This is a genomic window from Rhizobium tumorigenes (assembly GCF_003240565.2).
GTDB lineage: Bacteria > Pseudomonadota > Alphaproteobacteria > Rhizobiales > Rhizobiaceae > Rhizobium > Rhizobium tumorigenes.
Map to the genome: position 1 here is coordinate 167296 of NZ_CP117255.1, position 114736 is coordinate 282031.

Genomic DNA, 114736 nt, shown 5'->3' on the forward strand with positions numbered 1-114736 from the left:
TGACCGAAGCGGCATGTAATAGGATTACGTGAACATTGAGCGACAGTTTTGTGGCGGACGTGACCAAGCAACGTTGTGGCAGATGCCGCGTCGGTGTCTATGAAAGGACCGTCAGACTATGCGTTGCCGGCTCCGCGCAGGCAGTGCTGCCGGCACGGGCTCGATCAGTTGTCGAATTCAACGACCACGCCGGGTTTGACCATGCCGGCCAGTTCTTCGGCATCCCAGTTCGTCAGGCGGACGCAACCGTGTGATCCGACCTTGCCGATAAGGTCGGGCTCTGGCGTCCCGTGGATGCCGTAGGTCGGTTCTGTGAGATCGATCCAGACGCTGCCTACAGGGCCGTTCGGGCCCTTGGGTATCGTCAGCACCTTGTCGTTCTTGCCCTGCTTGAAATTCTTGTCCGGATCGTAGCGGTAGACCGGGTTGCGGGCGACGCCCTTGACCTTGTGCAGTCCCTTTGGCGATGGATTTTCCTCGCTGCCCACTGTCGCAGGATAGACGGCGATCGGCTTGCCTTCGGCGTTATAGGCAAAAACCTGGCCGCTCTTCTTGTTGGCTTCAATGCGCTTGACCTGGCCCTGCATCGGCGGACCCGGCATCACTACTTGGATCGTCTTGCCGACCATGAAATCATTGCCTTCATTGAGTTTTTCCAGCAGCGCCTGGGCCATGTGGAAGCGCTCCGATAGCTTCTCGGCGACGCTGGTGTAGCCCATGCTCTCCATCTTGGCTTTTTCGGCGTAATCAGTCGGAATGTGATCGACGATGCCGGTGGCATCGTCAGCTGTGATCACGTAGCTCTCGATCACCGGCGCCTTGGCATCGAGACGGCTGGTGACATCAGGTCCGACCTTGCCGTCGGTCGCAAGCCCGTTCATGGCCTCGAAGCCTGCGACCGCCTTGCTGACGTTCTCACCGTAGAAACCATCGATCACCCCCGGTGACGCGCCGGCGCGGTCGAGTAGCACCTGCAGGCGGACAATCGCCGGATCGGGATTGTCGGATGCCGTCGCCGGACGGTCCGCAGGGATCGACGCGAGCGACGAGGCATTGATTGCGTCGGGCTTCATCTCCTGAGCCGTTGCGGCAAAGGGGACGAGGAGGGCGAGGGTAGTGAGGAGCGCGGTTGTTTTCATGCTGCTCAATGGTCTCGAACCAATGTTGTTCCGTCGCCGCAGCATATATCGATGGTGCCTGCCTGCGACGGCCTGCAGTCCCTTGCAACGCAACGCAACCAAGGAGCTTCGCGCAGCACCGAAGTGCCGAGTTCTCTAGCTCTTTCTGAACACGAAGCTGGCCGTCCAGCCGGTCACAACGGCAAGGAACACTGCAAAGAAACCATAGGCGATCGGTTGCTCATGGGCTGCATCGGTGATGGTCTGTTCGATGCCGGTCTTGATCACACGCAGCGGCAGCGACTTCTCGGCGACGAACTTGCCGCTTTTGAACAGATAGGCGCGAACCGTGTGCACCCCGTTCGGCACGTTGGCCGGCAGGCGCAACGTTGCCTTGAACAGGCTGGAGCTGACGAAGCGGACGCCGCTCGGATCGCGGTCGTAGAGGCCGCCGCTCTCCTGCAGCCTCCGGAACGCATCGCGGAACTCACGCAGGTTTCCGACGTCGCCGACGAAACCGACAGGGTTGAGCGGAATATGATCGAGGCCGATGCCACGGTCGTTCAGTTCCAGAGGTGTCGTGACGCTGTCGACGGCACGTGTGCTCGACAGCGAATAGGCTTCCGGCACGCGCTCGAATGTCATCGACCGCGTGTTGACCCAGATGCCGAACACCCGCTGCTTCTTGCGCACCGTGGCATTCTCGCGCGGGCCTTCCAGCACAACGACGATGTCATACTGGCCGATGGCCAGCAGTAGCTGGTCGGTGTTGCCGAGTGCGCCGAAAATCGTCAGGTCGGCGCCGGCGAAATCCGAGGTGATGGCGATCTCGCTGGTCGAGGTGCCGATTTCCATCGTCTCGGGCAGGGGCGTCGCCGGTGCGTCGAGCATGACCTGGGCACTGGCGCCAAGCGGTGCCAGCAGCAAGGCGGCGGCAAGGACAAGGGTCCGTCCCATCATTGGCCGATACCCTCCAGCACAATGGAGTAAATATCGGTCGGCGTAACGATCAGCGCGATGGCAAGGCGCACGCCGACGGCGAGCACGAGAAGCCCGAGCAGGGCACGCAACTGCTCGCCGCGCAGCCGCTGGCCGACCCGCACGCCGTATTGCGCACCGATGACGCCGGCCACCATCAGCACGAATGCGAGCACGATATCGACGGAATAGTTGGTGGCTGCCTGGACGATGGTCGTATAGCCGGTGACAAAGATGACCTGGAACAGCGATGTACCGACCACGACATTGCTGGGGATGCGCAGAAGGTAGATCATCGCTGGAACCAGGATAAAGCCGCCGCCGATCCCCATCGGCGTCAGCACGCCGACGAAGAAACCGAGGCCGAAGACCGGAATGACACTGAGATAGAGTTTGGATTTCTTGAAACGCATTTTCAGCGGCAGCCGCTGCACCCAGTTATGGTGGCCGGGCCGCTTGGGCAGCGGCTTGCCCTTGCCGGCGGCACGTCGCAGCGCATTGATGCTCTCCCACAGCATCAGAGTCCCGACCGTGCCGAGCAGGAATACGTAGAGAAGCGAGATGATCAGGTCGATCTGGCCGACGCGCCGGAGGATCACGAAGACCCAGAGGCCAAGCGTCGAGCCGACAAGGCCGCCGGCAAGCAGGATCGATCCGAGCTTCAGATCCAGTGAGCCGCGCCTGAAATGGCTGATGGCACCTGAGACCGAGGAGGCAACGACCTGGTTGGAGCCTGTGGCGACGGCGACGATTGGGGGAATGTTGTAGAAGATCAGCAGTGGTGTGATCAAAAACCCGCCGCCGACGCCGAACATGCCCGACAGGAAGCCGACCGCCGCGCCCATGCCGAGGATGATGAAGATATTGACCGATAATTCCGCTATCGGCAGGTAAATCGTCACGGCCGGACCCCAAATGAACTGCGCTCGTTCAGCAAACCCGGCGCCTAATGAAATTTCCCCTTTGAACGCGCGACGCTCATACGAAACCCTAGCCGGAACCCGTTAAGGAACGTTTGGGTTTGGCGATGGTAAGTCAATCGACATTCCTGGGCAGAAGCATTTTTCCGAAGGGTGTGGCAAATGCCACAACGTCGGTCACTGCGCAGGAATGCGGTCGTTCAGCGCGCTTTCTGGAACATGTCGAAAGACAGCGAGAGAACAAATCCGACCACAAACAGAATTCCAAATGATGATAGCGAGTATTTTACGCTGTCATCCGGAAATGCAATTCCCCAAAGATGCTGCGCCCCGACAATAGTCAGGCTGATGATCAACGACCTCAACGCGATGAGGGCAACATGACGCAAATCAGCACTCCGGATTGGGCGCCCCACGATGTGGGGCATGGAGGCCGCGACGACGAGGCTTCACGAGGAGAATATCTTCCCGCAAGCAAAGCGCGTCAATGGTCGGCGGACCTGGCTACCGGACGCCGATGAACGGCAAGGCGCCGCCTGGCGTCATCGAGGTAGGCAATTTGCCGTCCCAACCATTGCCGATAGCCTGGTATTGAATAAGCGCAGGGTTGTCGCGGAGAGCCTCTCCCTTGGCCCGGATGGCGTTCGCATCGGCCTCGCCGCGAAGCGTGATGGCTTTGGCCTGGGCGGTTGCGAGTGCAAGCTGACTATCCGCATCGGCCTGCGCCTTGGTGACGGTGATCTGCGCCAGCTGCTTTTCGTTCTGCGCCTTCTGTGCCGATTTCTGAACCTCGACTTCCGCTGTCATGCGGGCTTCGATGGCTTCCTCGTATGGCTTCGAGAACTTGATGTTTTCAAGCTGCACGCCTTCGATCATGACCGGCCCCTTGACGGAGTCGCTGAGCGCCTGGCGGATATCGGTGTTGAGCTTGTCGCGCTGGCTGATGGCCGTTGCCGCCGTGTAGTGTCCAAAGACGTTTTTGACCTGCTGCTGGATGCGCGGACGGATCAGGCGGTCGGCAAGGCCCTCGGCGCTGCCGAACTGGCTATAGACATCGACGACCTGCGAAGGCGTGATGCTGTAATTGACGGAAAGCTGCATATGGGCAGGCTGCTGGTCCTGCGAGTAGGCTTCCGTGTCTTCGATCTTGATGATCTGTGTCTGGACCGGGAAGCGCGTAACGACCGTGACGAACGGCGTCTTGAAACCAAGGCCCGGATCCGCCGTGCCAACGACTGCACCGAAGCGCGTGATCACGCCGCGCTCGCCCTGATCGATCGTGTACCAGGAGCCCAGGATAACCGGCAGTACGACCAGCGCGATGGCTGCGACGCTGGCAATAAGTTTGAGCGGTATGCGTGAAGCACTTTCGGTCATGGTTGTTCTCATTGTCATTTGCGGCGGACGTTCACTGGGCCAGTAGCGGCATCGTCATATTATATGAAATAGACGAAGGCTCCATGGCAATGGCAGATGCTCGGCTCTCATGATGTCGCGACAATGCGCGGGGGCGTTCGATGGTATACTTTACCCCAACGACCCCGAACGCGCGTCGTGCATCACGCCGGAGAGGCGACACCTGCCTTCTGCTCTGGATGGCTGTTTGCGCGCCGTTTTCCCATTCGGTCGAGTAGCAGATAGATCACCGGGGTCGTGTAGAGTGTCAGGATCTGGCTGACGATCAGGCCGCCGACGATGGCGTAACCGAGGGGCTGGCGCAGTTCTGATCCCGCGCCATGTCCTATCGCCAAGGGAATTCCGCCGAGCAAGGCTGCCATCGTCGTCATCAGGATCGGCCTGAAACGCAGATGGGCGGCCTTGGTGATGGCCTGTTCGCTGGTCAGGCCCTCCTCTTTCTCTGCCTGGATGGCGAAATCCACCAGCATGATGCCGTTTTTCTTGACGATGCCGATCAGCAGGATGACGCCGATCATGGCGACGAGACCGAAGTCGAAGCCCGAAATCATCAGAGCCGCCAGCGCTCCGAGGCCTGCGGACGGCAGTGTCGACAGGATCGTCAGCGGATGCAGCAGGCTTTCATAGAGCACGCCGAGGATGATGTAGACGACGATCAGCGAAGCCAGGATGAGCAGCGGTACCGTCGCCAGCGACTCCTGGAAGGCCTTGGCGCTGCCGGAAAAGCTCGCCTGCAGCAATGCCGGTGGCTGCAATCCTTGTACCGCGGCCTCGATTGCCTGCGTTGCCTGTCCGAGCGCCACAGAGGGTGCCAGGTTGAACGAGATCGTCACTGCCGGCGATTGTCCCTGATGAGAGATCGAAACCGGCGACACCCCGTTTGTCGTCCACTTGGCAACAACCGACAGCGGAACCAGCGTGCCGCTGCTGGAGCGGACCGAAAGCTGGTCGAGCGTCGCGATCTTGCGCTGCAGGTCTGGCAGCACCTCGAGGATGACGTGGAAGGTATCGGTCTGCGTCGAATAGGACGCCACCTGCCGCTGTCCGAAGGCATCGTACAGGGTGTCGTCGATCGTCGCCGGCAGGACGCCGTAGAGCGAGGCTGCAGCCCGGTCGATATGGATCGACAGGTTGGGAGCCTCCGCTTGCTGGTCATTGCCGACGTCGCGCAGTTCCGGCAGGCTCTGCAGCTTGTTGGTCACCTTCGTTGCCCATTGCGAGAGCTCGTTGATGTTGCCGTCCTGCAGCGTATATTGATACTGGGTCTTGGCGGGACGCGCGCCGATGTTGATATCCTGCGCGGACTGCATAAAGAGCTTGATGCCCTGCTGCTGGTTGAGCGCAATACCAAGCCGCTGGATGACCTCCTTGGCGCTTGCGTCGCGCTCCGACAGCGGTTTCAGCGTGATATTGACATGGCCCTGGTTGAGCGCGTTGCCGCCATTGCCGCCGCCGACATCCATGAACACGCTATAGACCGCCGGGTCCTTGCGGATGATGGCGCTCACCCGCTCCTGCAGCTTGGCCATCTCGGTGTAGGAGATATCCGGCGAAGCCTGTGACTGGCCGGCAATGAAGCCCGTGTCCTGCTCGGGGAAAAAGCCTTTGGCGATAATGAAGAAGAGGTAGCCGGTCAGCGCGACCGTGCCGAGGAAAACGGTCAAAGTCACATAAGGGTGGCGAAGCACTCGCGCCAGGCTGCGAGCGTAAAGCGACAGCAGCCAGTCGAAGAAGGCTTCTCCTGCGCGGTAGAGGCGACCGTGCTGCTCCTTTGGAACCGGTTTGATGAAGCGCGATGCCAGCATAGGCGTCAGCGTCAGCGACACGAAAGCCGAAATTGCGATGGCAATCGTCAGTGTCACGGCGAACTCGCGGAACATCCGTCCGACGATACCGCCCATAAGCAGGATGGGGATGAGAACGGCGATCAGCGAAAGGCTGATGGAAATGATCGTGAAGCCGATCTCCCGCGCTCCCTTCCGGGCCGCTTCCTTCGGCTCCAGGCCCTCCTCGATCAGGCGGGTGATGTTTTCGAGCATGACGATCGCGTCGTCGACGACAAAGCCGACGGCCACCACCAGCGCCATGAGCGAGAGGTTGTCGAGGCTGAAACCCAGAACCCACATCGGTGCGAGCGATCCGACAAGGGCAATCGGCAGTGTAAGCGCCGGGATGATGGTTGCCCTGATATCCCGCAGGAACAGGAAGATCACCAGCACCACGAGCCCGATGGTCAGCATCAGCGTAAACTGGACATCCTCGACGGACGCCCGGATCGTCGATGTCCTGTCGGTCACGAGTTCCAGCTTGATAGCGCGTGGCAGCGATGCCTGCAGGGCGGGAAGCTGTGATTTGATTGCGTCGACGACACCGATGACGTTTGCGCCCGGTTGCCTGAATACGTCGAGGGCTATCCCTCGCTCGCCGTTCGTCCAGTGTGCCATCTTCGAATCTTCGGCACCATCGACAGCGTTGCCGATGTCGCGGATTCTGACCGGTCCGCCGTTGCGGTAGGCGATGACGGCATCGTTCCAGTCGGCCGACTTCGTAATTTGGTCGTTGGTGTAGATCGGAAAGGTCCGGGTCGGATCGTCGATGTTGCCCTTGGGGGCGCTGAGGCTGAGATTGCCGATGGCCGAGCGGACGTCTTCCAGCGTCACATCTGATTGCGCGAGGCGACCGGGATCGACGCCGATGCGGATCGCCGGCTTCTGCTTGCCGCCGATATTGACGTAAGCCACGCCGGAAACCTGGCCGATCTTGGTGGCAACGTTCCGTTCGATGTACTCGTCGAGCTCCGGCAGCGTCAGCGTATCCGAGGTCGCCGACAGCTGCATGACCGGCGCATCGGCGGGGTTGACCTTCCTGACGGTCGGCAGGGACGGCATGTCCTTCGGAAGCGTTGCGGACGCCTCGCTGATCGCCGTCTGCACGTCGCTTGCCGCTGTCTGTATGTCCTGGCTGAGTGCGAACTGGATGGTGATCGATGTGGTGCCGAGCGAGCTGCTCGACGTCATCTCGGTGATCCCGCTGACCCGGGAAAGCGCCTCCTCGATCGGCTGTGCAACGCTCGATGCCATCGTCTCCGGCGACGCGCCGGGAAGGCTTGCCGCGATCTGGATCGTTGGAAAGTCGATCTGCGGCAGCGCTGATACCGGCATCAGCGGATAGCAGATGGCGCCGACGAGGAAGATACCGGCCATGATGAGGCCAGTCGCGACGGGGTGATCGATAAAAAAGCTGAAGAAATTCGAGTCTTTAGGCTGAGCGGTCTGGGAGGGATCGGTGCCGCTCATGGGGATTTCTTCTCCGCAAGTTCTCCGGTCGTGGAACCGCTCCAGGGGGTGACGCTGACCTTGACGCCGTCGCCGATGCGCGACTGGCCGTCCATGACAACCTGATCGCCTTCCGAAATGCCCTTCGTTACCAAAGCACGGGCATCGGTCACGAAGGCGGAGACGACATCGCGTTTTTCAACCTTGCCGTCTTTTCCGACGACATAGGCATAGAGACCCGACGGGCCGCGCGCCAAAGCCTTGTCGGGCACCACGACGCCGTCGCGAACCTCGACCGTCAAGCGCGTCGCAACCGGCAGGCCGGGCCAAAGGCGGCTGTCGCCATTGTCGAAATTGGCACGAAGGTGGATCGACCCGTTGCTTGCATCGACTGAATTGTCGATTACCGAGAGCGTGCCCTTGGCAAGTTGCCGGGTGCCATCGGTTGCCGATACCTCGACCTCGGCAATGCCCTGTTTCAGCGCATCTCGGATTTCCGCAAACCGATCGCCGGGAGCAACGAACGACACGCCGATGGGATCCATTTGGGTGATGGTCACGATCCCCGTCGACGAACTCGCGCTGATGACGCTGCCCGTGTCGACCTGGCGAAATCCGGTGCGGCCGGTGAAAGGGGCGACGATGGTCGCAAATCCGAGCTGGGTCTCGGCGTTCTTGATCGCCGCATCGTCGTACTGGACGGCGGCGAAAAGCTGGTCGCTGGACGCATTTTTCTGCTCGACGGTTGCAGTGGACGCGATCCCCTTTTGCGCAAGGCCTGCATATCTCTCCGCATCCGCCTTGGCGCTGCGCAGCTGCGCCTCGTCCTGGGCTTTTTTCGCCTTGGCAGACGTCAGGTCGGATACCAGCTGACGGTCATCCAGCCGCAGCAGGAGGCTTCCCTTCTCGACGATCTCCCCCTCGGCAAATGGGATTTCCATCACTTGGCCGTCTATGCGCGGACGCACCGAAACTGACTGGAGCGAAGACACCGTTCCGATGCCGTTGATGACCCTGTGGATGGTTTCGCGCTTGGCGGTGATTGCCGTGACCGGGATTGGCGGCGCTTCCGTCGGTTCAGTATCCGCAGCAAAAGCGCTACTGATGGGTTGGAGGATAAGAGCCGCAGCCAGAATGGCCATGCCACGACACGCAGACGTCAGCGCAAAAAACTTCATTCGCCACCCTTGCTTGGATTTTGCTCGGTAACGCAGCAATCCCGCTTTGGTTCGTTCCGGTTAACTTTATGAGATTTGGGTGATCTATGCCGCCAGTGATGCGGGGCTGAAGAAGCCGACTTTTCTTGACAATCTGGATACAAAAAAGCCCGACAGGATTTCTCCGGCCGGGCATTTGCGGAAGACTTGTCGGTCTCAGGCGGGCTTGTTGCGGGCCAGCAGCTGCTTGACGACCTGATCGGTGATCTTGCCGTCTGGCGTCAGACCGACCGATTTCTGGAAGCTTTTCAGCGCTGAAACGGTCTTGTCGCCCATGTTGCCGTCAGGCGTGCCGGCGTCGAAGCCGTTGTTGTTGAGAATCGCCTGAATGTTGCGGACAGCCTTTTTCATATCGACCGAGCCGGTGTGGACGCTTTTGCCGGCCCATGCATCGGGAATGTCGGCGCGGTTGCTCTTGTCGTCCAGTGGCTGCTGCTTCCAGAGATCGACCTTTTCCTTGGCTGCCTGCAACTGGTCTGGCTTCAGGGAGTTGGCCACTTCATCGCGCTTCTGTGCCGCATCCTTGTCGCCGCCCTTGGCGGCGATGGCGAACCACTTGTAGGATTCTGTGAGATCCTGCTTCACGCCGTTGCCGCGCGCATAAAGGATGGCGAGGTTGAACTGGCTGTCGGAGACGCCGAAATTGGCGGCTTTTGTGAACCAGTCGACGGCTGCGGCATAATCCTGCGCGCCGGCGGCGCCGGATGCGAACAGAACCGCCAGATTGTGCATGGCGCTGGCGTTCCCCTGGTCGGCTGCCAGCTGGTAATATTGCTTGGCTTTTGCGAGGTCCCGGTCGAGACCATTGCCCTTTTCATACATGCTGGCGAGACGGTACTGCGCGGGGGCAAAGCCCTTGTCGGCAGAGAGCTGGTACCAGCTTGCCGCCTGCTTCAGATCGGTCGGCAAACCACGGCCTTCGGTAAAGCGTGCGCCGATCTCGAACAGTGCCAGAGCATCGCCCTGGCGGGCTGCATCGGCAAGAGCCGGCGGCTGGATGCTGTCGGGAACGGCGATGACGGCAGCCGGAGCTGCCGGTGTCGTCGCATCGCCTGCGGTGTTGGCTGCAGCGACGTCCGGAGCGGTTGTCGCTGACCGCGTCGCATTTGCCATTCCCGGCGCAGGTGCGCCCGGCGAGGCCAGCGGCTGGCTGGCGGGATCGCTGCCGGCCGGAACGGGGGATGTCAGCGGATCAGCCGACGTCGCCATGCCAGCCTGCGCTGGCGCGACCTGTGTCGGGCCAGTGGCGGGCTGTGGCTGAGCGGCGGCTGCAGGATCGGTTGCTGCTGGCGCCGGGGTCGCCGCCGAGGTCAAGGCGGACACTTCGGCGGGTGCCGGTGCCTGCTTGCCGGTCAACGAGTGGACCACCGGAAACGCCATCAGCGCCAGCAATGCAGCCCCGACGGCGAGCAGGATCGGGCGGCGGTAGCGCGCGAAAGTTCCCGTCTTGCCGGGGCCCTTGACTGTGGGTGCCGTTCGCGACTGGTCGACCTCCATGGCAGCGGCCTGGGCAGCGCGGCGGGCGGCGGCGATGTAGTCGGCGCGTTCGTTTTCGGTCTGTGGCTTGCTTGCGCCATTGCGGGCAGCATTCTGGCTCGCCCGTACCCTTTCGAGGATCTTCTTGATATCCGGCGCGCCGGAGCCGGGCTCCAGCAATTCGTTGGCCTCGTCGGCATGCATCATGTCGCCCGAATCGATCGACGGCGTCGGGTCGATCACCTGGCGGTCGGTCGAGGCCTCTGTTTCTGCCTTGCGGCCCGGTCGCAGACGCTTGCCGAGGGCTGCAAACAGGCTCGGCTTGCCGCCTTCGCTTTTGACCGCCGCCTTGATGCGCGCCTTGGTTTCGGCATCCATCGGAATTGCGTCGGCATTGGTGACCTCAGCTACGCCCGGTACTGCAGTATCGGCAGCGGCTCGCGCCGCAGCGACGGTTGCCATCGGCACTGCAGCGGATGCGGTGCGGATCACCGGTCCGCTTTTCTGCGAAGGGGCGGCAGCACGGGCTTGCGGCCCATCGGCATATTCGAGCGGCGGCGGGTTGAACTCGGCGACCGGCATGCGGGCGGCGGGCTTGCTGCGCTCCATGTTGTCGAGACGGTCGGCGATCTGGACCAGCGTGTTGTGCAGGGCTTCGAATGTGCGGTGCGTGCGCTCGTCGCTGCTGCGGCTGATGTCCTCGAGGTGACGAAGGTCCTCGGCCAGCGCTGCCAATGCGGACATCTCGGCCGCAGGTGCCGCGCCGTTCATGGCGCCCTGCCGGGAATAGGCCTGCACGACAGTCTCGGCTGCCTGCCGAGCAGCTTCGATGACATATTCGTCGTTGGTGCTCATGTAGTCTTCGATCGCGCTCATGCGCTGGTCGAATTCGACTGGAAAACCGTTGCGCGGCTCGCTCAAAAGTTCGGAGAGGTGGGCGATCTGATCTTCCAGCCCGCGCAGGGCCAGACTGTCGGTGGGTGCTGCGGCAGTGCTTTCCTCCAGCCGGGAAGCGATATCGGCAAGCCGGCTCTCGAGCCTGACGACGACCGTCTCGTCGAAGGCCGACGCCGGCGGATGCATGTCGATCTGGTCGATACGGCGGGCCAGTTGCTCCAGCCGTTCGGCCAGCACGTCGTTGACCGCACCCTGGTCGAGCGCGTCGATCTTGCGCGAGATATCGCTGAGGTGAACGGTGAGATCCGGCTGCGGCGCCTGGCTGTATGAGCTTTCCATCAGCCGCGACAGCTCGTTCAGTCGTTCTTCGAGGTTGATCGCGGTTTCTGCATGAGCCATGTCGTCGATGCGGCTGCTGAGGCCCTCGATACGGCTTGCCAGATCCATCGTCGGCTCGAAGCGCAGCATGGCTTCGCTGCTCATCACATCGATCTGGTCGGCGAGGCTGCTGATACGGTTCTCCAGGCGCTGGATCAGCGCCGGATCGGCCGTGTTCGCGGTGCTGCGTCCGCTAGCGGCGATCGCCCGGCTGATTTCGTCGAGGCGGGTATCGATTGCGGTGAACTGCTCGGTCATGGCGCGGTCGCGCGGCTGCATGAGGTTGCCGAACTGCTCCATGGCGGTGGCAATGGAAATAAGCTTTTCTTCCAGCGCATGCACCGCAGGGCTATCGTTCATGCCTCCGAGCTGCCGCTTGATATCGTCGATGCGGTAGGCCAGCGCGACAAGCTCTTCCTGCAGGCCGGATGTGTCAATTGCCTGCAGCCGGTCTTCCACGCTGTCCCAGCGGCTCTCCATCCCCCGCACGGATTCCTCGCGGGCAAGCCCGTCCATCAGCGCGCGAAGATCGTCGAACTCTGCCTTCAGGGCGGCGGCCTCGGAGCCGTGGCTTGCACCGGTGTTTGCCAGCTGGTCGATGCTGTCGGCAAGACGCGTCAGATCGGCGCGCATGCTGTCTGCGAAATTATGGTCTTCGGCCACGCCCTTGATCGTGCGGATCTCGGCGCGGAGTGCGCCCATCTCGCGCGCTACCCCGTCTGCGATGTCTTTCTTGAGGTCGTGGCGTAGGCTGACCAGCGCCTGGGCGATCTCGGTCATCGCATCCGCTGCAGGGCGGCTATCGGCCGCAACGCGGGCCACGGGCTGGCGCGAGGCTACGGGTTCTCCGGAGCGCGGTGCGAGCGGCGGACGGACGGGTGCCTCTTGCTCCACGGCCTGGCTGCGGTCGCGGCTGGCTCCGAGTATGCGCTGGCGCTGGCGGATTTCGGCAAAGGGATCTGCGCGTGGAGCTGGCGCCGGTGCTTCGGCGCGCGACGGCCTGTCGTTAGCCTCGCGGCTGGCAACAGCACGATCCAGGCGATTGGATCTCTCTGCAAGCGCCGGGCGCGCTGCAGATTGCACGGCCGCCGCTGGTGCCTGCGGGCGCGGCGTTTCCAGGCCGCCTGCTGCGCCCATCAGACCCTCGATGCGAGCCTCCAGACCCTCGATCGTGCGGCTGAGTGCATCGAGAGCCGTCCTGTCGTTCATCAGGGGAGGATGTGATGGAGATCCGCTCATCGTGTTGCTCACTTCGACATTTGACCCTTGCGGGCTGTTTCCCCCGGTACTCGCGCCGCTGCCATCGAAAACTGCAGTGACTGAAGAGCACCAGACGCAAGGGCGTATTACGGTACGCATTCCTGTGACCGGTGGAGATCGCTGTATTCCAAAAATCTAAACTACGGCATGGAATACGGATCACTCCGCTCACGCCGCAAAATTCGCAAAACGTGGTAAAGAACCCGTTAACTTTCCCGAAAATTTCTTTAACCTTTGTTCTCTGCGCATCAATCCGGGGATTGTGGGCGCAAGTAATCTTTGAGGAAGCCGAGGGGCACTTTCTCCGGTCCCGGCGTCTGGGCTCTTGCCTCCGGCATTTTACGCCCTCCGACACAAAAGTTTTACCCTCGGGTCAGACATTTGACGTTTACGCGCACGTCAATATTTCATAGGCTTGTTGAAGGGACGGAGCCTCGGTCTCGTCTTTGCGAATTGGAGGATTTGAACGATGCCGGTCTATCGCGCGCCCGTCAGCGACACGCTGTTCATTCTCAACGATGTGCTCGGCCTCGAGCGCTATAATAACCTGCCGGGCTTTGCCGATGCGACGCCTGAGATGATCGAGGCGATCCTTGGCGAAGCCGCTCGGATGGCCGAGGAAGTGTTGTTTCCACTCAATTATACTGGCGATCAGGAAGGCTGCCGCCGCAGCGATGACGGCAACGTCTCGACCCCGGCAGGTTTCAAGCAGGCCTACGATTCGTATTGCGCCGGTGGTTGGATCGGTCTTGCCGTGCCGGAGGAATTTGGCGGCCAAGGGCTACCTTATACGCTGCATGCCGCCGTAGAAGAATACACCTCGGCAGCCAACATGGCACTGATGATGTATCCCGGCCTGACGCACGGAGCGATGGCTGCAATCCTCGTGCACGGTACGGAGGAGCAGAAGCGCACATACCTGCCGAAAATGGTCGAGGGCAGATGGTCGGGGACGATGAACCTGACGGAACCCCATTGTGGCACCGATCTGGGCCTGCTGCGCACGAAGGCCGTCCTGCAGCCTGACGGTAGCTACAGAATTTCCGGCCAGAAGATCTTCATCTCGGCTGGCGAGCACGACCTGACGGAGAATATCGTTCATCTCGTACTTGCCCGCATCGAGGGCGCACCGGAGGGCACCAAGGGCATCTCGCTGTTCATCGTGCCGAAATTCCTGGTTGGCGAAGATGGCGCGCCGGCCGCCAGAAACGGTGTCAGCTGCGGCGCCATCGAGCACAAGATGGGCATTCACGCCAATGCCACCTGCGTCATGAATTACGACGACGCGACGGGCTACCTGATTGGCACGGAGAACCGTGGCTTGCCCGCCATGTTCGTGATGATGAACGAGGCGCGCGTCAGCGTCGGCCTGCAGGGTGTGTCGATCTCGGAAGTCGCCTACCAGAACGCCGCCGCCTACGCCCGCGATCGTATCCAGGGCCGCTCGCTGTCGGGTGCGAAGGCGCCGGACAGAAAGGCCGATCCGATCATCGTCCACCCCGACATCCGCCGCACGCTGATGACCATTCGAGCCTTCAATGAGGCCGGTCGTGCCTTCTTGCTGTGGACGGCGCTGCAATCCGACATCGCCCACCGCGCGACTGACGAACGGGAGCGCCAGTTGGCCGACGACATCCTTGGCCTTTTGACGCCCATCCTCAAGGGCGTCATGACGGACAAGGGTTTCGAGCACGCCGTCATGGCCCAGCAGGTGTTCGGCGGCCATGGCTATATCGAGGACAATGGCATGAGCCAGTATGTCCGCGATGCCCGCATCGCGATGATCTACGAAGGCGCCAATGGCATCCAGGCGCTCGATCTGGTCGGCCGCAAGCTCGGCCTCAACGGCGGCCGCGCGGTGATGGCACTGTTCAAGGAGATCGGCGATTTCTGCGAGGAGAACCGAGCCGACGAAGCGATGGCACCGTTCACCAAGGCCTTGAAGAAGGGCCTCGGCGATGCCCAGGCCGCGACCATGTGGTTCATGCAGAACGCCATGGCAAAGCCCGACAATGCCGGTGCCGGCTCCACCGATTACATGCACCTCTTCGGCCTCGTCGTGCTCGGTTACATGTGGGCGAAGATGGTCAAAGCGGCGCAGACAGGCCTTGCCTCCGGCGACAGTGCTCGTGCGGAGTTTTTCGAGGCCAAACTGGTGACCGGCCGCTTCTTCATGGAGCGGCTCCTGCCGGAAACGGCCCTGCGCCGTCATCGCGTGGAGGCTGGTGCCGATACGATGATGGCGCTGCCGGCGGAGGCATTTTGATCCACCATTGAAAGTTGTGCCGCAAAGTTATACATAAATATAACTTTTTAATGGAGGTGATAATGGTGGCATCGACTTTGCGCAACGTTGGCGGCTCCCTGGTGATGACTGTCCCAAAGGCCATCACGGATGAGCTCGGCCTCCAGGCCAATACCAAATTCGACGTGACGGCACAGGATGGAAACATCATTGCCGTGCCGCGCCGCAGGCCAAAATACACGGTCGAGCAGCTCGTGGCCGAATGGGAAGTTTGGCCTGAACGGACAGCCGAGGAACAGGAGTGGCTCGATATGCCATCTGTTGGCAACGAGATTATCGAGTGATGGAGCGAGGTGAGATCTGGTTTGTCGATCTGGAGCCGACACGCGGGCGCGAGCAAGCGAATGAGCGTTACGCTATGATCTTGTCCCCGAAGGTCGTCAACCAGCACGGAACCCAGATCGTCGCGCCTATCACCACCGGCGGTCAGTTTGCCAGGACGTCCGGCTTTGCCGTCTCGCTGTCAGGCGCTGGAACGCGATCGACGGGAGTGGTGCTGTGCCACCAGATCCGCGCCGTCGATATCAAAGCAAGACGGGGCCGTTTCGTGGAGAAGGCACCAGACTTCATCGTTGACGAGGTCTTGGCCAGGGTCGCGGCGCTATTCGACTAGACGTAAAAATCGCTCGGCGGGATACCGTCGCCAGGGAGAACACGATGACCGAGGTTTTCATTTACGATCATGTCCGCACGCCCCGCGGTCGCGGCAAGAAGGACGGCGCGTTGCATGAGGTGCCGTCGGTGCGTCTCGCGGCCCGCACGCTGGAGGCCATCCGTGATCGCAACGGTCTGGATACGGCGACGGTTGACGACATCATCATGGGCTGCGTCGATCCCGTCATGGAGGCCGGCGCGGTCATCCCAAAGGCTGCGGCCTTCGAGGCGGGCTATTCGACCCGTGCACCCGGCATGCAGATATCGCGCTTCTGCGCATCCGGCCTAGATGCCGTCAATCTGGCTGCGGCCAAGATCGCCCAGGGCGCGGACGACATCGTCATTGCCGGCGGCGTCGAAAGCATGTCGCGGGTTGGGCTCGGCATGGGCGGCGGCGCCTGGTTCATGGACCCGTCGGTGAATTTTCCGGCCTATTTCATGCCGCAGGGCGTCTCCGCCGATCTGATTGCCACAAAATACGGTTTCTCGCGCGCCGATGTCGATGCCTATGCTGTCGAAAGCCAGAAGCGCGCGGCGCATGCATGGAAAAGCGGCTGGTTCGACAAGTCCGTCATTTCGGTCAAGGACCAGAACGGCCTGACCATCCTTGCCCATGACGAGCACATGCGCCCCGGCACAGATATGCAGGCGCTCGGCGCCCTCAATCCGTCCTTCCAGATGCCCGGTGAAATGGGCGGCTTCGAGGCCGTCGGTATCCAGGCCCATCCGGAAATCGAGCGCATCAACTACGTCCACCATGCCGGCAATTCCTCCGGCATCGTCGACGGTGCAGGCGTCGTGCTGCTCGGCTCCAAGGCTGGCGGCGAGAGCATGGGACTAAAGCCCCGCGCCCGTATCAAGGGTTTCGCCAACATCGGCTCCGACCCGGCACTGATGCTGACGGGGCCAGTCGATGTGACCGAAAAGCTGCTCAAGCGTTCCGGCCTTTCGCTGGCGGATATCGACCTTTTCGAACTCAACGAGGCCTTTGCTGCCGTCGTCCTGCGCTACTGCCAGGCTTTCGACATCGATCATGGCAAAATCAACGTCAATGGCGGCGCCATCGCCATGGGGCATCCGTTAGGGGCCACCGGCGCGATGATCCTTGGCACCGTGCTCGACGAACTGGAGCGCCGGGATCTCAATATCGCCCTGGTTACCCTTTGCATCGGCGCCGGCATGGGCACCGCCACCATCATCGAAAGGGTCTGACAATGACCTTCAATACAGGCACGATCGAAACCGAATACGCAGAAATCACCGACCACTGGTCGCCGCGTGTCATTGCCGACCTGAACGGCCAGAGCGTCAAGCTCGCCAAGGTCAAGGATCGCCTGACCTGGCATTCGCACCGAGACGAGGACGAGCTGTTCCTCATCTGGAAGGGGCAACTTACCATCGAATATCGTGACCGGCCGCACGTGCATCTGAAGGCCGGCGATTTCCATGTTGTGCCGAAGGGCGTCGAGCACAATCCGGTCGCCGATGACGAGTGCTGGATCGTGCTGTTCGAGCCGTCCGAGACAAAGCATACCGGCGATGTCGTGGTCGAAAAGACCAGGACGCTCGATGCACAGCGCAGCCATCTGTCGGCCTGACCGGGGAGGAAAGCCAATGACCTACACCAATTTCACCGTCGAGACGGATGCGGACGGCATTTCGCTGGTCACCTGGGATATGCCCGGCAAGTCCATGAATGTCTTCACGACTGAGGTCATGGACGAGCTTGACGCCATCATCGATGCAAGCGTCGCCGACAGCGCCGTCAAGGGTGTGGTCATCACTTCGGGCAAGGCCAGCTTTTCCGGAGGCGCCGATCTTTCGATGATCAAGTCGATGTTCACCTTCTACAATGACGAGAAGGCGAGAGACCCTGCGACGGCGGCACAAAAACTGTTCGACCTCGTCGGCCGCATGACCGGCCTTTTCCGCAAGCTCGAAACCTGCGGCAAGCCATGGGTTTCGGCGATCAACGGCACCTGCATGGGCGGCGCCTTCGAGATGTCGCTCGCCTGCCATGGCCGTGTCGTCTCCAGTGCCAAGCACGTCAAGCTGGCGCTGCCGGAGGTCAAGGTCGGTATCTTCCCGGGCGCTGGCGGAACGCAGCGGGTCTCGCGTCTTGCCAATGCCCAGGACGCCCTGCAGATGATGACGACCGGCGCCTCGCTGTCTCCGGCGCGCGCCAAGGCGATGAACCTCGTGCATCAGGTCGTCGAACCGGATCAGTTGATCCCAGCGGCAAGGCAGATGATCAGGGATGGACTGAAACCCGTCGCTCCGTGGGACGAAAAGGGCTTCAAGGTTCCCGGCGGCGGTATCTGGACGCCAGCTTCGGCGCAACTCTGGCCGGCAGCGCCCGCCATTCTTCGCCGTGAGACGGCTGGAAATTATCCGGGCGCGCTCGCCATCCTCAAATGCGTCTACGAGGGGCTCCAGGTGCCCTTCGATCTCGGCCTGAAAATCGAGCAGCGCTATTTCACCGAGGTCCTGCGGACCACGGAAGCGTTTTCGATGATCCGCTCGTTGTTCGTCTCGATGCAGGAACTCGGCAAGGGCGCCCGTCGCCCGGCCGGCATCCCAAAGACGGTCCTGCGCCATGTCGGCATCGTCGGTGCCGGCTTCATGGGCGCCTCCATCGCCTATGTCACAGCCGCTGCGGGCCTGCGCGTGACCCTGATCGACCGCGATATCGACGCCGCCAACAAGGGCAAGGCGACCGGCGAGGGGCTCGTCAAGGATGCCGTCGGCAAGGGCCGATTGACGCAGGAGGAGGGCGCAGCCCTGCTTGCAAACATCACACCTTCGGCCAATTACAACGATCTTAGCGATGCCGATCTCGTCATCGAGGCCGTGTTCGAAGACCGCGATGTCAAGAAAGCGGTGATCGAGGCCGTCGAGTCGGTGCTGCCGGAGACGGCGATCTTTGCCTCCAACACCTCGACGCTGCCGATCTCGGGATTGGCGGAAAACTCGAGGCGCAAGGCCACTTTCATCGGCATCCACTTCTTCTCTCCAGTGGAAAAGATGATGCTGACCGAGGTCATCATGGGCAAGGAGACCGGCGACCGTGCACTGGCCGTGGCGCTGGATTTCGTCGCCGCCATCAGGAAGACGCCTATCGTCGTCAACGACACTCGTGGCTTCTACGTCAACCGCTGTGTCTTCCGTTACATCCACGAGGCCTACGACATGCTGATCGAAGGCGTGCCGCCGGCCATGATCGAGAATGCCGCCAAGATGGCCGGGATGCCCGTCGGCCCGCTGTCGCTGAACGACGAGGTGGCCATCGATCTCAGCCAGAAGATCCTGAAGGCAACGGTCGCGGATCTCGGGCCTGCCGCCGTCGATCCCGGGCACATCGAACTTATCGACCGGATGGTCGACGAACTCGACCGTCGCGGCCGTAAGAACGGGCGCGGTTTCTACGACTATCCTGCCAAACCGGCCAAGAAGACGCTTTGGCCCGGCCTTAAGGAATTTTTCTCCCAGAAGAGGCCCGAGGATGTGGATGTCCGTGTCCTGAAGCAGCGCCTTCTGGTGACCATTGCGCTCGAAGCTGCTCGGACGATGGAAGAGGGAATCGTCACCGACCCCCGCGAGGCCGATGTCGGCTCCATCCTCGGATTTGGATTTGCGCCCTACACAGGCGGCACGCTGTCCTACATCGATGGAATGGGAGCGAAGGTGTTCGTTGAGCTTTGCGAGAAGCTGGCGGCTAAATACGGCGACCAATTCAGGCCGACGCCACTGCTAATCGAGATGGCCGCGAAGGGAGAAACGTTCTACGGACGCTTCGATCCGTACAGGGTAGACGAGGCAGCATGAAATTAGACTGGCTGACGATCACCAGAACGAGATGAAAGGTGAAAATCGGCGGCTTCACCGTTCTTGCACGTCGCGCGGCTCCGTGCCGGCACTCGTTGGCAAATCAGAGACTGCTCCACACGATAAGCCCGATGGCTGCCCAGATGCAGGCCGATAGCTCGAACGCTATGACGTATGCTTTTGCACGATCGCTCATGAAATCCTCCGCTGCATGGTCTCCCAACCACGTATATTATTTAGTTCGATATTCCGCAGAAAGTCAAACCAACTTTGTCAATTTTGCGACAATTACGTGCAGTCGGCCTGACGTCCAAAATAGGAAACAGCCCCGCGTAGTTCGGGGCTGTCGGTCTCGGGGCTGATCAGCCAGTATAAGATTACTGGCAGTTCGAGGCCTGCGCGCTGTCAGAGTCGGACTTCATATTCGTTGTATTTTTGTTGGTTTTTGTCGCATTGCAATCCTGCGACTTGCCGTCGCCGTTTGTGCCAGTGTTGTTGGTGCCAGTGCCGTTAGTCGTGCCGCCGTTGGTACCACTGGTTCCGGTATTTGAGCCGGGCGTTCCGTTGCTGGTGCCGTTGCCCGTGCTGTCGCCGCCTGAACTGGAACCGGAGGCGCCGGATGTTCCGGAGCTGCTGCCTGGGCTACCGGTTCCGGCTGCCATTGCGCTTGTTGCCATTGCGAGCGTCAGAGCAGTCACTGCCAAGATCTTGGAATACATTGGGTATCTCCCTGGTTTGTTTTTGCAGACTACAAACCAGTGTTCGAACAGGTTGTTCCAGGCTATGTGAAGGATTGCTGATGAAAAGCCATCGCGCGCGCGTTCTGCAACGGTAGGCCTCATCGGCCACCGGCGCCGCTTCGCCAAGATCTTCGTCATCAAACGAAATACGAGAGGCCGGCCGCCAATGACCTGGCGACCGGCCTCTTTCTAATTCGATTGCCGCGTCAGGCTTCGATCCTGGACTGGCTCAGAATTCTTCCCAGTTCTCCGCTGCTGCCGAACTGCCACCTCCGAGGCCGACGGCACCTGCAACCTTGGAAAGCATGCGTCTTGCGGGCGAAGGGACCGGCTTGTGGCTGGCATGGACCGCTTCCGGTCTGCGCATCGGCGTTGCTTCGCGGCCTCCGCCGACATTGAATTCGGAGATGATCTCGCGCAACCGTTCGACTTCTCCGGCCAGAGCGGCGCTGGCAGCGGTCGATTCTTCGACCATGGCGGCATTCTGCTGGGTCACTTGGTCCATCTGGTTCACCGCGGTGTTGACTTCTGCAAGCCCCACCGACTGTTCCTTGGCGGATGTGGCGATCGAGTCTAGCTGCGTGTTGATCGCGATCACCTGTTCTTCGATGATCTTCAGGGTTTGTCCGGTTTCCTGCACGAGCTTGACGCCGTTGCTGACCTCCTCGCCGGAATTGCGGATCAGGCCCTTGATCTCCTTGGCGGCCTGGGCAGACCGCTGTGCGAGTTCGCGGACTTCCTGCGCTACAACCGCAAAGCCCTTGCCTGCCTCGCCGGCACGAGCGGCTTCGACGCCCGCATTCAAAGCCAGAAGGTTGGTCTGGAATGCGATCTCGTCGATTACGCCGATGATGCTCGAGATCTGGTTGGAGGATTGTTCGATGCGCTGCATTGCGACGACCGTGTTGGAAACGACCTCCCCGGAGCGTCGCGCCGACTTGTTGGCCTCGATCGCCACGTGGCGAGCCTCTTCAGTCCGCTTCGAGGAGTTGGCAACGTTGATGGTGATCTGGTCGAGTGCCGCCGCAGTTTGCTCGAGCGATGCAGCCTGTTGTTCCGTGCGCCTGGAAAGATCGTCGGCACCCTGGCTGATTTCGCGCGCGCCGTTGTCGATGGATCCGGTTGCAATGGAGACAGACCGCAAGCTGGTCGACGGCGGCATTGAAGTCCGCACGCAGGCTCTCGAAGTCGCCGGCGAAAGCTTCGTCGAGGCGGAACGTCAGATCTCCGCTCGAGAGGTGCTTGAGCCCGTCCGCAAGCCCGGAGGTCGCCTGGGCCATTTCCTTGGCTCGCAGGTGGTCTGCCTGTGCAGCCCGGCTGCGTTCAGCCTCGCTGGTGGTGCGGGTCGATTCTGCATCCCGTTCGAGTTCCTTGGCACGCAGTCCATTGTCCTTGAACACCTGGACGGCCTTGGCCATGGTGCCAACCTCGTCGCGCCGTTCCACGCCGTCGACGGTTGCTGCGAAGTCGCCATCGGCAAGCACATTCATGGTTTTCGACAATTGCTGGATCGGGGTGACAAGCCAGGACCGGATCGCAAGGAATCCAAGCACGAGCACCGCGACAAGACCAACGGCGACGATGATGAGGGTCGTCATGATCGTACCGCTCGTGACACTGGTAAGCCGGTCGCTTTCCTTGGAAGACGCATCCGCAATGTCAGTGACGAAAGACGAAAATTTCGGAGAGATTGTAGCGAATGCAGGTTGGCACTAGTTCAGGAAAAGTTGCTGTGAAGCAAGCACGTCGACCGCGCTAGTGGCAGCTCGACCAGAAACAATCGCTGGTGCGCAGTTCGTGGAAAGAATTTGGATGCCTTCCGCTTTCAGTTGGGGCAGCAAAGCGTTCTCGGGTAACGCAGCGATCGCTTGGTCCATGAATTTGACAAAGCCATCGCTAGCTTCTTTGAGGCTTTTCTCGGAGCGCGCATTGAGCTCGTCCGTATTCGCCATCAAGATATCGCCGATCGACGCCCGCGCGGTTTGCAAACTGCGGTTGGCTCGGGCCGAATTAAGCGCGGCTGCCGACTCGTGATCCAGCAGCGAACTGTAGCCCGTATCGATACTGCTGAGCTGCTGGCCTGAATACAGGGATACACCGATGGCAAAGAGCCCGAAGCCTGCCATGATGAGCAAAAATTTTCCGATGATAGATATGTGTTTCACCTGCAACTCCGGCAAATCTGTTTTTCGGGGAGGGGTGCCACGAGCAAATCATTCACTGGGCAGACCGTGAGAAGCGGACGGTGAGGATGCTGCCGATTTTTAACAGAGGCGCCCTACCCACGAAACCCGCTGACCTCTGCTGGATGACGACTCAGTCATGCATATCAGTCGAATAAAATGTAGGACATACTTTCTAAGTAATTCTTAATACTAAAGAGGCGACCATGTATCTTTAAAAATTAACAATGAACAGCCGGAATATCTCGGCGAAAAATTGCACTTTTGCAAGTCGGTGCCATTCCAGCAGTAGAAATAAACGAAATAACGCATGAAAAAGTAAAGCCTGGCTATCTGTTTATACACTAACAGTAATGGTCCCTCGCAGTTTAAAAGCTCCATGGATCATCGCTTGCTGGAAATCGCGGGTAGCCTGTCGACAATCTGAATGCATTGAGCATCGCTAACGACCGCCGGGAACGACCTGAAAGTTGCTGCAATCTTTGATTCGTGACGCTAAGGACGTCATCGCCCAGAGGTGGAGGCGGGGCATTGGATTTTCGGGTTGGCCGGAACCATTCCAGGTTGAATTTGCATTTTTTTGGGCCGCGCCGGCCACGCCGTTGCCCCATCCAAACGTCGGGCGTGCAAGGCCTTCCGGCATCCGATCAATGCACCCTTATCAGTAACCGGCTTTCGGCGGTGAGACTTTGCACTCGCCGTGGCTTGAAACAGCGACGGAGGTCGGATATAAACGTCGCCATCGATCTTGCTAGATGAACTTTGTTGCGGCCATTCCAGCCGTTGCTGGCGAACTTCCCTTCAAAATCGGTTTTCACCGCGATCCGGGCGTTTTCCGGGTTGCGTTCTTCTCTACTCGCGATTCGAAAAGGATATCGTTATGGCATCAGGTACAGTTAAGTGGTTCAACGCAACCAAGGGCTTCGGCTTCATTCAGCCTGACGACGGCGCAGCCGACGTTTTCGTACACATCTCGGCCGTTGAACGCGCCGGCATGCGCGAACTCCAGGAAGGTCAGAAGATCTCCTACGAGCTCGTTGCTGATAAGCGTTCGGGCAAGATGTCTGCAGACCGCCTTCAGGCAGCCTAAGACATTTTCGTTACGGGCGGCAGGCTCTGCCGGCGCCCGTGACGACAGACTGGAAAGGCCGGGCTTAGTCCCGGCCTTTTTGCGTTTGGTAGGTCCCGGTGGCGATGCTTCTCTTTCAGAAGCGGTAGCTGATGCCGGTGCCGATCATGAGAGGATCGAGGTTGGCCTTGCCGCTGACATGGCTTCCTCCAACCGTCGCGTCGAAGTCTGGCCGCAGGATCAGTTTCTTGACATCGACGTTCAGGCCCCAGTGTTGGTCCAGCATGTAGTCGAACCCTGCCTGGAAGGCGACGCCAAACGTGTTCTTGACATCGAGGCTGTCGGCGCTGTTGCCGGACTGGTTATAGAACATCGTGTAGTTAATGCCGGCGCCGACATAGGGGCGAAACGCGCCGAGGCTGGTGACGTGGTACTGCAGCGTCAGGGTCGGTGGCAGCATCCAGGTCTTGCCGATATTGCCGAGGCTGGAAATCGATCCCTCGCCGTGGACTGTCGATTTGGTGGTGCCGAGGATCAGTTCCACGGCAATGTTGTCGTTGAAGAAATAGGACACGTCCAGTTCCGGGATAACGGTGTTGGAAAACGACAGCCCGGAGCCATCGATACCGTCGACCCGGCCTGAATCGCGTGGAATGACGCCAAGCGCCCTCAGCCGGATCTGCCAAGGGCTTTGCGCCTGCAGGGATGTCGACGAATCTGTGGTGGTGTCGGCTGCACCGGCCGATGTCGCCACTGCCAGCATTCCAGCAGCCAACAATATCCTGATCGGTTTATAAAATTTCATGGATCTACGTCCTTCGTGAGCGGAATTGCTTCCTGAAGGGCAATCATCGCGCGCTGGCGGGAGGCCGAGTTTGAGCGAGATCAAACGAGCGTCCCGAGTATTGCTAGGAATTACCATTCTGCGCCAAGCTGTCGCATTTGCGCCACAGTTGGATGGGGCTCAGGCTGCCTGAGGTGCTGCACACCATTCTCCCGGTTGCAGAATGACTATTGAATTCGGTCGCAAAAGATGTTGCTAATCAAACCGGTATCAACGTGCTGCCAATCCTAAAGGGGGGCGTCCATGCTCAATGAATTCAAATCTTTCATCGCCCGTGGCAACGTCATGGACCTTGCCGTTGGCGTGATCATCGGCGGCGCATTCGGCGGCATCGTCAAATCGCTGGTGGACGACATCATTATGCCGGTCGTCGGCGCGGTTTTCGGGGGCTTCGATTTCTCGAACTATTTCGTCGGCCTTTCGAGTGCGGTCAATGCGCCGACACTGGCAGCCGCCCGCGCGCAAGGCGCAGTCTTTGCATACGGCAACTTCATCACAGTGCTCATCAATTTCCTGATCCTTGCCTGGATCATTTTCATGATGGTCAAGGGCGTCAACGCGTTGCGCCGGCAGGTGGAGCGCAAGGAAGAAACGACGACAGCCGCAGCGCCTCCGCCAGCCGACGTCGCTCTTCTGACCGAGATCCGCGACCTGCTCGCCAGCCGCACCGCCTTGTAATCGTGTTTCCGGACCCTGTCGCATTGCGATGGGGTTCCTTCCATCACTGAAATCGATTGGTCGTCCAAGCAAAGTCATGGGATTTCCGCGTCGAACTGCCTTATGAAGGCGGCTAACCGGAGACCCCAGCATGTCCATCGTAAACAGCCTCAGCCCGCGCGCGCTTGCAGCCCCCGAAAGCGGTATCGTCGAAGTCCTCAATTATGCCCGTGGGCGGGACGGTCTGCTGCCGCTCTGGGTCGGCGAGGGTGATCTGTCGACGCCTGATTTCATCAACCAGGCCGCCATTGCCTCGCTTGCCGCCGGCGACACCTTCTACACCTGGCAGCGCGGCATCCCGGAATTGCGCCAGGCGCTATCGGATTATTATGCCCGTCATTTCAACGTGGCGCTCTCTCCCGACAATTTCTACGTCACCGGCTCAGGCATGCAGGCAATCCAGCTCTGCGTCCAGGCGATCACGTCGCCGGGCGACGAGATGATCTATCTGACCCCGGCCTGGCCGAACATTGCAGCGGCCCTCGAAATCGCCGGCGCACGCTCGGTCGGCGTCCAGCTCGATTTCGAAGGCGGCAAGTGGGCCCTGGATATCGGCCGCATCGAGGCCGCCATCACGCCGAAAACCAAGGGCCTGTTTCTCAACACGCCCTCCAACCCCACCGGCTGGACTGCGAGCCGTGAGGATCTGATCACGATCCTTGCACTCGCCCGCAAGCACGGTCTCTGGATCATGGCTGACGAGATCTACGCGCGTTTCTACTACGCAGGCGGTCGCGCGCCGTCGCTGCTCGATATCAGGCAGCCGGATGATCGCATCCTGTTTGTCAATTCCTTCTCCAAGAACTGGTCGATGACCGGTTGGCGCATCGGCTGGATCGTTGCGCCGCCGGAAACCGGGCAAGTTCTTGAGAACCTCGTGCAATACTCGACGTCAGGCGTTGCTCACTTCATGCAGATGGGGGCGGTGGCCGCCCTAAACGCCGGCGACGAGTTCGTGGAGAGCAACATCGAGAAGGCGACGCTGTCGCGCGATATCCTCTGCGAGGCACTGGTTTCCACCAACCGCGTCGAGACGCTGAAGCCCGACGGCGCGCTATATGCTTTCCTCAAGATCGACGGCATCACCGACAGTCGCCAGGCAGCGCTCGATATCGTCGACAAGACCGGCGTCGGCCTGGCCCCGGGAACGGCATTTGGCGCCGGCGGAGAACTGTTCCTGCGCGCCTGTTTCCTGCGTGATCCCCGACAGATCACCGACGCCGCAGAGCGGTTGAGCAAGTATATCCTCAGCCTCTGACCGGCGCCCGAAAGTGTCCACACTCCCTGTAAGCGTTCAGGAATTTGTTGTTCCGCGCAAAGTCGCTAGAAGCCTGTCGATATCATCAAGACATTGCTAACTATGCCACCATTCTCCCGTCCTTAAAGTTGTGGAAAGGCGGATTGATAATCAAATATCAAATGACGCGAGCCAATGCTCCCGCGATGAAAAGCCAGGGATGCAAGACATGGCGATATTGGTAACGGGCGGTGCCGGCTATATCGGCAGCCATATGGTCTGGACCTTGCTGGATGCCGGCGAGGATGTGGTGGTGATCGACAGACTGTCGACCGGCTTCCGCTGGGCTGTGGCACCGGCTGCGCGTTTTTACCTGGGCGATGCAGCCGACGAGAGCGTGCTGCAAAAGATCTTTGCCGAAAACGATATCGAAGCGATCGTCCATTTTGCCGGCTCGGCCATTGTTTCCTCCTCGATCACGGATCCGCTCGCCTACTACGAGAACAACACCGGCAAGACGCGGGTGCTGATGAGCGCTGCCGTCAGGGCAGGGGTCCGCCATTTCGTCTTCTCCTCCACGGCCGCCGTCTACGGGCCGCAGCCAACGGGCGAACCAGTGCCTGAAACTGCATCGCTCAATCCAGAGACCCCTTACGGGCTCTCCAAGCTGATGTCGGAGTACATGCTGCGCGATGCCGCTGCTGCCTACGATTTCCGCTATGTCGCACTGCGCTATTTCAACGTCGCCGGAGCCGATCCGGAAGGCCGCACCGGCCAGTCGACGGAAGGCGCCACGCATCTCGTCAAGGTGGCCTGCGAGGCAGCTCTCGGCCGGCGCCCGACTGTCGATATCTATGGCACCGACTATCCGACCCATGACGGCACCGGCGTGCGCGACTACATTCATGTCAGCGATCTCGCCGAGGCGCACCTGAAGGCCCTGCAGCACCTAAGGGCAGGCGGGCCGTCGCTGGTTGCCAATTGCGGCTATGGCATGGGCTATTCCGTCCTCGACGTGCTCAACATGGTGACGCGGGTCCACGGACGCGCCTTCCGGATAAACCACGCGCCGCGCCGGCCGGGCGATGCAGCCTGCGTCGTTGCCGATGCAAGCTTCGCCCGCGATGTGCTCGGCTGGACGCCACGGCGCAACTGCATGGAAACCATCGTACGCTCCTCGCTCGCCTGGGAAAATCATCTGGCTCAGCGCCGCGAGGCCGACCGGTTCACGACCCCAGCCCCCGTCGCCGCCGTCTGCTGACATCGCAACGGCATAAAGGCGCGCGTGCGCCTGTCGCCGTACTTGTCGATCCCGCGTCTTATTCTCAGATGCCGCTGGACAGACCGGTAGAGGGTGCCCATCTCCTTCGCAAAGGGGCGGAGTTCGGCAATGCAGGCAGCAGACGAGATCATCATCGAACGCAACGGCTCGGTCGGCGTCATCCGGCTTAACCGACCGAAGGCGCTGAACAGCCTGACGCTATCCATGGTTCGCGCCATAGCCAGCAGCCTCGAAAGCTTCGCCGCCGATCCCGCGATTGCCAGTGTCGCTATCATGGGCGAGGGCGAGCGAGGACTTTGTGCCGGCGGCGACATCCGCGCCCTGCACCAGAGCGGCAGCACCGGCGGCGAGGACGCCACCAGCTTCTGGCGTGAGGAATTCCGGCTCAACCGGATGATTGCCGAATACCCGAAACCCTATGTGGCACTGATGGACGGCATTACCATGGGTGGGGGCGTCGGCATCGCCTCCCATGGCAGCCACCGCATTGTTACCGAGCGGACCCGCCTGGCGATGCCCGAGACCGGGATCGGCTACTTCCCCGATGTCGGCGCCACATGGCTGCTCTCGCGCGATGAAGGCGAGACCGGCACCTGGCTTGCCCTGACCGGCCTTGCCATCGGCGCTGCGGATGCGATCTATGCCGGCCTTGCCGACCATCACGTATCCTCGCAGGACCTCGACGAAGTGATTGCTGCCACTGGCCGATTGCCGCCGGGCGCTTCGGCGGAAGAGGTTCACTCGGCAATTGCAGCCTTTGCCACGCCGCCGGAAGACGGCGTCTTCGGCGCCAAAGCCGGGGCAATCGGCCGTGCGTTCGCCCATGACAGCATCGAGGCCATCATGGCGGCGCTGGCCATGGAGCCTGACGCCTTCGCCGCCGATAGCCTGAAGGCCATCGCCACGCGCTCCCCGACCAGCTTGAAGCTGACCCTGCTTCTGTTGCGCGCCGGGCGGAAAAGCCGTGATCTCGCCGAATGCCTGGAGCGGGAACTCTGCGCCTGCCGCCAGATCCTCAAGACGCCCGATTTCTACGAGGGCATCCGCGCCGCCATCATCGACAAGGACCGCAATCCGCAATGGTCCCCCGAAAGCCTCGATGCGGTGGACGAGGCGGCGCTGGAGCGCTTCCTGGAAGTATCCGAGCCGGCGCTGTTCGATCGGTGAAAACGACTGCGTCGCCCTCGGTCAGTCCCTGGGCGTATATTCGACCATCATCGCCAGCACCTCGTCGAATTGCCCCATCCGCTCGGCATTGCGAAAATAGCGCACGCGTTCGACGCTCACTTCTTCCGGCGATTGGTCGCCATTGCCATGGAGTAATGCCATGACCTCGTCGGCAAACTCGCCGAGGGGCTGTGAGTTCGGGTCTTTTGACTGACCCGGGGTTAGCTCCGTCTGCACCTGAGGCGGAATGATCTCGATGACCTCGACGCATCCCTTGAGCAGCGGGCGGATGGCGGCGGTGTAGGAGTGGATCGCGGCCTTGGAGGCGCTGTAGGTGGGCGAGGCCGGGTAGGGAACGAAGGCTGTGCCGGACGAAACATTGATGATCGCCGCATGGTTTTGTGCGGAGAGGTGGTCGATCAGCGCATTCGTCATCCGGATCGGACCCAGCACATTAGTTACGATCATACGTTCCGCGTCGGCGAGGTCGCGCCTCCGTGTCGGATTTTCGCTCTTGTAGGTCCCGGCGTTGTTCACCAGCACATTCAGATCCGGATAGGCAGCAATGATCTCGCCTATACCCGTTTCGACCGCAGCAGCATCGTCGATGTCGAGTTCGTGGACGAAGATGTTAGCCCGACCCTGCGCTGTTTCCTCTAGCATCTCGCGGCGGCGCCCGGTGACGATGACGCGATTGCCGGCATCGTGCCAGCGCTGGGCAAGCGCACGCCCGATGCCCGAACCGCCGCCTGTGACGAGGATTGTGTTGCCGCTTGCCTTCATGTCGTTCTACTCCTTCAAGAGATACCCGAAAATTCGGGATGCAGGGGATTACTCCTGCGAGAGTAGTATCGTGAGAGTAAGATGTCGTCAATCCGGTTGTTCATTCTGTCGTCCTTCGATCTGCTCGGCCCCATGCATGGCCATCGGCTCCGGCTCGAAGCCGAAAACCGCTATGTGTCGCTGTGGACCGACATATCGGTCGGCGCCGTCTACGGTGCGATGTCGAGGCTGGCGGAGGAGAAGCTTCTTCGTCAGATCAGCGAAGAGCGTGATGGCAATCGTCCCGTGCGGCAGATCTATGAGATCACTGACGAGGGTCGGCGCGTTCTAGCCGATCTCCGCCGTGCTGGCCTGACCGACATCTGGTACAAGCATGATCCGTTCGATCTTGCCCTGATCCGGCTCGATCCCGCCAGCGCCGCCGAACTGCCGCGCCTCCTCGATATCAGGTTGAAGGCGCTCGAAGCGCAGCTAGCGGAAGCCAACCGCATCAACGACTGGGCGGCTCCCTACATCGGCATCACGAAACGATCGGCGCTTAAGCACGGGCAGCATCGGTTACGGGCCGAGATCGGTTACCTGCGTGAGGTGATGGCCGATATCGATGCCATCGTCGCAGAGGTCGGTGCGGGCAAAGTCTGACCGCTACCGCCACTTGCCCCGCATTCGCGCCCCCGTCCTCGGCAAGGGTCGCAATTCGCGATGGCTGCCCGCAGTCCTGGCAGCCATCGCCGATTTCGGGTTCGTATCAGCAGTGACACAACACTCTGGTCGAATCTAAGCCTTTGCCGGCAGGCGGGCTATCACCTTGATCTCGAAATCAAAGCCGGCGAGCCATGTCACCCCGACGGCAGTCCAGGTTGGATAAGGCTTTTCCCCGAAGTAGCGCTGCTTGACCGGCATGATGGTGTCGAACTGGTTCTGCGGATCGGTGTGGAACGTCGTGACATCCATCACATCCTCGAAGGTGCAGCCCGCTGCTTTGAGCACGGCAGCCAGGTTCTCGAAGGCACGTTCAACCTGGCCCTGGAATTCGGGTTCAGGTGTCCCGTCGATGCGGCTGCCGACCTGGCCGGAGACAAACAGCAGGTCGCCGGACTGTATCGCTGCCGAATAGCCGTGTGCCTCGTAGAGCGCATGTCTGTCAGGTGGAAATATCGCGTTTCGCGTTGTCATTTCATTCCTTCCGGCCCCGGTGGGCGCATCGCCCGCAGGCTTCCCACGGCAGGCAATTTGAGATACGTTACGTATGCGAAAGTAGAGGACATACGGTGCGTATGTCAATCCATATACGGTACGTATGTGAAGACGGAATGATAGATGGCGAAGCGGCGTGTTGAGACGATGGAAGAAAACCGGGGCAAGCTCATTGCCGCCGGGCGCAAGGCGTTTGCGGAAAAGGGCTATTTCGCCGCGTCCATGGACGAATTGACGGCTGACGCTGGCCTGACGCGTGGCGCGCTGTACCACAACTTCGGAGACAAGCGCGGACTGCTCGCCGCCGTGGTCAACGAGATTGATTCAGAGATGGCGCAACGGGCCAAGGCGATTGGTGCGGCGCAATCAGACGAGTGGCAGGGTCTGCTCGCGGAGGCGGCGGCCTATATCCAGATGGCGCTGGACCCCGAGGTTCAAAGGATTGTCCTACTCGACGGCCCCGCTGTCCTCGGAGACCCATCAAAATGGCCCAGCCAGGACAACTGCCTCGATGTGACAAGGCAGGCGGTGCAAAAGCTCATGGAAAAAGGAATCCTCAAGCCCCTGGATGCCGAGGCGGTTGCCCGACTTCTCAGCGGGGCTGCGCTGAATGCCGCGCTGTGGGTCGCAGCAAGTGAAGACGCCGAGGCCGTCCTCCCGAAGGCCCTCGACGCGTTTCAGGCACTGGCCACGGGCCTGCTCGCCAAACCAGTGTGAGGCACATCAAAGCTCGGCGGCGAAATCCGCCAGAATTCGGAGCCCCGGCACCCCTCCGCGGCTCTTGAAGCGATGTCCCCCGGGAATTGGTTCGTTGACAAAGATTTCCCGCGGTGATTGAAGTGGCGCGGGTTACGAACACCTGCCGCCTGCAGACGCAAGTCACGGTGAAGTTCGGCAGACAGACTATCCTCACCCTCGAAGCATTTCGGTGGTGGCAATGCGGGCCCCCATCCTCAGCCGAAATGCCTCTCTGGAGGAGTGAGCAATGTCCACAAGACATTCTGACGACAACCTATTTCTGACTGCGCCTGTGCACAAAATATTTGCCGCTACCGCCTTGCCCATGGCTGCCATCATGCTGATGAATGGGCTTCTCGGTATCGTCGACGCCGCATTCCTCGGTCGGTTCGTCGGCGCGAAAGCCATGGTAGCTGTCGGCATCGCCTTCCCCGTGCTCATGCTGACCATTGCCTTCTCCACGCTCGTCAGCGCCGGGATGTCCAGTTTGCTGGCTCGCCAGCTTGGCGCCTCTGCCCGCGACGCGGCTGCCGCGACCTTTGCGGCCGCCCATGGGCTTGCCCTGCTCATCGCCGCAATGCTGATCCTGATATTTCTGGCGGGAGGATGGAGCTTTGCCTTGCGAAGTGCCGGATCCGACCGATCGGTTGCGGAAATGGTCTGGGTCTTTCTGGCGATCAGCATATTCGGAACTCCGGTGCAGTTCCTGTTGGGGATTCACGCCGATGCCTGGAGGAACGAGGGAAAAGCGGGGTTGATGGCGCTCATGTCACTTGCCGTGACGCTCATCAATATTGTGCTGAACTATATCATGATCGTGCTGCTGGAACTCGGAATCGCCGGATCGGCTCTCGGCACGATGCTCGCGCAGGCAATAGGGCTGGCACTGTTGGTCGGCTTGCGCCCGTTTGTCGGCGGGATGATGCCCCTTGGGAGCCTCTGGCGGAACCGCTGGACAGGGGAATGGCGACGGCTGCTGGCGCTAGGAGCGCCGGTCAGTCTGAGTTTCATGGGCATAGCACTTTCGGGAACGGCCGTGCTTCTTGCCCTGCGTCTCGGCATCAATTCAGATTACGAGAAATCCATTGCCGCCTATGGCATTGCGACCCGCGTTTTCGGTTTCACGTTTTTGCCGATCATGGCGATCGCGATGGCTATGCAGAGTGTGGTCGGCAACAATGTCGGTGCCGGCTTCTGCGCCCGCGCCGACAAGGCCCTTTGGATCGCGGCGGCAACCGTATTGGTCTATTGTTTTGCCGTGGAAGTTTTTCTGCTCTGCGCCGGGGGTAGCGTCGGCGCATTGTTTGTCTCAAATCCCGATGTGATTGCCGAAACCGGAAGGCTTTTCCGGCCTATGGCGGCTCTCTACCTGGTTTCAGGACCGGTTTTCGTCTTCGGACTGTATTTTCAGGCCGTGGGCCAGCCGGCGCTGGCGGGCTTGCTGACGGTAGCAAAGCCATTCGTGCTGCTGCCGTTGCTCATCGCGGTTATTGCAGCCATGGGGGGCGCCGATCTGATCTGGTTCGCCTATCCGCTGGCAGATAGTCTCATCGCGATTGTCGCCCTGCTGGTGCTGTCTTCTGCCCTGAGAACGCATAGGCGAGCCAGCGGGATGGGCTTTAGTAGTATGGGGAGGCCGTCATGACTGTCAAAACCATTGCGGAAGCCAAAGCACAGGCAAAAAAACTGAAGACCGCCTTAGCTCTCCAGGGTGTCAGTTTGGGTCATGGCCACGCACTAGAGGTAATTGCCCATCAGTCCGATGCTCGCGACTGGAACACCTTGTCGGCACGTCTTGCAGAGGCAGTTCCTTCACCATTTTTCCTGCGTCAAAGGGTGCAGGGGCAGTATCTCGGGCAAGCCTTCAAAGGCGAGATCAACGCCTTGTCCTCCACGGGGAAACACTATTCCGTCTCTGTCCGGCTTGATGAACCGGCGGATACGGTGACCTTCGCTGGCTTCTCCAACATGCGCCGCGTGGTCAGAAGCGTTGTTGACGGCAATGGAAATTCAATCCGGAAGACGTCGAACGGAACATTCCACTTGGTCTTGGCGCCGCTATGAGGGACTGCCGCTACCGCCACATCCCCCGCATACGCGCGCCGACATCTACCCGGATCTGCCTTGCCTGCTGGGCGGCGGGTGAGTCTGAGCGGGCGGTGGGCCAGCCGCAGACTTCGAAGAACTGCAGCAGGGTCGCGGGTATGAAGCGGGTACGGTTGGCATAGACGTGACGGTCGCCCTGGGCGTTCTGGCCGTGGACGAAGAAGCGTTGCGGCAGGACCAGGTCGAGATTGTCCTTGGCGCGGGTCATCGCCACGTAGAGCAGCCGACGCTCCTCCTCGATCTCGGCTGATGTGCCGACGCCGAGATCCGAGGGAATGCAGCCGTCGATGACGTTCAGCATGAATACCTTGGTCCATTCCTGGCCCTTGGCGGAATGGATGGTCGAGAGGATGAGATAATCCTCGTCGAGTAGCGGCACGCCGGCCTGGTCGCTCGTCGCATCCGGCGGGTCGAGCGTAAGTTCGGTTAGAAAACGTTCCCGCGAGGGATAGCCCGAAGCGATCTGTTCGAGCTGCAGAAGATCCGCCTGTCGTGTCGCGGCATCCTCGTGCAAGCGCTCCAGATGTGGCGCATACCATTCCCGCACCAGGCCGATCTCGGCCGGCCAGCCGGCCTTGCCCGATTTCACCGCCTGCAAGGTCTCGACAAAACTGGTCCAGTCATCGCCGCTGCGAGGCGGGGCGGGGATTTCGGTCAGCGCGGTAATCGGGCTCGCCTCGTCGTCCATCCGGTCGAGCACTTTTTGCGCTGTCGACGGTCCGACACCGGGCAGAAGCTGCATCAGTCGGAAACCGGCCACGCGGTCGCGTGGGTTCTGGGCAAAGCGCAGGGCGGCCAGCATATCCTTCACGTGGGCGCTGTCGAGGAATTTCAGGCCGCCGAACTTGACGAATGGAATGTTGCGCCGCGTCAGTTCGATCTCCAGCGGGCCGGAGTGGTGCGAGGCCCGGAAGAGAACCGCCTGCTGTTTGAGAATTGTCCCGCTCTCGCGGTTCTCGAGCACCATGTCGGCGATGTAGCGGGCCTGATCGGCCTCGTCACGGACGGTCACCAGCTTCGGACGCTGTGCCGACGTCCGCTCGGTGCGCAGATTTTTGGTAAAGCGCTCCGAGGCGAGATCGATGACGGCGTTGGCGGCGGCAAGGATCGGCTGCGTCGAGCGGTAGTTGCGGTCGAGCGTGACGATACGGGCGGCTGGCGAAAACGATGCAGGGAAATCGAGGATGTTGCGTACCGTCGCCGCGCGGAAGGAGTAGATCGACTGGGCGTCGTCGCCGACAACCGTAAGGCCCTGTCCGCCAGGCTTCAGCGCCATCAGGATGGACGATTGCAGCCGGTTGGTGTCCTGGTATTCGTCGACCATGACATGGTCGAACCGGTTGCCAATGTCTTCGGCGATCAGCGGCTCATGCACCATATGCGCCCAGTAGAGCAGCAGGTCGTCGTAATCGAGGACGTTCTGCACCTGCTTCGCCTCGACATAGCTGGCAAAGAGTTCCCGCAGCTGGTTTTCCCAGGTGGCGCACCATGGGAAGACATCGCGCAGAACCTGGTCCAGCGGCGTCTCGGAATTGACCGCGCGCGAATAGATGGCAAGGCAGGTGCCTTTGGTCGGAAAGCGGTTCTCGGTCTTTGAAAAACCGAGGTCATGCCTGATCAGGTTCATCAGGTCGGCGCTGTCTTCGCGGTCGTGGATCGTAAACGCCGGGTCGAGGCCGATCTGTTCGGCATAATCGCGCAGCAGGCGCGCGCCGATGCCGTGGAATGTCCCGCTCCAGGCCAGTGCATCCGTCATGATTCCGGCTTTCGGGCCGAGCACCTGGGCGCAGATCTTCTCGACGCGGCGGCCCATCTCGGCAGCAGCCCGGCGCGAGAAGGTCATCAGCAGGATACGGCGCGGATCGGCGCCCTTGACGATCAGGTGGGCAACGCGGTGGGCGAGCGTGTTGGTCTTTCCGGAGCCGGCGCCGGCGATCACTAGCAGGGGGCCTGAAACATGGCTTCCGTCGATATCGGTGCCGTGCTCGACGGCCAGCCGCTGCTCGGGATTGAGTTTTTCCAGATAGGCGGCGTTCATTGGCTCTCCTCTATTGCTCCGGAGCGGCCGCTGCCATGCCGTATTGTATTTCCGAAGATTTTCGAAGCACCATTAGATTGCCCGAATGTTCGTTAAATGTTCTGAATCGGCGAAAACTGTCAAGCGAGCTTGGGCCGGTTTGACGCAACGACGCGCAGAATGGCGGCGGTCGGCTTTCGTTTACTTAACGAATCGGAAAGGTTAGCAATGTCTTTAATATTATTGCGTGCCCCGGGAGAAGCGTCGGAATGAATGAGACGATTGCAGTCGGGTTGCACCAGCCTGATGGGCCGGTCGGACTGCAGGATGGGCGCATCGCGTGTGTCGAGATGGAAGACGGTCGCCGCTGCGTATCGGTGATCGCACCGCACGGCCAACGCCGTGAAATCTGCCGACCGGGCGGACGTCCGTCCGGGTTGGCTGTCGATGGCGATGGTTGCTTCTGGGTGGCTGGCGGTCCGGAAAACTCGCTGGTGCGCCTGTCGCCCGAAGGTCGGATGCTCCAGATGATCGAAGGCAGCGAGACGGGACCCTTCGTCCTGCCGCGTGATCTCGCTTTCGGTCCGGACGGGCTTCTGTACATGAGCGACGCTGGCGTTCGGATCGCCGATCTCGTCATCGGCCAAACAATCCGGCCGGACTTTTTGAATGCGCCCTACAATGGTTGCATCTACCAGATCGATCCAGCCGACGGGCGCGTGCTCCGGTCGCTGGCTGCGGGCCTGCTGTTGGCGAGCGGCATTGCCTTCGATTCGAACGGCTTACTCTACTACAGCGAGATGCTGACAGGTAATATCTATCGCCAGGTGCTCGGCGGCCGGCAGGAAATCTTCGCCCACGCCCTGCGCTCGCCGATGGGTACGCGCCTGAAGGGACCGGCCGGCTTGGCCTTCGATCGTGACGACACGCTTTATTGCGCCGTGTATGGCCAGGGCGACATCTGCCTGATCGACACGTCCGGCAAGCTCTCTGGCCATATCCGCACCAACGGCGCGCTCCCGAGCAACGTCGCCTTCACCGTCGATGGCAAGCAGGTGCTGATCACCGAACAGGAGCACGGCGCCATCGAGCGCATCCCGGCGCCAAAGCCGGGGCTGCCGCTGCACCGTCCAAAGATCTGATCAGGCTATCGAGCATAGAAAAGGGCGCCTCCCGCCGGCCAGCCCCTAACCGAAATATGTAACCCGGGTAGAGACCTGTACCGGATCCCTTGCGGCATGGGTGTCTCTGGCGGTTTGTCTTGCCGGAAATATCTTGGTGAAGCATTCTGGGCACCCACCTGTCGCGAAACAGTGGTTTTTGCGACGTCGAAAAGTTCAGCCGCAAAACTGTCGCATTAATTGGAAGATTTGCGACAAAGGTGAAAGGCTGCTTTTGGCCCAAAGCGGACAAGCCAGGGTGTGCAAGCTGTCCGGTTCATGCGGCGACTGTCGTCCTCATGATGCGATATACGCTTGCAGGCGGCAGGTTTGCATGGGTGGTGCTGATGCGATAGCCTTGAGCCCCAGCCGCTGGAGTAAAGTATCAGCAATCCTCCACTAAGCAGGCGGCTGCATCAGCTCTATGGTGATACCATCCGGGCCGGAGACGTACGCGACCATTGTTCCGCATCGGGGGCCGGCTGGTATCGGCTGCGGCGAACCATTCACTGCCCACCCCGCCGTCTCAACCCGCGCGATCGCCGTGCGGATATCCTTAACCGTGAAGGCGATATGAGCGGCGCCGATCGCACCCGCGCTACGAGGTGTCTGGCCCAGCATACGGCCTGTCGAATACTCGAGAAGCTCGATAGGGTAGCCATTTGGAGCCGTCACCAGCGCCATTCGGCAACGGGGGTCGTCAACCCCCGTAGCCTCCCGTAGAAACTCCCCACCCATCTCTCCTCGGCGAGCAAGGTCGAAACCCATCGCCTTAGTCCAGAACTGGATCGCCTCCTCCAACGAGGCGACCGAGAATCCCGTGTGGTCCACAGCTATTACGCCGGCATCTTGGGCCATCTTTAATCCTCACATATCTACCAGTTACGTCTGCCCGCTCTAGCGACGGCTCGATAGCCTTACGAACTTTCTTTCGTCTCTCGACACCGTTCGGAGCATCACTTCGCGTCAAATAATTCGGCAAAATGAATATAATAACTCGCATGTTCCGCCTACCATCGAAATGAGAATTAACCCAGCCAGCAAAAGCAGGGACGGAGTATCCACCGGAGGGCTTTGGCCGGAATTCGTTATGCCAGGCCAAAAAACTACTCCTTTTGTCCTTCAGCAGGTCCAAATTTCTTTCTTCGATGAAAGGCAGAAAATATCGTTCTTTTTGAAGAGCGAAACTCTGATGTTCCCGCTCAGCCTTGCGCAGGCACCATCGCATCAGTGGTGGCTTTCTCTTTCCTCCGCTGCGTATCCAAACACCAGAACACACGACTATCTGTGCGACGACCTTCCAAATTAATGAATATCGAACGGTCCCGTGGAGCCGACGGCTTATTGCGAATGTCTCCTTTTGGCGCGAAGCGGCCGTGACGGTGTCCTGCCCGTTGCGGTCATACCTTGCTCAGAAAGTCTATGAGGCCGTCAGGGGATATGCGGTACAAAGTCGAGGGAGAAGCCCCAGCAAGCTTTTATTCCTGCCCCTTTCAGAAGCGAAAGTTGGAACATCGGCTTCGTTGGTGGTTTAAACTCATCTATCCAACTGCGCGGCGTGATCTCCCTCAGACCTAGCGTTGAGAGGTGTTTGTTCAAATGTCTTGCAACAATTACGTCGCGCTCGGCCGCCGAGAGCAGGTCGACGGTCTCCCCAGGCCGGTCCTGATGCTCTGACTCGGCAGTCGGGTCGAACCACTTCAACAAATTGCGCAGCCAATCCATCGACACTCCAGCTATTGGTAGACTCTGTCATCAGTTTAGTAGCGTCCCGACTCGGTTTTCAAGACAGAGGCTCGGCCGGCAGTGATTTTTGTGCGCACGGCGCTTAACGGATTGCGCGAGTCTTGGCATTGGGGCGCGCCAATGGAATAGGTTGCCTCACATCATCCGAAGGCGCTGAACACAGGCTAACGGCAGCTACACTCGGGGCTGCCAGAACTAGCCAGTGCACTCCCTGCCCCAAATCCACCACTACTCTGCGCCCGGCGAATATCTCCTATTGGCGCATAACGGCCGAGGCGTCTCTCGGCTGTTGCGGTCCGGGCACGTGCCGCAAAGGCCGACCAGCGTTCAGTTCGTGAAATAACGCATTGGCGTTGTGCCCAATGCCTTCTTGAACATGACGATGAAGGCGGTGGCGGATTCATATCCTAATTCGCTCGACACCCGCTGGACAGTCGCGCCGCTGGCCAGTTCACGCAGCGCGATGACCAGATGCAGTTGCCGCCGCCATCGGCCAAAGGTAAGTCCCGTCTCCTGGACCATCAGCCGCTTCAACGATCGCTCGCTCATGGCGACGTGTGACGCCCAATCGACCAGGGTGCGACGGTCGTTCGGCTCGGCCATCAGGGCAGCGGTTATCGCGGCTATTTTAGGGTGGCTAGACGCGGGCAATTCCAGCCCCTGTATCGGCATTTGCGCGAGTTCGTCCAGCAAGACCCGCACCATGCGGCCGACATGATCGTCCTGAGCAGAATTGACCGATACATCCGCCAGTCGAAGAATCATCTCGCGGAGCATCGGCGACACAGACAGAGTGCAGCACTGCTGCGGCAGCGTCGCCGCGGCGGGTTGAACGAACAGATAGGACAGGCGTGCGTTGGACGTGACTTGGTTGCTGTGAGGCACGCCGCCAGGTATCCAAACCCCGCAGTCCGGTGGAACAATCCAGAGCCCGTTTTCCGTCTTGCAGGTGACGGCCCCGTGCAGGGCCAAAATGAGCTGCCCTTGCTCGTGCTGATGCTCGTGCACTTCAGCTTCATAATCGCTGAAGTCGAGGCGGACAGCGAAGGCCGGACGGTTCGACCAATCGGGATCGAAGTCATCGAAGCAGGAACGCGGCATCTTTGCGGATTGGCCCAATTTGGAGATCATCTGGCATTATCTCCCAATTCGCGCGGACCGCAATAGTCTACCATCAGGCGATCAGCAATCGAATGGAGACTATCATGAGAATTTCCGTCGTCGGCGCAACGGGGCGGGTTGGCGCTAAGCTAACCCGTGCCCTGCTGAGCGCCGGGCATCAGGTCAGAGCGTTGTCGAGAGGCGGCCCGACGCTCGACGCACTGGTCACGCTCGGAGCAGAGCCGTTTCTGGGAAGCTTCGACACAGGAGCGGGAGACCTTGACCAATTTTTCCAGGATGCGGATGCCGCGTTCTTGATGGTGAAGACTGATTGGAACAACATCGAGGGACACTACCCCGCTGTTGCCCAGCGCTTCGTCGACGCGCTCGAAAAATCCTCCGTCAAACTGGCGGTAAGCCTAACGGCCATGGGGTCGGACGTGAAGGGGAAGACGGGTCATTTCGAGTGCTTTCACGGTCTGGACGAAAAGCTCAACGAACTCGGCAATATCAATCTCGTCCACCTCCGCGCCGGATGGTTCATGGAAGACACGTCTCCGTGGACGGGGCCGGTCGCCAAATACGGTCGAATCGCCTGGTTCTGCAAACCTGATCTGAAGATGCCTTGGGTAGCGACCGACGACATCGCATGGCTGGCAGCGAGGGAACTGACCAATCCGACGGGCAGGCACCGCGTTTATCTCGAAGTCGGCTCGGAAGATATCTCGATGAACGAACTGGCCGCGATCATTGGCAAGGAGATCGGCAGGCCGGTGGAGTACCGATATATCGAGACGACCCGCAAAGACGTGGAAGCCGAGTTTTTGGCGCGGTTCGGGACGCCGGCGAAATGGCAGGACGACACCCTGAGCGCAGACGCTTTGAACAATGGAATTGTCAGGTTCCATGGACAGCACGAGGATCGTCCGAAATTGCCGACGACGATGGAGGCGTTCATCGGCGACGTCTGGAAGACGCGCTACCTGAAGGCAGTCGAAGCGGGAGACCAACCAGAGACGTTTTTCATGTGGACCGCTAAGGACTAAATTTAGATGGACGTCATGCTGGTTTTTTCCCCTTCCAGCAATCTCCAAGTCTTTGCCGCACGCTGGCGCAATGCGCCAATTGCAGTCAGCCATCTGACCGCTCTTGGCGCAAAGCGGACGTGCTTTCGCAAATATCCTAACATCCTCGACAAGATCATCGGTCCCTGACTTTTCAGGGGAATTTCTGTCGCAAAAGCCACTCGCAAAAGCGGGAGTTTCGCGACAGACATTTGCGAAAGAAAATATTCCACATTTCACTTAAGGGCGCCTCCTGCCGGGGCGCCCTTTTTGTTTATTCCGCTGCCGGAAGCTGCTTTTTCGGCTTGGCCGCTTCGGCTTCTGCTGCCTTGGCGTCGTTTGCGACGGTAACTGCGCGGTGGCGGGTGCGCCAGTCGCCGAGGAACAGCAGGATCGGCGCTGCGATGAAGATCGACGATGCACCGGCAACGAGGATGCCGAACACCATCGGAATGGCGAAGCTCGACACGGCGCTGCCGCCCCAGATGGCCATCGGGACCAGCGCCAGAAATGCGGTAGCGTTGGTGTAAAGGCTTCTGGCGAGCGTTTCGTTGATCGACTTGTCGATGATCTCGCGCAATGGCATCGACTTGTAGAGACGCATGTTTTCACGCATGCGGTCGTAGACCACGACCTTGTCGTTGACCGAGTAGCCGACCATCGTCAGCACTGCAGCAATGGCCGTGAGGTTGAAGTCGAGGCCGGTGATGGCGAAAAAGCCCACCAGCTTGGTGACGTCAAGCACCAGGGTCACGATGGCGCCGACGGCAAACGGCCATTCGAAGCGGAACCAGATGTAGAACAGCATCGCGAAGCTGGCGATGACCACCGACAGGATGCCGGCCCAGGCCAGTTCGCCCGAAACCTTCGGGCCGATGACATCGGTGCCTTCGACCGTTGCTGTCGGGTCGATCTTGGTGACTTCGGCCTTCAGCTTGGTAACTGCTGCCGTCTGGGCTTCCTCGCCGCCATCCTGGCGCTGGGCGCGGACCAGGATGGTGTTCTTGTCGCCGAACGACTGCAGGGTGATTTCACCCAGGCCGAGTGTGTTCAGGCCTTCGCGGAAGGTCGAAAGATCGGCGGTCCCTTGCGTCTTCACCGACATCTGGATGCCGCCACGGAAGTCGACGCCGTAGTTGAGGCCCGGATAGATGAACAGCCCGATCGAGGCGAGCGACAGGATTGCCGACACTGCGACGCCGAAGAAGCGAGCCTTCATGAACTGGATGTGCCGGTCATAGGGTGAGAACCGGAACATCGACTGGATGTTGATGACCTTCAGCTTGCGGCGGCGGGCGATGGCGATCATCACGACGCGCACGAAGGCAACCGAGGTGAACATCGAGATGATAAGGCCGAGACCCATGGTGACGGCGAAGCCGCGAACCGGGCCAGAGCCGAAGTAGAACAGGATGGCGGCGGCAATCAGCGCCGTCATGTTCCCGTCGATGATGGTCGAGTAGGCGCGACGGAAACCGTTGTCGATGGCGGCAAAGGCGCCACGACCCTTGCGGGTTTCTTCACGGATGCGCTCGTTGATCAGCACGTTGGCGTCGACCGCAAGGCCGATACCGAGAACGATACCGGCGATGCCCGGCAGCGTGAGGGTGGCGCCGACAAGCGTCAGGGCCGAGAAGGTCAGGATCGTGTGGATCAGCAGGGCGACGTTGGCAAGGATACCCCAGGTGCCGTAAAGCACGAAGATGAACAGGGCGACGAGGGCAAAGCCGACGAGGCCGGAATAGATGCCCATCTTGATGGCGTCCGCCCCGAGGTCGGCGCCGACCGTGCGCTCCTCGATGACCGTGAGCTTGGCGGGCAGGGCGCCAGCGCGCAGCAGTGCCGACAGCGTGGTTGCACTTTCGGCGGTGAAGCTACCGGAAATCTGGCCGGAGCCGCCAGTGATCGGTTCGCGGATGACCGGCGCGCTCAGCACCTTGTTGTCGAGAATGATGGCAAACGGCTTGCCGACATTGGCACGGGTGATTTCCGCAAAACGGTTGGCACCGGCGCTGTCGAAGCGGAACGTCACCAGCGGTTCATGGGTATTCTGGTCGAACGAGACGCGAGCATCGGCGAGGCGGTCGCCGGAGAGCTCGACGCGATCCTGGATAGCATAGCTGTTGCCCTTGTCGTCCTTCATGACGGTGACGCCGGGGCCGGGGTTGGTGATGTCGCCGCTGTCAGACAGCATGTGGAACGACATTTTTGCCGTCGAACCCAGCAATTCGCGCAGGCGCGAAGGATCCTGGGTGCCCGGCAGCTGCACGAGAACGCGGTTGTTGCCGATGCGCTGGATGGTCGGCTCGGACACGCCGACCTGGTCGACGCGCTGGCGAATGATCTCAAGGCTCTGCTGGACGGCAGCGTCGACATTGGCGTTGATGCCGACCTGCGAGTAGGCGAGCGTGATGATGCCGTTGTTTGCGTTGACATTGAGGTCGGACTGACCGGCGCTGATGCCTGTGGTGATGGTGTTCGCCAGCGTCTTCAGCTCGGTCACGGCCGCGTCGCTCTGCGACGGATCGGTGAGCGCAATGACGACCTGTGTCGCATTCTGGACGACCGACTTGGTCTGGATGTTCTTCGCCCTCAGCACGCGGCGCGCATCCTGGACAAGCGTCTGCAGACGTTCGTGCACCAGATCGCCTTCGTCGACTTCGAGAACGAGGTGGGAGCCGCCGCGAAGATCGAGGCCGAGTGCGACCTGGCTATGGGGCAGCCAGGCGGGAATGCGGTTGAGAGCCGATTGCGGCAGCACGTTCGGCAGGGCGATGAGCATGCCAAGCACGATGATCACCGAGTAGGTGAACACGAGCCATGGAGAGGTTCGCATGATGTCTATCCTTGAATACGCGTTTGCCAGCGGGAAAAGCGCTGGCGCGTGTGTCTGATGTAAAGGGAAATGCGCCGAAGCGCGCGTTCTGTCAGGCTGAAACGGCCGGCGGGCCACGGGCCAGGTAGGCGGGGGCATTGTAGGGCCCGGAAAGAGATGAAGCCAGCGCTGGAAGGCACCCGGCGTCGTCGTCGAAAATGTGGATCGGCGTGGCAAAGGCAAGCAGCGCAGCGTTGCCATCATGCCAGCTGGACTTTGGCTCGGCGTTGCGCTCGGCAGCAACAACGCCTCGGGCATTGTCGCGCTGGGTGATGTAGTGAGGCTGCTGGCTGCCCTTGGCCGCAGAGAAATTATTAGCCTCGGTACTGGCGAACGTTGCAAAGCCGCCACCGAAGGCAAGGCCCAGATAGGCAAAGAAAGCGACGATCAGCGACGCCACTACGCGGGGCATGGCACCGCGCTGCTGTCTGGTCTCTTCGCTGTCGGCAATGCCGTCGTCGGACAGGCTCAAGGGCTAAACGACCTATTCACGTGCAGTTACAAGCGTGTCCGCTGTCTTATCAGCCGACGGCACATCTTCATAGTGAGGCCTGTCATGATGCACTTGACGCAGCCGGTCAACCATCCCAAGCGCAATTTCCCGCTCGCCCATGATGACGGTATCGGCGCCATAGCGCGTCAGTTCGTCCACCTCGGCGTCCGAATGGGCCCGCGCGACGATCAAAATGGATGGATTGAGGCTGCGCGCCTGTTCCGCGACGCTGCAGGCCTCGAAGGCATTCGGGATGGCGATGACGAGGCTGCGGGCCGCCGCAAGATTGGCAAATGCCAGCACTTCGCCCGAAGCCGCATTACCGGAAATTGCCTCGATGCGCCGTTCGCGCAGGTCGATGACGCGCTTGTCCGTATCCTCGATGACAAGGAACGGGATGCCGGAAGACAAAAGGTTCTGGCCAACGATGCTGCCAACCCGGCCGTAGCCCACGACGACGACGTGACCTGTGAGCGTCGATGGTCCCGGATCACGTTCTTCTCCGATGACCGGAACTTCGGATTCTTTCTCCGGCTGTGCCGCTGCAGCAGTCGCCGCCTCCACCTGCGCGCTTGCCTCTTCCTGCAGCCGGGTCTTGTTGCCGAGATAGCCTTTCAGGCGTCCACACCCGTAAAAGACCAGGGGATTGAGGATGATCGAGATAATGGCACCAGCCAGGATCAGGTCGCGGCCCTGTTCCGGCAGCATGCCGAGTTCAACGCCCATCGCGGCGAGGATGAAAGAGAATTCGCCGATTTGCGCAAGGCTGGCGGAAATCGTCAGCGCCGTGCCGAGCGGCTTGCGGAATGCCAGCACGATCAGGAAGGCGGCGGCAGACTTGCCGACCACGATGATGAACACCGTTGCCAGCACCAGCAGCGGATGCTCCAGCAGGATGCTAGGATCGAACAGCATCCCGACCGAGACGAAGAACAGCACCGCGAAGGCATCGCGCAACGGCAGGCTTTCCTGCGCGGCGCGATGGCTGAGTTCGCTTTCGGCAAGCACCATGCCGGCAAAGAAGGCGCCAAGTGCCAGCGAAACGCCGAACAGCTTGGCCGCGCCGAAGGCTACGCCGAGCGCAATCGCCAGCACGCCAAGCCTGAACAGTTCGCGTGAGCCTGTATGGGCGGTGCGATGCAGGATCCATGGAATGACGCGGCGCCCGAACACCAGCATCAGCGCCACGAACAGCGCCACCTTCAAAAGCGTCATGCCGATGATGCCGCCGATACCGAGGTCGAGGCCGAACATCCTGTTGACCGCTGCCGAGAGAGGCTCGACCGGGCCGTGGCCGTCACCGGAAATGCTGGCAGCCGCAGGGATCAGCACCAGAGCCAGGACCATCGCCAGATCCTCGACGATCAGCCAGCCGACGGCGATCTTGCCCCGCTCTGTCTCCACCAGTCGACGCTCCTGCAGCGCCTTCAGCAGCACGACCGTGGAGGCCACCGAAAGCGCCAGGCCGAAGACGAGACTGCCACCGAGCGACCAGCCCATCAATTCACCGAGCCCCCAGCCGAGCAGCGTGGCAAAGGCGATCTGCACGAGAGCTCCGGGAACCGCAATGAAGCGCACCGACAGCAGGTCTTTCAGCGAGAAATGCAGGCCGACGCCGAACATCAGGAGAATGACGCCGATTTCCGCAAGCTCGGGTGCCAGTCCCTGGTCGGCGACGAAGCCTGGCGTATAGGGGCCTGCAAGAACACCAGCGACGAGATAACCGACCAGCGGCGGCATACGGAGCTTGTTGGCGATTGCGCCGAAGATGAAAGCCAGCACGAGACCCATGACGATCGTCGAGATCAAAGGTGTATCGTGCGGCATGGTGGTATCCCCCGGCTGGAAATCCTGTAAATAATATGACATATATGGTCTAGAGTGACCAATATGGGTATTTTTAATCGTGAATCAAGGCAGTAAGCCAGCTATTCTGACGCCCGCACATTGTCGTGCGGCGCGCGGCTTTCTGGATTGGACGCAGAGTGACCTTGCGGAAAAAGCCGGCGTTTCGCGCAGCACCATACGCGACTATGAAGGCGCCCGGCACGACATCCATCGCGCCACCGAGGCACAGCTCAAACTGGCTTTCGAAGACGGCGGCGTTGTCTTTACCAACGTCGATCCGCTTGGATGGACCGTCGGTTTGCGGAAGTGAAGTATCCATCAGGATGGGGGTACGCCCTTCAAGCGAATTCGACTGCGTGGAAAGCTGACGATACTTTCAGCCTGCAATCCTTTTCAAGGCCTGCAAGCTCGATTCAAGATGTTTGAATAGGTGGGCTCGCTGCCGCAAGGAAATGTGCTGGCTTCGTCAACGCATTGAATAGAAGACAGATAACGAGATTTTGGAGTTGGCTGCTTCCGAAACGGGCTTAGAGGACCCTGAGGGCAACCTTTTGCCGCGAGTCGTCGATGCGGCTCAAAATGGTGAATGCAAACAGCGTTATGCTGGCAATGAGCGTAGCGCTCAGACCAAGAACAATCATTGCTCTTACCTCAAAGGGGCGTGGACGTGACTCTGACTTTACAGTTAGGCCACCAACCTTGCGTGTGACTTGTGGCTCTACTCTAGCACCAATAATACTTTGCCGCATAAAAGATTTATTCGAATGCGCTCATCTTCGACGGCGTGTTAACCTTCAAGCAAGGAATTAACCATAAACATTGCGTTACACGTCGGAATGGGAAGATGTTGCTCCTCCCCACCAGGCATGACGCCGCCCCCTCGTACCGGATATTGGCCCGGATCTCTCCTAGACAGTTTCAACCTAGATGAACGCGTCGCGCATTGCCGTCGGGTCGTAAGATCCCCAATGCCCGTGCCTCGTCGCAGACCGTTGATATTGAACGATTGCATAATTCAGCTGGGACATTCGTCCCGGCATTGCGGCGGGAATGGTTTTGACACAGGACTCGATACCAGAGCAGGGACAAAGGACGCAGGCAGGCAGCCTTCGCGATCGTTTGCGCTTTGCCGGCCTCGATGCCGACCAGTGCGAAGCGCTCCGCCGCCACCGCCCGATGCTCCAGTCGCATCTGAAAGCGGGCCTGCGCGATCTCTTCCATCGCTTCCAGTCGATGCCCGATGCGGCACGCAATTTCACCAGCGAAGCCCAGCTCGAGCGGCTGCACGATCTGCAATCGTCTCACTGGGATGTGCTGACGGATGCGCGCTTCGACAGCCTGTATGCCGAGCGGGTCAAAGTCCTCGCTGATTCCGAAAGCAAGATGGGCCTCGACCCGCGTTGGCACGTTGCCGGCCATGGTGTCATATTGGAGCATCTGCTGGCGGGCGTCATCGGCGATCTCGCCGGTGGTTCGATGTTGCCGGCCGCGAAGCGCCGTGCCCGGGAATCTGCAGAACTTGTGGCGAGCCTCGTCCGGCTTGTCATGGTCGACGTCGAAATCGCCGTGTCGTTGCGCTTCAATGAAATGCGCATCCAGCACCAGCGCACCTTGGCAGAGCAGCGCGTCACCGACCAGGCCGAGGCCCGCGCCATCTTCGCCGATGTTATTCGTGGTCTCGGTGAGCGTGACCTGACAGTGCGCGCACCCACCGACGTCCCCGAAGCCTATGCCGAGCTGGTCGGAATGCTCAACACGACGCTCGAAGCCATGCAGGGTGAATTCGGGTCGCTCGCTGCCCGTGTACAGACGATAGAGACCGCTGCAGACGGCATCGCCATCGACAGCCGCAGCCTGGATACATCGGCCGCCGATCACGCCGGGCAGTTGATCGCCAACGCACGGCTTCTGGCCGGGCTGGCAGATCAGGTGCGCGACAATGCTGCGACGACGCGCTCCGCCGAGCGGGAAGCGGTCAAGACGCGTAAGGCCGCCGAAGACAGTGGCCAGATCGTCGGCGAGGCGATTGCCGCCATGGCTGACATCGAGACCTCCGCCGAAAAGATCGGCCAGATCATCGGCAGCATCGACGAGATTGCTTTCCAGACCAACCTGCTCGCCCTCAATGCCGGCATCGAGGCGGCCCGGGCCGGGGATTCAGGCCGCGGATTTGCTGTCGTCGCCCAGGAAGTGCGGGCTTTGGCCCAGCGCTCCGCCGAGGCCGCCCGCGAGATCAAGACACTGGTGACCGGCACCAAGGCGCAGGTCGTTGCCGGCGTACAGATGGTTGGCCGCACACAGGATGCCATTGGCGGCATCGTCCTCCAGGTCACGGGCATCAATGACGCCATCTCGGGCATCGCAGATGCGACCGATGCACAGGCAGCCGACCTTCGCGCGGTCACCGCAGAAGTCGACATGCTGGGCACGAAGGTCGCCGCATCGAGCAGCCTTGCCCGCAGTTCGGGCGATGAGGCCGATCACCTCCACACGGTGGTGGTCGAACTCGGCCAGACCATCCGCGAATTCCGCGTGGCGCGCCAGAAACAGTTTTCCAGCGACAGGGTTGCGCCGGTACGCCCGGACATCAAGCCTGTCGCATCGCTCGGCGAAGGGTCTGCCGGGGATCACTACGATTTCCCCTTGCGGGTCGCAGGCCTCGGGGGTGACCGAAGTGTTTACTGACGATCGCACCTCTCGGCCGCATGCGTCGAAGACAGAATTCAACCGACAAGGAAGGCAGTAATGGCAGCGAAGAAGGCAGATAAAAAGATCAGCCTGGTGGCAGTGCTGGACCTCAACGAGGCCTCGACGCTCCGCAGCAAGCTGATGGGGCTACGCGGAAACAATGTTGTGGTCGACGCCTCCGGCGTCGAACGGGTCGGCGCCCTCTGCGTCCAGGTGATCATGGCTGCTGCCAAGACCTGGGAAGAGGACAAGCTTTCCTTCACCTTTTCGAAGGTGTCGGATGCATTTCAGAAAACCATGCAGCTGATCGGGGTCAACATAGATCACCTGCTCGCAAAGGAGATCCGGCAATGAAGAAAAAAGTGCTCACCGTGGATGATTCACGGACAATTCGAAACATGCTGCTCGTCACGCTCAACAATGCCGGTTTCGAAACGATCCAGGCAGAGGACGGCATCGAAGGCCTGGAAGTTCTGGAAGGCGCCAATCCTGACGTCATCGTCACCGACATCAACATGCCTCGTCTCGACGGTTTCGGCTTCATCGAAGGTGTCCGCCGCAACGAAAAGTTCCGCGCCATACCGATCCTGGTGCTGACGACGGAAAGTGACGCGGAAAAGAAAAATCGCGCACGCCAGGCCGGCGCCACAGGCTGGATCGTCAAGCCCTTCGATCCGGTCAAACTGATCGATGCTATCGAGCGTGTAACCGCTTAATTAGGATTTCTTCCGATGGATATGAACGAAATCAAAGAGATTTTTTTCCAAGAGTGCGAAGAACAGCTCGCCGAACTGGAATCGGGTCTTCTGAAGTTGAATGATGGCGACCGCGATCCGGAAACCGTCAATGCCGTCTTTCGTGCCGTTCATTCCATCAAGGGTGGGGCAGGGGCTTTCGGTCTCGAAGACCTTGTTGCCTTCGCCCACGTTTTCGAGACGACGCTCGATTGCGTCCGCTCCAACAAGCTTGAGCCGAACCAGGACGTCCTGAAGGTCATGCTGAAGGCGGCCGATGTGCTCGCCGACCTTACCAACGTCGCCCGCGACGGCGGTACCGTCGACCAGAGCAGAAGCCGTGGCCTCGTCAAGGAGCTCGAGGCACTGGCTCAGGGCGTCATGCCCTCCGCCTCGTCGCACCACCAAGAGGCACCCGCGCCCAAATCTGTCGCGGTTGCCGCTCCCGTTGCGGCGCCCGCATCGGGCGACGACAGCGGCTTCCAGCCCGTCCCCTTTACCTTCGACGAGTTCGACGGTGCGGAGGACGTGGTGGCCGAACTGCCGCAATACGATATCACCTTCAAGCCGCGCAACGAGCTTTATGCCAAGGGCAACGACGCGACGCTGCTGCTGCGCGACCTGTCGCGGCTCGGCGAGATGAGCATACGCTGCGATATGCAGACGCTGCCCGCCTTGCAGGATCTCGATGCGGAAGGCGCTTATTTTGGCTGGACGATCTCGATCAAGACCGACAGGGGCGAAGACGCGGTCCGTACCGTATTCGAATTTGCCGAATGGGACTGCGATCTGGAGATCAAAGTCGCTGAAGATCTCGACGCAGCCGTCTCGGCCGAAGAGCTTCCGATGATACCGGTGCCGTTCGATCTCTCGTCGCTCGATGACGACGTTGCACCTGCAGACGATGAAGTGGCGTCCGCGCCGGCCGCCGCCGCTGTCATGGCTGTGGAGACCGCAAGCAATGTCACGCCGATCGCTTCGGCCGCTGCTCGCGCTGAAAAGAGGGAGCCGCCGGCAGCCGCCGCGAATGCAGCTGGTGCCAACAGCACCGTCGCCGCCGGCCAGACCATCCGCGTCGACCTCGACCGTGTCGACAGGCTTATCAATCTCGTCGGCGAACTGGTCATCAACCAGGCAATGTTGTCGCAGAGCGTCGTCGAGAACGACAGCAACGGCACTTCGTCGATCAATATGGGCCTTGAGGAGCTGCAGCAGCTCACCCGCGAGATCCAGGACTCGGTCATGGCGATCCGCGCCCAGCCGGTCAAGCCGGTGTTCCAGCGCATGTCGCGTATCGTCCGCGAAATTGCCGACATGACCGGCAAGCAGATCCGGCTCGTCACCGAGGGTGAGAACACCGAAGTCGACAAGACGGTTATCGACAAGCTCGCCGAGCCGCTGACCCACATGATCCGCAACGCCGTCGACCACGGCGTCGAGAGCCCGGAAAAGCGCATCGCGCTCGGCAAGAACCCCGAGGGCACCGTTCGCCTGACGGCCAAGCACCGCTCCGGCCGCATCCTGATCGAACTGGCCGACGACGGCGCCGGCATCAATCGCGAACGAGTCCGCCAGAAGGCTATCGAGAACGAACTTATCCCGTCCGACGCCAATCTGACGGACGAGGAAATCGACAACCTGATCTTCCTTCCAGGTTTCTCGACTGCCGACAAGATCTCCGACATCTCCGGTCGCGGCGTCGGCATGGATGTGGTCAAGCGCTCCATCCAGGCCTTGGGCGGCCGTATCAACATCACGTCCAAGCCGGGCCACGGCTCCGTCTTCACGATGAGCCTGCCGCTGACCCTCGCAGTCCTTGATGGCATGGTGGTGACTGTCGCCGGCCAGACCCTCGTCGTGCCTTTGACCGCCATCGTCGAAACCCTGCAGCCGGAAGCTGCCGCCATCCACTCCTTCGGCGCCAACCATCGCCTGATCTCGATCCGCAATTCCTTCTGCCCGCTGATCGACGTCGGCCGCATCCTGAACTTCCGGGCCACCCAGGCCAACCCGGTCGAAGGCGTTGCACTGCTGGTAGAATCGGAAGGCGGAGGCCAGCGCGCACTGATGGTCGATGCCATCCAGGGCCAGCGCCAGGTCGTCATCAAGAGCCTCGAGGCCAACTACACCCATGTCCCGGGCATCGCGGCAGCGACAATCCTCGGCGACGGTCGCGTTGCCTTGATCCTGGATGTCGATGCCGTCGTCGCGGCTTCTCGCGGCCAGGCACTGAAGGCCGAGATGTCCTACGCGGCGGCGGGGTAAGATCATGTCCCAACCGCTCAAGGCTGCAGCACAAGGTATGCGCGAACTGATCGCCTTCCGCATCGGCGACCAGGAATTCTGCATCAATGTCATGTCGGTGCGAGAAATCCGTGGATGGACGCCGGCAACGGGGATCCCCTACGCTCCGCCCTATGTCCTCGGTGTCATCAATCTGCGCGGCGTCGTGCTACCGATCATGGACCTGTCCGCACGCCTCGGCATGCGGCCATCCGAACCGAGCGTGCGCCACGTCATCATCGTGACGCAGGTGAGAAGGCACACGGTCGGCCTGTTGGTCGAGGCCGTCTCGGACATTCTGACGATCAACGAAGATATTATCCAGCCGACGCCTGAAATGGCGTCCGACCTGCAGAAGCAGTTCGCCCGCGGGATCTTGTCGATAGATCGCCGAATGATTTGCCTGATCGAACTCGAAACCCTGTTCCCCGACATCGAAAGCCAAGCAGCATGAGTGTTATGGGATTTGCAGAAAGCCGGCAGTCGCCCGATGAAGTCCTTGCCAGCGGTGAATATCCGCTGACACGCCGGGACCTGATGGAAGTCGCCGCGATGATCTATGCCGATGCCGGTATCTCGCTCAACGAGACCAAGGCATCGCTTGTCTACTCACGGCTGTCGAAGCATATCCGCAATCTCGGTATCTCCGGCTTTCGCGAATATTGCGCGCTTGTCTCGTCGCCAGCCGGCGCTGCTGCCCGCAAGGACATGCTGTCTCACCTGACGACCAACTTTACCCGCTTCTTTCGCGAAAACCATCACTTCGAACATCTGCGGACAGACGTCCTGCCGGGGCTTCTGGCCCGCGCCAAGGCCGGTGGCCGGGTGCGGATCTGGTCGGCAGCCAGTTCGGACGGTCAGGAGCCCTATTCCATCGCGCTCACCGTCTTGTCGTTGATGCCGAATGCAGCGGATTATGACTTCCGGATCCTGGCGACAGACATCGACCCGAAGATCTTGGCGATCGCACGCGCCGGCGCCTATGACGAAGCGGCACTCGAGACGGTCTCGCCTGCGATGCGCAAGCAATGGTTCCAGGAAGTCGAGATCCAGGGCCGGAGGAAGTTCCAGGTCGATGATCGCGTCAAGCGGCTGATTACCTACAACGAATTGAACCTGATGGCACAATGGCCTTTCAAGGGCAATTTCGACGTGATCTTCTGCCGCAACGTCGTCATCTACTTCGACGAGCCGACCCAGGTCAAAATCTGGCAGCGCTTTGCCGGCCTGCTGCCGGACAAGGGCCATCTCTATATCGGCCACTCCGAGCGCGTGTCCGGCCCGGCCAAGGACGTCTTCGACAATATCGGCATCACTACCTACCGCTATATCGGCAAGAATGCGGGGAACAAGTCATGAGCGCACCTGCCCGCGTTCTGGTCGTCGACGACTCCGCCACCATGCGGGGTCTGATAACTGCCATCCTTAGTTCCGATCCCGGGGTCAACGTCGTTGGCCAGGCGAGCGATGCCATGGAGGCCCGTGCCGCCATCAAGGAACTCAATCCCGACGTCATCACGCTCGACATCGAGATGCCGAACATGAACGGCCTGGAGTTCCTAGAGAAGATCATGAAGCTTAGGCCGATGCCGGTGATCATGGTATCGACCATGACACACCGGGGCGCAGAGGCGAGCCTGACGGCACTGGAGATCGGCGCTTTCGATTGCGTCGGCAAGCCGGTCGCCGGCGAGCGCAACCCCTTCGGCGACCTCGTCGAAAAAGTGAAGGCTGCGGCCCGCTCGCAGCGCCAGTTTGCCAGCCAGGCGGCCCGACAGGCTCCGGTGACACCAACGGCCGTCGCTGACTTTCGGGTCGGCCGAAAGATCGTCGCCATCGGCTCGTCGACAGGTGGCGTAGAGGCGCTGATCGCTGTGCTGCAGAAATTCCCGGCCAACTGTCCGCCGACCGTCATCACCCAGCACATGCCGCAAACCTTTACCAAGAGCTTTGCCGAGCGGCTGAACCGTCTCTGCGCACCGGTGGTGCAGGAAGCGACCGACGGTGCCCGCCTGGAGATCGGCAAGATCTATCTCGCTCCCGGTGGCGAGCGTCATCTGCAGGTCGCCAGTGCCTCGGCGCCGCATTGCCGCCTGATCGACCGCGACCCGGTAAACGGTCATCGCCCCTCCGTAGACGTCCTGTTCGATTCGGTTGCAGAATTGGCCGGGCGCAACGCCGTGGGTGTGATCCTGACCGGGATGGGTCGTGACGGGGCCGCAGGTTTACTAAAAATGCGCCATGCTGGTGCAAGAACCATCGGACAGAACGAAAAAACCTGCGTTGTTTACGGAATGCCAAGAGTTGCACACGAACTTGGCGCGGTTGAGCAGCAGCTTGCACTGTCTGCCATCGGTGACGAAATATTGAAAATGACAGCCGCCCGAAAGGAGAGCGAATAATGTCTCTTGCGGAGAAAATCAAAGTCCTGATCGTTGATGATCAGGTCACCAGCCGCCTACTCTTGAGTGATGCCTTGACCCAACTCGGCTTCAAGCAAATCACGTCGGCTGGCGACGGCGAACAGGGGATGAAGATCATGGCGCAGCAGCCCCATCATCTCGTCATCTCTGACTTCAACATGCCGAAGATGGACGGTCTGGGACTTCTACAGGCGGTCCGGACCAATCCGGCCACCAAGAAAGCCGCGTTCATCATCCTGACCGCGCAGGGCGACCGTGCCCTGGTGCAGAAGGCGGCCGCCCTGGGTGCAAACAACGTTCTCGCCAAGCCCTTTACCATCGAAAAGATGAAGGCGGCTATCGAGGCTGTGTTTGGAGCCCTCAAATGATCACCGAGGGTGCAGTCCGGCGCGTGCACATCATACAAGGCGAGTACAAGGTTCTCAGCGACCCGGATGCGGTGCTGTCGACCATTCTCGGCTCGTGCGTGGCTGCATGTTTGCGTGATCCTGTCGCCGGTGTCGGCGGCATGAACCACTTTCTGTTGCCGGGCAATGCCGGCTCGCCGATGACCGGCGGAGATGCGACGCGCTATGGCGTCCATCTCATGGAATTGCTGATCAACGGGCTCCTGAAGCAGGGAGCCCGCCGCGATCGGCTGGAAGCCAAGATATTTGGCGGTGCGAAGACGATTGCGACCTTCTCGAATGTCGGCGAGCAGAATGCCGCATTCGCCGTGCAGTTCCTGCGTGACGAAGGCATTCGTGTCGTCGGTTCCAGCACGGGAGGCGACCACGGACGCAAGGTTGAATTCTGGCCGGTATCGGGTCGGGCGCGGCAATATCCGCTGACCGGTGCCGAAACCAAGAAAACGGTCGATCTTGAGCGCCGTCCGGTCGTTGCAGCCAGGCCTGTCGAAAACACGGTCGAATTCTTTTGAAAAGCGAGGCCTACTCATGAACGCTATCTCGTCTACGGAGGCTTCGACTGTCGAGGAGGCGCTGCCCGCCATCCTCATGCGGATAGTTTCTGAGTTGCATGACGTCGCCTACCTGATCGAGCGCATCGAGCCGCAACTGCTGGAACTGAAAGGCATCGACGCGCAGTCGCCGGATTCCATGAAGGTCATGCAGGGCATCGATCTGGCCGTCCAGAAAACCCGCGGCATCGCCGAGTTCATCGATACCTTCACGGCTGAGATTCCGGAAGCGTGGATCGTCGACGTCGCGACCGCACTCAGCCTGGTAAAGCTCTCCGAAATGCAGAAGGCCCTCGGCGGCGGCGTCCGTCATGGCCATTCGCAGCCACTGAGCAAGGCTGCCGGCGACTTCGACTTCTTCTAGTCGCCACGAAAATCGAAATGCAAGACGCGGTCTCCCGCGGCTTTTTCCGAGCCCACGCGAGCCTCGACCGCGTTGGAAGAAACGCTCGCGCAAGCTTCGCTGCCTATCTTCGCTGCAGGGCACAAAGCCAGTTTGGTCTTTGACGAAGCGTGCGAGAACAGAATGAATCTGTTAAATCAACTACTTCAGATATTGAAGAATGTTCAGAATCTAGGCCGAAACCGCCTTATGGCGTTGGGCGGCGTCGCAGTGCTTTCCATTGCCGTGGTTCTGGGCGCAGCCCTTTACGTCAATAAGCCCGCCCAGGAGACGCTTTATGTCGGTCTGGACAAGCCGGACCTGAACCAGATCAGCATCGCGCTTGCAGAAGCCAACATTGCATTCCAGGTCGGCACCGACGGTACCAGCGTCACCGTTCCTGCAGGCACCACAGGCAAAGCACGTCTGCTGCTCGCCGAAAAAGGCCTCCCCAACAGCACCAATGCCGGCTACGAACTGTTCGACAATGTCGGCTCGCTCGGCCTGACCTCCTTCATGCAGGAAGTCACCCGCGTCCGCGCTCTCGAAGGTGAGATCGGTCGCACCATCACCTCGATCAACGGCATCAGCGCCGCGCGCGTTCACATCGTCATGCCCGATGTCGGCAACTTTCGCAAAGCCGGGCAAAAGCCCACAGCCTCCGTCATGATCCGCGCCGGCTCCGAAGCCGGCCGCAAGTCTGCCCAGTCCATTCGCCATCTCGTCGCCTCGGCCGTGCCCGGTCTCGAAGTCGACGACGTAACGATCCTGGATTCCACTGGCCAACTGCTCGCCTCCGGCGACGATCCGGGCAACAATGCCCTCAATCGCAACCTCGGCATCGTGCAGAATGTCCAGAGCGAGGTCGAGAAGAACATCGACAAGGCGCTTGCTCCCTTCCTCGGCATGGACAATTTCCGCTCCAGTGTCACGGCGCAGCTAAATACGGACACGCAGCAGATCCAATCGACAGTCTACGATCCGGAATCCAAGGTCGAGCGCTCTGTCCGCACCACCAAAGAAGCCCAGAAGTCACAGCAGCAGCAGTCCGACACCGCAGCAACGGTCGAGCAGAACATCCCCCAGGCGGCGCCCGCTGCCGGCGGCGCCAGCCCGCAAAACAGCGACCAGACCGACAAGAAGGACGAGCAGACCAACTACGAGATCAACAGCACGACCACGGCCACCGTCCGCAACAGCTACAAGCTCGAGAAGCTTTCGGTCGCCGTCGTCGTCAACAAGGGTCGCATCGCCAAGATGGTCGGTGAACCCGCCGACCAGGCGAAGATCGACGCGTATATCGCCGACATGCAGAAGATTGTTTCGACTGCTGCCGGACTCGACCCCAAGCGCGGCGATATCATCACCGTCAACGCCATGGACTTCCTCGACACCCAGTTGCTCGACGACACGGCCTCGAGCCCCGGCATCATGGACATGCTGAGCCGCAACATGGCTGGCATCATCAACTCGCTCGCCTTCGTCGTCGTCGCCTTCCTGATCATCATGATGGGCTTCCGTCCTCTGATCCGCTCGGTAACCGGTGGACGCCTGGCCGGTGGCGAAACCGATAGCGCCCTGCCGGATGCGGCAGGCCTCGAACTGCCGGACTTTGCTCCAGGCGGTGCAGGCGCCGGTGGCGCGCTGATGGACGGCTTCGGCTCCGACTTTGGCTTCGACAGCACCGACGACCTGCTGACGATGGGCGACGACGACGGCAACTTCAATCGCCGCGTCAAGGAGGGCCCGGAACGTCGCCTGTCGCGCATGGTGGAAATGAGCGAAGAGCGCGCCGCAAAAATTCTCCGAAAATGGGCAGTCGACGTTGCCGCGTAACACAAGGGCCGGGTTCACTCCCGGCCTTTTTCATGATCGCTTTGACACCTTTGTTCTTCACAAAGCCGGCCATTGATGGTTTTGCAGAATCGTTTTAACGTCGAACTGATGAATGGATTAACGGGCCGATTTTGACCGGTTATTCAAATACAGAGAATAGAGGCTTCCACAATCCTTAAAACTTGGAGGTCTGATGCTCCAGGGTGTACGTTTGTTCATAGTGATTCGGGGACAGAGAGTTAAAACACTCAAGGTCAGATTTGGTCCAGGCAGGACGTCCTAGCGCCCACGTTAAACGTTTAACATGGCAGGAAATGCAAATGGACATGAATATACTTCAGGCCAGCCGCAGCGAAGGTGATGTTATTCTTCCAACGCTTCCCGCCAAGAGCATGACCCGTGACCAGCTTATCCTGCGTCTGATGGACGTTGCAGGTTCCCCCTATATCCATTCGGGCTTGCGCGCCCTGACCGATTATATCGGCGCCTCCCACTATATGCTTGCCCGCTGCGACCTGCTCCAGGAGAGCGGCCTCGATTTCGTCATGTCGTCTGACTGGCCGTTCGATCTTGTCCGGCGGCTGGCATCCGATCTCGTCGGGGCCTACGTGCGGACCACAGAACTCGAGAAGTGCATGCTGCTGTTCCAGCCGAGCTTTTCTGTTTTGCCCGACGACGTGACCTTACCGGAGGGCTCGAGCCGGCAGTACTGCTCGCTGACACTCAATGTCGGCCGCACCCGGCTGTCGCTGATGCTGCTCTATCGCGACGGATTCATCCTGTCGCCCGAGCGTCTTCGTGAAGTCGGGTTGCTGACGGCCTATTTCGCGAGCTTTGGTCATTGCGTCGAGGGCAAGGGCGAGCGCAGTTTCGAATTGACGGACCGGGAGCTGGAATGCCTGTTCTGGATCGCCGAGGGCAAGACCAGCGATGAAATCGCCATGATTCTCGGTATCTCCCGCAACACGATCAACAACTACATAACCAGCGTCATGCGCAAGACCGCAACCAAGACCCGGTCCGAAGCGATCGCGTTTGCGGTCAGAAACAATCTGGTCTGAGGGGTCACGATGAAACACGCGCCGGACAGAACGACCGTATCGCGCGAACTGAAGATGACGCGGGTTCACCGTATCTCCAGCCGTTCCGACCTTTTTCCGCGGCTGGTCGCGATGCAGAAGCTGATCGACGCCCAGAATTTCGCAATTTACCGTGTCGCCGGGTCTGGCCTTCCCAACAGGCTGCGCCTGGTCTGTGAGCTGGAAAACTTCGGTCCGGCCAATCCGTTGGTCGCGAAGGCTATTCTCGACGCTTATGGCGACGACATGCTGGAGCATCTCGAAAAATCGCTGCTGCCGCTCATGTGGAACGGCGTCGACGACGAGAGCACGGCGGAAGCGATCGATTTTGCCGCGTTCACCTCGCGCCTTAAATCCAAGATGTTGCCCTATGCCGGCATTGCCTTTCCCGTCCGGCTGGGAACCGTTGGTAACGGCATTGTTCTGTTCACCGCCAATTTTATCGATGTCAGCAGCGACGTCATCGTCGACCTCCATGGTCGAAGCTGCCAGATCATGATGGATCTGCTGTCACTGGACGAGCGGCGCAACTCGGCGGTGGAATCCCTGAGCGAGCGGGAAATCGCCTGCCTGCAACTGGCTGGAGACGGACGGATCAGCGAAGAAATCGCGGACAAGCTTGGCCTTTCCGTCCATACGGTCAACGCTTATCTCGGCTCGGCGACGATCAAGCTCGACAGCGTCAACCGCATTCAGGCAATCGCGAAGTCCATCCGTCTTGGCTATATCAGCTGACATCAGCGTCATCCATTCGATCCGTTTGGGGCTAAACGCGCTTCACCCGGCGCTTGCCGGGTGAAGCTGGAGGTCTGATGGCAGCATCAGGCAGCCGCGAAAGGCACGGCCACGAAGCTCTTGGTACCGTTCCGTTCGATCATCAGCAGCACCGACTTGCGGCCGGCCTTGCTGGCCTGCGCTACCTCCGCCTGAATGTCATGCGCGTTGCGGGCCGGCTTCTGGTTGACGGAGACGATCACATCGCCTGGCTGGATGCCGGCAGACGCCGCAGCCTTGTCGGGATTGACGCTTTCCACCACGACGCCAGTGGCGCTGTCCGGAAGATTGAGCGACTGGCGAACTTCCGGTGTCAGTTCCGCAAGGCCGATGCCGAGCGCAGGCTTATGGCCCTGTTGCGTGTCACTGCTTTCGACGGAAGCCTGCTCGTCGCCCTTGTCGTTACCGCCAACGGTCACCGGTAGATCAACGGATTTGCCGTCGCGCCACACGGTCAGGCTCTCTTTCGTACCCGGCGACAGGTCGGCCACGAAGCGCGACAGGTCCTTCGGCATTTTCACGGTCCTGCCGCCAAGGCCGGTGATGATGTCGCCGCTCTTGACGCCGGCATTTGCGGCCGGTGTTCCGTCGCTCACCTGCGCCACCAGGGCGCCCTGCGCCTCGGTCAGACCGACGGCTTCGGCGATATCCTGCGTGACCGGCTGGATCTCGACCCCGAGATAGCCATGGTCGATAGAGCCGCTCTTCTCGAGCTTGGCGACGATGGTCTTGGCCTCGTCGGACGGAATGGCGAAGCCGACGCCGACGCTGCCGCCGTTCGGAGAGTAGATGGCCGTATTGATACCCACCACCTGGCCGTTGCTATCGACCAGCGGGCCGCCGGAATTGCCGTGGTTGATCGGCGCATCGATCTGGATGAAATCGTCGTAGGGGCCGCTATGGAGGTCACGGCCACGGGCGGAAACGATGCCGGCGGTGACGGTCGTGCCGATGCCGAAGGGATTTCCGATGGCGAGAATCTGGTCGCCAAGCTTCAGCTTGTCGGAATCTCCCCATGCGATTGTCGCCAGGGGCTTGGGAGACTGGATCTTGATGACGGCGAGGTCGGACTTGGGATCGGCGCCGAGCAGCTTGGCCGGCAGTTCCGTTCCGTCATCGAGTGTCACCTTGATGTCGATGGCCTTGTCGATCACGTGGTTGTTGGTGACGATCACGCCGTCAGAGCTGATGATGAAGCCGGAACCGAGGGCCTGGCTGTGACCTTGGCGGCCCTGCGGCGCCTGCTGCGGCATCGGCATGCCCTGGCCACCGAAGAACTGGCGGAACTGCTGGTCCATAGGAGAACTGTCGCTGTCGTCGCTGACATTGTCGGCTTTCATCGTCGTGGTGATGGTGACGACCGCAGGCTTGTCGGCGCTGACGATCGGCGCAAACGAGCCATTGGCAGCGACGATCCCGCTGACGGCGCCTGATTGGCCTGCAGCATTGGCGGCCGTGCCATTGAAAACCAGCGGCAGCGAGGCCGCGCCAAGGATGAAAGCAGCGCCAACGAGGGCTGCGGTACGGTGTCTCTGAAGAATTGACGACATGATGTTGGTCCCTTGCGAGCGTGTGAACACGATGCCGGGCCGCCTGTCTCGCGTCAGCGGTCGTTTGCATCAAAGGCTCAGGTAGGTCTGCCATGCAGCAGATGGGTTTGCCTGAACTTCGACGCCAAGTAATAGCCCGCTCGAAACAGGTGTCATGTTAAACATAAATAATCAGAATATTGCGGATATGACCACATTTTTGCCGATAAAGCGGGATTAGGGGCCGAAGTTACAGAAAAGTAATTTAAATCGCAGCCAGTATTACTTGACGGCAATGTTGGCCGCCATGCCGCGTAATGCTGCAGGGATGTGGGGCTGAACACGCGCGTAAAAAAACCAAGGCGACGGTCATGCGTCGCCTTGGTTTCCAATTGGGATGTCGGCAGTTCAGACGCGTCAGGCGTTCATCGCCGGTGATGTCGGTATGGTGTAACGTGCCTGGCTGAGGCTCTGGGCGAGCATCGCCGTATTTTCGTCCGGATCGCTCGACGGATTGTCGAAGGCGATGTGGTTGATCTCCACTCCGGCGTGGTGTTCGGTCAACGCCAGCTTGGCGTAGACGGTTATGCCGACCGGTTTGATCTCGAGGTCGATGCTGACTTCCGCCGGTCCGCCCCATTCGAGGGCGTAGTCACCCCCTAGGCCAAAATTGACCGTGCCCGGAAGGAAGTAGAGTTCTGCGGCAGAGGCAACCAGGTCTGCAAGGTTGCCATAGGATTCAAAACGCAGCAGGGAAATCAGGTCCGCTGCGTCAAGCAGTCTCAGTTCGCTTGCCACAGGGCTAATGGCCTCGGCAAGGATCTGTTCGCGTTTTTCGGAGTAGGGGCATCTTTTCATTCTTTATGGTACCCGCTTATTATTTGATTTCGCCGCATAGATCCGATGAATCAGTTCTGCGACGGCCTTAAAAAATACTGACGGGATGACACTATCGACCGAGACTTGCGCAAACATGGAGCGCGCTAGCGGCGGATCCTCGAACACGGGGATGTTGTTTTCCTCGGCAATCTCTCTGATTCTGAGTGCAATCAGGTCCTGGCCTTTGGCGACTACGACCGGCGCATCGTTTTCCGACCTGACGTAGCGCAGCGCTACGGCGAAGTGGGTCGGGTTGGCAATGACAAGCGTTGCGCGCGAGACGTTTTTCATCATCCGCCGGCGGGCCCTGTCGCGGGCGATCGATCTCTGGCGGGCCTTGACGATTGGGTCGCCCTGGGACTGCTTGAACTCGTCCTTGACGTCCTGTTTCGTCATGCGCAGCTGGTCGTACCAATGGTAGCGCGTCCAGAACAGGTCGATGATGCCGACGATCGCGGTCGCAAGCAGCACCACCACGAGGATCTTCTTGATGATGCTCCCAAGCCGGACGAAAATCGTCTGCGGATCGGAAAACATCGAATCGATCGAGCCGAAGAACTCGCTGCGCAGCACGAAAAACATGATGATCCCGACAACGACGATCTTCATCATCGACTTGCCGAATTCCACCAGTCCGGGGACGCTGAAGATGCGCTTCCAGCCGGCCACCGGCGAAATTCGCGACATCTGCGGCCGGATGCGTTCGAGCACGGGTGATGGCAAATGCTGGGCGACCGAGGAACTGATGCCGAACAGGAAGAACAGCACGACCGCTGGCAGCAGCAGGTTGCCGACTTCCCAGCCGATCTTCACGAACAGCGACATCACGTCCGAGCCGGTTTCCAAGCTCCATTGGTCCGGATTTTCGAACAGGTCGCGAAGTACCTGGCCCATCCGGGCCATCCGATCCGGCAGGAAGAAAATCATGTAGATGAAGGTGGCAAGCATGGAGGCAAATAGCGTTGCCTCCCGCGACATCGGGATATTGCCCTTGTCTGTCGCTTCCCGAAGTTTTTTCTCGGTCGGATTCTCGGTCTTGCTGTCTTTGTCCTCGTCGGCCAAATCCGCTGCCCTTTTCAAGCCGAAAGGCCGCGCATCATGCGCAGCCTGATCTTCGAGGGAGTCTAGACCTCCCGGTCGCCGGGTTCAACTCGGGCCATGTCCCGCAACGGGCTTGTCAACAGCTGCGGTTAAGCGGCCTCGGTGTCGGCAACGACGGGTTCCTTGAGCTGGATCTGGCCGGAATTGGCAAGCCGGATCGCTTCCTGGGCAATTGCGCGGCGGGCGATGGCGATCTCGCGCGGGTTGATGCCGTTCGTACCGGCAGCAAGGTCCGATTCGATCATGCGGCGCTGACGCGGGCTGATCGAGGCTAGCACCGTCTCGCGCATCTCTCCGGAAGACCCGCGCAAGGCCATCGTCAGGATGTCTGCGGAGATGTCGTTGAGCAGCAGGACGCGGCCGCGCTGCGGCATCAGCATCAGGTCGTCGAACAGGAAGATCTTCGGACGGACCTTGTCGACGGAAGCCTGGCTCAACGTTTCGAGCGAGCTCAGCAGCGTATCGACCTGCGGCTTCTCCATTTCGTTCATCAGTTCCGCAACCTTGGCAGAGCCGCCTGCGTTGCGTTCCATCTCGATCTCCGCCAACAGCGCCACGACGCGGTTTTCGATGATCTGTGCCGCCTTCGGACTGACGTCCTTGAGGTTGACCGTCCGGTTCATGATGTCGGCGCGCTGGGCGTCGGGGATCTGCATCAGCACCTTGGCGCCGAACGAGGATGGCATCATCGAGAGGATATAGGCGATGGTCTGCGGATGTTCCTTTAGGAGGAAGCTGCCGACAAAAGCCGGTTCGCCTTCGCCGAGGCGGTCCCAGATCGACGTTTCGAAGGCCTGGAAGGCTGTGCGGCGGCCGAGCAGGCTGTCAACCTCGTCTGGCGTCAGGCCCTCCTCGAGAATGCTCTCGATGGCCTTGGCATTGTCCATCAGACCGGCACCTTCGGTGAACAGGTCTTCGAATTCGGCAACGAGGATCGCCAGTTCGTCCGGGGGAATGGGGCGCAGCGACTGGGCGGACGAAATGATAAGCTGCAATTCGTGCTGGGTAAAATATTTCAACAGACGCCCCGCGACCTCCTTGCCCATGGCAAGCAGAACGGCTGCGGCTTTTTCAGCCTGAGATAACGGTTTCTCGGCTACAGCGCCGCCGAAATCGTCAAAGTCCATCATGGTCTTCTCCGTCCCAGACTTGGGGGGTATTAGGCTTTCTTCGTGCCCAAAACTTCAATAAGCTTGATCCCGAAGCGCGTATCGTCATTTTCCAGCACGGTGATTTCGCCGCGGGCAATCCGCCGACCGTTGACCGTGATCTCAACCGGCTCGCCGATTTTCTTGTCGAGGGCGATGATCGCCCCTTCCGTCAGGTTCATCAGGCCGGAGACCTGCATGCGGCTGCTGCCAAGCACGATCTGGACATCGATCGGGATGTCCATGATCAGGTCCATGTTCGACGTCAGCGCGCTGCCTGGCGCCTGCTGTGTCTCAAACGAAGAACCGCCGAAATCCCCGATGTCGCCAAGGTCCGAATCTGTCGATGCGCTATCATCGCCGAAATCGCCAAAACTGGAAAGGCTCATCGGCGACGCTGCAGCGTCGTCCTCCTCAGCGCCGAAATCGCCGCCGAAGTCTGAAAGGTCGCCGGCATCCTTTTTCAGGACGCCGCGCAAACCGTCGATCGCATCGTTCAACTCGTCCTCGTTGCCGGGCAGGTCGAGAGCGTCTTCGCCAACAGTTTTTGTTTTCCTGGGTGCCATAACTTTACTATTCCATCTGAAACTTGCCTCAAGCTGCCGTTGGCAGCCCCGGGCTTTGGAAACCGATCAATTCATCAGGTGCTTGAGCAATTCGCTATCGGAGTTGACCGTGTCCTTGACGCGCACCGTGTAGTTTTCGCCGGACTTGCCGAATTCGCAGATATAGATGTCCTTGCCGTTGGCGCTGACTTCGACATTCACATCGCTGCTGTCCATGAAGGGAATGACGTCGCCGACGGCAAGCTTGGAGATCGTCTCCAGCGTCAGCGATTCCAGCCGGATACGGGCATCGATCGTCACGTGCGAGCGTTGAACCTGTTCCTTGATCTGTTGCGTCCAGGCTTCCGACTTCACCGTCTGGTTCTTTGCTTTCGGCGGTGTGACGACGGTTTTCAGCAGCACCTTCTGCGGCACCACCAGCATGAAATGCGATGTGGCGGCGCCGAGCTTGATCGACATCTTGATGGCTGCCGCATACTCGTCCGGCTGGCCTTCCGCCGGCGGCTTGCGGTCCTCGATATTCTGCGCTGGCTCGAGATAGGGCTCGAAACCGCCCGGTGCGTTGACGGCGGAGCGCAGCACGCTGGCGATCTTGTCGAACACCATGACGGCAAGGTCGAGCTCCATCAGCGAGAGCGGCCGCAGCTTCGGTGTTGTAATCGTCTCGGGCATCGCGCCCAGCATCCGCTCCATCAGCGTCAGGATAAATCCCGCGCCGCAGCCCAGCACGAAGTTCGGCGACCAGTTGCGCAACGAGCCGTGGACGACGGCGACGTTGGCTCCAAGCCCTTCGATCAGTTCGTCCATGGCGCCGGTCTTGCTGCCGGCATAGGAGACGACGACGTCGATGCCGATCTCGCTCTTGATAAGGTCAGGTAGGAATTCGCTGTAGACCTGACCGATCGAGGCACAAAGTTTCTCGACCCGCTGGTGATCGCCCAGGCCGCCGGTCAGCTTGGCGAGAAGGGTCGGACTCATCGGCGTACGCGGTGTATCATCCATCATCAAGCTGCCTTGTTCTCGCCGCCCGGATTCATCATTTCCTGCTCGACGGCATCGATCGAGGGACGCTCATAAGCCGAAATTGTCTTGCGGCCGTATTCGAGGGCAACCTGCGGAACGGAGCCGTTCATGTAGGCCAGCAGCGTCTGCTTGACGATGACATAGAGGCGATGCTGCTTGCTGCGGACGATCTTGATCTGCGAAACCAGCGGTGCACACACCGAATAGGACAGCAGGATGCCGAGGAAGGTGCCGACCAGCGCCGAGCCGATCAGCTCGCCCAGCACTTCCGGTGGATCGTTGATGTGGCTCATCGCCTTGATGACGCCGAGAACGGCCGCGACGATACCGATAGCCGGGAAGGCGTCGCCCATCGTCGAGATGGCGTAGAAGGGCTTCATCTTGTCATGCAGGATGGTGTTTATTTCCTCGTCCATCAGCGCCTCGATCTCGTGTGAGCGGGCATTGCCGATGATGATCAGGCGGACATAGTCGCAGATGAAGGCCGTCAGTTCCTTGTTCTTCAGGATCGTCGGCGCCGTCTGGAAGATCGAGGATTCGTCCGGATTGTCGATATGGGCTTCGATCTCGTTGCGCGACTTGGTGCGCAAGTCGCGCATCAGGGCATAGAGGACGCCGAGGACGTCGAGGTAGTTGCGTTCCTTCGGCACCGAATGCTTGAAAGCCTCTCCCAGTGCTTTCCCGGAATCCTTGATGACTTTCATGGTGTTGGCCATGATGAAGCCACCGAATCCGGCACCCCCGATCACCAGGAACTCGAATGGCTGCATCAGCGCACCGAGATGGCCACCCATGGCCATAAAGCCACCGATGATGCAACCAAAGGTCACAACGAATCCGATTATGATGTTCATCGACGGTCCATACCTGACGTTGTTTCTGATGTCTGGAGTAGGTTGCCTATCTTGCGTGAGGCTGTTTCCCACGCCGTTTTTGCCAAGTCTTCCATAGTGTCAGCTTCGCACAAGGAAGTGCTGAGATAAGGCAGGGCAAGGGCATCCATGCCCATCTAACGAATGGACACGCAAGCCACGGGCGGCTTCCATTTCCGTTATTCTCCAATGTCCGGAGGGCGTTGCAATGCAGTCTGGTATCTATGTATCTCTATCCTCGCAGATGGCCCTCGAACGGCGGCTGACGACGATCGCCGACAACATGGCCAATGTGAACACCACCGGCTTTCGCGGCACGGAGGTCAAGTTCAACCAGGTGCTCAGCAACACCGACAACAAGCTCGGCTCCAAGGTCGCCTTCGTGACGCAAGGCAACGATTATCTCTCAACCGAGACCGGCGAACTGCAGAACACCGGCAGCCTGTTCGACTTCGCGGTCAAGGGCGATGCCTGGTTCGGCATCAACACCCCCGCAGGCACAGTGCTCACCCGAGACGGACGGTTCTCGATGACGTCGACTGGAGCCCTTGTATCGGAGCGGGGCTTCCCCGTGCTCGATCCCAATGGCGGCCAGATCCAGCTCAATCCGCAGGGCGGCGAACCCAATGTCACGGCCACCGGCGAGATTTTCCAGAATAACAAGCAGATGGGCACGATCGGTCTCTATACCGCCGACCTCAGCAAGGGCTTCGTGCGCTATTCCAACAGCGGCATCATTGCCTCGCAGACACCGCAGGCGGTCGTCGACAGTTCCAAGGTCGGCGTTGCTCAAGGATATCTCGAAAATTCGAACGTCAACGGCATGCGCGAGATGACGCAGCTGATCGAAGTCAGCCGCGCCTTCGACAACATATCGACGCTGACGGGCTCGAGCGAGAGCTCGCTCGACGAGGCAATCAAGACCCTCGGCAGCAAGTCATCGTAAGGGGTCGGTAGATGGATCAACTCGAAGACACGATCTTGGATCCGCTGGACCTTGAAGATCCGGATGAGACGCCGGCAGGCCCTGTGCTGCCGGAAATACCGATTTCACAGAAGCTTGGGCAACTCGCCGAGCTTGCCCGCTACTACGGCACGCCGGAGAACGCCGTTGCCCATGGCGGCCATGTCAGGACCATTGCCGCCGGTCACTACACCGTCTCCGGCCTCTCGCGGCACGTCCGGCTTGGCGAATTCGTCGGCCATCTGTCTCCGACAGGCGTCCACCTCGGCGAAGTCGTGCGGGTCGAGCAGGACCTGATCTTCGTCTGCCCAATCGAGCCGGGGGAGCCGATCGGCATTCACGACAAGGTCATCCAGAAGGGTGCCTTCCGCATCAGCCCGTCCAGCGACTGGTGTGGGCGCACGATCAATTCGCTGGGCGAGCCTATCGATGGGCTGGGTCCCTTGACGCAAGGCTCCACGCCGCGCTCGATCTCGAACCTCGCTCCGCCGTCGATGACCCGTCAGCGCGTCGAGACCGGGTTCAAGACCGGCGTCCGCGCGATCGATATCTTCACGCCGCTGTGCCTTGGCCAGCGCCTCGGCATCTTTGCGGGCTCCGGCGTCGGCAAGTCGACGCTGCTGTCGATGCTGGCGCGCGCCGAGGCTTTCGACAAGGTCGTCATCGCGCTGGTCGGCGAGCGTGGCCGCGAAGTCCGCGAGTTCATCGAAGACACGCTCGGTCCGCATATGAGCAAGTCGGTCGCAGTCGTCGCAACCAGCGATGAAAGCCCGATGCTGCGCAAGATGGCGCCGCTCGCAGCCATCACAATCGCCGAGCATTTCCGCGATGCCGGCGACAACGTGCTGCTCATCGTCGACAGCGTCACGCGCTTTGCCCACGCCATCCGTGAAGTCGCGACGGCGTCCGGCGAGCCGCCGATTGCCCGTGGCTATCCGGCCTCTGTGTTTACCGAACTGCCGCGCCTGCTCGAGCGCGCCGGTCCCGGTCCTGAAGGCACCGGGACAATCACCGCGATCATCTCGATCCTGGTCGATGGGGACAATCATAACGACCCGATCGCCGACTCCACCCGCGGCATTCTCGATGGCCATATCGTCCTGCAGCGCAGCCTAGCCGAAGAGGGACGCTATCCGCCGATCGATCCGCTGTCGTCGGTCTCGCGTCTTGCCCGCAAGGCATGGACGCCGGACCAGGAGAAGCTGGTGTCGCGGCTGAAGTCGCTCGTCCATCGCTTCGAGGAGACCCGGGATCTCCGTCTCATCGGCGGTTACCGGGCCGGTAGCGACGCGGACGTCGACATGGCGATCAAGCAGGTTCCGCTCATCTACGACGTTCTGAAGCAGTTGCCGAACGATCGCCCCTCGATCGATGCCTTCACCGACCTTGCAACGGCGTTGAAGAATGGTGCTGCCGCCCCGGCCAACGCAAGACCTAGAGGCTGACGTGAAAGCAATGGATACAGACGCCGGCGCAAAGCCGTTGACGGAGCAGAAGCGCAAGCGTGTCCTGCGCGGCGATACAGCGCTGAAGGGTGCCGGCCTGGCGCTGGCCGCCCTGTCTGCTTTCTTCCCCTGGTATGTATTCCTGAACCCCGACAAGTTCGGCATGCAGGTTGCCGAGGGCGAACGCACCCGTGCTTTGCCGAGCAGCTGGGAACAGCGCAACGTCTTCAGCGTCTCCCCGATGGGATTGGCCAACAGCAACGAGACGGACAGCAAGCCTCCCCTCGATACCGATCAATTGACGACGGCGACGACCGGCACCGCCGCTCCCGCCGACGTCAAAGGCGCCGATGCCGAAAACCAGCCGTTTCCCGGCGTCTCCGATTTCCGCCTGCTGCACGTTTCGAACGGTCGTGCGCTCATTCAGGATGCAGCCGGCATGTATGTCGTGAGGATCGGGTCTGTCCTTCCCGACAACAGCCGCCTTTCGCGCCTCGAGCAGCGCAAGGGCAAGTGGGTGATGATCACCTCGACCGGCGCCGTCTACGACGCCAACTGACGGCGCGCCCTCGACCGCTTCATTTATTGAAAACCTCCGGACCGGAAGGAAGGCAGCATCGCCAGCTCGGTGCTGGGAGTAGAGGCGTATCGGTGATGGCCGCGCATATTCGATGTTACGCAATCAAACGTGTTTGCCGCAAGTCCCACGCAAGATTACCGGCCTAGTGTCTAGGCATACGAATGGAGATGATCCCCATGCAACCGATCCAGCTTTTTGACCTAGCATCGCGCCAAGCAGAATGGTTGTCGGTGCGTCAGCAGGTGGTTGCAGGCAACATCGCCAACGCCAACACCCCCAAATTCCATGCCAAGGACGTCACGCCGTTCGAAGCCGTGCTCAACAACCAGACGGTTGGCATGGCGCGCACGAACCCGGCGCATCTTTCAGGCAGCGAAATGGGCACCACCGGCAAAGTCGGTGTCGAGGAAGCCTCTCTAGATCAGGAAATCGGTGTCCAGGAATCTGGCAACACCGTTGGCCTGGAATCCGAACTGACCAAGACCGGTGAAATTCAGCGGCAGTACGGTTTGAACACCGCCCTCGTCAGTTCCTTCAATCGCATGATGATGATGGTCGTGGGGAAATAAAAAATGGATCCATTAACTGCTGCCATGAAGGTGGCAGGCTCAGGTCTCGAAGCTCAATCGACCCGCCTGCGCATCGTTTCGGAAAATATCGCCAACGCGCGTTCGACGGGCGACACGCCAGGCGCAAGCCCTTACCGCCGCAAGACGGTGACCTTTGGTGCCGAACTCGACCACACCAACAACCTGACCACGGTGGGCGTCAAGAAAGTCGGCCAGGACCAGGGCAAGTTCGTCGAGGAGTACGACCCCGGCAATCCGGCTGCGGACCAGAGGGGTTACGTCAAGATGCCGAACGTCAACGTTCTCGTTGAAATGGCCGATATGCGCGAAGCCAATCGCTCCTACGAGGCCAATCTCCAGACGATCAAGCAATCGCGCGATCTTATCAATTCCACCATCGATTTGTTGAAGTCCTGATCATGATTGACGCTATCAAAAGTCTCACCTCCCTTTCTTCGATGACGCGCGGCCTCGGCAGCGTTTCGGAGGACGCGTCCTCATCGCTGACAACAGGCATGATGCCCGGTCTGTCGACTGGCGTGACCACCCCGGGCGCAACGCCTGGCGCCGACACCGGCATGAGCTTTGCTTCTGTCATGAGCAATATGGCCAAGGATACGGTCAGCACCCTGAAGGGGGCTGAAGCTGCCTCCTTCGCCGGGATCAAGGGCACCATGGGCACTCGCGAGGTGGTCGATGCGGTGATGCAGGCCAACCAGACACTGCAAACGACAGTCGCAGTCCGTGACAAGCTTGTTTCGGCCTTCCTAGACATCACGAAAATGCAGATTTAACGGGATCGGACGAAGACATGAGAGCGCTTGCCATTGCGGCTACGGGCATGGATGCCCAGCAGACCAATCTCGAGGTCATCGCGAACAACATCGCGAACATCAACACGACGGCTTACAAGCGCTCCCGCGCCGAGTTTTCGGACCTTCTCTACCAGACGGAACGGGCCAAGGGCATCTCCAACCGCCCCAACCAGGCAGCTGTACCCGAGGGCGCCAATATCGGTCTCGGCGTGCAGACGTCCGCCGTCCGCAACATCCATATCCAGGGCGAATTGTCGCAGACCGAGAACGATCTCGACGTCGCGGTCGTCGGTCGCGGCTGGTTCCAGATCCAGATGCCCGATGGCACGACGGCCTATACCCGCGCCGGCTCCTTCAACAAGAGCGACACCGGCCAGATCGTTACCGTCGACGGTAACGTCCTGCAGCCTGGGATCACCGTTCCGAGCAATGCCAGCAAGATCACGATCAGCACTTCTGGCGAAATTTCGGCCACCATCGGCACGTCGGCTACGCCGACGATCCTCGGACAGATGCAGCTTGCCAATTTCGTCAACGAGGCAGGCCTGCAGCCAATGGGCAGCAATCTGTTCACCCAGACGCCGGCCTCTGGCGATCCCGTTGTTTCCAATCCCAATCTCGATGGCTTCGGCGCGATCAAGCAGGGCTACCTGGAATCGTCGAACGTCGACCCGGTGAAGGAAATCACCGAGCTGATTACGGCCCAGCGCGCCTACGAAATGAATTCCAAGGTTATCACCACGGCCGACGACATGGCCTCGGTGGTCAGCAAAAACCTCAAGTAGCAGAGAGAGGGCCGGACATGATCGTTCGCCAGGCAAAAAGCGTTGCAGTCGCGTGGCTCGCCGTCGTCGGCCTGGCATGCGGGTTCGTGCTGGCCCCCAGCGCCAGTGCGGAAGATCTGGGAATGGGCAAGGCGGTCGTGCCGACGGAAGCCATATATCCCGGCGACGTCATCAGCAGCGGTCAGCTGGAAGAGGTGCAGATCACCAATCCGAACCTCACCGGCGACTTCGCCCACTCGATCGACGAGGTCGTCGGCCGGGTGTCGAAGCGGACATTGCTCTCCGGCCGGACGATCGCGATCTCCGCGCTTCGCCAGCCATTTGCCGTGACGCGCGGTTCCAACGTCCGGCTCGTGATGAGCATGGGCGACATGATGATTTCGGCTGCCGGAACGCCCCTCGACGACGGTTCTATCGGCGACAAGGTCCGCGCCCGCAACATCGATTCCGGTATCATCGTCAACGGCACGGTCCTCGAGAACGGTACGATCCGTGTGGTAGCAAAATGAGAAGCCTGCGTCTTTTCCTGGCCATCCTGCTCATGCTGCCAAGCCTGACCGCACCCGGTCCGGCGGCAGCGATGAGTTCGCGCATCAAGGACATTGCCTCGCTGCAGGCCGGCCGCGACAACCAGCTGATCGGCTACGGCCTGATTGTCGGCCTGCAGGGGACCGGCGACGGCCTGCGATCGTCGCCGTTCACCGAGCAATCCATGCGCGCCATGCTCCAGAATCTCGGTATCTCGACACAAGGCGGCCAGTCCAGCGCGAAGAACACCGCCGCTGTCATGGTGACTTCAAACCTTCCCCCATTCGCCAGCCCCGGCAGCCGCATCGACGTGACGGTCAGCTCGCTCGGCGACGCAAGCTCGCTGCGTGGTGGTACGCTGATCATGACATCGCTCAGCGGTGCCGATGGCCAGATCTATGCCGTCGCGCAAGGCTCCGTCATCGTTTCGGGCTTTCAGGCCCAAGGCGCTGCTGCAACGGTGACCGAAGGCGTCACGACTGCCGGCCGCGTGCCCGGAGGCGCCATCGTCGAGCGCGAACTGCCGTCGCGCTTCAAGGACTCGGTCAATCTCGTCCTGCAGCTGCGCAACCCCGATTTCTCGACCTCGATCCGCATCGCCGACACGGTCAATGCCTACGCCTCATCGCGTTTCGGCGCGCCGATTGCCGAAGCCAAGGATTCGCAGGAAGTGGCGATTGCCAAGCCGAAGACGGCCGATCTTACCCGGTTGATGGCCGACCTCGAAAACCTCGAAGTCCAGACCGACACGCCGGCCAAGGTTGTCATCAACGAGCGCACCGGAACGATCATCATCGGTGCCGACGTCCGCGTCTCGCCGGTCGCCGTGAGCTATGGAACGTTGACCGTTCAGGTCAGCGAGAACCCGCAAATCATCCAGCCTCAGCCCTTCAGCAACGGCGAGACGGCCGTCCAGGACCAGACCGATATCTCGGCGACCAAGTCAGGCGGCCGCGTCGCGGTCCTGCAGGGGCCCGACCTGAAGACCCTGGTGTCCGGTCTCAACAATATCGGCGTCAAGCCCGATGGCATCATCGCCATTCTCCAGGGCATCAAATCGGCTGGCGCACTGCAAGCGGAGCTCGTGCTTCAATGATGGGTAGAGACGTCCTCGTGCATCTTCGGGCCAGCTGCAAGACTGTCGCCCTGGCGGCAGTCAGTGCGGCGCTGTTGACCATCCCCGGCGCGTTTGCCGAGGACACGGCAAAGCCGGCGGTCGATCCATCGAGCAGCCAGGACGAGATCCGCCAGTTCTGCACCAACATCGCGGAGCCCGCTCGCGACCAGCGCTACCTGCTGCAGAAGCAGGCGCTGGAAAAACTCCAGGCCGATGTCGACGCCCGCATTGCCATCATGGACAAACGCAAGGCCGAGTACGAGGACTGGCTCAATCGCCGCAACGACTTCCTTGCCAAGGCCGATGACGGCCTCGTCCAGATCTACAAGAACATGAAGCCGGATGCAGCAGCTGCCAGTCTCAACGACGTGAAGATCACCATCGCTTCGGCGATCATCATGAAGCTGAAACCAAGCCAGGCAAGCCTCATCCTCAGCGAAATGGACCCGCAGAAGGCGGCGACCGTGACCAACATCATGTCCAGCGCGTCTGATCCGAACACGTCGAAGGCCAAGGACACACAATGAACAAGTCGCTCCCCGTCACATTGGCTGCAATGGTGTTCCTCGGCGGTTGCCAGTCGCAGGCGATCAAGGAGATCGGCCGGGCGCCGGCCATGAGCCCGATCGGCAGCGGGCTGCAATACGCCCAGACGCCGCAGATGTCCCTCTATCCGAAGCGGCCGCATCAGGTGGCCCAGGGCTATTCGCTGTGGAGCGATTCCCAGGCGGCGCTGTTCAAGGATGCCCGCGCGTTGAATGTCGGCGACATCATGACGGTCAACATCTCGATCAACGACAAGGCCAACTGGGATAACGAGACCAATCGCGACCGGACCAACAAGAGCGGCATGAACTACGACGTCAACGCCAATATTCTGGGCTGGAACCCGAAGACGACGGGAACCGGTACATACGGCTCTGACACCTCCACCGACGCCAAGGGCAAGATGCAGCGCTCCGAGCAGGTCACACTGCTGGTCGCCGCCGTCGTCACCGGCATCCTGGAAAATGGCAACCTCGTCATCAGCGGCTCGCAGGAAGTCCGCATGAACCAGGAAATCCGCATTCTCAACGTCGCCGGCATTGTCAGGCCGCAGGACGTCACGGCCGAGAATACCATCTCCTATGAAAAGATTGCCGAAGCCCGCATCTCCTACGGGGGCCGCGGTCGCCTGACGGAAATCCAGCAGCCGCCGCGCGGCCAGCAGGCCGTCGACCTTCTGTCGCCATTGTAACGGCTGCAGACGAGACACAACGAAAGGCGGACCGTCATGGCAGACGACGAAGACGGCAAGAAAAAGAAGAGTGCTTTGATCCCGTTGATCGCCGGCGTGCTGGTGCTGACACTGGTCGGCGCCGGCGGCGGCTGGGCAATCGGCAAGATGGTTGCGCCGAAGATCCTCACTGCGGAAAAGGCCCAGGCAGCCGAGGCAAAGCCCGAGGCTGGCGGCAAGAAGGGCGAGGAGGGCGCGCTGCCAACCATTGTCCCCGAGGCCAACGGCATCCTGCAACTCGACCCCATCACATCCAACCTCGCCTACCCATCGGAAAACTGGGTTCGGCTCGAGGTCGCATTGATGTTCAAGGGGCCGACGGACGTCAAGATGGCGGAAGACATCCACCAGGATATCCTCGCCTATATCCGCACGGTTTCCCTCCAGCAGATCGAGGGTCCGCGCGGCTTTCAATATCTTAGGGACGACATTCAGGAACGTGTTGACCTGCGCTCGGAAGGGCGCGTATCGAAGGTGATGTTCAGAACCTTCGTCATCGAATGATTCGATTTCTATGCTTTTTCATCGCCATCATGGCGGTGCCCGAGTTGGCGGCGGCGCAACAGCTTCCGACAGACCTCTTCAACGCGCCTGTCAGCGGCTCGGCAGCGGCCTGGATCATCCGGACTTTCGGCCTTCTGACCATCCTGTCGGTGGCTCCCGGCATCCTGGTGATGGTCACCAGCTTCCCGCGCTTCATCATCGCGTTTTCGATCCTGCGCTCCGGCATGGGCCTCTCCACCACCCCGTCCAACATGATCCTGCTAAGCCTGGCGCTGTTCATGACTTTCTATGTCATGGCACCGACTTTCGACCAGGCATGGAAGGATGGCGGCGCGCCTCTTCTGGCAAACCAGATCAATGAGACGGAGGCCGTGCAGCGCATCGCCGAGCCGTTCCGCACCTTCATGTCCGCCAATACGCGCGAGAAGGACATCAAGCTGTTCGTCGATCTCGCCCAGGAACGCGGCCAGACAGTCGTCGTCGACAGCAAGATCGACTACCGTGTTCTTATTCCAGCCTTCATGATTTCCGAGATCCGCCGCGGCTTCGAGATCGGCTTCCTAGTTGTGCTGCCATTCCTGGTGATCGATCTTATCGTCTCGACCATCGTAATGGCGATGGGCATGATGATGCTGCCGCCGACGTCCATTTCGTTGCCGTTCAAGATCCTGTTCTTCGTGCTGATCGACGGCTGGAACCTGCTGGTCGGCAGCCTCGTCCGATCCTTCCACTGAGCTGATTTGATATAAATCGCAACGCCAGAGCCGGCGCCGGAGTATCCCCGGCGCGCGCCAGCTATTCTGCGGCGATAGCGTGCGGATTTTCGTCCTCTACCATGAACGGCACCGTGCGCGGGGGCAGGGCGGGCACGTCGAAATGGTCGGGCTCCAGTCCTTGTCTGCCGCGCTCGTACATGGTTTCAAAAGCCATCTGCAGGTGATCGCAGAAGCGCTCTGCGTCGAACAGCGGCATGATGTAGCGGTTGCGGATGAGCCGATCCTTGTATTCCTGCACAAGGAGCCGATCGTTGGCCAGTGCAACGGCCATGTCCTCGTAGCCCTGCATGTCCGGAGCAACCAGTTCCGGTACGCCGATGCCATTCAGCAGGCTCTCGCTAACCCTGGACGCGAAGTTCGTGCCCTTTAGGGTCAGGACGGGCAGGCCGCCCCAGAGTTGTTCCGACGTCGTGGTATGGCCGTTGACGGGAAAGGTATCGATGCCAAGGTCTGCCAGTGCCTGACGGTCCATGTGCTCGTCATAGCGGATGCGGGTGGTGAATACGATGCGCTTGCGATGGATGCCGCGTGCCTCGAAGCGGGCGGCAAGGTTGGCTTCCGCACGCGGTCCGTTGCAGATGATCCACAGCACGGTGTTCTTGGTCCGCCGGAGGATATTGCACCAGACGTCGACCATGTTGGAAGTAATCTTGCGGTTGCCGTTGAATGACGCAAACACGAAGGCGTCTTCCGGCAGGCCGTGCTTGGCACGGCTCGTCGGGCGCGGCTTCGGGCGATGGGTCGGGTCGTTCGGCTGGTAGCATTCCGGCAACCTGCAGAATTTTTCGTGGAAATGCACCTTCGAGGCATCAGGAAGGACGTAGTGGTCGCCGATGATGTAGTCGAGGTCGATGTTGACGGTCGTGCCAGGAAAGCCAAGCCAGGCAACCTGGATCGGCGCCGGCATGTGGTTGAGGATCTTTGCCCTCGTATCCTTGGTGTGGCCCTTGAGATCGACGAGGATGTCGATGTTGTGAGACCGGATGAGATCCGCTGCTGCCTTGTCGCTCATGTCACGGACATCGACGACCTGGCCCCACTTGGAAAAGTCGAAGGGTTGGGCCTGCTGGCTGTCGAGCGGCGAGTGGTCGAACAGGACGATCTCGAAACGATCCCTGTCCTGCAACTCGAGAACGCGCTGCATCAGTTTCATCGTCGCATGGCCGGGCCAGAAGTCCGATGACAGATAGCCAAGACGGATCTTCTCGCTCCATGTGTGCGGCATCTTGCGGCGCTTGTCGCTGTGCCCTTCGGCAATCGGGGAGGAGTCGTGCACCGCGAGCTTGTTCAGGGCTTCGTCACCACACCAGTGCAAGTGGAAGAAGGGGTTGTCGTAGCGGACGTAGTCGAGCTTGCCCGAAGCCGTTGCCGCATACACCGGTGCCGCCTGGATATCGATGGTGGCAAGGTCCGAAAACTCGCGGCTGAAGATCAGGCTCAGTGTTCGGAAGGTGATGTTGTCGGGATATCGCTTGAAAAGCGTTGCCGCGATATGGCGGTTGCCGTCGTCGTAGAGATCGTCGCTCAGGAGCTTGGCCGCCAGGGTCAGGTGGCGCAGGTGCAATCCGTCGGCTAGGATCTTCTTGAGACCCCCCAGCAGTGCCTTCTCCTGTCGTGCGAGCAGGATGGTGGCCAGCACGAACGCCACGTCGGGGTCCTTGAGAGCCACCGGGAAGATCAGCGAGCCGATAGCCAGCGCTTCGTCTTCATTGCCGCTCTCGAAGTGCAGCAAAAGAGCCTCGCGCAAATATTCCTCCCGCACGGGCGTCTGGCGACCCGCGAGTTCGAAAGAACTGGCCGCCTCGGATTTGAAGCCGAGTTTCTGCAGTGTCTTTGCAAGCAGGGCGTAGGTTTTCGGCGAGGTATCGACGTCGATCAGCTCGTTGAGCGCCTCGAGGGCCCGCGTGTAGTGGCCTTTTCTGTAGTGATCGGAGGCGATCGAAAAAGCAGCTTTGTAATTCAAGAGCCTAACTCCACGCGGATCGTGATGACAGTCAGGGACGGACGACGCCCGTCTCCAGAGATTCGAGTGCCATAATGGCGCTCGGACCTTGCGTCAGGCCGGAGCGTAAATTAGCGGATTCAGCAGTCGTTAATGATGACTCCAAGGACTCCGGCGGTTCCAAAAGGATTTAAGTAGTTGGAAATAAATAGATGTGATTTTGATCACACATGACGGGTTTGGTGTTCATTAAGATGACACCGAGGCATGAAGCCGCTCCGTGATCGCCGGTAAAAAAGTCCGGTAATGTCCCTCCATTTGTATCCAGTCCAGGGGACAAACCTAAATGACGAGCATTAAAACCAACAACTCCGCAATGGCTGCATTGCAGACCTTGCGGAATGTCAACACCAACCTGAACAGCACGCAGAAGGCTGTCTCCACAGGTCTGCGCATCTCCCAGGCTTCTGACAATGCGACCTACTGGTCGGTTGCCACGACGATGAAGTCCGATGTCGGCGCACTGGGTGCAGTCTCCGACACGCTCGGCCTCGGTGCTGCCAAGGTCGATACCGCCTACACCGCGATGGATAGCGCCATCGACATCGTTGGCCAGATCAAGGACAAGCTTGTCACGGCCAAGGAAGGCAGTGTCGACAAGACGAAGGTTCAGGCAGAACTTACCCAACTCCAGTCGCAGTTGCAGAGCGTCGCGCAGTCGGCTTCGTTCAACGGCGAAAACTGGGTCGTCGCTGCCTCAGGTGGCGATGCTTCGGTCGTTTCTTCCTTCGTTCGCAACGCTTCCGGCGGCGTATCGGTTTCGTCAGCTACATACACGTTCGACACAGGCGCCAAGGGCAACGTCCTGTTCGGCTCCGTTTCTGGTAAGATCGACACGACGTCGGGCATTCTCGGAACCAAGGATTCCAGCGCCGGCAACTTCTCGGTCTCCAGCCTGAACATCAAGGGCATGACGGGCGGCCAGATCGACAGTGCCATGAACATGGTGGAAACCGCTCTGTCTGCCATGACGAGTGCTGCTGCACAGCTGGGCTCGCTGTCGAGCCGCATCGACCTGCAGACATCGTTCGCCTCTTCGCTCAGCGACGCTATCACCTCGGGTGTTGGCAAGCTGGTCGACGCCAACATGGAACAGGAATCGAGCAAGCTGTCTGCCCTGCAGACACAGCAGCAGCTGGCTATCCAGTCGCTGTCGATCGCCAACTCCTCGTCGCAGAGCATCCTGTCGCTCTTCCGCTAAGCGAAGAATACGGATCGTTCGCGATCGGTAAACCTTCCTAAACAAAGAATTAACCGCGCCTCTCTAAGGCGCGGTTTTTTTTAATCTATTTCTTCTTTGACGTTCTTCTTTCCTTAACTGTATTGGTGTCATCTAGGCCTATGAAACGGCGAGTTAACCCTAACATTAAAGGTTAACAGGCATGATGCTGGATGCCGTTTCCGGCCCTGACCCGGAATGTCCCTTCTATTAACCAGTGCCAAAGGGGCAATGAATCCTATGACAAGCATCAACACCAACAATGCGGCAATGTCTGCTCTGCAGACACTGCGCAACGTCAACGCAAATTTGACGAGCACGCAGACTGCCGTTTCGACTGGCCTGCGCATTTCCAAGGCTGCCGATAACGCCACCTATTGGTCGGTCGCCACCACGATGAAGTCGGATGTCGGCGCTCTCGGTGCAGTATCCGACGCCCTCGGCCTCGGTGCAGCCAAGGTCGACACAGCCTACACTGCCATGGACAGCTCGATCTCCATCGTCAGTCAGATCAAGGACAAGCTCGTCACTGCCAAGGAAGGTAGCGTCGACAAGTCCAAGGTTCAGGGCGAACTCACCCAGCTCCAGGCACAGCTGAAGAGCGTTGCCACATCTGCTTCGTTCAACGGTGAAAACTGGGTCGTTGCAGCTTCCGGCGGTTCCGCTTCGGTCGTGTCTTCCTTCGTTCGCAACGCTTCCGGCGGCGTTTCCGTCACCACGTCGGCCTTCGCCTTCGACGCCAGCTCGCAGGGCAACGTCCTGTTCGGCTCCGACGGCTCCGGCGGTGCCAACCTGACGACAGGTATCCTTGGCTCTGGCAAAACAATCGGCTCGTCGAGCTTCTCGGTCTATAGCCTTGATATCAAGGGCATGACCGGCGCCGGCATCGATAGCGCCATGAATATGGTGGAATCGGCTCTGTCTGCGATGACCAGCGCTGCTGCACAGCTGGGTTCGCTGTCGAGCCGCATCGATCTGCAGACATCGTTCGCCTCTTCGCTCAGCGACTCCATCACCTCGGGTGTTGGCAAGCTGGTCGACGCCAACATGGAACAGGAATCAAGCAAGCTGTCTGCCCTGCAGACACAGCAGCAGCTGGCCGTGCAGTCGCTGTCGATCGCCAACTCCTCGTCGCAGAGCATCCTGTCGCTCTTCCGTTAAGCGCAGAAGGGTAAAAGTCCGGCCGCTGGCCGACTCTTAAAAATAGGTTAACCGCGCCCCCCTAAGGCGCGGTTTTTTTTATCTAAATTTTCGCCAGCTCTTCAGTTTTCATTAACCATGATGGTGTCATCTAGGGTTATTGAAACGGCAAGTTAACCTCTGCGATTTGGGTTGCTAGGCATGATGCTGAAAGCTGTTTCCGGCACAGACCCGGAATGTCCCTTTTAATCACGCCGCCAAGGGGCAAAAATCTTATGACGAGCATCAACACCAATAATGCTGCGATGGCAGCCCTTTCCACATTGCGTGGAATCAACAGCAATCTTCAGATGACCCAGGGCGCCGTGTCTTCGGGCCTGCGCATTTCCAAGGCTTCAGACAACGCAGCTTACTGGTCGATTGCCACCACGATGAAGTCGGATATCGGCGCTATCGGCGCAGTATCGGACGCCCTCGGTCTTGGCGCTGCAAAGGTCGACACGGCCTACACGGCAATGGATAGCGCCATCGACATCGTCGGCCAGATCAAGAACAAGCTCGTCACCGCCAAGGAAGGCAGTGTCGACAAGGCAAAGGTCCAGGAAGAACTCGGTCAACTTCAGGCCCAACTGAAGAGCGTTGCTGAATCGGCCTCCTTCAACGGCGCAAACTGGGTCGTTGCCGCTTCGGGCGGTTCTGCTTCGGTCGTCTCCTCCTTCGTTCGCAACGGTTCGGGCGGCGTTGCTGTCACCGAGTCTGCATACGCTTTCAACACCTCTTCGCAAGGCAACGTGTTGTTCGGCGTCAACAGCGCCGGCGGTGCTGAAACCAGCTCCGGCATTCTGGGCAGCCCCGAACCAATCGGCACTTCCTCGTTCTCCGTTTACAGCCTTGATATCCGCGGCATGACCGGTTCCGGCATCGATAGCGCCATGAACATGGTGGAATCGGCCCTGCAGGCCATGACCACTGCTGCTGCCCAGCTTGGTTCGCTGTCCAGCCGCATCGACCTGCAGACGACGTTCGCCTCGTCGCTGAGCGATGCCATCACCTCGGGTGTCGGCAAGCTTGTCGATGCCAACATGGAGCAGGAATCGAGCAAGCTCTCGGCGCTGCAGACACAGCAGCAGCTGGCGGTCCAATCGCTGTCGATTGCCAACTCCTCGTCGCAGAACATCCTGTCGCTGTTCAAGTAAGCCCACGCTTACTACATCGGCCAGTCACAGAACCGCGCCCCAACGGGCGCGGTTTTATTTTGTCGATAAGCGATTAAAGCCAAAGTTAACGATCTGTTAACCAAATTTGTGTCATCTCGGGTTAACGCAACGGTTGGTTAACCTGTCCTAATGGTCTGTTAACAGGCATGACGCCGGTCTCCGTTCCCGGCCCTTCCGGAATGTCCCTTCTAATTCACGCCGATCAAGGGGCACCTCGACATGACCAGCATTCTCACCAACGTTCCTGCCATGTCTGCATTGCAGACACTGCGCAGCATCAATACCAGCCTGCAGGACACGCAAAGCCGGGTGTCTTCCGGATATCGCGTCGGCAAGGCTTCGGACAATGCGGCCTACTGGTCGATTGCGACGACGATGCGCTCCGACAACAGCGCGCTGTCTGCTGTTTCCGACGCCCTTGGCCTTGGCGCCGCCAAAGTCGACACAGCTTACACGGCCATGGATAGCGCCATCGAGGTGGTCCAGAATATCAAGAACAAGCTCGTCACCGCCAAGGAGAGCAGCGTTGACAAGAAGGATGTCCAGGAAGAAATCTCCCAGCTCCAGCAGCAATTGGAAAGCGTTGCCGAGTCCGCGTCCTTCTCCGGCCAGAACTGGATGATTGCCTCCGACGGCGCCTCCGCCTCGGTCGTGTCGTCGTTCGTGCGCACCAGCACTGGCGGTGTCGCGGTCAACAGCACCAGCTATCGATTCAACGCGAGTTCGCAGGGCAATGTATTGTTTGGCTCCAACGCGTTTGGAGACGTCAATACCTCCAGCGGCATCATCGGCAGCGGTTCCCTTTTTGGCGCGACCACATTCTCTGTCTACAGCCTCGATATCAATGGCATGACCTCCGGACAGGTCGACAAGGCTCTGACCATGGTCGAATCAGCGCTCCAGGCAATGACAACGGCGGCATCGCAGCTGGGCTCGCTTGCCAACCGCATCGATCTGCAGACGAACTTTGTCTCGGCGCTGGGCGACACGATCGATGCCGGCGTCGGCAAGCTCGTCGATGCCAATATGGAAGAGGAATCGAGCAAGCTGACTGCCCTACAGACCCAGCAGCAGCTGGCCATCCAGTCCCTGTCGATTGCCAACAGCAGCGCCCAGAACGTCCTGTCGCTGTTCAAGTAACGGGTCGCTATCCGGCGGTCGCAGACGCCAAGCCTTGAGTGTGGCTTGCGCGGCAATTGCTAAGGTCGATTTAGCGCTTGCCGCGTGGCTTCATCGCTTGTTAATGATAATACGCAGCAGTTTGTTGCTAGCGACAGGCCGAGCCGGAGAACATCCGCGCAGGCTGGCATGAAGCCGAAAAGTCGCCGCCGGTCAGCCCGGCCTGGCACCTTCACACACATCGCGGGCATCATTCCATGAGCAGCTTGACCACGAACGCTTTTGCGCTTGGCGCACTCACTGTCTTGCGCGGTGTCAACAAGGACCTGAGCACTGCCCAGCAGCAGGTGTCGTCGGGCTACCGTATCGGCTCTGCCGCTGACGACCCCTCCTACTGGTCGATGTCCATGACGATGAAGTCGGACAGTTCGAGCCTGAAGACCATAGGCGATGCCATGTCGCTCGGCGCCAGCAAGGTCGATACCGCCTATACGGCGATGACCTCGGTGATCGACGTACTCACGGATATTCAAGCAAAGCTCGTCAGCGCAAGCGAGACGGGCGTCGACAAGGACAAGCTCAACACGGATATCCAGGCACTGAAGGCGCAGTTGCAATCCACCGTCGAATCCGCATCCTTTGCCGGATCGAACTGGCTGTACAATTCGCAAGGGGTGGCCGATACGACCCAGTCGGTTATCAGCAACTTCATTCGTGGCACGTCAGGCCAGGTTACGCTCAACACGATCAACTACGATTCCTCACAGTCCCTGATGATCGACACTGCCGATCCCAGCCGCGGCTTGCTCACCAGGACGGTCGATGCCAACAGCATTGCTTCCGACGGGACAGGCACTGCCCGCAACTACTATCTGCTGGCACCGGCCGGCTCGACCGGAACTGCGGGAGGCACAGAAATCTCGCTGAGCGACGCCACCACGTCCGGCCAAGTCACTGACATGCTCAATGTCACGCATGCGCTGCTAACGGCAGCAACCTCTGCGGCATCCAACATGGGTGTCACCAAGGCTCGTATCGATAGTCAGACGACCTTCGTTGCAGGTCTCCAGGACGCCATCGACACCAGTGTCGGCGACCTTGTGGATACCAATATGGAAGAGGCCTCGGCGCGGGTCACGTCTCTGACGACAGCCCAGCAACTCGGCGTCCAGTCTCTCTCTATTGCCAACACGATGGCCAGCAAGATCCTGGTGTTGCTGCAGAGCGGCTGAGCGTCGATCGAACAGGCCGGGTGCATCATTCACCTTCGCACAAGTTTGAACTCCTACTTTCCCGTCATCGGGCACCAACCTGTCAATCGAACGACTGGGCGTGCCGGACGGAATTTGCAGTCGCTTGACGGAACCGGAAGCGGAATGATCAACGTGTTGAACACCAAAGTCCCACCGACGGCGCCAGCCGCCGCCCGTCTGAAGGCGATTTTACGGCAAGCATTCGGGGTAGCATCATGACCCGGATGCTATCGCGCTACCTGAAGGACTTCGGAGCGGAACAGCCGGCCCCGGCAGCCCCCCCGGCGCCAGTGCTCAGAAGCATGCCTTTCGAAGACACCATGGTCTTTCCGGAACCGGAAGAACTGCCGATGGTCGATCTCGCGGCCGAGCGTCGCGAAGCCTATGCCGAAGGCCACGAGGCAGCCACCCTGTCGTTGTCTGAGGCGCACCAGGAGGAACTGGACGCGATCATGGTCGTCCATGAAGCCGCGCTTGAAGAACTGAAACAGAAATTTGAAACAGAAGCGGTGGAGCGCATCGCCGAGAATTTCCAGCACATGGCCACTGCGATGGGTCTCGCCGTCAGTGCCGAGGTTGCCCGGGCGCTATCGCCGATCATCACCGAAACGCTCACGCAAAAGGCAATCGACGAACTCGCAAGCCGCGTCACGGCGTCGGTTCTCGACGGTGCGGTGGGTCCGATTGCCGTCAGCGGACGGCGCGTCATGTTCGACAGCCTTGCCGCCAAGATCGATCCGGACGGCGTGCTTCTGACCTTCGTCGAGGCGCAGGACGTAAACCTTTGCGTCACCATTGGCGATACCGTGCTCGTGACCCGCATGTCGGCCTGGGCAGATAGCCTGAGGAACGTCCTTTCATGAGCGACGCTGAAAATCACCACAACGGCAAGAATGAAATCATCATCATCAAGCGGCATGGCGGTGGCGATCACGAGGGTGGCCACGGCGGCGCCTGGAAGATCGCCTATGCCGACTTCATGACCGCTCTGATGGCCTTCTTCCTGGTGATGTGGCTGGTCAATGCATCGAATGCCGAAACCAAGGCCTCGGTTGCGTCCTACTTCAATCCCATCAAGCTTGCCGATACCAAACCCACTGAAAAAGGCCTGAAAAAGCCGGTGGACGCAGCGGAAGGCGAGCAGAAACAGGAAAAATCCAAGGAGAACTCCGACCAGCAGACCAATGGTGCCTCGGCCGCTTCCGGCGAGGACCAGACGTCGACCGCCGGCGATCAGACCAATTATTCCGAAGCCGATTTTTTCGAGAACCCCTATTCGGTTTTGTCGGAAATCGCCCAGGAGGTGGGTCAGCAGGCCAATGTGAGCGCCAAGGGAGAAGGCGGTGCCAGCACCTCCGGCCCAGCGACGGGCGCCGACGGCGGCAAGGCCTATCGAGATCCGTTCGATCCCGATTTCTGGACCAAGCAGGTCAAGGTTACCTCGGACTCAAAACCGGACGGCGGCGAAGCCAGCAAGACGGACGACGAGCCGAAGGGCGAGGTTGTTGCCATGGCAAAGGCCACCGCTTCCGACAACGGTCCGGTATCCGACAAGCCGCAGACACCCGAAACACAGGCCTCCGCCAGCGATCAGACGCAGCAACCGCTACTCGCCAATCCGCCGATCCCCGAAAAGATGCCGGAGGGTATGCAGAAGCCGATGGATGCTGCCGAGAAAGCAGCAGCCGATGCGGCACAAGCTGCGGAAAAAGCTGCCGAAGCGGCAAAGCCGGCATCGACTGCCGCCGAGACGCAGGACGCCAAGGCACTGCAGGCCACTATCCAGAAGCAAATCGGCGGTGTCGCCGGGAAGCTTGCCGAAGGCTTGGTCGTCACGCCGGCCGAGGGCGGGTTGCTGGTGACCATTTCGGACCAGAGCAACGATCCGATGTTCAACATCGGCTCAGCCGTGCCGCGCAAGGAGATGGTTCTGGCAATGGCGAAGATCGGCAAGATCCTCGCTGACCGGCCAGGCGCCATCATGCTGCGCGGGCATACTGACGGGCGGCAGTACAAGGCTGGCGAGATAGACAACTGGCGCCTGTCGCTGGACCGCGCCCAAAGCGCCTATTACATGCTCGTCCACGGAGGCCTCGACGAAAAACGTATATCGCAGGTCTCTGGCTTCGCAGACCGTCGCCTGAAGATGCCCGAGGACCCGTTCAACAACGCCAATCGTCGTATCGAGATACTGGTTCAAGGGAGCCAGGGATAATACATGGCGCGCAGCAAGCATCGATACGGTCTGACACTCACCTTGGCTCTCGGCGCGTTTTCGCCGGGGGTAGGGCATGCCGACGACAAGGATCTGGCGCCCTACAAGATGCTGAGATCACTGCAGTTCGTGCAGGACTCCGTGGTGCTCGGCGATCACTCGGCCGAGGAGATGCAGCGCTTCATGCTGTCGACCATCGACGATCGTCTGCGATCTGCCGACAGGTCCGTCTTCGACGATGTCCGCAATGTCGATGCTGCGCTGGTGTACACGATGAGCGGCGGTAATCCGGATACGCTCGAATTCCTGATGACACGGGATGTCGATGGCCATTTCGACAATCGCGTCGCGGATGTCCTGCGCAAGTACCTGAGTGGCAAAGGCATGCTCATCGTCAAGACGCTGGCCGACACGGCCAAGGAGTATCGCGACAAGAAGATCGGTCCCTACCTGTCGCTGGTCGCGGCCAATGTCATGAGCGCCAAGGACCCGAAGGCTGCCTTGAAACTCTACGACTGGGCGCGCCTCACAAGCCCCGGGACAATCGTGGAGGAGGCAGCCCTCAGGCGCTCGATGGCTTTGTCGACCGAGGCAAAGATGGTTCCGCAAAGCCTCACCTACTCGCAGCTCTACGCCCGCCGCTTCTTGCATTCGCCCTACGCCAGCCAGTTTGCCGATCTTTTCGTAAAGCTCGTGGTCGATCACAACACCGAGATTAAGCCCGAGGATGTCATCGATATCCTCTCGTTCATGGACGGGTCCCGAAAGCGCGAGGTCTACCTTCGTATTGCCAGGAGCGCGACCATAGCCGGCAAGAACGACCTCGCCCGGATGGCATCGACGCAGGCGGCGGCTATTCCGAGCGATGGCAGCGACTCCTTTAACCAGCTTGCCAGCTTCTATGGCGGCGTCGCGAACGTCTCGACGGACAAGGCCGACGCCGCTGCCCACGATATCAACGAAATTCCTGAGGGCGAGCTGAACGCCAGGGACCGGGCATTGCGCGACGCTGCCAAGACGGTCGCCGACGCAGTGACGCGGCTTCCCGAGCCGCAAAGCCTGACGCAAGCTTCGCTGGCTAAGCCTGCTAACGGAGAGATCCGACACGATGGAGCCGCAAGCGTCGAGACGCTAGGGACGAAAAGTCCCGCTGCGGCGGATGTCGGGCAGGGAGCCGCCGCAAGTGCGGCTCAACCCCATGATGGAGGGGGGCAGGATGCCAACTCTTCGTTCACCACATTCGTGACAACAAGCCAATCGAAGCTCGACGCGCTCGACGGACTTTTGAAGCAGGAAGGCAATTGACCATGGCCGGTATCGGTATCACCAGCGCTTCCGCCGGGTCTGATGTCGTTTCTCTTTCAAAAAGCAGCAGCCGCAGCAAGGGCCCGGGAAGCGATTCCCAAGGGTTCCAGGATGCGCTCAGCAGCTCCGGAAACAGCGCGGACGCTAATGCCGCGTCTAAGCGCAGCGCTGCCGATACAAATTCGGTCGACACGACCGCTTCTGAGCCCGATACCGGCAAGGCGACAGGCGACACCCTGCTGCAGGCCGGCAACTTGGCCACCCCGGCGCCAATCGGCGACAGCACGTTGTCTTCCACACCTCCGGTCGCGCCACCAGTTCTCGGCGCACCCCTCGTTTCGCTACCCGGCGTAACAGTGGCCATGCCCGCCGCCGTGGCGCCTGTGGTTGTCCCGGCGGGTGATGGTACAGCCGTGAAATTGCCTGCCGCCGATATCGCCCAGCAGTTGGTCGACGTCGTTGCCGGCGCTGTGACTGGCGAGCCAGGCACGCCGGTCAAAGTTGACCTTCCCGGCGTCAAGGGTAGCAAAAATGGCACCGCCGCCGACGACGGCAAAGACGGCGATGCGAACACATCCGACGTATCCGACCCCAATGCCGCCAGCGGTGCCGTGACCGACGTGCTGTCGCTGCTCGGCGCCGGCTTGTCGGCCGCCGTCATCCCTGCGCAGACCTCTGCCAGCGTTCTTGCCGCAGCCGGGCAACTCCATAGCGGCGGTGGCAAGGTCGATCACGGCGCGGCCTCAGTTGCAAATGCACTTCCGGCCGACGCAGCAGACGACAGCGGCGACGCAGTTGCCGTAGGCATGGCCATGCTGGCGCCGTCGATGGGCAGCGCTGGCCAGGGCAATGCCGCTGCGGGCACCTCGACGGACGGGGACGCCCCCGTGACGTTCAATGTCGACCGGGCGAGTGGCAAGGTACAGTCGCTCGATCTCGCTGCGAGCAGGAATGCGGACGATACGCCTCAGCTCGATATCAAATCGGCAAGCGGCGACAGCGGGGCAACTGTCACTGTCCTCGACTCGCGACGCTTCGTCGGCCTCGCCGATGGCTCGAATTCGGCACTTGTCGCCAATTCGCTGACGGGCAACAAGGACTGGGCAGCGGCCATGCAGCCCAATGCGGCGCTGACCGGAGCATCGGCGACAACCAGTGCCAGCAAAGTCATGAACACTCTGAAAATTCAGATGAATCCGGATAATCTGGGGATCGTGACAGCGACCATGCGGCTCTCGGGCGAGCAGCTTTCGGTCGATCTCAAGGTCCATTCCGCAGAAGCCTACAGGCAGCTCAGCAACGACCAGAGCGCGATGATCGATTCACTGCGCCAGCAGGGTTACAGCGTCGATCGGATGACCGTGACCTATACTGCTCCTGACACATCGAGCAACAACCAGCAGAGCTCCCAAGGCCAGCAGCACCAACCCGGCACGAGCCAGGGGCAGGGCAGCGATGGCCAGGCTCGCAGACAGAATTCAGGACGACAGGCCGGTGATCAAGATGGTGTCTCGCGCACGGGGAACGTGGGTACGGACGATAGCGTTGCTGGCGGTGCTCAGCGGGCTCGTGCCGGGGGCGTCTATCTCTGAGGCCAGCGCTTCCACCACGGAAGGTATGTGCGAACGGGAAATCCAGGCGGCGGCGCTGAAATACGGAATTCCCGAAGGCATACTCTACTCGGTAGGGTTGACCGAAACGGGCCGCAAGGGCTCCCTCTATCCCTTCGCCATGAATATCGAAGGCAAGCCATTCTTCCCGGCATCTGAAAATGCAGCGCTACAGCTCTTCGCGCAAGCGCATCAGAGCGGTGCCAAATTGATCGATATTGGTTGTATGCAGATCAACCAATACTTTCATGGCGAGAACTTCGCGTCGGTCGAGGCGATGTTCGATCCGCACAGCAATGTCGAATATGCGGCCAAGTTTTTGAGCGTTTTGCACGACAAGCACGAGACCTGGACGATGGCGGTTGCGCGCTATCATGCGGGTCCGAACAACAACCCGGCGCAGAAGGTATACGTCTGTCGGGTGATCGCCAATCTCGTGGCCACCGGCTACGGAAAATGGACGCCCAACGCAGCCACGTTTTGCCGCGATTGACCCCCGATAAAGTTGTATTAATGCCACATTTTAGCGGTTCTCAATATGGCGAGAACGTGAACAAAAAAGGCTTGGCAATAGCGGTCTTCAAAATGTATTAATTTTTCCACCGCTTTCTTGTGTTGAAATGGCACGACACCCACTAGATGTGGTTCAAATCGGTGCTTGAATCTTAAGCAATTATTAACTCTCGCCACTCACTTCCCACAGTTGTTCGCGATTCGCTCGATTCGTACCCATAGCCACATTGGAAACATCCACAACTGATTCGGAGGCGGCGAATGATCGTAGTGGTTGACGAACGCGGACTTGTTAAAGACGGCTACACATCTCTCTTTGGGCGAGAGGGAATTCCTTCGACGGGGTTCGACCCCAAGGAGTTTGGCGAGTGGGTCCAGACGGCGGCAGATAGCGATATCGCGGCAGTCGAGGCCTTCCTCATCGGCCAGGGCGAGCATGTACATCAGCTCCCCCGGGCGATCCGCGATCGGACACTTGCGCCGGTCATCGCGGTCAGCGATCACCCCTCGCTTGAAGCGACGCTTGCACTTTTTGATTGTGGTGTCGATGACGTCGTCCGCAAGCCGGTGCACCCTCGTGAGATCCTGGCACGGGCAGCGGCCATCCGCCGTCGCCTGAAGGCCGTTGCAAATTTCACCGACGTCGGTGCCATCCGGGTTTTCTCCGATGGCCGCGATCCGGAAGTGCATGGCGAAGTCTTCGCCCTGCCGCGCCGTGAGCGCCGCATCTTGGAATATCTGATTTCCAACCGCGGACGTCGCGTCACCAAGACGCAGATCTTCAACGCGATCTACGGCATCTTCGACGAGGAAGTCGAAGAGAACGTCGTCGAGAGCCATATCTCGAAGCTGCGCAAGAAGTTGCGCAAGAAGCTCGGCTTCGACCCTGTCGATTCCAAGCGTTTCCTCGGATATTGCATCGACTGGAGCTAAGCCTGCGGCCTCGACTGGGAATGATTTCCAGTCGAATTTGAACTACCCGAAAAGCCGCCTCATGATGATCTGCTTTTCCTCTCCCCACCAGACAGCTTCACGCAAGGCCCATTGAATAGTCTTGCGATAACGGGAAAACGAGGATTTCAGATGAGTCTTTTCGGTAGCATGAAGACGGCGGTTTCGGGGATGAATGCCCAAGCAAACCGCTTGAGCACGGTCTCCGACAACATCGCCAATTCGGCAACGACGGGCTACAAGTCCTCGTCGACAAGCTTTTCATCGCTCGTGCTGCCGACCACGGCCGGCACCTACAACTCTGGCGGTGTGGCCACCTCGGTGCAGTATGCGATTTCACAGCAGGGCGGTCTCTCCTACACATCGTCCACGACGGACTTGGCCATCCAGGGCGAAGGATTTTTCGTCGTCCAGGATGCGGCCGGGACCCCTTATCTGACACGCGCCGGTGACTTTTCACCGGATGCAAACGGCAATCTAGTCAATGCTGCGGGCTACAGCCTTATGGGTTATTCCTACGGCTCCGGTTCGCCGTCGGTGGTCGTCAACGGCTTCGATGGTCTCGTGCCGATCAATACGGAATCGCAGGGCCTGACGGCTGTCGCATCCACCACAGCTTCGTTCGCCGGCAATCTCGATTCGACAGCGGCAATCGCCACCGGCAACTTGCCCGCAAGCAACACTGCTCCGGTGACAACGGATACCAAGAAGACTTCGCTGATTGCCTACGATACCCAAGGCAACAAGGTGCAGTACGATTTCTACTACACGAAGACGGCGGCTGATACCTGGGACGTCTCGGTCTATCGCGGCTCCGATGCCGCTACGGGCGGCACGTCATCCTTTCCGTATACATCGGCAAAAGTCGGAACAGGCACGCTGGAATTCGATTCCAGCGGCAAGATCACCAGTGGTGGTACGCTTGACATCAGCGATCCGCATGCAGTCAGTGGCACGCAGGATATCTCCGTCAACATCTCCGGTTTCTCGCAGCTCGCGGCCTCTTTCGGCGCGACCGGCAAGGCAGACGGCCAGGCACCGAGCGCAGTCAACAAGGTCACCGTCGGCACCGATGGCACCGTGACGGCGCAATATGCCGACGGTACCAGCAAGCCACTATATCGCATTCCGTTGGCCAATGTGGCGAGCCCGGACAATCTTACTGTTCTCAGCGGCAACGTTTACTCCGCCAATGGACAGTCAGGCGTCACGGTCACCGGTTTCCCGCAGTCGAGCGGTCTTGGCTACATCCAGGCGGGTGCGTTGGAAGAATCCAACGTCGATCTCGCCGGCGAACTGACGACGATGATCCAGGCACAGAAAAGCTATACGGCGAATTCCAAGGTGTTTCAGACCGGTTCGGATCTGATGGACGTTCTTGTGAACCTTGTCCGATAATAAATTAAGGTACTGCCGAGCATGACACTCACCCAGGCACTCAATACCGCGCAGGCGATCTTCAACAACACGGGCAAACAAAGCGCCGTCGTGTCGAACAACATCGCCAACTCCAGCAACGCGGATTACACCCGACGTCAGGCGATGACTACCATCTCGGCCGACGGTGCGACGGTGGTACAGATTGCCCGTTCGGCAGAGCCCTCGCTTCAGCGCCAGCTGCTGGCGTCAACCTCGGCAGATGCCGCCCAGCAGCGGCTTCTGACCGGCCTCGGCGACATTCAGTCGACGATCGGTGGCAACGATAGCGAGACCGCGCCAGCAACCTATCTGTCCAATTTTCGCAAGGCGCTGCAGACCTATGCCGCATCACCGAACAGCAACACAACGGCACAGGCCGCTGTCACTGCGGCGCAGGACGTTGCCAATTCGCTGAACCAGTCGACAGCCTCGGTGCAGACCATTCGCACCAATGCCGACAAAGAAATTGCAACCACTGTCGGTACGCTGAACTCTCTACTCGGCCAGTTCCAGACCGCCAACGATGCTGTCAAGACGGCGACGGGATCGGGTACAGACGCCAGCAATGCGCTCGATCAGCGCGATGCGGTCCTCAAACAGATATCTTCCATCGTCGGTGTCAAGACGGTCAATCGCGCCAACGGCGACATGGCACTTTACACGTCCGATGGCGCGACCCTGTTTGAAACACTTCCTCGGGCAGTCACCTTCACCCCGACCAATGGCTATTCGGCCAGCAGCACCGGCAACAGCGTCTATATCGACGGCGTTGCCCTTGCACCAGGAAGTGGCGCCAACACCACTGCAAAGGGTACACTGCAGGCGCTGCTTCAGATCCGCGACGTCGAGGCGCCAACCTATCAGAAGCAGCTGGACGAGATCGGCCGCGGCTTGGTCACCATGTTCTCCGAGACCAATACGACGGATGGTTCCAAGCTCCCCGGCCTGTTCACCTACACAGACTCCAACGGCGATTCGGGCGAGACGCCGACGTCTGCCACCGTCATTGACGGCATGGCCGCGTCCATCACCGTCAATCCGGCGGTCATTACCTCTGCGGGCGGAAACCCTAACCTTCTGCGCGATGGTGGTATCAACGGTACCGGCTACGTCAACAACACTTCCGGCGATGCTGGCTATTCTACCCAGCTGGATGCCTACGACACGGCCATGGGCACGGCGGTAGATTTCGATCCGAGCGCCGGCGTCGATAGCAATTCCAGCATCATGGATTTTGCATCGAACTCGGTCGGCTGGGTGGAAAGCGAACGCAGTGCCGCATCGACTGCAGCCGAAAATACTGCAGCGTCTTCGTCTCGCTCGACCGAAGCCTATTCGAACGGAACGGGGGTCAACCTCGACGAAGAACTCACTTTGATGATGGACATCGAGCAATCCTACAAGGCCGGCACAAAAATCCTGAGCGCGGTCAACGATATGCTCACTGCCCTTCTTCAACTGAACTGACGGGTTAAGCCATGAAACTCTCCGCCATCTCAAGCAGTGCCATTCAGAACGCCATGCGGCTGACGATCAAGCAGTCGCAGAACGAGATGACCAAGGCCTCCCTGGAAGCAACGACTGGCGTCTATGCCGACATGGGCGTATCGCTGGGTGGCAACATCTCGCAGAGCATCGACATGACGCGCGACGTTTCCCGTCTCGACTCGATCATGGCCAGCAATTCCACGGCGGCGGCGCGCATGACCGCGACGCAAAAAGGGCTTGCGGATATGACGAGCCAGTCGCAGACATTTCTGGACCAGCTGGTCGCCCTACAGGGTAACCAGGATGGAAGCAGCATCGCGCTCTCCCAGACGACGGCGACGTCGACGATCTCCTCTTTCGTCGCCGACGCAAACACGCAGCTGAACGGCCAGTACATCTTTGCCGGCACCAATACCGACGTTCAGCCCGTCACCGATCAGACCACGGCCGCAACGGCAGCAATACAGTCGGCATTGACAGACTACATGGCAGCCCAGTCACCACCGGTGACTGCCAAGAGCGACCTGACTGCCGACCAGATGAATGATTTCATCAGCACCAAGGTGCAGCCGATGTTCCTGGACGACACGTCGCCGGCTCCGAACTGGAGCAGCTGGTCGAGTGCTTCCGACCAGAACATGACAAGCCGGATCAACAACTCCGAGGTGGTCGAGACTTCGACCAACAGCAACTCTTCCGGCATGCGCTACATGGCGTTGGCGGGCACGGTCGCCAAGGCGCTGATGGGAACCGATATCAGCAAGGCGGCGCTGAACGCGGTGACGACGAACGCCATCAGCTACGCCCGCCAGGGCATCGACGGAATGAATGCGCAGGCCAGCCAGCTTGGCCTGTCGCAGTCCCGGGTTACCAAGGCGAACGACGCCATCGGTGCCCAGAAGGACATCATCAACAACCGGATCGTCGACCTCCAGGGTGTCGATCCGTACGAGGCATCCACCAAGGTTAACAGTTTGGAAACCCAGCTGCAGACTGCCTACACCATCGTTTCGAAAATTCAGCAGTTGAGTCTCGTAAATTACCTCTGATGATCAGAGGGCGTAATGACCAGGAAGGATGCATGAATGTATCAGTTCTCATATGCAGAAATCATGCAGGACGCAGTCGCCGACGCCAAGGAGCGGGAACGCCAGGTCCTTGATCGGTCGGTCGCTCTTCTGACGGCTGCAATGCAAAAAGAAAAATACGGTCGAGAATCGATCGAGGCACTTTTTTACACAAGACGTGTCTGGGTTGCCTTCATCGAGGATCTCAAGAACCCCGAAAATCAGCTTGATGTTACCCTGCGTGCCAACCTCATCTCTATCGCCATCTGGATCTTGAAGGAATGCGACAGGATCAGGCGACGGAAGTCGACAAACTACCAGGGCATCATCGACGTCACAACCATCATCAGGGATGGACTTAAATGAAAAGTACACTTCGCATATCGCTTAAAGCCGGCGAACGGATCTTCATCAACGGAGCCGTGCTGCGCGTCGACCGGAAGGTCGCTCTCGAATTCCTGAACGACGTGACATTCCTTCTGGAAAACCACGTTCTCCAGCCCGAGGACGCAACGACCCCCTTGCGCCAGCTCTACTTCATCGCCCAGATGATTCTGATCAATCCGGAAGGCAAGGACCAGTCGACGGTACTGTTCCGCAAGTCGATCGTCATGCTGCTCAGCTGCTTCAAGAATGAAGAAGTCCTGGCAGAACTGAAGCGCATCGACGGGCTGGTCGCGACCGGCAAGGCATTCGACGCGTTGAAGTCTATCCGCGGCCTCTACGTCGTTGAAGACAGCATCCTGAACAGCCCGGAAATGCCGGCTGCGACGATCGAGCAGATCCGCCGAGAAATCGCACCATGGCGGTAACACCAGTCAGCACCGTCGCAGGTGCTACCGCGACGGGGGCCACGGCAACTGCCACCGCCACGGGGACAAGCAGCGCCGCAGCAACCAACGCGACGACTGCGGCGGCAAGCGCATCGCTGAACTACAACGACTTCCTTCAGCTGCTGATTGCCCAGATGAAGACGCAGGATCCGACGTCACCGATGGACGCCAGCGCGCAGATTTCGCAGCTCGCCAGCTTCTCGCAGGTGGAACAGCAGATCAAGACGAACGCCCATCTGGAAACTGTTTTGTCGAACCAGATGCTGTCTCAGGCGGCAAGCTACGTCGGCAAGACGATCGTCAGCGCCGATGCCACGGTGACCGGCGTCGTCAAGGAAGTCAGCGTCTATTCGGACGGCATCCTTGCAATTACCGCAGCCGGCGATAAGGTCCTCATACAGCCGGGAATCAGCGTCACCGACGGAACGGTGACGAAACCGACAGGCACAAGCACGACGACAGACACTGCCTCGACAGCCAAATAAGGCTTTCGATCTGGCTTCAGTCAGTCCTGGTGTGGAGGTCCACTGAAACCCGAAATATATTGGCACGGTCGCGGCTGGCGAGCGTGCCTTGAACACAGGAAATTGGCCGAGATGAACGAAGCCGATGCATTGGATATCTTTCAGGCGGCGATCTGGACCGTGCTGATCTCGGCAGGCCCTGCGGTTGCCGCTGCGATGATCGTGGGCATTGTCATCGCCCTTGTCCAGGCGCTGACGCAGGTGCAGGAAGCGACCTTGACGTTCGTGCCGAAGATTGTCGCTGTCTTCGTGACGATCGGCATCACGGCGCCGTTTGTCGGTTCGCAGATCGGCATTTTCACCAATCTGGTCTTTTCACGTATCCAGTCAGGCTTCTAGGCCACGGACTCATTAGTTGAGGCGATCCATATCCTCGTCGCGACAAGCTTGAGGGCGGCCATGTAATTATCAGCGCGCCGGTCGTATCGCGTCGCGAGGCCTCGCATCTGCTTGATACGGTTGAAGAACCGTTCCACGAGATTGCGCTGACGGTAGACCCAGCGGTTGAAGCTGAATGTCTGCTTTCGATTGGCCTTTGCAGGGATATTCGCCCAGCACTTGCGTTGCTTGGCAAAGTTACGAATTGCGTCGGTGTCATATGCCTTGTCGGCGAGGATCGTCGCGCCGGGCCGCAGGTCGCTCAACAGCTTTTCAGCCATCGGTGCATCGGCGGCTTGGCCGGCGGTGAGTTCAAGCCGAACCGGTCTGCCATCTGCATCGACAAGAGCGTGGATCTTTGTCGTCAGGCCGCCGCGCGAACGTCCCATGCAAGGATCGGCAGATCCCCCTTTTTAGCGTTGGCACCATGCTGGTGAACGCGAACACAAGAACTGTCGATCATCACGATGTCTCCATCGTAACGCTTTGAAACGGCGTCCAGAAGACGATCCCAGACGCCCGCCTTGCGCCATCGGGAGAACCGATTGTAAAGCGTCGTGCGCGGGCCATAACGCTCCGGCACATCTCGCCAAGACGAACCAGTCCTGAAACGCCACAGGATGCCGTTGATCACCCGGCGGTCATCGACACGTTCAATTCCACGGCTATTGTTCGGCAAAAGAGGTGCAATGATAGCCCATTCTTCGTCGCTCAATTCATGACGGCGCATGGCAATCTCCTTTCAAGGAGATTGAATCACACACCGTCAATAAGATGAACCCCGTTTATGGGGACACTGCCTAGCAGAGCCAGGTCGGCCGGCAGGCGCGTGAGCCATCCTCGCGCAAGCTTCATCCCGTAACTCGACAGGAGAATACGGCAAGCGGCTCGTCCGCCGGCCTCCTCTCATGAAGAGACGGACCTGAAGAATGGCGTTACCTCCTTCGCTACCCCTGCCGAAAGTCGCCCCGAATTTCCGCGACGTGGGATTTGCCGTCGGCATCGTCTCGATGCTGTGCATCCTGTTTCTGCCGATCCCGCCTTTCCTCATCGACATGGGCCTGGCTTTCTCGATCGCGCTGTCTGTTCTCATCCTGATGGTGGCGCTTTGGATCCAGAAGCCGCTCGAGTTTTCGTCTTTCCCGACCATCCTGCTGATTGCCACGATGACCCGGTTGGCGCTCAATATTGCCACGACCCGCGTGATCCTTTCCCACGGCTATGAAGGTGATCATGCCGCTGGCGGCGTCATCGCCGGTTTCGCCAATCTAGTCATGGCCGGCGATTTTGTCATCGGACTGATCGTCTTTCTCATCCTTATCACCATCAACTTCATCGTCATCACCAAGGGTGCCACGCGTATCGCCGAAGTCGGCGCCCGTTTTACCCTTGATGCCATCCCCGGCAAGCAGATGGCCATCGACGCCGACCTTTCGGCCGGCCTGATCGACGAGCGCGAAGCACAGCGCCGGCGCAAGGAGCTGGAAGAGGAGAGTTCCTTCTTCGGCGCGATGGACGGTGCGTCGAAGTTCGTGCGAGGCGATGCCGTCGCCGGACTGATCATCACCTCGATCAACATCTTCGGCGGCATCATCATCGGCTATTTCCGCCATGGCATGCCGATCGGCCAGGCGGCGGATGTGTTCGTCAAGCTTTCGGTCGGTGACGGCCTTGTGGCGCAGATGCCGGCGCTGATCATCTCGCTTGCAGCCGGCCTGCTCGTTTCGCGCGGCGGCACGTCAGGATCCACTGACCAGGCCGTCGTCAACCAGCTGAGTGGCTATCCTCGTGCCCTCGGCGTTGCCTCCGGCATGATGTGCCTGCTGGCTATCATGCCCGGACTTCCGTTTATCCCGTTCATCACGCTTGGCGGCATCATGGGTGCCGGCGCCTGGTTCATCCCGCGCCAGGCAGAGGCGCTGAACAAGCTCCGCCGCGACGCCGAAGAACAGAAAGTCAGTCAGTCCAAGGATCTCGAGAAGGATTCGGTCAAGAACGTTCTCAAGACCTCCGAAATCGAACTGGCACTCGGCAAGATCGTCTCGACACGACTGCTTGGCGCGCATCAGGAGCTGGCATTCCGCGTCGGCAAGATGCGCAAGAAGTTCGCGTCGCAATACGGTTTCGTGGTGCCGGAGATCAAGGTCACCGACGACATCTCCATTGCCGACAAATCCTACCAGATCCGAATACACGGCACGACCATCGCCTCCAACCTGCTCCGGGTCGGCGAAGTCCTGGTGGTCACCGGCGCCGGCCGCAAGCCGACCGTGCCGGGCGACGACATTCGTGAACCGGCCTTCGGCATGCCGGCCGTCTCGGTTCTCGAAGCTTTCACGGAAGATCTGAAGCGCGAAGGCTTCCAGCCGATCGACAACGTCTCGGTGGTGCTGACCCATATGAGCGAAGTCATCCGCAACAACCTGCCGGCGCTGCTGTCCTACAAGGACGTCAAGATCCTGATCGATCGCCTCGACCCGGAATACAAGAAGCTCGCCGACGAGATCTGCTCGTCGCACATGTCCTACTCCGGCCTGCAGGCCGTGCTGAAGCTGCTGCTTGCCGAGCGTGTGTCGATCCGCAACCTGCATCTCATCCTCGAAGCAGTCGCCGAACTCGCGCCGCACGTGCGCAAGACCGAGCAGATCGTCGAGCACGTCCGGGTTCGTATGTCGCAGCAGCTCTGCGGCGACCTTGCCGACAATGGTGTACTGCGCGTCCTGCGGCTGGGCTCGAAATGGGATCTGGTGTTCCACCAGGCGCTGAAGCGCGATCCGAAGGGCGAAATTATCGAGTTCGACATCGATCCGCGCAATCTCGAGGAATTCAGCGAACAGGCGACGCGAGTTATCCGTGAATTCATGGACAAGGGCCTGCCTTTCGTACTTGTCACGTCGCCGGAAACACGCTCCTATGTGCGCATGATCATCGAACGCCTGTTTGCGACGCTGCCTGTCCTGTCGCATGTGGAATTGGCCAAAGGAATCGAGATCAAGATTCTGGGCGCTATTTCATGATTACAGACCCTCAGGGGACCGTCCTCGCACTCTTTTTGTGCTTCTGTCGCATCGGCGGCTGCGTGATGGTTCTCCCGGGGTTTTCGTCGGCCCGCGTGCCGCAGCAAATTCGCGTGCTGCTTGCCGTTGCCCTGTCGATGGCGGTGCTGCCGGTGCTGTGGGATACGATCTATCCGAAGGCCTCGGTCGCCGGGCCGCAATATGTGATGCTGATCGCCACCGAATCGCTCATTGGCGTGATGTACGGAATGATGGCCAGGCTCTATACGTTGGGGTTGCAATTCGCCGGGACGATCATCGCCATGATGATCGGCCTCACATCCCCGGGCGGTGCCGATCCAGTCGAAGACGGTAGCGAAACCGCCATTTCCGGCGTGATCACATTCTGCGGCCTGATGATTCTTTTCATCATGGATTTTCACCACTACATTTTCCGGGCGTTGATCGACTCCTACACGCTGATCCCCTTCGGCGGTCATATCGAGATGCAAGCGACGCTGATCTCTTTTACCGATACCCTGCAGGCGACCACCTACATCATGCTGCGGCTTGCCAGCCCTTTTCTGATCTACGGCCTGATGTTCCAGGTTTCGATCGGCTTCATCAACAAGCTCGCACCGCAGATCCCGGTCTACTTCATCTCTACGCCCTATCTGCTGATGGGCGGACTTTTCATGCTCTATCTCAGTCTGGCGGCGATGATCAGCCAGTTTTCCGATGCGTTCCTCAGCGTCTACAACGGTCATTAGCGAGCAGGGCAAGACATGGCGGAACAGAGCCGATCCAAGAAACTGAAGCGCCTCGTGGCCGTCCAGCGCCATCTGGAGCAGATGGCCGAGCAGGAACTGGCCGAGGCCAATCGCGTGCGCGCCGAGGTAGGGCACTCCATCGACCAGGTGGTGGATGCCATCGGCTCTATCGATGTGGTGCATATGGCTTTTGCCCAGCAATACGCCTGGCGGTTGGGTCGCCTGACGCTGCGCGACCAGCAGCTTGAGGGTATGCAGGCGCTTATCGAGATGAATGTGCTGAAGGAGCGGACCAAGGCGGACCGGCTCGAGGAGCATATGATGGATGCCCGCGCCGCAGAATTGCGTGAATCCGACGACAATGCGGTCTACGATATCATCGATCAGCGTTTTGCCGCCGTCGCACCAGCCTCCAGCAAGGTTCAAAAACCATAGTCGTCACGAGTTCATACGAAAGGAACGTGACGTGGCTATTTCGCCCCCCAGTGATCTGGTCCTGGATGTTGTAAGAGCAGCCGACCCGACAGACCTGCAGGCAGCGCAGGCCAAGCTTCAGGCCAACCGCGCAGCCTTTGCCGCCACCAGCCTTGCGGAAGCCGGTAACGGCTTTGCGTCGACTGTCGATGTTCTGAACAAGGCCGGTACGCAGGCGGGTCTCGCCAATGCCAACGAGCGGTCGACGACGGGCAAGGTGCCTGCCGCCTACCAGAAGTTCGAAGCCATGGTGCTGCAGAATTTCGTCAAGAACATCCTGCCGAACAGCGACACCCTCTACGGCAAGGGAACCGCCGGCGAAATGTGGAAGGGCATGATGGCCGAACAGCTCGGCAACACCATGGCCAAGGACGGCGGCGTCGGCATCGCAGCGAAGATGTACCACGAGCAGCTTTCCAAGACCCGGGGAACCGGCGCCGACCACGTCGAGACGAGCGACAACGACAAGCGGCAGGCACTCAGCATGATCGACGACTTCGAGCGCAAGACGTTCGGAACGCCGTCGGCAGAAAACGACAATACCGGTACGACCGTGACCAATCAGGATTCCCTGACGTCGCAGAAAGTGTAAGTGGGGCAAGGCTATGGAAATCATTTCGAACGACTACCGCATCAAGTCTGTCCTCGGCCGGCTGGAACTGATCATCGACAACGAGAACAACCGTATCGGCAAGGACGCGGAATTCGATCTGAAGGTCTCCAACGCCCACAAGAGCCGGTGCCTTTACGAACTCTCGATGCTGTTTCGCGATACCGACCCCGCTGAAATGGCTGCTGCCCATATCGAGCAGTTGCACGGCCTGAAGAAGAAGCTGGTGCTCAACGCGCGTCGAGTCGAAGCCCATCTGGAAGCCGTCCGCGCAGTGGCTGAAATTCTGAAGAATGCCGTGCAGGATGCGGATGCCGACGGCACCTATTCCCAGGAACAGTTCGCGGTGCGTCAGGCAGGATGATCAAGCTCGTCGCCACAGGCCTTTGGGTGTGCGTCGTCACCTTGGTGGCGGTCTACTTTTCCATCCAGATGGCGACAGCCCCGGCCGCAAGCCCGGATGCGAAGCCCTCTGCCAAGGAATTCGTCAAGGGCGAGTCGATCAATGTCCCGATCATTGGCGACACAGGCGTCAGCGGCTATTTCATCACCAAGATTTCCTACATGATGGACAAGGACAAGGCGAAGGATCTCGACACACCTTTGCCGGCCCTGACGACGGATGCATTGTTTACGCTGCTGGTCGGCAACAAGATGATCGACATGTCAAAGCCGAAGGCGTTCAACGTCGAAGCCTTTCGCGACGAGATCAAGAAGAACCTGAACGGCCACCTCGGCGGCGAGTATGTCGATAGCGTCGTGATCGAGCAGCTAGACTATCTCTCCAAGGACGAGGTGCGCGCCAACGAAGGCGCGCCGGTCAAGAAAAACATGAAGATGGTACCGATTGTCCCACCGGAGGCCCCGCCCGGCGGCGACGCGGTGAAGGCTGAGAAATAGCAAAAAACAAGGTGCTCGTCGTCGAAAGCTATTCGCCGTGACGGACCGTTAACCTTTTCTTTGCTATCGAAATTTACAATCGGTTAATCATCCGAATCTGCCGCCGATTGATCGACGGTCCTGTGCGCGAGATCGGCCGTCATGGTACAGAGCAATTCTAACAACAGCGTCTTCCAGCCCGATAACGAACGGCTCGACACCACCACCTTCGGCCGCCAATCCGGGCCCACTCAGGCCGAATTGCTGGATTTGCTGCAGCGGTCTCTGGCTGGCGAACCTTTTCCCGTTTCCGCGCCTCGCGCCCGCACCGTGCCGGAAGCGACAGTGCCACTTGCCCTGCGCATCCGCGAAATCCTGCGCACCGATGACAGCCGCGCGTCTCCTCCGGAGACGGACGAACCGGCGCCTCAATCCGTGGCGAGCGACGAGCCTGCGCCGCCCGAATCATCTGCGGTGGACGCCGCGTATTTCGATGCCGATCTACAGCCCCCGACCGAGTTCGTTCCGTCGCTGGTCGAACCGCTGAAGCGGCCGGCCATTTCCTGGGGATCTGCAGCCTTCATCCTGGCGGTCACGGCTGGCAGTGCCCTCGTGCCGACAATGCTTGCGACCCCGCCACATTACGCTGCCCAGTCCCGCCTGCAGTTTCTGGGCGCTGCCCGCACCACGCCCGGCTTCATGGAAGCGACCCTCCAGCGGATCACCTCGCAGCATGCGCTGGCGCAGATCGTGACGCGGCTGAAGCTCGATCATGACGCGGAGTTCAGCGGCGGAAAGGCGACGGCTTACAGCGTCGTCAGGGACCTTCTCACCGACAACGGAGCCGCAGCCGACAGTTTTTCGCGCGCCCAGCTTGCCCTCCAGCAAAGATTGACCATCGCTCCCGATCTGCAATCCGGCGCCGTTGCGCTTGTGGCGCGGTCGGAAGATCCGGCAAAGTCTGCCCGCATCGCCAACCTTCTTGCCGACATCTCCGTCCGCGACGCAGCGACCGATCCTTCGGCTACAGTGCCCGGTGCGGCCGAGCTTGCGCTTGAAAGCGACCGCAAGCGTTTCGACGACGCGACATCCGCCCTTGCGAATTTCAAGGCGGCTGCCGGTGATGAAAAGATTGCCGCCGCGACCGATCTGATGGCCAGCCGCGAAGCTCTCGGCAACCGGCTCGCTGCAGCCAGCGCCGCGGCCCAGGCAGCCTCTATCCGCCTGACAGCAGCCAAATCCGTCAGGATGGCCGACGTGCTCGATGGGGCGATTTCCCCCGACCTCGGCTCGCCTGCAGCGCTTGAGGACCTTCGCAATCGCTATGCAGCGGCGAGGAGCACACTCAGTCAGCTGTCGACGCAACTCGGCCCACGCCACCCGCGCCTGATCGCGGCTCAATCGAGCATCGATACCCTGGGGGCGTCGATCCTTGCCGAGATCCACAAGCTGGTGGTTGCCAGCGACGCCGAAATCAAGACGACCACGGCGGAGGTGAAGCAGTTGAAGGATCGCCTCGCCGAACTCGATGGCCAGAAGGTCGATGTCGATCTCGACGCATTCCGCCGGTTGCAGGAGAATGTCGAGACCGCAAGGCAGGCCTATGATGCAGCACTCACGGCATCGGAAGAAGCAGCCCCGCAATCGAAGCACTCCAAGGTTCCGCTGGCGCTGACCGCACCTGCCGTGCCCGCAGCAGCACCCCTCGATGACGACATGACATGGCGGAGCCTTCGCAGCGCGCTTGGTGGTCTTGCAATCGCTCTGGCGCTCGTCGTCGCCCGTCTGCTGGCCCGCAGATCGTTTGGACACCCATCGGCCGACAATAAGGCCGTCGATTTCGATACGGTCGATCTGCTGGTGGATTTTCCTCAGGATCGGGCCCCGGTTCGCGTGCCGCTGGATCAACCGCAGAAACGGTTTGACGCCGATGTCGCTGTTGCCAACGACCGCCCGGAACCGGTTGCCGAGCGCACCGAGCCCGACACAGCTCTGGCCGCAATCATCGACGATGTGGCGTTGCTGCGCGAAAGGGTCGCCAACTATGCTTCGCGGCGCCAGGCAACCGGCCGCTGAACAAGTTTTCCCGCCGTCTTGCAAATATCGTGTTTTGACATCATAGGGCGTAGACAGGCAAATCCCGGCTGCAGGGCAGGGCTAGATTGCCGCGGCATCGATATCCCGGGAGAATACGCGTGGCGACAGTAATCGACGGCAAGCAGGTGGCGGCATCAGTCATCGAGGCCGTGAAAGCGGCTGCATCCGTATTGGCCACGGAGACCGGCAAAAAGACCGGCCTTGCGGTTGTGATCGTCGGTGACGACGCCGCCAGCCACACCTACGTCGCCGCCAAGAGCCGCATGGCCAAGGAATGCGGTTTCAACTCCATCCAGCATACCCTGCCTCTGGAGACGAGCCAGGACGAACTCGCAACCCTGGTTGCCACGCTCAATGCAGATCCCGCCATCGACGGTATTCTGGTACAGCTGCCATTGCCGAAGCACCTGGATTCGAACGCGATCATCCAGTCCATCCTGCCTGAAAAAGATGTCGACGGCCTGCATGTCGTCAATGCCGGCAAGCTCGCTACCGGCGATCTCGCGACAGGACTGATCTCGTGCACGCCAGCCGGCTCTATGCTCTTCGTCCGACAGACCCACGGTGACGATCTGTCGGGTCTCAATGCCGTCGTCATCGGTCGCTCCAATCTGTTCGGAAAGCCGATGGCCCAGCTCCTGCTCAATGCGAATGCGACGGTCACCATCGCTCATTCGCGCACGAAGGATCTGGCCACCGTCTGCGCCCGCGCCGATATCCTGGTGGCGGCCGTCGGCCGGCCCGAGATGGTCAAGGCCGACTGGGTGAAGCCGGGCGCGACGGTGATCGATGTCGGCATCAATCGCATTGCCGCACCGGAGCGCGGGGAGGGCAAGACCCGGCTGGTCGGCGATGTCGCCTTTGCCGAATGCGCCGATGTCGCGGATGTCATCACACCCGTTCCGGGCGGCGTCGGCCCGATGACGATCGCCATGCTGATGGCAAATACGGTGATCGCCGCCTATCGCGGCGCCGGCCGGACCGCGCCGACATTCTAACGCAACATCAGGAAGCTGGTGCTGCCCCCGTGGATGCGCGCACGATAAGTTCGGCCTTCCAGAGTTCGTGTTCGGGGTAGGGGCCCTGGTTCTTGATCCCGCCGATCAACCGCTCCGCGACGCGGACGCCGGCTGCCCGCAGCGATGAACGGGTGGTCGTCAGCGGCACCGAGAAATTCTCCGGCTTCAGGAGCGCCAGCACGTCGTCATGGGCAATCAGCGAGATATCCTCGCCGAGCCGGAGGCCGGCCTGATTGACCGCGCGGATTGCCCCCAGCGCCAAAACGGTGCTGGAACAGAGGATGGCCGTCGGTCTTTCCGCCATCTGCAGGAAACGCTCCATCGCCACAAAGCCCTGTTCGTCGGTCATCGGCGTGTTGCTCGTACAGGTCTCGTCAAGCATCAGGCCGCGTTCGGAGAGCGCTGCGACCACACCGTTTTGCCGGCGCATGGCGAAGTCGAGATGGGCCGGCCCGTTCATCAATGCGAACCTCCGATGTCCGAGTTGCAGCAGCAGCCTTGCCGCATCGTAGAAGGCGGCCTCGTTGTCGATGTCGACGAACGGGTAGTCAGGCTCGCTGCCGAACGAGCGCCCGTGTACGACGAAGGGGATAGACAGAGATTTCAGCATGACGATGCGCGGATCGTCGGCCCGCATATAGGCGACGAACAGCGCATCGACGTTGCCGCTGACCGCGAGCCGCCGCAGGGCCGAAACTTCGTCTTCCGGATGGGCCGGCATGATGACGAGGTGAAAATCGTGCCGCAGCGCCTCTTCGCCAAGCCCTGTGAGAAATTCTCCGAAATGTACGTCGGATGGATGGCCGGGCGCTGTCGGCATGACGAGCCCGATCGAGCCTGCCTTGCCTGTGGCTAGCCGTTGGGCCGCCGTGTTCGGCCGGTAGCCGGTGTCGCGCACTGCGGCCAGCACCCTTTCGCGCGTCTCGCGGCTGACTTCCGGGTACCCGTTTAGGGCACGGCTGACGGTCGTCTGGGACAGGCCGAGCATTTGCGACAGCTGTTTCAGGTTCACACCGATGCCTCCCCATGCGCATTCCATACAGTGGACAGAGGGCCACCCAAACCTGGCAACTCCGCCCAAACGCCTCCCAAAGCGCTTTCAATTATGATGTCTTTGCCGTCCTTGACTCAAGAAAAATCGCGTCATATTTCGTTTATTCGATGTTGCAATGCGAGATTTCGCATCTGTAGTCGTCGTCTCGTAAAATCGCTTGACTCACGAGAGCCGCAGTAGAATGAATTCGCAAGCCAAAGCGCTTTGAGGATAGCATGTCACTCGCTGTTTTTGGGAGAGAGGCTTTTGGATCTTGTGATGGGAGGGTAATTCACATGAAGACATCATTTCTGATGAGCATCGCCTTGGCCGCAGTGATGGCTGGCAGCGTATCGGCCGCCGACCTGAAGTTTAAGCCGAATGAAGACTCCAAGTTCAACTGGAAGAGCTACGACACCTTCAAGACGGCCCATGCCGACCTGAAGGGCCAGACGCTCACCATCTTTGGACCTTGGCGTGGCGAAGACGAAAAGCTGTTCGCCAGCGTTCTCGCCTATTTTACCGAAGCTACCGGCATTGATGCGAAATACTCGTCGTCGGAAAACTACGAGCAGCAGATCGTCATCGACACCCAGGCCGGTTCGCCGCCGAATGTCGCGATCCTGCCGCAGCCGGGCCTGCTCGCCAATCTTGCCAGCAAGGGCTACCTCACGCCACTCAGCGACGACCAGGCCAACTGGGTGAAGACCAACTATGGCGCTGGCGATAGCTGGGTCAGCTACGGCACCTACAAGGGCAAGGACGGCAAGGATGCGTTCTACGCCTTCCCCTACAAGGCCGACCTGAAGTCGCTCGTCTGGTACGTGCCGGAAAACTTCGAGGAAGCGGGCTATAACGTTCCGAAGACCATGGAAGACCTGTTCAAGCTATCCGACCAGATCGTCAAGGACGGCGGCGTGCCATGGTGCATCGGGCTGGGTTCTGGCGGCGCCACCGGCTGGCCGGCGACCGACTGGATCGAGGACCTGATGCTGCGCACGCAGTCTCCGACCGACTACGACAAGTGGACGACAAACGAGCTGAAGTTCAACGACCCCAAGGTCGTGGGCGCTATCGAGGAATTCGGCAAGTTCGCCAAGAACGCGAAATATGTCGACGGAGGCGTTGCAGCTGTTGCCTCGACCGATTTCCGCGACAGCCCAAAAGGCCTCTTTTCGGTTCCGCCGAAGTGCTACCTGCACAAGCAGGCCTCGTTCATCCCGTCTTTCTTCCCTGAGGGAACGAAGCTCGGGCAGGACGCCGACTTCTTCTACTTCCCGCCTTATGCCTCGCATCCAGAACTCGGCAAGCCGGTTCTCGGCGCAGGTACTCTGGCAGCGATCACCAAGGATTCGAAGGCAGCCCGTGCTTTCATCGAATTCCTGCAGACGCCCATCGCCCATGAAGTGTGGATGGCGCAATCCGGCTTCCTGACGCCCTACAAGGCCGTCAACACCGGTGCCTATGCCAACTACACGCTGAAGAAGGAAGGCGAGCTTCTGACCTCGGCCACGGCCTTCCGTTTCGACGGATCGGACCTGATGCCGGGCAAGATCGGCGCCGGCGCCTTCTGGACAGGCATGGTGGATTTCGTCGGCGGCAAGTCCGCACAGGCCGCTGCAGACGATATCCAGAAAGCCTGGGACGGCATCAAGTAAGACCCTCATCTAAAAAGCCGCCGCCGGTATCCGGCGGCGGTCAGGATGGCCGCGAGCGTCGGGGAGGACGACGATGGCGGCCGCCACAAGCAGCAATCAAATGCGCAAGGGGAGGGACTTATGATCTGGCAGATCGCTTCGGCACTGGGCGCCGTGGTTCTGGGCGTTGCCGCCTGTGCGGCTTACTTCCTGTTTTCCAACAAATTGCTCGATTTCGCATTCCCGGCCCGGGATGGCGACGACGTTTTCGTCGCATCACGCAATCTGCGGCGTCGCTCGATCATCCGACCATGGCTGTTCATCGGGCCGGCACTGCTGCTGCTGGTCGTCTATCTCGTCTATCCCGTGGTCGCGACCTTCATCCTGTCCTTCTACGACAAGGGCGGCGAGCAGTATGTCGGGCTTGCCAATTACCAGTGGGCGATCGGCGACCGCGAGTTCCGCCAGGCCATTTTCAACAACATCCTCTGGCTGGCCGTCGTGCCTGCCGCCTGCACCTTCTTCGGCCTCGTCATCGCCGTGATGACCGACCGGATCTGGTGGGGAAATATCGCGAAAAGCATCGTCTTCATGCCGATGGCGATCTCCTTCGTCGGCGCCTCCGTCATCTGGAAATTCATCTACGAATACCGTGGCGGCAACGACACCCAGATCGGCCTGCTGAACGCAATCGTGCAATTGTTCGGCGGCACGCCTGAGGTCTGGATCTCCATTCCCTTCTGGAACAACTTCTTCCTGATGATTATCCTCATCTGGATCCAGACCGGCTTTGCCATGGTCATCCTGTCGGCAGCGCTTCGCGGTATCCCGGAAGAGACGATCGAAGCTGCCGTCATCGATGGCGCCAACGGCTGGCAGATCTTCTGGAAGATCATGGTGCCGCAAATCTGGGGGACGATTGCCGTCGTCTGGACGACGATTACCATCCTCGTGCTCAAAGTCTTCGACATCGTGCTTACCATGACCAACGGTCAGTGGGACTCGATGGTGCTCGCCAACCTGATGTTCAACTGGATGTTCCGTGGTGGCGGCGACAGCGGCCGCAGCGCCGTCATCGCCCTCATCATCATGGTCGCCGTCATGCCGATCATGGTCTGGAACGTCCGGCGCGCCAACCAGGAAACGGGAGAGCACTGAGATGACCTTCGATAGGAGCTTCTTCCGCATCGGCCCAGCCCGGCTGTTTGTCCACGCCATGGTGCTATTGATCGTCATCGTCTGGCTGGTACCGACGCTCGGCATTTTCGTCACCGCGCTGCGCGACAAGGACCAGATCACCGTATCCGGCTGGTGGACGGCATTTTCCGGCTCCTCGCAGACGACAGCAGTACGGCTGGACGCTGCCGACAAGCAGCAACCGGACGGTACCAACTATGTCATTTCAGGCTCGGTCTTTTCGGCCGCCGGTTCCCTCGGCAAGGTCAGTGCGTTCGGCGTCAAGGCGCAGGACCCCTCGGCCTTCAAGGCTGGCGAGCCCGCCGATATCGGTAACGGCGAAACGTTGCTGATCAACACCGACGGCACCTACAAATACACCAAGAACGCCGCTTTCGACGACACGCGCGGCAAGCGCATCTATATCTCCGTCGCCTCGCCGCCGGCCTTTACGCTGCAAAACTTCAAGTCGGTGGTGACGGGAGAGGGGATCGGCCAGTCCTTCATCAATTCGCTGACCGTTACGATACCCGCCACCATCATTCCGATCCTGATTGCGGCCTTTGCCGCCTATGCACTGGCCTGGATGGAGTTTCCCGGCCGGTCGCTGATGATTGCGCTGGTGGTCGGTCTAATCGTCGTGCCGCTGCAAATGTCGCTGATCCCTCTGCTGCGGCTCTATAACGACATCGGCTCCTTCCTCGGCGTGCCCTCGAAAACCTACCCCGGCATCTGGCTCGCGCACACAGCCTTCGGCATGCCGCTCGCCATCTACCTGCTGCGCAACTACATCGCCGGCCTGCCGAAGGAGATCATCGAATCCGCCCGCGTCGACGGCGCCAGCGATTTCGACATTTTTGTCAAGATCATCCTGCCGCTGTCCTTTCCAGCACTCGCCTCCTTTGCGATCTTCCAGTTCCTCTGGGTGTGGAACGACCTTCTGATCGCCATGGTCTTTCTCGGCACCGCCAAGGACCAGCTTGTGCTGACCGGCAGCCTCAATGCGCTGCTCGGCTCGCGCGGCGGCAACTGGGAAATCCTCACAGCCTCGGCTTTCGTCACCATCATCGTGCCGCTCCTCGTCTTCTTCGGTCTGCAGCGCTACCTGGTGCGCGGTCTGCTGGCCGGATCTGTCAAGGGTGGCTGACGCCTACAATTCGCATTCAAACAGGATCTCCCGGGAATGACTATTGCTACTCCATCGATCACGACGGCCGACAAAAACTGGTGGCGCGGTGCTGTGATCTACCAGATCTATCCGCGCTCGTTCCAGGACTCCAACGGCGACGGTATCGGCGATCTCAAGGGCATCGCCGCCCGCTTGCCGCACGTCGCCTCGCTCGGCGCCGACGCCATCTGGGTGTCGCCTTTTTTCATGTCGCCGATGCGCGACTTCGGCTACGATGTCTCTGACTACGAGGATGTCGACCCGATCTTCGGCACGCTCGCCGATTTCGATTCGCTGATCGCCGAAGCCCATCGGCTCGGCATCAAGGTGATGATCGACCTTGTCATCTCCCACTCCTCCGATCGCCACCCGTGGTTCGTCGAAAGCCGCTCTAGCCAGGATAACCCGAAATCCGACTGGTATGTTTGGTCGGACGCCAAGCCCGACGGCACGCCACCCAACAACTGGCTGTCGATCTTCGGCGGTTCGGCCTGGGCCTGGGATCCGACCCGCATGCAATACTACATGCACAACTTCCTGACCTCGCAGCCGGATCTCAATCTCCATAATCCGGAGGTCCAGGATCGCCTGCTGCAGGTCGTCCGCTTCTGGCTCGAGCGCGGCGTCGACGGGTTTCGGCTCGACACCATCAACTTCTATTTCCACGACCGCGAGCTGCGCGACAATCCGGCGCTGGCACCCTCCCGCCGCAACGCCTCCACGGCGCCGGCGGTCAATCCCTATAATTTCCAGGAGCACATCTACGACAAGAACCGCCCGGAAAATATCGCCTTCCTCAAGCGCTTCCGCGCGGTACTGGAAGAGTTTCCGGCGATTGCAGCCGTCGGCGAGGTCGGCGACAGCCAGCGTGGCCTCGAAATCGTCGGGGAATACACCTCCGGCGATGACAAGATGCACATGTGCTACGCCTTCGAGTTCCTGGCGCCAGACGCGCTGACACCGGCTCGAATCGAGGAAGTGATGAAGGATTTCGGCGCGGCGGCACCGGACGGTTGGGCCTGCTGGGCGTTTTCCAACCACGATGTCGTGCGCCATGTCAGCCGCTGGGGCAGCCTGGTTGCCGACCGTGAAGCCTTCGCCAAGCAATATTCAGCGATCCTGATGACGTTGCGCGGCTCCGTCTGCCTGTACCAGGGCGAGGAGCTCGGCCTGACCGAAGCCGAGATTGCCTTTCAGGACCTGCAGGATCCCTACGGCATCCAGTTCTGGCCGGAATTCAAGGGCCGCGACGGTTGCCGCACGCCCATGGTCTGGGACAGCCAGGTGGTGCAGGGCGGGTTCTCGACGGAAAAGCCATGGTTGCCGGTGCCTGTCGAACATATCCTGCGTGCCGTCAGCGTCCAGAGCGGTGACGAACACTCGGTGCTCGAGCACTACCGCCGTTTTCTCGCGTTCCGCAAACAGCACCCGGCCTTCGCCAGCGGCGAGATTTCCTTCTATCCGCCGCAGGATGACGTGATGCTTTACACGCGCACGTTCGGCAACGAGACGATCCTCTGCGTCTTCAACATGAGCGCCTCGGATGGATCGGCTGAGCTGCCGGAGGGTGCTTGGGAAGCGCTGTCAGGCCATGGTTTCGCCAGCGAAATTTACGGCAATAAAATCGATATTCCGGCCTGGGGCGCTTATTTCGCGCGCCTCGCCTAAAGACAAGAACGGGAGGGGCTTGCGATGACTGGACTGGTTCTGAAGGATATCCGGAAATCCTACGGCGCAGTGAATGTGCTGCACGGCATCGACCTTGAAATCGCCCACGGCGAATTCATTGTCTTCGTCGGGCCGTCCGGCTGCGGCAAGTCGACATTGCTGCGGATGATTGCCGGTCTGGAAAGCATCACCGGCGGCGAGATGATCATAGACGGTCGCGTCGTCAACCAGGTGCCGCCCTCGCGGCGCGGCATCGCCATGGTGTTCCAGTCCTATGCGCTCTATCCGCATATGACGGTCTACGACAACATGGCCTTCGGCATGCGCATTGCCCATGAGAGCAAGCAGGAAATCGACCGCCGTGTGCGCGCGGCTGCCGACAAGCTGCAACTGACCCACTATTTGGACCGCCTGCCGAAGGCGCTCTCCGGCGGCCAGCGACAGCGCGTCGCCATCGGCCGCGCTATCTGCCGCAACCCGAAGGTCTTCCTGTTCGACGAGCCGCTGTCGAACCTCGACGCTGCGCTGCGCGTCGCCACCCGCATCGAGATTGCCCGGCTGAACGATTCCATGCCGGACACGACGATGATCTATGTCACCCACGACCAGGTGGAGGCGATGACCCTTGCCGACCGTATCGTGGTGCTGTCGGCCGGCCGCATCGAGCAGGTCGGCCCGCCACTAGAACTCTACGAGCGTCCGGCCAATCTGTTCGTGGCCAAATTCATCGGCTCGCCCGCCATGAACATCATACCGGCGACGATTGCCGAGGCGGGCGCATCGACCGTGGTGACGCTGAAGGGCGGCAAGTCTGTGGCGCTCGATATTTCCACCGAAGCATCTGAAAAGGGTGCCACGGGAAGTTTCGGTGTTCGGCCCGAAGACTTGCGGCTGGCAGAGGGCGACGACTACCTGTTCGAAGGCGAGGTGGCGATCGTCGAGGCCTTGGGCGAGGTGACGTTGCTCTACATCGAAGGTCTCGTCGATGGAGAGCCGATCGTCGCTAAACTGCCCGGTATTGCCCCTGTCGAGCGCGGCCAGAAGATGCGTTTCATCGCCGAGAAGGAGAAGCTGCATCTCTTCGACAGCGAGGGAAAGACCTATCGTCGAACGCGATAAAGCGATGTGAAGTTTGCAACTTTTGCGACGCCAGCCTCGCACATCTAACAAAGTCTTAAATAACGGCTGCTATTCTTGAAACACGCCGTAACATTTGAAGGCTCACGATCATGGCAGCATCCGTGCCGAAACAGCAGAACCATTTCCTGAACAAGGAAGAGTCCTTCATGTATGACCGAGAAGGTCGCTACAAGATGCAGGACACGATGAATGCGGCACGGATCGAATACACCGAAAAGGGCGTGATGCACCTGGCCTCACGCCGCTGCGACATCATCAAGATTTCCATGAGCGGCGCCATTCTGGCGATCCTGACGCAGTATAACCTGCCAAAGCAATTTTACCTCGATCTCCCCGATGCGCGCATTAACAAGGTCGGCTGCGTTCTGATGAAGGTTTTCCCCAACAACACCGTCGAGGTGCGCTTCCTGTCGCTGCTGAGCGAAAAGGAAATGAACAAGATCTTCGTCTACAGCACCCACCCGGCTCATCGGAACCATATGCTGGATATCCGGGGGTGATCCTGGCACTGGACCAGGTCTGGTGTGCTGGCGGAAATGTGCCTGTGGGCGAAGCCCAGCGCGGTTGGATTCTATAAATTCTTTTGCATGATCGAGTAGGTTCTGCCGGCGTTTTCGAAAGTTTCGACGGTCGCCCAACCGGACTTGATGTAAAAGCCCGCAGCATGGGACGTGTATAGCGTCAGACGCGGGATGCCTTCCCGCCGAGCGAGCGATTCAAGCTCGGCTATCATGCGTGCACCATGCCCTTGGCCTCTATGCGGCCTGTCGACGTAGACGCCAGCCAGCCAGGGATTAAGCTCGGGGCGTCCTTCCAAATCATCCAGGCACAGGGCCGACATTGCAATGGGCACTTCGTTTTCGAGCATGACAAGAACGGTCGGCATCAATTCCGAAACATTCGCACCATCGACTTCGCGCTTCAACATCTCTTCGTGCGTAACTGTGCCGCCCTGGAAGAATGCCTCCCAGCGCCAGGTGCCGGTCGTGTGCACGAGTTCCCGCCGCTCTTTTGTCGTCACGAAGGTATGGGTCATAAAAGCTCTGCCGATGTTCGCGTGGGGTCGGCATGCACTTACGGTCACTTTGCAAAAGTGAGATGACGCTCGGACATCGCCAAACTGGCAAACAAAATCTGCCTAACCCGACAGCCCCGGCTCAGAGCCTGCGCGCTGCCAGGCGACGCTTGTCACGCTCGACATATTCGGCGCCGCGCGCGGTCAGCCGGAACTCGCGTTTCTGAAATTCGCCGCGGATCGTGATGAAGCCTTGCTCTTCGGCCTCCTTCAATGTCTTCAGGCCGGTGCCCTTAGGGGGAGACTGCCAATCCAGGCCTTCGGCGCTGTGCAGCAAAACCATGATCTTGATAATGTCGTTTCTCCATGGCCGATGCAGATAACGGCGCTGTGTGGTCGAATGCACGTTTCGAACAGCACCATTGATCTGGAAAAACAATGTCGAAGCCGTCCCGGGTTCCATCAGAAGCCAGTGTATAAAAGCCTGCCGCGCTTTGGTCAATTGACGCGCTGCGGCCGGTCGGCGTGTTGGAATATGGCTAGAGCTATTCCGGTTTAGGCGCGAAGTAGCCAACCTATCTGGCAGAGACTTGCATCAGTTCTATTCGCTTGCCGAAAGGATCGTTCACATACACTCGCGTAAATCCCTCGAGCGGCTGGTCCGCCATTGTCTCGTAGCCTGCATTCTGCAGGGTGCTGCATAAGCTTGCGAGGTCATCAACGAGAAGCCCGGGATGGGCCTTCTTTGCGGGTATGAAGTCGGGTTCGACACCAAGATGGATTTTGACTTTGTCCATTCCAAACCAGCAGCCACCCCTTGGCGCGAGATGGGGCGGCTTTTTCAACTCCGTCAGTCCGAGCAAGCCGCTATAAAACGCCCGGGCGACATGTTCCTGTCCTGCAGGCATTGCGAGTTGAATATGGTCGATCCCAACGACGGCCATTGAGCCCCTCCGGCTTTCGAAATGCAGGAGATCACCCTACGCAAAGATGGGTCGCAGGACAAAAGGCAAATGCTGGACGGTTCGGCGATGGCATGCATAGCCTTTGGTCATGCTAACAAACGGATCGTTTAACCATG

108 protein-coding genes and 2 pseudogenes (1 of these 110 cut by a window edge) are annotated in these 114736 nt (G+C 60.0%); 78 read left to right on the forward strand and 32 right to left on the reverse strand.

Going from position 1 to position 114736, the window contains the following annotated elements; genetic code table 11:
- Positions 1-164: 164 nt before the first annotated feature.
- From PR017_RS00880 to PR017_RS00910, 7 genes are all read right to left on the reverse strand, one after another.
- Positions 165-1139 carry a L,D-transpeptidase family protein gene (locus PR017_RS00880; RefSeq protein WP_111216703.1) on the reverse strand — a complete coding sequence of 325 codons (975 nt, stop codon included), beginning with the start codon at positions 1137-1139 and terminating at the stop codon, positions 165-167.
- Positions 1140-1274: 135 nt separating this feature from the next.
- The gene (locus PR017_RS00885) at positions 1275-2075 is read right to left on the reverse strand and encodes a TIGR02186 family protein (RefSeq protein WP_111216979.1); all 801 of its coding nucleotides are present in this window, start codon (positions 2073-2075) and stop codon (positions 1275-1277) included.
- The gene (locus PR017_RS00890) at positions 2075-2998 is read right to left on the reverse strand and encodes a sulfite exporter TauE/SafE family protein (RefSeq protein ID WP_111216705.1); all 924 of its coding nucleotides are present in this window, start codon (positions 2996-2998) and stop codon (positions 2075-2077) included. The genes PR017_RS00885 and PR017_RS00890 overlap by 1 nt, the downstream gene beginning before the upstream one ends.
- A gap of 522 nt (positions 2999-3520) precedes the next feature.
- The gene (locus PR017_RS00895; protein WP_111216709.1) at positions 3521-4393 is read right to left on the reverse strand and encodes a prohibitin family protein; all 873 of its coding nucleotides are present in this window, start codon (positions 4391-4393) and stop codon (positions 3521-3523) included.
- A gap of 182 nt (positions 4394-4575) precedes the next feature.
- On the reverse strand, positions 4576-7728 hold the full coding sequence (locus PR017_RS00900) for an efflux RND transporter permease subunit (protein ID WP_111216711.1): 3153 nt from the start codon (positions 7726-7728) through the stop codon (positions 4576-4578).
- Entirely contained in the window at positions 7725-8885 is a 1161-nt protein-coding gene (locus PR017_RS00905) for an efflux RND transporter periplasmic adaptor subunit (protein ID WP_240538836.1), read from the reverse strand. The genes PR017_RS00900 and PR017_RS00905 overlap by 4 nt, the downstream gene beginning before the upstream one ends.
- 195 nt (positions 8886-9080) lie before the next feature.
- Positions 9081-12914, reverse strand: a complete 3834-nt coding sequence (locus PR017_RS00910; RefSeq protein ID WP_111216713.1) for an SEL1-like repeat protein — start codon at positions 12912-12914, stop codon at positions 9081-9083.
- Between the two features lie 490 nt (positions 12915-13404).
- On the opposite strand from PR017_RS00910, the gene PR017_RS00915 reads away from it, so the two are divergent.
- The 6 genes from PR017_RS00915 to PR017_RS00940 all read left to right on the forward strand — a co-directional run bounded on the left by PR017_RS00915 (position 13405) and on the right by PR017_RS00940 (position 19719).
- Positions 13405-15201 (forward strand): acyl-CoA dehydrogenase C-terminal domain-containing protein, encoded by a 1797-nt coding sequence (locus tag PR017_RS00915; RefSeq protein ID WP_111216715.1) that lies wholly within the window; start codon positions 13405-13407, stop codon positions 15199-15201.
- Between the two features lie 62 nt (positions 15202-15263).
- Positions 15264-15524 (forward strand): AbrB/MazE/SpoVT family DNA-binding domain-containing protein, encoded by a 261-nt coding sequence (locus PR017_RS00920; RefSeq protein WP_111216716.1) that lies wholly within the window; start codon positions 15264-15266, stop codon positions 15522-15524.
- Complete coding sequence (locus tag PR017_RS00925) at positions 15524-15853, forward strand: type II toxin-antitoxin system PemK/MazF family toxin (RefSeq protein WP_111216718.1); 330 nt, start codon at positions 15524-15526, stop codon at positions 15851-15853. Before PR017_RS00920 ends, PR017_RS00925 begins: the two co-directional genes overlap by 1 nt.
- Positions 15854-15897: 44 nt before the next feature.
- Complete coding sequence (locus PR017_RS00930) at positions 15898-17106, forward strand: acetyl-CoA C-acetyltransferase (protein WP_111216720.1); 1209 nt, start codon at positions 15898-15900, stop codon at positions 17104-17106.
- Between the two features lie 2 nt (positions 17107-17108).
- Positions 17109-17492, forward strand: a complete 384-nt coding sequence (locus PR017_RS00935; RefSeq protein WP_111216722.1) for a cupin domain-containing protein — start codon at positions 17109-17111, stop codon at positions 17490-17492.
- 16 nt (positions 17493-17508) lie between these two features.
- On the forward strand, positions 17509-19719 hold the full coding sequence (locus tag PR017_RS00940; RefSeq protein ID WP_111216724.1) for a 3-hydroxyacyl-CoA dehydrogenase NAD-binding domain-containing protein: 2211 nt from the start codon (positions 17509-17511) through the stop codon (positions 19717-19719).
- A gap of 377 nt (positions 19720-20096) precedes the next feature.
- Here the strand turns inward: PR017_RS00940 and PR017_RS00945 are convergent, their stop codons facing one another.
- Both PR017_RS00945 and PR017_RS00950 read right to left on the reverse strand, forming a co-directional pair.
- Positions 20097-20438, reverse strand: coding sequence for an oxidoreductase (locus PR017_RS00945; RefSeq protein WP_111216726.1), 342 nt, complete (start codon positions 20436-20438; stop codon positions 20097-20099).
- Positions 20439-20688: 250 nt separating this feature from the next.
- Positions 20689-22624, reverse strand: a pseudogene (locus tag PR017_RS00950) (methyl-accepting chemotaxis protein).
- Positions 22625-23522: 898 nt separating this feature from the next.
- Here PR017_RS00950 and PR017_RS00955 point away from each other — a divergent pair.
- Positions 23523-23732, forward strand: coding sequence for a cold-shock protein (locus tag PR017_RS00955; RefSeq protein ID WP_111216728.1), 210 nt, complete (start codon positions 23523-23525; stop codon positions 23730-23732).
- A gap of 115 nt (positions 23733-23847) precedes the next feature.
- Here the strand turns inward: PR017_RS00955 and PR017_RS00960 are convergent, their stop codons facing one another.
- Complete coding sequence (locus tag PR017_RS00960; RefSeq protein WP_111216730.1) at positions 23848-24516, reverse strand: OmpW/AlkL family protein; 669 nt, start codon at positions 24514-24516, stop codon at positions 23848-23850.
- 282 nt (positions 24517-24798) lie between these two features.
- Between PR017_RS00960 and mscL the strand changes: the two genes are divergently transcribed.
- From mscL to PR017_RS00980, 4 genes are all read left to right on the forward strand, one after another.
- The gene (gene mscL / locus PR017_RS00965) at positions 24799-25233 is read left to right on the forward strand and encodes a large conductance mechanosensitive channel protein MscL (protein WP_111216732.1); all 435 of its coding nucleotides are present in this window, start codon (positions 24799-24801) and stop codon (positions 25231-25233) included.
- A gap of 130 nt (positions 25234-25363) precedes the next feature.
- On the forward strand, positions 25364-26530 hold the full coding sequence (locus PR017_RS00970) for a pyridoxal phosphate-dependent aminotransferase (protein WP_111216734.1): 1167 nt from the start codon (positions 25364-25366) through the stop codon (positions 26528-26530).
- 208 nt (positions 26531-26738) lie between these two features.
- Positions 26739-27770, forward strand: a complete 1032-nt coding sequence (gene galE / locus PR017_RS00975) for a UDP-glucose 4-epimerase GalE (protein ID WP_111216983.1) — start codon at positions 26739-26741, stop codon at positions 27768-27770.
- A 129-nt stretch (positions 27771-27899) separates the two neighbouring features.
- Entirely contained in the window at positions 27900-28958 is a 1059-nt protein-coding gene (locus PR017_RS00980) for an enoyl-CoA hydratase/isomerase family protein (RefSeq protein WP_111216736.1), read from the forward strand.
- A gap of 21 nt (positions 28959-28979) precedes the next feature.
- Here PR017_RS00980 and PR017_RS00985 read toward each other — a convergent pair whose 3' ends face one another.
- A complete protein-coding gene (locus PR017_RS00985; RefSeq protein WP_111216738.1) occupies positions 28980-29741 on the reverse strand; it encodes an SDR family oxidoreductase in 762 nt (253 codons plus the stop codon).
- 81 nt (positions 29742-29822) lie between these two features.
- Here PR017_RS00985 and PR017_RS00990 point away from each other — a divergent pair, with 81 nt between their 5' ends.
- Positions 29823-30383 (forward strand): PadR family transcriptional regulator, encoded by a 561-nt coding sequence (locus PR017_RS00990; RefSeq protein ID WP_111216740.1) that lies wholly within the window; start codon positions 29823-29825, stop codon positions 30381-30383.
- Between the two features lie 135 nt (positions 30384-30518).
- Here the strand turns inward: PR017_RS00990 and PR017_RS00995 are convergent, their stop codons facing one another.
- Complete coding sequence (locus PR017_RS00995) at positions 30519-30917, reverse strand: RidA family protein (protein WP_111216741.1); 399 nt, start codon at positions 30915-30917, stop codon at positions 30519-30521.
- Positions 30918-31061: 144 nt separating this feature from the next.
- Between PR017_RS00995 and PR017_RS01000 the strand changes: the two genes are divergently transcribed.
- The 3 genes from PR017_RS01000 to PR017_RS01010 all read left to right on the forward strand — a co-directional run bounded on the left by PR017_RS01000 (position 31062) and on the right by PR017_RS01010 (position 33740).
- Positions 31062-31655, forward strand: coding sequence for a TetR/AcrR family transcriptional regulator (locus PR017_RS01000; protein ID WP_111216743.1), 594 nt, complete (start codon positions 31062-31064; stop codon positions 31653-31655).
- A gap of 268 nt (positions 31656-31923) precedes the next feature.
- Positions 31924-33321 (forward strand): MATE family efflux transporter, encoded by a 1398-nt coding sequence (locus PR017_RS01005; RefSeq protein WP_111216745.1) that lies wholly within the window; start codon positions 31924-31926, stop codon positions 33319-33321.
- Positions 33318-33740, forward strand: coding sequence for a glyoxalase superfamily protein (locus PR017_RS01010; RefSeq protein ID WP_111216747.1), 423 nt, complete (start codon positions 33318-33320; stop codon positions 33738-33740). The genes PR017_RS01005 and PR017_RS01010 overlap by 4 nt, the downstream gene beginning before the upstream one ends.
- Positions 33741-33750: 10 nt before the next feature.
- On the opposite strand, the gene PR017_RS01015 is transcribed toward PR017_RS01010, so the two are convergent.
- Positions 33751-35820: an ATP-dependent helicase gene (locus PR017_RS01015; RefSeq protein ID WP_111216749.1), complete on the reverse strand. Its 2070-nt coding sequence runs from the start codon at positions 35818-35820 to the stop codon at positions 33751-33753.
- 248 nt (positions 35821-36068) lie between these two features.
- Between PR017_RS01015 and PR017_RS01020 the strand changes: the two genes are divergently transcribed.
- Positions 36069-36941 carry an SMP-30/gluconolactonase/LRE family protein gene (locus tag PR017_RS01020; RefSeq protein ID WP_111216751.1) on the forward strand — a complete coding sequence of 291 codons (873 nt, stop codon included), beginning with the start codon at positions 36069-36071 and terminating at the stop codon, positions 36939-36941.
- Positions 36942-37358: 417 nt separating this feature from the next.
- On the opposite strand, the gene PR017_RS01025 is transcribed toward PR017_RS01020, so the two are convergent.
- The 3 genes from PR017_RS01025 to PR017_RS01035 form a co-directional block, all read right to left on the reverse strand.
- Positions 37359-37790: a VOC family protein gene (locus tag PR017_RS01025; protein ID WP_240538837.1), complete on the reverse strand. Its 432-nt coding sequence runs from the start codon at positions 37788-37790 to the stop codon at positions 37359-37361.
- A gap of 600 nt (positions 37791-38390) precedes the next feature.
- Entirely contained in the window at positions 38391-38684 is a 294-nt protein-coding gene (locus tag PR017_RS01030; protein ID WP_111216757.1) for a hypothetical protein, read from the reverse strand.
- 348 nt (positions 38685-39032) lie between these two features.
- Positions 39033-39836: an AraC family transcriptional regulator gene (locus tag PR017_RS01035; protein WP_111216758.1), complete on the reverse strand. Its 804-nt coding sequence runs from the start codon at positions 39834-39836 to the stop codon at positions 39033-39035.
- Between the two features lie 74 nt (positions 39837-39910).
- On the opposite strand from PR017_RS01035, the gene PR017_RS01040 reads away from it, so the two are divergent.
- Together PR017_RS01040 and PR017_RS01045 are read left to right on the forward strand one after the other, a co-directional pair.
- Entirely contained in the window at positions 39911-40852 is a 942-nt protein-coding gene (locus PR017_RS01040; protein WP_111216760.1) for an NmrA family NAD(P)-binding protein, read from the forward strand.
- A gap of 15 nt (positions 40853-40867) precedes the next feature.
- Positions 40868-41020: a hypothetical protein gene (locus PR017_RS01045; protein ID WP_154677452.1), complete on the forward strand. Its 153-nt coding sequence runs from the start codon at positions 40868-40870 to the stop codon at positions 41018-41020.
- Between the two features lie 124 nt (positions 41021-41144).
- Here PR017_RS01045 and secD read toward each other — a convergent pair whose 3' ends face one another.
- From secD to ybaL, 3 genes are all read right to left on the reverse strand, one after another.
- Positions 41145-43706, reverse strand: a complete 2562-nt coding sequence (gene secD, locus PR017_RS01050; protein WP_111216762.1) for a protein translocase subunit SecD — start codon at positions 43704-43706, stop codon at positions 41145-41147.
- A gap of 91 nt (positions 43707-43797) precedes the next feature.
- Positions 43798-44217: a hypothetical protein gene (locus tag PR017_RS01055; protein WP_111216764.1), complete on the reverse strand. Its 420-nt coding sequence runs from the start codon at positions 44215-44217 to the stop codon at positions 43798-43800.
- 12 nt (positions 44218-44229) lie between these two features.
- Positions 44230-46065: a YbaL family putative K(+) efflux transporter gene (gene ybaL, locus PR017_RS01060; protein WP_111216766.1), complete on the reverse strand. Its 1836-nt coding sequence runs from the start codon at positions 46063-46065 to the stop codon at positions 44230-44232.
- Between the two features lie 35 nt (positions 46066-46100).
- On the opposite strand from ybaL, the pseudogene PR017_RS01065 reads away from it, so the two are divergent.
- The 14 genes and pseudogenes from PR017_RS01065 to visR all read left to right on the forward strand — a co-directional run bounded on the left by PR017_RS01065 (position 46101) and on the right by visR (position 59204).
- Positions 46101-46396: pseudogene (locus tag PR017_RS01065) on the forward strand (helix-turn-helix transcriptional regulator).
- 746 nt (positions 46397-47142) lie between these two features.
- Entirely contained in the window at positions 47143-48771 is a 1629-nt protein-coding gene (locus tag PR017_RS01070; protein ID WP_425070010.1) for a globin-coupled sensor protein, read from the forward strand.
- Positions 48772-48831: 60 nt separating this feature from the next.
- Positions 48832-49128 carry an STAS domain-containing protein gene (locus PR017_RS01075; RefSeq protein WP_111216772.1) on the forward strand — a complete coding sequence of 99 codons (297 nt, stop codon included), beginning with the start codon at positions 48832-48834 and terminating at the stop codon, positions 49126-49128.
- A complete protein-coding gene (cheY1, locus tag PR017_RS01080; protein WP_111216774.1) occupies positions 49125-49490 on the forward strand; it encodes a chemotaxis response regulator CheY1 in 366 nt (121 codons plus the stop codon). The genes PR017_RS01075 and cheY1 overlap by 4 nt, the downstream gene beginning before the upstream one ends.
- 15 nt (positions 49491-49505) lie before the next feature.
- Positions 49506-51773, forward strand: coding sequence for a chemotaxis protein CheA (locus PR017_RS01085; RefSeq protein ID WP_111216776.1), 2268 nt, complete (start codon positions 49506-49508; stop codon positions 51771-51773).
- Positions 51774-51777: 4 nt separating this feature from the next.
- On the forward strand, positions 51778-52245 hold the full coding sequence (locus tag PR017_RS01090; protein WP_111216778.1) for a chemotaxis protein CheW: 468 nt from the start codon (positions 51778-51780) through the stop codon (positions 52243-52245).
- Entirely contained in the window at positions 52242-53150 is a 909-nt protein-coding gene (gene cheR / locus PR017_RS01095) for a protein-glutamate O-methyltransferase CheR (RefSeq protein WP_111216780.1), read from the forward strand. The genes PR017_RS01090 and cheR overlap by 4 nt, the downstream gene beginning before the upstream one ends.
- Entirely contained in the window at positions 53147-54193 is a 1047-nt protein-coding gene (cheB, locus tag PR017_RS01100) for a protein-glutamate O-methylesterase CheB (RefSeq protein WP_111216782.1), read from the forward strand. The genes cheR and cheB overlap by 4 nt, the downstream gene beginning before the upstream one ends.
- Positions 54193-54582, forward strand: coding sequence for a response regulator (locus PR017_RS01105; protein ID WP_111216784.1), 390 nt, complete (start codon positions 54193-54195; stop codon positions 54580-54582). The genes cheB and PR017_RS01105 overlap by 1 nt, the downstream gene beginning before the upstream one ends.
- Positions 54579-55133 carry a chemoreceptor glutamine deamidase CheD gene (gene cheD / locus PR017_RS01110; RefSeq protein ID WP_111216786.1) on the forward strand — a complete coding sequence of 185 codons (555 nt, stop codon included), beginning with the start codon at positions 54579-54581 and terminating at the stop codon, positions 55131-55133. Before PR017_RS01105 ends, cheD begins: the two co-directional genes overlap by 4 nt.
- 16 nt (positions 55134-55149) lie before the next feature.
- The gene (gene cheT, locus PR017_RS01115; RefSeq protein WP_111216788.1) at positions 55150-55536 is read left to right on the forward strand and encodes a chemotaxis protein CheT; all 387 of its coding nucleotides are present in this window, start codon (positions 55150-55152) and stop codon (positions 55534-55536) included.
- 162 nt (positions 55537-55698) lie between these two features.
- Positions 55699-57390 (forward strand): flagellar basal-body MS-ring/collar protein FliF, encoded by a 1692-nt coding sequence (gene fliF / locus PR017_RS01120; RefSeq protein ID WP_111216790.1) that lies wholly within the window; start codon positions 55699-55701, stop codon positions 57388-57390.
- Positions 57391-57710: 320 nt separating this feature from the next.
- Complete coding sequence (visN, locus tag PR017_RS01125) at positions 57711-58451, forward strand: transcriptional regulator VisN (protein WP_111216792.1); 741 nt, start codon at positions 57711-57713, stop codon at positions 58449-58451.
- A 9-nt stretch (positions 58452-58460) separates the two neighbouring features.
- The gene (gene visR / locus PR017_RS01130; RefSeq protein WP_111216794.1) at positions 58461-59204 is read left to right on the forward strand and encodes a transcriptional regulator VisR; all 744 of its coding nucleotides are present in this window, start codon (positions 58461-58463) and stop codon (positions 59202-59204) included.
- 86 nt (positions 59205-59290) lie between these two features.
- Here the strand turns inward: visR and PR017_RS01135 are convergent, their stop codons facing one another.
- From PR017_RS01135 to motA, 7 genes are all read right to left on the reverse strand, one after another.
- Complete coding sequence (locus PR017_RS01135; RefSeq protein WP_111216796.1) at positions 59291-60793, reverse strand: DegQ family serine endoprotease; 1503 nt, start codon at positions 60791-60793, stop codon at positions 59291-59293.
- A gap of 396 nt (positions 60794-61189) precedes the next feature.
- The gene (locus PR017_RS01140) at positions 61190-61630 is read right to left on the reverse strand and encodes a hypothetical protein (protein WP_111216798.1); all 441 of its coding nucleotides are present in this window, start codon (positions 61628-61630) and stop codon (positions 61190-61192) included.
- Positions 61631-61633: 3 nt separating this feature from the next.
- Entirely contained in the window at positions 61634-62713 is a 1080-nt protein-coding gene (gene flhB, locus PR017_RS01145) for a flagellar biosynthesis protein FlhB (protein WP_111216800.1), read from the reverse strand.
- Between the two features lie 128 nt (positions 62714-62841).
- Positions 62842-63882 (reverse strand): flagellar motor switch protein FliG, encoded by a 1041-nt coding sequence (gene fliG, locus PR017_RS01150; RefSeq protein WP_111216802.1) that lies wholly within the window; start codon positions 63880-63882, stop codon positions 62842-62844.
- 29 nt (positions 63883-63911) lie between these two features.
- Positions 63912-64466: a flagellar motor switch protein FliN gene (fliN, locus tag PR017_RS01155; RefSeq protein ID WP_111216803.1), complete on the reverse strand. Its 555-nt coding sequence runs from the start codon at positions 64464-64466 to the stop codon at positions 63912-63914.
- Between the two features lie 66 nt (positions 64467-64532).
- Positions 64533-65468, reverse strand: coding sequence for a FliM/FliN family flagellar motor switch protein (locus PR017_RS01160; RefSeq protein WP_111216985.1), 936 nt, complete (start codon positions 65466-65468; stop codon positions 64533-64535).
- Positions 65469-65470: 2 nt separating this feature from the next.
- Positions 65471-66343, reverse strand: a complete 873-nt coding sequence (gene motA / locus PR017_RS01165) for a flagellar motor stator protein MotA (RefSeq protein WP_111216805.1) — start codon at positions 66341-66343, stop codon at positions 65471-65473.
- 226 nt (positions 66344-66569) lie between these two features.
- On the opposite strand from motA, the gene flgF reads away from it, so the two are divergent.
- The 13 genes from flgF (at position 66570) to fliP (ending at position 75678) form a co-directional block, all read left to right on the forward strand.
- Positions 66570-67307, forward strand: coding sequence for a flagellar basal-body rod protein FlgF (gene flgF / locus PR017_RS01170; protein WP_111216807.1), 738 nt, complete (start codon positions 66570-66572; stop codon positions 67305-67307).
- Positions 67308-67318: 11 nt separating this feature from the next.
- Positions 67319-68770: a flagellar protein export ATPase FliI gene (fliI, locus tag PR017_RS01175; protein WP_111216809.1), complete on the forward strand. Its 1452-nt coding sequence runs from the start codon at positions 67319-67321 to the stop codon at positions 68768-68770.
- A gap of 1 nt (position 68771) precedes the next feature.
- On the forward strand, positions 68772-69329 hold the full coding sequence (locus tag PR017_RS01180) for a flagellar protein (RefSeq protein WP_425070011.1): 558 nt from the start codon (positions 68772-68774) through the stop codon (positions 69327-69329).
- A 197-nt stretch (positions 69330-69526) separates the two neighbouring features.
- Positions 69527-69919, forward strand: coding sequence for a flagellar basal body rod protein FlgB (gene flgB, locus PR017_RS01185; RefSeq protein WP_111216813.1), 393 nt, complete (start codon positions 69527-69529; stop codon positions 69917-69919).
- A 3-nt stretch (positions 69920-69922) separates the two neighbouring features.
- Positions 69923-70336, forward strand: coding sequence for a flagellar basal body rod protein FlgC (gene flgC, locus PR017_RS01190; RefSeq protein ID WP_111216815.1), 414 nt, complete (start codon positions 69923-69925; stop codon positions 70334-70336).
- 101 nt (positions 70337-70437) lie between these two features.
- Positions 70438-70713 (forward strand): flagellar hook-basal body complex protein FliE, encoded by a 276-nt coding sequence (gene fliE / locus PR017_RS01195; RefSeq protein ID WP_374113743.1) that lies wholly within the window; start codon positions 70438-70440, stop codon positions 70711-70713.
- 17 nt (positions 70714-70730) lie between these two features.
- Positions 70731-71519: a flagellar basal-body rod protein FlgG gene (flgG, locus tag PR017_RS01200; protein ID WP_111216819.1), complete on the forward strand. Its 789-nt coding sequence runs from the start codon at positions 70731-70733 to the stop codon at positions 71517-71519.
- 17 nt (positions 71520-71536) lie between these two features.
- A complete protein-coding gene (gene flgA / locus PR017_RS01205) occupies positions 71537-72028 on the forward strand; it encodes a flagellar basal body P-ring formation chaperone FlgA (RefSeq protein WP_111216820.1) in 492 nt (163 codons plus the stop codon).
- Positions 72025-73143, forward strand: coding sequence for a flagellar basal body P-ring protein FlgI (locus tag PR017_RS01210; RefSeq protein WP_111216822.1), 1119 nt, complete (start codon positions 72025-72027; stop codon positions 73141-73143). Before flgA ends, PR017_RS01210 begins: the two co-directional genes overlap by 4 nt.
- On the forward strand, positions 73140-73691 hold the full coding sequence (locus tag PR017_RS01215) for a MotE family protein (protein WP_240538838.1): 552 nt from the start codon (positions 73140-73142) through the stop codon (positions 73689-73691). The genes PR017_RS01210 and PR017_RS01215 overlap by 4 nt, the downstream gene beginning before the upstream one ends.
- Positions 73688-74401 (forward strand): flagellar basal body L-ring protein FlgH, encoded by a 714-nt coding sequence (gene flgH, locus PR017_RS01220; protein ID WP_111216824.1) that lies wholly within the window; start codon positions 73688-73690, stop codon positions 74399-74401. The genes PR017_RS01215 and flgH overlap by 4 nt, the downstream gene beginning before the upstream one ends.
- A 36-nt stretch (positions 74402-74437) precedes the next feature.
- The gene (locus PR017_RS01225; RefSeq protein ID WP_111216826.1) at positions 74438-74944 is read left to right on the forward strand and encodes a flagellar basal body-associated FliL family protein; all 507 of its coding nucleotides are present in this window, start codon (positions 74438-74440) and stop codon (positions 74942-74944) included.
- On the forward strand, positions 74941-75678 hold the full coding sequence (gene fliP, locus PR017_RS01230) for a flagellar type III secretion system pore protein FliP (protein WP_111216828.1): 738 nt from the start codon (positions 74941-74943) through the stop codon (positions 75676-75678). Before PR017_RS01225 ends, fliP begins: the two co-directional genes overlap by 4 nt.
- A gap of 61 nt (positions 75679-75739) precedes the next feature.
- Here fliP and PR017_RS01235 read toward each other — a convergent pair whose 3' ends face one another.
- Positions 75740-77683, reverse strand: a complete 1944-nt coding sequence (locus PR017_RS01235) for an O-linked N-acetylglucosamine transferase, SPINDLY family protein (RefSeq protein WP_111216830.1) — start codon at positions 77681-77683, stop codon at positions 75740-75742.
- A 325-nt stretch (positions 77684-78008) separates the two neighbouring features.
- On the opposite strand from PR017_RS01235, the gene PR017_RS01240 reads away from it, so the two are divergent.
- From PR017_RS01240 to fliQ, 18 genes are all read left to right on the forward strand, one after another.
- Positions 78009-78923: a flagellin N-terminal helical domain-containing protein gene (locus PR017_RS01240; protein WP_111216832.1), complete on the forward strand. Its 915-nt coding sequence runs from the start codon at positions 78009-78011 to the stop codon at positions 78921-78923.
- Between the two features lie 258 nt (positions 78924-79181).
- Positions 79182-80102, forward strand: a complete 921-nt coding sequence (locus PR017_RS01245; protein ID WP_111216834.1) for a flagellin N-terminal helical domain-containing protein — start codon at positions 79182-79184, stop codon at positions 80100-80102.
- Between the two features lie 254 nt (positions 80103-80356).
- Entirely contained in the window at positions 80357-81277 is a 921-nt protein-coding gene (locus tag PR017_RS01250; RefSeq protein ID WP_111216836.1) for a flagellin N-terminal helical domain-containing protein, read from the forward strand.
- Between the two features lie 240 nt (positions 81278-81517).
- On the forward strand, positions 81518-82438 hold the full coding sequence (locus PR017_RS01255) for a flagellin N-terminal helical domain-containing protein (RefSeq protein WP_111216838.1): 921 nt from the start codon (positions 81518-81520) through the stop codon (positions 82436-82438).
- Between the two features lie 236 nt (positions 82439-82674).
- Positions 82675-83649 carry a flagellin N-terminal helical domain-containing protein gene (locus tag PR017_RS01260; protein WP_111216840.1) on the forward strand — a complete coding sequence of 325 codons (975 nt, stop codon included), beginning with the start codon at positions 82675-82677 and terminating at the stop codon, positions 83647-83649.
- A 236-nt stretch (positions 83650-83885) separates the two neighbouring features.
- Positions 83886-84533 carry a hypothetical protein gene (locus PR017_RS01265; RefSeq protein WP_111216842.1) on the forward strand — a complete coding sequence of 216 codons (648 nt, stop codon included), beginning with the start codon at positions 83886-83888 and terminating at the stop codon, positions 84531-84533.
- Positions 84530-85885, forward strand: coding sequence for a MotB family protein (locus PR017_RS01270; RefSeq protein WP_111216844.1), 1356 nt, complete (start codon positions 84530-84532; stop codon positions 85883-85885). Before PR017_RS01265 ends, PR017_RS01270 begins: the two co-directional genes overlap by 4 nt.
- Positions 85886-85888: 3 nt before the next feature.
- Positions 85889-87190, forward strand: a complete 1302-nt coding sequence (motC, locus tag PR017_RS01275; RefSeq protein WP_111216846.1) for a chemotaxis protein MotC — start codon at positions 85889-85891, stop codon at positions 87188-87190.
- 2 nt (positions 87191-87192) lie between these two features.
- Positions 87193-88782 (forward strand): flagellar hook-length control protein FliK, encoded by a 1590-nt coding sequence (gene fliK, locus PR017_RS01280; protein WP_111216848.1) that lies wholly within the window; start codon positions 87193-87195, stop codon positions 88780-88782.
- Positions 88694-89293 carry a transglycosylase SLT domain-containing protein gene (locus tag PR017_RS01285; protein WP_111216850.1) on the forward strand — a complete coding sequence of 200 codons (600 nt, stop codon included), beginning with the start codon at positions 88694-88696 and terminating at the stop codon, positions 89291-89293. Before fliK ends, PR017_RS01285 begins: the two co-directional genes overlap by 89 nt.
- 281 nt (positions 89294-89574) lie before the next feature.
- On the forward strand, positions 89575-90246 hold the full coding sequence (rem, locus tag PR017_RS01290; RefSeq protein ID WP_111216852.1) for a transcriptional activator Rem: 672 nt from the start codon (positions 89575-89577) through the stop codon (positions 90244-90246).
- A gap of 150 nt (positions 90247-90396) precedes the next feature.
- Positions 90397-91662: a flagellar hook protein FlgE gene (locus tag PR017_RS01295; protein ID WP_111216854.1), complete on the forward strand. Its 1266-nt coding sequence runs from the start codon at positions 90397-90399 to the stop codon at positions 91660-91662.
- Positions 91663-91683: 21 nt separating this feature from the next.
- The gene (flgK, locus tag PR017_RS01300; protein WP_111216856.1) at positions 91684-93150 is read left to right on the forward strand and encodes a flagellar hook-associated protein FlgK; all 1467 of its coding nucleotides are present in this window, start codon (positions 91684-91686) and stop codon (positions 93148-93150) included.
- An 11-nt stretch (positions 93151-93161) separates the two neighbouring features.
- A complete protein-coding gene (locus PR017_RS01305; RefSeq protein ID WP_111216858.1) occupies positions 93162-94220 on the forward strand; it encodes a flagellar hook-associated family protein in 1059 nt (352 codons plus the stop codon).
- A 36-nt stretch (positions 94221-94256) separates the two neighbouring features.
- On the forward strand, positions 94257-94604 hold the full coding sequence (gene flaF / locus PR017_RS01310; protein ID WP_111216860.1) for a flagellar biosynthesis regulator FlaF: 348 nt from the start codon (positions 94257-94259) through the stop codon (positions 94602-94604).
- Positions 94601-95050: a flagellar biosynthesis repressor FlbT gene (gene flbT / locus PR017_RS01315; RefSeq protein ID WP_111216862.1), complete on the forward strand. Its 450-nt coding sequence runs from the start codon at positions 94601-94603 to the stop codon at positions 95048-95050. Before flaF ends, flbT begins: the two co-directional genes overlap by 4 nt.
- Positions 95041-95556, forward strand: coding sequence for a flagellar hook assembly protein FlgD (gene flgD, locus PR017_RS01320; RefSeq protein WP_111216864.1), 516 nt, complete (start codon positions 95041-95043; stop codon positions 95554-95556). The genes flbT and flgD overlap by 10 nt, the downstream gene beginning before the upstream one ends.
- 111 nt (positions 95557-95667) lie before the next feature.
- On the forward strand, positions 95668-95934 hold the full coding sequence (fliQ, locus tag PR017_RS01325) for a flagellar biosynthesis protein FliQ (RefSeq protein WP_111216865.1): 267 nt from the start codon (positions 95668-95670) through the stop codon (positions 95932-95934).
- Here fliQ and PR017_RS01330 read toward each other — a convergent pair.
- Positions 95931-96709 (reverse strand): IS5 family transposase gene (locus tag PR017_RS01330; protein ID WP_425070025.1). Its coding sequence is split into 2 segments (ribosomal slippage): positions 95931-96367 and positions 96367-96709, totalling 780 coding nucleotides; the frame shifts between segments, so codons are not numbered across the junction. The two genes, fliQ and PR017_RS01330, sit on opposite strands and share 4 nt — an antisense overlap.
- A gap of 193 nt (positions 96710-96902) precedes the next feature.
- On the opposite strand from PR017_RS01330, the gene flhA reads away from it, so the two are divergent.
- The 8 genes from flhA (at position 96903) to folD (ending at position 104797) form a co-directional block, all read left to right on the forward strand.
- Positions 96903-98990 carry a flagellar biosynthesis protein FlhA gene (gene flhA / locus PR017_RS01335; protein WP_111217399.1) on the forward strand — a complete coding sequence of 696 codons (2088 nt, stop codon included), beginning with the start codon at positions 96903-96905 and terminating at the stop codon, positions 98988-98990.
- Entirely contained in the window at positions 98987-99739 is a 753-nt protein-coding gene (fliR, locus tag PR017_RS01340; protein ID WP_111217401.1) for a flagellar biosynthetic protein FliR, read from the forward strand. Before flhA ends, fliR begins: the two co-directional genes overlap by 4 nt.
- Before the next feature lie 15 nt (positions 99740-99754).
- Positions 99755-100174 carry a hypothetical protein gene (locus PR017_RS01345; RefSeq protein ID WP_111217403.1) on the forward strand — a complete coding sequence of 140 codons (420 nt, stop codon included), beginning with the start codon at positions 99755-99757 and terminating at the stop codon, positions 100172-100174.
- 31 nt (positions 100175-100205) lie between these two features.
- Positions 100206-100805, forward strand: a complete 600-nt coding sequence (locus PR017_RS01350; protein ID WP_111217405.1) for a rod-binding protein — start codon at positions 100206-100208, stop codon at positions 100803-100805.
- 13 nt (positions 100806-100818) lie between these two features.
- Positions 100819-101187 carry a hypothetical protein gene (locus tag PR017_RS01355; protein WP_111217407.1) on the forward strand — a complete coding sequence of 123 codons (369 nt, stop codon included), beginning with the start codon at positions 100819-100821 and terminating at the stop codon, positions 101185-101187.
- Positions 101184-101723 carry a flagellar basal body-associated FliL family protein gene (locus PR017_RS01360; protein WP_111217409.1) on the forward strand — a complete coding sequence of 180 codons (540 nt, stop codon included), beginning with the start codon at positions 101184-101186 and terminating at the stop codon, positions 101721-101723. Before PR017_RS01355 ends, PR017_RS01360 begins: the two co-directional genes overlap by 4 nt.
- Positions 101724-101864: 141 nt before the next feature.
- Positions 101865-103778 carry a hypothetical protein gene (locus PR017_RS01365; protein WP_111217411.1) on the forward strand — a complete coding sequence of 638 codons (1914 nt, stop codon included), beginning with the start codon at positions 101865-101867 and terminating at the stop codon, positions 103776-103778.
- 119 nt (positions 103779-103897) lie between these two features.
- Positions 103898-104797, forward strand: coding sequence for a bifunctional methylenetetrahydrofolate dehydrogenase/methenyltetrahydrofolate cyclohydrolase FolD (folD, locus tag PR017_RS01370; RefSeq protein WP_111217413.1), 900 nt, complete (start codon positions 103898-103900; stop codon positions 104795-104797).
- A 7-nt stretch (positions 104798-104804) separates the two neighbouring features.
- On the opposite strand, the gene PR017_RS01375 is transcribed toward folD, so the two are convergent.
- Positions 104805-105830: a LacI family DNA-binding transcriptional regulator gene (locus tag PR017_RS01375; protein ID WP_111217865.1), complete on the reverse strand. Its 1026-nt coding sequence runs from the start codon at positions 105828-105830 to the stop codon at positions 104805-104807.
- A gap of 317 nt (positions 105831-106147) precedes the next feature.
- Between PR017_RS01375 and PR017_RS01380 the strand changes: the two genes are divergently transcribed.
- The 6 genes from PR017_RS01380 to PR017_RS01405 all read left to right on the forward strand — a co-directional run bounded on the left by PR017_RS01380 (position 106148) and on the right by PR017_RS01405 (position 113140).
- Positions 106148-107509: an ABC transporter substrate-binding protein gene (locus tag PR017_RS01380; protein WP_111217415.1), complete on the forward strand. Its 1362-nt coding sequence runs from the start codon at positions 106148-106150 to the stop codon at positions 107507-107509.
- A 120-nt stretch (positions 107510-107629) separates the two neighbouring features.
- Positions 107630-108646 (forward strand): carbohydrate ABC transporter permease, encoded by a 1017-nt coding sequence (locus PR017_RS01385; RefSeq protein ID WP_111217877.1) that lies wholly within the window; start codon positions 107630-107632, stop codon positions 108644-108646.
- A 1-nt stretch (position 108647) separates the two neighbouring features.
- Positions 108648-109811 carry a carbohydrate ABC transporter permease gene (locus PR017_RS01390; RefSeq protein WP_111217417.1) on the forward strand — a complete coding sequence of 388 codons (1164 nt, stop codon included), beginning with the start codon at positions 108648-108650 and terminating at the stop codon, positions 109809-109811.
- Positions 109812-109847: 36 nt separating this feature from the next.
- Entirely contained in the window at positions 109848-111500 is a 1653-nt protein-coding gene (gene bglA, locus PR017_RS01395; RefSeq protein ID WP_111217419.1) for a beta-galactosidase BglA, read from the forward strand.
- A 24-nt stretch (positions 111501-111524) separates the two neighbouring features.
- Positions 111525-112619 carry an ABC transporter ATP-binding protein gene (locus PR017_RS01400; RefSeq protein WP_111217421.1) on the forward strand — a complete coding sequence of 365 codons (1095 nt, stop codon included), beginning with the start codon at positions 111525-111527 and terminating at the stop codon, positions 112617-112619.
- A 110-nt stretch (positions 112620-112729) separates the two neighbouring features.
- Positions 112730-113140, forward strand: a complete 411-nt coding sequence (locus tag PR017_RS01405; protein WP_206423123.1) for a hypothetical protein — start codon at positions 112730-112732, stop codon at positions 113138-113140.
- A 71-nt stretch (positions 113141-113211) separates the two neighbouring features.
- On the opposite strand, the gene PR017_RS01410 is transcribed toward PR017_RS01405, so the two are convergent.
- The 3 genes from PR017_RS01410 to PR017_RS01420 form a co-directional block, all read right to left on the reverse strand.
- Complete coding sequence (locus PR017_RS01410) at positions 113212-113676, reverse strand: GNAT family N-acetyltransferase (RefSeq protein ID WP_111217423.1); 465 nt, start codon at positions 113674-113676, stop codon at positions 113212-113214.
- Positions 113677-113797: 121 nt separating this feature from the next.
- Positions 113798-113998, reverse strand: coding sequence for a hypothetical protein (locus PR017_RS01415; RefSeq protein ID WP_111217881.1), 201 nt, complete (start codon positions 113996-113998; stop codon positions 113798-113800).
- Between the two features lie 232 nt (positions 113999-114230).
- Positions 114231-114599: a VOC family protein gene (locus PR017_RS01420; RefSeq protein ID WP_111217425.1), complete on the reverse strand. Its 369-nt coding sequence runs from the start codon at positions 114597-114599 to the stop codon at positions 114231-114233.
- 134 nt (positions 114600-114733) lie between these two features.
- Here PR017_RS01420 and PR017_RS01425 point away from each other — a divergent pair, with 134 nt between their 5' ends.
- Positions 114734-114736, forward strand: the beginning of a protein-coding gene (locus PR017_RS01425; protein WP_111217427.1) for a 2'-5' RNA ligase family protein. 519 nt of this gene lie beyond the right edge of the window; only the first 3 of its 522 coding nucleotides appear in the window; its start codon is at positions 114734-114736; the stop codon falls past the right edge of the window.

Excerpts from the sequence above, each read along its gene's own strand:
- PR017_RS00880 (WP_111216703.1), bottom strand. The coding sequence starts at position 1,139 with ATGAAAACAACCGCGCTCCTCACTACCCTCGCCCTCCTCGTCCCCTTT.
- PR017_RS00885 (WP_111216979.1), bottom strand. The coding sequence starts at position 2,075 with ATGGGACGGACCCTTGTCCTTGCCGCCGCCTTGCTGCTGGCACCGCTT.
- PR017_RS00895 (WP_111216709.1), bottom strand. The coding sequence starts at position 4,393 with ATGACCGAAAGTGCTTCACGCATACCGCTCAAACTTATTGCCAGCGTC.
- PR017_RS00900 (WP_111216711.1), bottom strand. The coding sequence starts at position 7,728 with ATGAGCGGCACCGATCCCTCCCAGACCGCTCAGCCTAAAGACTCGAAT.
- PR017_RS00905 (WP_240538836.1), bottom strand. The coding sequence starts at position 8,885 with ATGAAGTTTTTTGCGCTGACGTCTGCGTGTCGTGGCATGGCCATTCTG.
- PR017_RS00910 (WP_111216713.1), bottom strand. The coding sequence starts at position 12,914 with ATGAGCGGATCTCCATCACATCCTCCCCTGATGAACGACAGGACGGCT.
- PR017_RS00915 (WP_111216715.1), top strand. The coding sequence starts at position 13,405 with ATGCCGGTCTATCGCGCGCCCGTCAGCGACACGCTGTTCATTCTCAAC.
- PR017_RS00920 (WP_111216716.1), top strand. The coding sequence starts at position 15,264 with ATGGTGGCATCGACTTTGCGCAACGTTGGCGGCTCCCTGGTGATGACT.
- PR017_RS00925 (WP_111216718.1), top strand. The coding sequence starts at position 15,524 with ATGGAGCGAGGTGAGATCTGGTTTGTCGATCTGGAGCCGACACGCGGG.
- PR017_RS00930 (WP_111216720.1), top strand. The coding sequence starts at position 15,898 with ATGACCGAGGTTTTCATTTACGATCATGTCCGCACGCCCCGCGGTCGC.
- PR017_RS00935 (WP_111216722.1), top strand. The coding sequence starts at position 17,109 with ATGACCTTCAATACAGGCACGATCGAAACCGAATACGCAGAAATCACC.
- PR017_RS00940 (WP_111216724.1), top strand. The coding sequence starts at position 17,509 with ATGACCTACACCAATTTCACCGTCGAGACGGATGCGGACGGCATTTCG.
- PR017_RS00945 (WP_111216726.1), bottom strand. The coding sequence starts at position 20,438 with ATGTATTCCAAGATCTTGGCAGTGACTGCTCTGACGCTCGCAATGGCA.
- PR017_RS00955 (WP_111216728.1), top strand. The coding sequence starts at position 23,523 with ATGGCATCAGGTACAGTTAAGTGGTTCAACGCAACCAAGGGCTTCGGC.
- PR017_RS00960 (WP_111216730.1), bottom strand. The coding sequence starts at position 24,516 with ATGAAATTTTATAAACCGATCAGGATATTGTTGGCTGCTGGAATGCTG.
- mscL (WP_111216732.1), top strand. The coding sequence starts at position 24,799 with ATGCTCAATGAATTCAAATCTTTCATCGCCCGTGGCAACGTCATGGAC.
- PR017_RS00970 (WP_111216734.1), top strand. The coding sequence starts at position 25,364 with ATGTCCATCGTAAACAGCCTCAGCCCGCGCGCGCTTGCAGCCCCCGAA.
- galE (WP_111216983.1), top strand. The coding sequence starts at position 26,739 with ATGGCGATATTGGTAACGGGCGGTGCCGGCTATATCGGCAGCCATATG.
- PR017_RS00980 (WP_111216736.1), top strand. The coding sequence starts at position 27,900 with ATGCAGGCAGCAGACGAGATCATCATCGAACGCAACGGCTCGGTCGGC.
- PR017_RS00985 (WP_111216738.1), bottom strand. The coding sequence starts at position 29,741 with ATGAAGGCAAGCGGCAACACAATCCTCGTCACAGGCGGCGGTTCGGGC.
- PR017_RS00990 (WP_111216740.1), top strand. The coding sequence starts at position 29,823 with ATGTCGTCAATCCGGTTGTTCATTCTGTCGTCCTTCGATCTGCTCGGC.
- PR017_RS00995 (WP_111216741.1), bottom strand. The coding sequence starts at position 30,917 with ATGACAACGCGAAACGCGATATTTCCACCTGACAGACATGCGCTCTAC.
- PR017_RS01000 (WP_111216743.1), top strand. The coding sequence starts at position 31,062 with ATGGCGAAGCGGCGTGTTGAGACGATGGAAGAAAACCGGGGCAAGCTC.
- PR017_RS01005 (WP_111216745.1), top strand. The coding sequence starts at position 31,924 with ATGTCCACAAGACATTCTGACGACAACCTATTTCTGACTGCGCCTGTG.
- PR017_RS01010 (WP_111216747.1), top strand. The coding sequence starts at position 33,318 with ATGACTGTCAAAACCATTGCGGAAGCCAAAGCACAGGCAAAAAAACTG.
- PR017_RS01015 (WP_111216749.1), bottom strand. The coding sequence starts at position 35,820 with ATGAACGCCGCCTATCTGGAAAAACTCAATCCCGAGCAGCGGCTGGCC.
- PR017_RS01020 (WP_111216751.1), top strand. The coding sequence starts at position 36,069 with ATGAATGAGACGATTGCAGTCGGGTTGCACCAGCCTGATGGGCCGGTC.
- PR017_RS01030 (WP_111216757.1), bottom strand. The coding sequence starts at position 38,684 with ATGGATTGGCTGCGCAATTTGTTGAAGTGGTTCGACCCGACTGCCGAG.
- PR017_RS01035 (WP_111216758.1), bottom strand. The coding sequence starts at position 39,836 with ATGATCTCCAAATTGGGCCAATCCGCAAAGATGCCGCGTTCCTGCTTC.
- PR017_RS01040 (WP_111216760.1), top strand. The coding sequence starts at position 39,911 with ATGAGAATTTCCGTCGTCGGCGCAACGGGGCGGGTTGGCGCTAAGCTA.
- PR017_RS01045 (WP_154677452.1), top strand. The coding sequence starts at position 40,868 with ATGCTGGTTTTTTCCCCTTCCAGCAATCTCCAAGTCTTTGCCGCACGC.
- secD (WP_111216762.1), bottom strand. The coding sequence starts at position 43,706 with ATGCGAACCTCTCCATGGCTCGTGTTCACCTACTCGGTGATCATCGTG.
- ybaL (WP_111216766.1), bottom strand. The coding sequence starts at position 46,065 with ATGCCGCACGATACACCTTTGATCTCGACGATCGTCATGGGTCTCGTG.
- PR017_RS01075 (WP_111216772.1), top strand. The coding sequence starts at position 48,832 with ATGGCAGCGAAGAAGGCAGATAAAAAGATCAGCCTGGTGGCAGTGCTG.
- cheY1 (WP_111216774.1), top strand. The coding sequence starts at position 49,125 with ATGAAGAAAAAAGTGCTCACCGTGGATGATTCACGGACAATTCGAAAC.
- PR017_RS01085 (WP_111216776.1), top strand. The coding sequence starts at position 49,506 with ATGGATATGAACGAAATCAAAGAGATTTTTTTCCAAGAGTGCGAAGAA.
- PR017_RS01090 (WP_111216778.1), top strand. The coding sequence starts at position 51,778 with ATGTCCCAACCGCTCAAGGCTGCAGCACAAGGTATGCGCGAACTGATC.
- cheR (WP_111216780.1), top strand. The coding sequence starts at position 52,242 with ATGAGTGTTATGGGATTTGCAGAAAGCCGGCAGTCGCCCGATGAAGTC.
- cheB (WP_111216782.1), top strand. The coding sequence starts at position 53,147 with ATGAGCGCACCTGCCCGCGTTCTGGTCGTCGACGACTCCGCCACCATG.
- PR017_RS01105 (WP_111216784.1), top strand. The coding sequence starts at position 54,193 with ATGTCTCTTGCGGAGAAAATCAAAGTCCTGATCGTTGATGATCAGGTC.
- cheD (WP_111216786.1), top strand. The coding sequence starts at position 54,579 with ATGATCACCGAGGGTGCAGTCCGGCGCGTGCACATCATACAAGGCGAG.
- cheT (WP_111216788.1), top strand. The coding sequence starts at position 55,150 with ATGAACGCTATCTCGTCTACGGAGGCTTCGACTGTCGAGGAGGCGCTG.
- fliF (WP_111216790.1), top strand. The coding sequence starts at position 55,699 with ATGAATCTGTTAAATCAACTACTTCAGATATTGAAGAATGTTCAGAAT.
- visN (WP_111216792.1), top strand. The coding sequence starts at position 57,711 with ATGGACATGAATATACTTCAGGCCAGCCGCAGCGAAGGTGATGTTATT.
- visR (WP_111216794.1), top strand. The coding sequence starts at position 58,461 with ATGAAACACGCGCCGGACAGAACGACCGTATCGCGCGAACTGAAGATG.
- PR017_RS01135 (WP_111216796.1), bottom strand. The coding sequence starts at position 60,793 with ATGTCGTCAATTCTTCAGAGACACCGTACCGCAGCCCTCGTTGGCGCT.
- PR017_RS01140 (WP_111216798.1), bottom strand. The coding sequence starts at position 61,630 with ATGAAAAGATGCCCCTACTCCGAAAAACGCGAACAGATCCTTGCCGAG.
- fliG (WP_111216802.1), bottom strand. The coding sequence starts at position 63,882 with ATGATGGACTTTGACGATTTCGGCGGCGCTGTAGCCGAGAAACCGTTA.
- fliN (WP_111216803.1), bottom strand. The coding sequence starts at position 64,466 with ATGGCACCCAGGAAAACAAAAACTGTTGGCGAAGACGCTCTCGACCTG.
- PR017_RS01160 (WP_111216985.1), bottom strand. The coding sequence starts at position 65,468 with ATGGATGATACACCGCGTACGCCGATGAGTCCGACCCTTCTCGCCAAG.
- motA (WP_111216805.1), bottom strand. The coding sequence starts at position 66,343 with ATGAACATCATAATCGGATTCGTTGTGACCTTTGGTTGCATCATCGGT.
- flgF (WP_111216807.1), top strand. The coding sequence starts at position 66,570 with ATGCAGTCTGGTATCTATGTATCTCTATCCTCGCAGATGGCCCTCGAA.
- fliI (WP_111216809.1), top strand. The coding sequence starts at position 67,319 with ATGGATCAACTCGAAGACACGATCTTGGATCCGCTGGACCTTGAAGAT.
- flgB (WP_111216813.1), top strand. The coding sequence starts at position 69,527 with ATGCAACCGATCCAGCTTTTTGACCTAGCATCGCGCCAAGCAGAATGG.
- flgC (WP_111216815.1), top strand. The coding sequence starts at position 69,923 with ATGGATCCATTAACTGCTGCCATGAAGGTGGCAGGCTCAGGTCTCGAA.
- fliE (WP_374113743.1), top strand. The coding sequence starts at position 70,438 with ATGCCCGGTCTGTCGACTGGCGTGACCACCCCGGGCGCAACGCCTGGC.
- flgG (WP_111216819.1), top strand. The coding sequence starts at position 70,731 with ATGAGAGCGCTTGCCATTGCGGCTACGGGCATGGATGCCCAGCAGACC.
- flgA (WP_111216820.1), top strand. The coding sequence starts at position 71,537 with ATGATCGTTCGCCAGGCAAAAAGCGTTGCAGTCGCGTGGCTCGCCGTC.
- PR017_RS01210 (WP_111216822.1), top strand. The coding sequence starts at position 72,025 with ATGAGAAGCCTGCGTCTTTTCCTGGCCATCCTGCTCATGCTGCCAAGC.
- PR017_RS01215 (WP_240538838.1), top strand. The coding sequence starts at position 73,140 with ATGATGGGTAGAGACGTCCTCGTGCATCTTCGGGCCAGCTGCAAGACT.
- flgH (WP_111216824.1), top strand. The coding sequence starts at position 73,688 with ATGAACAAGTCGCTCCCCGTCACATTGGCTGCAATGGTGTTCCTCGGC.
- PR017_RS01225 (WP_111216826.1), top strand. The coding sequence starts at position 74,438 with ATGGCAGACGACGAAGACGGCAAGAAAAAGAAGAGTGCTTTGATCCCG.
- fliP (WP_111216828.1), top strand. The coding sequence starts at position 74,941 with ATGATTCGATTTCTATGCTTTTTCATCGCCATCATGGCGGTGCCCGAG.
- PR017_RS01240 (WP_111216832.1), top strand. The coding sequence starts at position 78,009 with ATGACGAGCATTAAAACCAACAACTCCGCAATGGCTGCATTGCAGACC.
- PR017_RS01245 (WP_111216834.1), top strand. The coding sequence starts at position 79,182 with ATGACAAGCATCAACACCAACAATGCGGCAATGTCTGCTCTGCAGACA.
- PR017_RS01250 (WP_111216836.1), top strand. The coding sequence starts at position 80,357 with ATGACGAGCATCAACACCAATAATGCTGCGATGGCAGCCCTTTCCACA.
- PR017_RS01255 (WP_111216838.1), top strand. The coding sequence starts at position 81,518 with ATGACCAGCATTCTCACCAACGTTCCTGCCATGTCTGCATTGCAGACA.
- PR017_RS01260 (WP_111216840.1), top strand. The coding sequence starts at position 82,675 with ATGAGCAGCTTGACCACGAACGCTTTTGCGCTTGGCGCACTCACTGTC.
- PR017_RS01265 (WP_111216842.1), top strand. The coding sequence starts at position 83,886 with ATGACCCGGATGCTATCGCGCTACCTGAAGGACTTCGGAGCGGAACAG.
- PR017_RS01270 (WP_111216844.1), top strand. The coding sequence starts at position 84,530 with ATGAGCGACGCTGAAAATCACCACAACGGCAAGAATGAAATCATCATC.
- motC (WP_111216846.1), top strand. The coding sequence starts at position 85,889 with ATGGCGCGCAGCAAGCATCGATACGGTCTGACACTCACCTTGGCTCTC.
- fliK (WP_111216848.1), top strand. The coding sequence starts at position 87,193 with ATGGCCGGTATCGGTATCACCAGCGCTTCCGCCGGGTCTGATGTCGTT.
- PR017_RS01285 (WP_111216850.1), top strand. The coding sequence starts at position 88,694 with ATGGTGTCTCGCGCACGGGGAACGTGGGTACGGACGATAGCGTTGCTG.
- rem (WP_111216852.1), top strand. The coding sequence starts at position 89,575 with ATGATCGTAGTGGTTGACGAACGCGGACTTGTTAAAGACGGCTACACA.
- PR017_RS01295 (WP_111216854.1), top strand. The coding sequence starts at position 90,397 with ATGAGTCTTTTCGGTAGCATGAAGACGGCGGTTTCGGGGATGAATGCC.
- flgK (WP_111216856.1), top strand. The coding sequence starts at position 91,684 with ATGACACTCACCCAGGCACTCAATACCGCGCAGGCGATCTTCAACAAC.
- PR017_RS01305 (WP_111216858.1), top strand. The coding sequence starts at position 93,162 with ATGAAACTCTCCGCCATCTCAAGCAGTGCCATTCAGAACGCCATGCGG.
- flaF (WP_111216860.1), top strand. The coding sequence starts at position 94,257 with ATGTATCAGTTCTCATATGCAGAAATCATGCAGGACGCAGTCGCCGAC.
- flbT (WP_111216862.1), top strand. The coding sequence starts at position 94,601 with ATGAAAAGTACACTTCGCATATCGCTTAAAGCCGGCGAACGGATCTTC.
- flgD (WP_111216864.1), top strand. The coding sequence starts at position 95,041 with ATGGCGGTAACACCAGTCAGCACCGTCGCAGGTGCTACCGCGACGGGG.
- fliQ (WP_111216865.1), top strand. The coding sequence starts at position 95,668 with ATGAACGAAGCCGATGCATTGGATATCTTTCAGGCGGCGATCTGGACC.
- flhA (WP_111217399.1), top strand. The coding sequence starts at position 96,903 with ATGGCGTTACCTCCTTCGCTACCCCTGCCGAAAGTCGCCCCGAATTTC.
- fliR (WP_111217401.1), top strand. The coding sequence starts at position 98,987 with ATGATTACAGACCCTCAGGGGACCGTCCTCGCACTCTTTTTGTGCTTC.
- PR017_RS01345 (WP_111217403.1), top strand. The coding sequence starts at position 99,755 with ATGGCGGAACAGAGCCGATCCAAGAAACTGAAGCGCCTCGTGGCCGTC.
- PR017_RS01355 (WP_111217407.1), top strand. The coding sequence starts at position 100,819 with ATGGAAATCATTTCGAACGACTACCGCATCAAGTCTGTCCTCGGCCGG.
- PR017_RS01360 (WP_111217409.1), top strand. The coding sequence starts at position 101,184 with ATGATCAAGCTCGTCGCCACAGGCCTTTGGGTGTGCGTCGTCACCTTG.
- PR017_RS01365 (WP_111217411.1), top strand. The coding sequence starts at position 101,865 with ATGGTACAGAGCAATTCTAACAACAGCGTCTTCCAGCCCGATAACGAA.
- PR017_RS01380 (WP_111217415.1), top strand. The coding sequence starts at position 106,148 with ATGAAGACATCATTTCTGATGAGCATCGCCTTGGCCGCAGTGATGGCT.
- PR017_RS01385 (WP_111217877.1), top strand. The coding sequence starts at position 107,630 with ATGATCTGGCAGATCGCTTCGGCACTGGGCGCCGTGGTTCTGGGCGTT.
- PR017_RS01390 (WP_111217417.1), top strand. The coding sequence starts at position 108,648 with ATGACCTTCGATAGGAGCTTCTTCCGCATCGGCCCAGCCCGGCTGTTT.
- bglA (WP_111217419.1), top strand. The coding sequence starts at position 109,848 with ATGACTATTGCTACTCCATCGATCACGACGGCCGACAAAAACTGGTGG.
- PR017_RS01400 (WP_111217421.1), top strand. The coding sequence starts at position 111,525 with ATGACTGGACTGGTTCTGAAGGATATCCGGAAATCCTACGGCGCAGTG.
- PR017_RS01405 (WP_206423123.1), top strand. The coding sequence starts at position 112,730 with ATGGCAGCATCCGTGCCGAAACAGCAGAACCATTTCCTGAACAAGGAA.
- PR017_RS01410 (WP_111217423.1), bottom strand. The coding sequence starts at position 113,676 with ATGACCCATACCTTCGTGACGACAAAAGAGCGGCGGGAACTCGTGCAC.
- PR017_RS01415 (WP_111217881.1), bottom strand. The coding sequence starts at position 113,998 with ATGGTTTTGCTGCACAGCGCCGAAGGCCTGGATTGGCAGTCTCCCCCT.
- PR017_RS01420 (WP_111217425.1), bottom strand. The coding sequence starts at position 114,599 with ATGGCCGTCGTTGGGATCGACCATATTCAACTCGCAATGCCTGCAGGA.